The following is an 81,572-nucleotide window of genomic DNA, read 5'->3' as shown; positions in this document are numbered from 1 at the left end:
AACCAAAAGAAGTCAAGCTGTATCCTTAACAAGGGAACAGTCAAACTAGGAGCCGTGTGAGGTGAAAGTCTCACGCACGGTTCTGAATGGGAGGGGAGGTCGGTGACGACCTTCTCGACCCCTAATAAATTAACTTGACAAAAATGCTTCGACCCGAAGAAAGAACTAAACTCGATCCGACCAAAGACAGCGATTTTTATGCTTTTCCCCGCTTTGTCACCCACGTGGATGAGGGTTTTATCGATCGATTAACCGCTCTCTACCGAGAGATATTATCGCCGAATACGCGCATTTTAGACCTGATGAGCAGCTGGGTGTCCCATTTACCGGAGGAGATGGAATTCGAGCATATCGAAGGTCACGGGATGAATAGGGAGGAGTTAGCCAAAAATCCCCGCTTGCATAGTTATTTTGTCCAAGATCTCAATGCACAGCCAAAATTGCCCCTAGGGGATAGTTCTTTTGATGCGGTGTTAATCACGGTGTCGGTGCAGTATTTGCAGTATCCAGAGGCGATTTTTGCGGAACTGTATCGCATTTTAAAGCCTAATGGTCTGGTGGTGGTCAGTTTTTCCAATCGAATGTTTTATCAAAAAGCGATCGCTGCTTGGCGCGATAATAGCGATTTAGGCCGGGTAGCGTTAGTGAAATCCTATTTTAAATCGGTGGCGGGATTTAGGGAAGTACAGGCGATCGTTCGTCCTGCTACTACCCCCAGTTTCCTGCAAATGCTAGGAATTATGGTCGCTGATCCCTTCTATGCAGTGATAGGGAAAAAAGAATCTTCTCTAGGATTATAATCACCGTTAACAATCAGAGGGCTATTCCGATAATATCTGTAATTCGTTGGAATAGCCTATTTGATCTGTCCTGGTTTATTGTTCACTTGTGTTGGATGTAATTCCTCCGCAAACTGTAAACTAAGAGATTTGTGTAAGTATTGCCAGAGAATTTAACGAATACTTACAAGAATATCTCGATCTACAATATCAACTGATAATGCAAACTGGTGTAAGTACTCTCTAAAACTGTTAAACATCAATAATTACCTCGAAATCGTTGGCATTTTTTCAAGAAAACCTACTACATTTTTTATTCTATCAATCACAAAATCACGCTCTAAATATGACAGCAAAGCTCCAGCTTTTGGCCCACGCTCTTTACCTAAGAACGATAAATAAACAGCTTTAAATGCAAGGGGTTGCTGCATTTCTAACTCTTTTGCTGTTGCAAATAAAGTTGTTTGCAATTCGTCAGCTTCCCAAACCTTAACATCTGTCAAGCTATGAGTTAGCTGTCTGAGATAAGCAACCTGCTCCTGAGTCAAGTCCCTAACTTTCTCAGGAACCCTGTCAAGATAAAGAACCAATTTCTCTTCTTCGTCAGCATAGTCCGCCAACCATTTTTGGGCAACTGAAATCCTTTGATTGGCAATTTGCCAATCATATTCGCTTAAAGGCTGAGTACTACGTTTTTCAATCTCTTGACGAATATCGAGGTGAGGCACTTGCAGTAAAGAAATCAGCGTGCTGAGATCAACAGGATGGTAAGGCTTAATTGCTCCATCAAGTTGAGAGTAAAACAATGGCATTAACTCTTCAGGCAAAGCAGATTCTTGCTGGGCATCTGCTGATAAAGCTTGATACTTATCAGCTAGAGAATCGTAGTCTCTAAATAGCCTGGTTGTCGTTTCATAATTGGGCGCAAAGTTAATAACCGTCTTAGGCTGAGTTCGTAGCATTAAAAATCGAAGTAGCTCAGGAGGAAGTAACTCAGCGATTTCTTTGGCGCTTGAACCAACCCCCTTTGATGAACTCATCTTCGTGCCATTGACCAAAATGAATTCGTAGGGTGAATGGAAAGGTGGCTGTTTTCGTAGCACTTTTCGACAAATTGCATTCGCAACATCTCTAGATCCTCCTTTCTGGGAGTGATCTTTACCCGCAAGCTCAATGGTGATTCCCAATAGATCCCACTTTGCCACCCACTCAACTTTCCAAGGTAATTTACCATTGCCATTAAAAGGAGAAACCCAGCCTGAATGACCACAACCTTGAACCCAATCCGTTGCATCAGGTTTGCAAGTGTAGAAAACTTCTGACCCGTTATAATCTGACACCACCGTTGTTGCAATCTTGCCGCAATTCTCACAAGCGATCTGAAAGGGATACCAGTTATCTGGCCGACGCGCTTTGCTCACCTCTAGATAGGCTTCTCTGACCAAATGAGCGTTTTTAAGGAAGGTATCAATGTAGGAATTTAATCGACCTGAGCGGTATAGATCACGCAAATAGTAAACCTCTGGTCTAACCCCCAAATGCTCGAAAACCTCTAGAAACTCCCCCATGAAGTACTTTGCATAATCGCTGGCACTATTGTCCGGTGAAGGGACATTGCAAAGGGGAAACCCTAAGTAAGGTGCAAACTTCTCTCGATCGAGATAATGGGGAACAGTATCAAGTGCATCATAATCATCAACACCATAGAGGAATTTCGATGATTTACCACCATGTTTCAAGGCTCGATCAATCACATCATGGATCACAACCCCTCTCAACGATCCAACATGAACTCTTCCAGATGGGGTTTTTGAATCGTTGACAACTTGGTTTCCTTGTGCATCCGCAGCAATTTTGTCGGCCCAAAACATGAATTAACCTTATCTATCTACAGTCTTTACATTTTACATTCTAAAGGAATATCTAACACTTGACATAGTGAGTTATCTGGAGTAGGTCGAGATGAGGTGTAAATCTTTAGCGTGGGTTCAGGGGATCGTCTTCTTTGTGCCATTTAACCTCAAGACAAGATATCTTTAATATTCCTCGACTTCCCCCGTATAAACATACTAACTATGGCTAAAAGTCTTACAGAGCCTGAGTTAAATCAACACAATACTAATGGACTACTGGACACAAAATCCTGAAGTCTTTACGCGGATAGGGTTTGAGGCAAAAACTTTCAAATTTGACCTTTGGACCGTTATACCTTGTTTCAGGGCAGAAAACCAGCAAAAACATGGCTACAGAGGGAATCGCTTACTCTAGAGATTAATGACACTATCTGTTACCATCAGGTTAGCGATCACTATACAGCCAACTCTACGGAATCGCTCTACTCCAGATATAGTCAACGGTACAGCCATTTTTAAGCGAAAAATGTACTCAGTAGCCTCTTTTCAATTTTTTCTGAGAAGCGACCTGCAGTAAGGGTTTTGTTGATTTTTTAGTATTTATGTATGGGGGAAGTCCAGATATATTTTCAAATCCTCGAATAGCAGATTTTTTATTAGTTATATAAATATGTTGATCAATATTCTTGATCTCCTTATTTTTGAGAAAAATATAGATAACCGCATAGGTCAGAAATGTTGAATCCTTAGATAAAACTTTATACACAAGCTGAAATTGCAAAAGTGTTTTAGACAAACTCAATTATAAACAAAGTAGTGCAATTGAGAATTTAACTTATCTTATCCTATTTTTAGCCCTGAAATATATGATAGCGATGATAGTTTAAAAAATCCAAATCCGGTGAGAAGCGATCGGGAACATTTAAAGTTTTACCGCGATAGTTGATAAAATTTAGTTCTAACGTCTCGCTACCTTGATCCCGAGCCTTTTTTTCGATCTCATGGCCAATAATTAATCTTAAATCCTCATCGAAACTAATTAAACCTCGATCGAAAGCAGTATCATGAGTACGAGCTAGGCACAGGCCATTATGAGGGTTTAAACGCTGTTCGGGAAATTGACTCCAGGGTAATATATGACTAGCTGTTAGTAAGAGAGGAATGGGATTTCCTGTAATACAGCAACGATAGTTATATAGAGCTAAAATTGTCTTTCTAAAAAAGTTTTGTCCGATTCTAACTTTTCTGATTGCCTCGGTTTCTGTTTTGATATTTTCTAAAAAATCAAGTCTAGTAAAATCCTCTTGCTGTTCGTTGATAACTCCTAAAAGAACCTGTAATTTTTCCTCACTTTCTAGGGCTAATTCTGTCCAGTTATCCTCGAACTCCTGCCAGATTTGCCGATCAGCTTTACTGATACCTTTTAACCCCTGTACTCCTCGCAATTGATGCCTGGGATCGAGAGAACCAAAATTACATAATTTCATCACCAGGGCCGATGGTGTTCGCTGTAACTTTTCAGCGACTTCGATAATAACAGGATGGCTCTTCGGTTTGTGTTATGCAATGGACGGGGGTTATAAGGGATGGAACCCCTATATAGAAAGGCATTTAGCGATTTTTGTCAATTATTTTCTATCTAAAGCAAACTAATCAATTAAATCCCTTGCCAGATAAGGATTTAGTCGATTTATGCCCCCCTATCGAACCATAACAAGTAACGAAGATCCAACAGGATTATTGGTGTGGAATTGTCCATAGGGAAATTTATAGTATAAATTGAGAGCGATCAGCAGCTCATCCCTTGTCCATAAATTCTTAGTCATAACCTCTAGAAAATACCACGATCAGCCCTGAAATTACTGCTCAAATCAAATCGGGAAAAACTTCGCGCACTGCTGGATGAATTAACCGATGATTGGCGACATTTAACCCCTTAGCGAGGGAAACATCTTGATCCAAGGCTTTTACCCCATGGTCGGCTAATTTAATAACGTAGGGTAGGGTACTATTATTTAAAGCTTGGGTTGCCGTCCAGGGTACTGCTCCAGGCATATTAGGCACCCCATAATGTACTACTCCCGACTCCAGGTAAGTCGGTTGACTGTGGGAAGTGGCCCGCAGAGTTTCCACGCAGCCCCCTTGGTCCACTGCCACATCGACAATTACAGAACCAGGGTTCATTTTGGCGACTAAAGAGCGAGAAACCAGCGTCGGCGCTCGTTTTCCTAAGACTAGCACTGCCCCAATCAATAAATCGGCCCTAGGAACCACATTTTCTAATTGTGCTGGGCTACTATAAAGCAATTCTACCCTGGAACCGAATAAAGTTTCTAAATAGGCCAAGCGCTCGACGTTAATATCTAAAATAGTTACTTTTGCCCCCATACCGATGGCAATTCTGGCCGCTTCCGTACCCACCACACCACCGCCAAGGATAACCACTTGTCCGGGACTCACCCCGGGGAAACCCCCCAGTAAAACTCCCCTACCCCCCTGTTGTTTTTCCAGATAGCGGGCCCCAAATTGTACCGAAAGACGACCGGCAATAACACTCATGGGAGTTAAGAGAGGCAAGCGACCATCAGCAAGCTCGACCGTTTCATAAGCGATCGCAGTTGTTCCCGACTCGATTAATGTTTCCGTTAAATAGCGCTCGGCTGCTAGGTGTAAATAGGTGAATAGGAGAGCTTCCTTGTTTAAAAAGCCGTATTCTGCCTTAAGCGGCTCTTTTACCTTGATAATTAGCGGTTTATCCCAAACTTCGGCCGCTTTTTCCACAATTTTGGCCCCAGCTTTTTGGTAATCCTCATCGCTGAATCCAGCACCTAATCCGGCGACCGTTTCCACGAATACCCTATGACCGCGATCATTGAGTACACGCACACTACTGGGACTTAAACCGACGCGAAACTCTTGATCTTTAATCTCTTTGGGAACACCTATTTCCATGGTTTGCTTCTGGGGGACTATTTCTAACTAGGGTATGCTGAAAAAGTTTTTCGGTGGGGGTAGGGTGTGGGGTGTAGGGTCTAGGGTTTTAGCCATTTTCAGGGGAAAAGTCCCGGAATTTCCCCCCGGATCACTCCAAGGGCCAGTACTTATCGAACAATGTTTTTAGATTTATTCAGCCAACCCTATAGTTGCGAGTTATCAGGCATACTATTTGGGAATTTTAGCGACTTTTTTGGTATTCTTCGAGCAAATCGATTAAATCTATCTGACATTTGCTGGGTAATAAATCCGCTAGGGAAACTTGCAGATGACCACCTCCGAGGGTGACTTTTATCTCCCGCAGGATAGACATGACTGCATTCTCGCTTAAACTGTCGTTTTCGAGCAAAGGGAAGACTTTTTCGGCAACGACGCTGTGTAAATGTGCTTCCCGGAGATAGAGATGCCATTTAGCCACGTCAATGTAGATATTGTCGCCGATTTGGGCCGCCAGATTTTCGATGTCCTGAGTTGTGTTAACCATGGGGTGTTACCGAGTAGTTAGCGATCGCCGCTATATAAATCAAATGTCCCACCAATAGAATAGCCCAAATTCCCGTGAACAGATTCAACCAAGTCCAATCAGAAAATTTAATGATATGAAAAAACCACAACCCTGAATTAATCGCTAAAAAAGCCGCCACATGAACGGCGAAATTCATGCGATCATCTAAACGTCGGAAAGCGGGATCGTTTTTGCGATCGGGTTGACGGGGCCAACGAGGAGGCATAAGCAGTGATCAGTTGTCAATTATCATTTATCAGTGTACCGGTTTTTTAGCCAATAGATAACGTCATCGACTGGTCGGGAAAGAAACTGGTCAAACTAATCCCATTGAAAGATTAAATAATACCTTTCGACAAAGGATTTCTCGGCTGGTGAGAGAGAGTTTATCTTTCTCTAAAAAAATGGAGAATCACTTTGAGGAACCCTTTGGTATTTTATCCATGACTACAATGCACAGCAAAGCAAAGGATTAAACCGCCATCACTACTACCGAATCACCAGCCACTAGGAAATTTATTTTGCACTACTACTTAACCAGTAATATGAGATAGTCAACTTACCAAAAAGCTTTAAAATATCTTGGCAGGAAGACTGGTTATTCTCTGGGGAAACCCAGAGAATGTCCCGATCAGCGAAAAAATCAAGGGAAAGATGGGCAGTATTTTAAGTGTGGCGCCGATGATGGATTATACCGATCGCCATTTTCGCTATTTTTTGCGACAAATTAGCCGTCGTCCCCTTCTCTACACAGAAATGATCACGACGATGGCGATTAAACACGGCGATCGCTATAAGTTGCTGGGGTTCTCCCTAGCAGAAAAACCTCTAGCTTTGCAGTTAGGGGGTGATAATCCCTATCTTTTGGCAGAATGCGCTAAAATAGCCGAATATATGGGTTATGACGAGGTAAATCTCAATGTGGGTTGTCCTAGTTCTCGGGTAAAAGAGGGCAATTTCGGCGCTTGTTTGATGGCTAACCCGGAATTAGTCGCGAGGGGAATATCGGCAATGAATCAAGCTGTATCGATTCCCGTGACTGTAAAACAGAGAATTGGCATTGATGATCAGGATAGTTACGAAAATATGGCGAATTTTGTCCGTATTGTCGCAGATGCGGGTTGTCAACGTTTTACCATCCATGCGCGGAAAGCTTGGTTACAGGGATTAAGTCCCAAGGAAAATCGCACCGTCCCCCCCCTGCGTTACGATGATGTTTATCGCCTAAAAAATCAGTTTCCCCATTTGTTTATTGAAATTAATGGCGGTATCATTAATTTAGAACAGGCTAGACAACATTTACAATTAGTAGATGCAGTTATGATCGGTCGGGCAGCCTACGATAATCCCTATTTATTTGCCACAGTCGATCGAGATTTTTATGGGGAATCGGTTACTCCTCCTACCCGGGAAGAAATAATCAAAAAAATGCTTCCCTACATCGATGAGTGGGTGAGTAAAGGTTATAAATTACACCAGATCAGCAAACATCTTTTACAGCTTTTTGCTGGTCAGCCTGGAACTAAGGCCTGGAAGCGTTATATTAGTGAAAATAGCCATTTTCCTGGGGCCGATTCTGGGGTAATCTGGCAAGCTTTACAGCAGGTAAATTCCCTAAATGATCTGGCTAATTCCCATTGATTTATTTTCTTTTCTATGATTACCCAGTCCTCACTTACTGCCGGGGTAAAAAATTCAGCTATGGCGGATTTTGTTTATCAACCTCCCCCGGCAGCTGTCACAGCTAAACGTATTTTAATTAAACCTAATTTAGGTTATCCTGTGCCTCCACCAGTAACGGTTAGTCTGCCGGTATTAAGTCAAGTTTTGCGGGGATTGAGAGGGGTAAATCCAGGGGCAGAAATTATCTTATTAGAGGGAGTTTGTTCTGCTATTTCTTTGAGAGAAATTATCGATATTTTGGGAGTAAAATCTATTCTCGATTCTGGAATAAATATTCTTGATGCTGATAGTTTACCCCAGCAAGAATATCCGAATCTTTCCCCTTTTCCTGTCCGTTTTCCCTCAATGTTTGCCCCTAAAATTATCGAAGAAGTGGATTGTCGGATCACGATTGGAACCCTAAAACGCACCCATTTAAAGGATGAACCCCTAATTTCTGCTTCTTTAAAAAATCTCTATGGACTCTTTCCCCGTAGTCATTATAAAGCGCGTAGTCCCAACTCGCGAGGGCAATTACATCGCCCCTCCGTACCGCTAATTTTACAGGATGTTTATTTTTGTATCGGTCATCTTTTTGATGGGGCAGTGGTGGACGCTAATCTCAAATATTTTAGTAGCAATTGGCGACCCGATCGAGGAAAATCTATTCCCCTGGGTCAGGTGTTTTGGGGTTATGATATGATTAGCGTGGATCGCAGTGCTTGTCTGTTAGGTGATGAACCGATGCCAAGTTATTTAGATGCGATCGATTTGCTTCGTTCTCAACTTTTAAACGGAACTAATTAGGGTCTGCTGAAAAAGTTTGTTGGTGGAGTTAGGAGTTAGGAGCCAGTCGTCGGGAGGGGAAGTCAGAATAAAAGAATGACCTCGCGCAATCCTGTTTAAAAAATATACAGGAGAGTGGGGATCACCGGAGCGGGGGGGGAAACAATCCATAAGGGACTTGCGCTTTGATAATGTACCTTTTGGGCGAACGCAGTTCGCCCCTACATTGTGGACAAAATCCGTTACTGTAGGGGCGCAAAGCTTGCGCCCTCCGATCGATTGGGATATTATTCCCACGCAAGTCCCTAACTGGGTTTTTACGGAAGCGAGCGAGGTGCGTTTGGCATTCTCAAAGATTAACCCATTGTCGGTTAAAGCAACTGCTCTTTAGGTTGCCCAAAACCCCCCTCGGTGAGCGGTTATGCGTCTATCCAGATACTGCCGTCTTCGATGCGAAGGGGATAAACGGGTAAAGCTTGGGGTTGAGAAACTGCCGCCATCGCTTTGTTAACCACAGGGGGCCAGGTAATCCAATCTTTGACAGCACCGCTACAGAGATCAAACGAACTACGATGCCAGGGACAAACGATCGCGCCGTCCTCGGTAATTTTGCCCTTCGTCATCGATAATTTTAAATGGGGACAACGATTACCGACGGCGTGCAATTGACCGTTATTGTTAATCAAGAGAATGGAATTTTCCCCCACTTTTACCACTTGACGGGCGCCGGGGGCAAGGGAATCTACAGATAATACTTTTGTCCAACTCATATTTTTATTTAACTAAGGGAGAGATCAAGAATGGTTTCGGGGTAATTTTGGGCAATAATATCCTGTTTAGCCCATTGTTGGTAATCTTGCAATAATTGACTCATTAAACGCTGTTTAATCCGCAATAAAACCCCTTTTAGGAGACTATTGCCGGTGATTTCTAACAACGGACGCGGGGTTAACCATAATGGTGGTGGTAGGGCGACTTTCACCTCAAGATTGGCTTTTCCCGCTAGATAGGTTTGATTATTTTTTTCCACAGGAGCGAGTTTGCCTTTAACATTGAGGCTAAAGCGATCGTTGATATAATCAATACCTTTGATCTGACAGTCTTCTGATTGCAAAAATATCGTCCCCCCAGAGGTAGCCCAGACATTAAGAATAACCGTGGGCTGAAAATAGTACAAATTCAAAAAGTTTAGGGGACGCATTTTTAGGCGAAACCTATTCTCAGACAAGTGTTCTGTTAAGCTAGTCTCAACGATAGCCTGTACTAATCTTTGCGGTTGACGCAGATAATGCTGAATCGGGATGGTTTGTTCAGCAACAACAATTTCTAGGGATTCGGCAGCGGTAAAAGTTACTTCCATACGTTGGCTATCTTAAATTTGTCTCCCTTCTTAATTTTACTTTACAAAACTTATGCTTTTCGACGATCCAGATGTACAAATTTTACCGCTAAGAGGGGACACAAACCAGATTTTTGCCCAAAGTTGGGCTTTTTTCAGTGATCAGTGATCAGTGGGGGGTTTTAGGTCAAGAGTGGGGGGGAGCGGGCAGCAATTCTCATTTTAAGGTTTCATGACATTAAAACCCTTGCACCTAGAGGGGTTAATAATTCTTAACGAATCTCTAGATCGCTGAAACAACGCAAAATCGTTTCAAAATGAGAATTGCTGCCCCAACTAGGCCCACAAGAGCGGCATCGCACTTTAACCCACAGCTTCAATCAATGGGCATGGTGCGTTCCCCAAAATCGATCGCTGGAGCAGTAGGACTTGCATTAGGGAACGCACCCTACAAGATCGGCGATCGCTAGGGGAGATACGTCACCGAAGGCGAAAGACACACCAGTGGCGGCGATCTATGCGCGAGTTCGCGCTGTCATAAAAGCTAATTTTTTTAAGAAAGTCCTCTAAGTTTTCGTTTAATTTCTCTCTCTAGTTCATTGCTAAATGTATTCAATCCCTGTTTGATATCTTTTTCAAATTCTCGAACTGCATTATTTTTAGTATATTCAATTTGATTTGTGAGTTGCTGCGTTGTTGATAGCAATCCTCTAGAAACATCTAAAGCATTAATCGGTGTACCTACAATATCAGCATCAAATTTTAAATCTATTAACTGTAATAGCATATAACCTAATTGAGTCGCGCAAATTGGATCATCTGTTGCTATATATTGCCTATTACTTGAGAATTTTGGCTCACAATCACACGGACCAATAAGTCCTAAAGTAATTAGATTATCTAAATAATGGTCAAACATCGCTTTTTTTTGTAAATCATCATTATCAAAAATACGCCCGTGTATATTCATAAAATCTCGAAGTTTTTCTGCTTCATATTGACTTAAAGCATGATATTGAAGAAGGAGAACTTCTGTATCATTAATTTTTTCTAAAATTTCTAAAAGTCTTTTAGACTGGATACGATCAAAATCTTCCTCTTTTAATCCCTTTTCTAAAACCGAAGCTAAATATTCAAGCCTTTCTTGACTGGTCGCTCGGACGGACTGCAATAATACATCTTCAAAAATATCGATAAAGTCTGTTGATTGAAATTTTTGTTTTAATTCTTGCTCGGATATATTAAAGACTCTAGAGGCAAGAATATTTAGCAAAGTCTCAATTCGCTCTTGTCGTTGATTAGGAATTGCAAAATTTAGTAGTTCTACGGTTAACCCTCCTATCACTGGAATTGCACTAACCAAACCTTTAGCATAGGCTAGTGCAAATTCTTGAACATCTGTGTCTTTCATATTTTTACTGTCCTAATCTTTTTTTAGACTTTTAATTTGTCAGAGTTGCCAGATCATTATAGCAAAAATAAACTCTATGTATCTGGCATACCTGACAGGGGGACAAGAAATAAGTCTCCTTATCTAAAGACGGATCAATGACTTTATAAAAATCTTCCAATATGGTGCTAGACTCAATTTTCATGGTTATATAGTTATAGTGATGAATACAATATTAGCATATTGCCAAAAACCTTGTTTAACTAAATTCCTGACAATTTAGGCTCATTCTAGCGATGATTCCTCTGTCTGACCTCCCCCTTGACAAAAATTTACAATTATTCGACCTTTAGCGATCGCTATCGGGAGATAGTTGTTTTTTAGGCGATCGACTTGGCGAAAATTTATCAATCAGATGTAATTATTTTAGATATAGGGATGCCTGTCTTAGATGGACACAGCGCCGCTATTAAAATCAAACAATTCGACCCTTATATTCGCATTATCGCCTATAGTTCCTTGCCAAAGCTTCCAATGGAAAAAAATAATCAAAGTACAGCTTTTGACCTATACTGCTCTAAAGATATATCTTCCCAAGCTCTGATCAAAGCGATCGATGACTTGGGAAAATTAGCACAATCGGACAAAGATCAATTCCGTCGAGTCGGATAGTTAACTAAGTTTTTCTTCAGGAAAAGTTGCTTGAAACTCATCGAGTAATTCATCCAACTCCTCAAGAGCTTGATTAACATCTAATCTCAGACCGCCAATGTCGGGTTTATCGCGCAATTGCAGTAAATAATCGCGTTTATTAGCCATTTGTTTCACTTTATCGATCAAGCTGGTTTTATCCATAATTTACCCTCTGGTACTGACTGCGATTATATCTCAGTCAGCCCCTATCAGTGGCTCTCCTGCAAAAATCAAAAATCTTCTCTTGGGTGAGGAGACAGAAAACCCTGAGACAGGAGGATAAAAAAAGACAAGAGACAGCTAACTGATAACTGAGGCTGCATCTCAATTTTGGATCAATATCTAGATGACATTTTGGGCGCACGCAGTGCGCCCCTACCATTGGCGCAATAATATATATTATTGTAGGGGCGAATTGCATTCGCCCTCTTTAAATGAGATGCACCTGATAACTGATCACTGATAACTGATTTTCCTATGTCCCCTCTCAATTCTCACCGCACAGAAATAACTACCGTTGCCGATCCTATTTATCTAGAAATCTTTAAAAATCTCTATCAATTTATTGCCGAACAGATGGGGATTACTCTCCAAAATACGGCAGCAAGTGTCAATATTAAAGAACGCCTAGACTTCTCCTGTGCTATCTTTGATGAGGTGGGAAATTTAATCGCTAATGCTCCTCATATTCCCGTCCATTTAGGCTCTATGGCCGATAGTGTTAAAAGCTTAATTCAGGATAAGGGGGAGACGATTCGTCCGGGGAATGTTTATCTGGCTAATAATCCTTATAATGGCGGTACTCACCTGCCGGATGTCACAGTAATTAGTCCTATTTTTGACCGCCAAAATCAGGAAATATTATTTTATCTTGCCTCCCGGGGACATCAAGCTGATATCGGTGGCATTACCCCCGGTTCTATGCCTCCCCATTCTGTCCATATTAGCGAAGAAGGAATTTTATTCGATAATTTTTTGTTGGTAGCGGCGGGACAGTTTCGGGAGCAAGAATTAATTAATCACTTAACTAATAGTCCTTTTCCAGCACGCAATATCGCCCAAAATATTGCCGATTTTCAAGCACAAATAGCCGCTAATGCCAAGGGGGAAAGAGAATTACATAATATGGTTGATCGCTACGGATTAGCTATGGTTAAAGCCTATCAACACTTTGTTCAAGATAATGCCGAATTGGCGGTGAGAAAAGCTATATCTGTCTTGAAAGATGGCGAATTTACCTATTATCTAGATAACGGTGCTGTCATCAAGGTCAGAATTAGCATAGATATTGATAATTGTCAAGCAACCATTGATTTTACTGGCACATCTGACCAGTTAAATAATAACTTTAATGCACCCCTAGCAGTGACAAGAGCGGCGGTTTTATACGTTTTTCGTACCCTTGTGGAGGAGGCAATTCCTTTAAATGCTGGCTGTTTCAAACCCCTCCATTTAATTATCCCATCTGGCTGTTTTCTTAATCCCGTTTATCCAGCGGCGGTAGTAGCAGGAAATGTAGAAACTTCTCAAGCAATAGTTAATACTTTATACGGCGCTTTAGGCATTCAAGCAGCCAGTCAAGGGACGATGAATAATTTCACTTTTGGCAATCAAGAATATCAATATTATGAGACTATTTGTGGCGGTTCTGGTGCGGGAGCAAATTTTGCGGGAACTGCTGCCGTACAAACCCAGATGACTAATTCCCGTCTCACCGATCCGGAAGTATTAGAAATGCGCTATCCTGTGTTAGTAGAAAGTTTTAGCATTCGCCCCGATAGTGGCGGTAAGGGACAATATTCTGGAGGTGATGGTGTGATTAGAAGAATTAAATTTCAAGAGTCCATGACTGCTAATATTTTATCGGGTAATCGCCAGATTCCCCCCTTTGGACTAGCGGGAGGAAAAGCTGGTAAAATAGGACGTAATGCCGTGGAAAGAAACGATGGAACTATCGAAGAATTGCCTGGCACTGCTACTGTAGAAATGAACCCTGGTGATATTTTTATCATTGAAACCCCCGGCGGTGGTGGCTATGGAAATCGCTGAACGATAACTTTAATTTTAATTAAGTACCTAAGCAAAATTAAGTAAGTGGTTATAATTAAATTAAAGATGGATCCCCCCTTAATCCCCCCTTAATAAGGGGGGTGTCTGACGATTTACTGATTAATTTATGACAATTATCTTAGCGATCGAAACCAGTTGCGATGAAACGGCTGTGGCTATTGTTAACAATAACCTAGTGTTGAGTAGTGTGGTTTTTTCTCAAATTGATCTTCATCGTCTCTATGGCGGTGTTGTGCCAGAAATGGCCTCCCGACAACACCTAGAAACCATTAATTTTTGTCTAGAAAAAGCTTGGCAAGAAACGGGTTTAACTTGGTCAGAAATTGATGGAATAGCCGCCACAGTTGCTCCCGGTTTAGTAGGTGCTTTAATGGTGGGAATGACGGCAGCCAAAACCCTCGCTATTGTCCACGATAAACCCTTTATCGGCATTCATCATCTCGAAGGTCATATCTATGCTTCCTATCTCGCTGAATCTGATCTTAAACCCCCTTTTTTATCTCTTTTAGTCTCTGGGGGTCATACCAGTTTAATCCATGTGCAGGCCTGCGGTAAATATCAACAATTAGGAACCACTAGAGATGATGCAGCCGGAGAAGCTTTTGATAAAGTGGCACGATTATTAAACTTAAGTTATCCCGGTGGTCCGATAATTGATCGCATGGCTAAAGATGGTAATCCCCAAGCTTTTCCCTTACCGGAAGGTAAAATATCTTTACCAACCGGCGGTTTTCATGCCTACGATTCCAGTTTTAGCGGTTTAAAAACTGCCGTTTTGCGCTTAGTAGAGAAATTCGAGCCAGATAATTTACCCGTAGCTGACATAGCCGCTAGTTTTCAAGATACGGTAGCCAGAAGTTTAACCCGTCGGACAATCAATTGTGCCTTAGATTATGGCTTAAAAACTATCGCGATCGGGGGAGGAGTAGCTGCTAATAGTGCCTTAAGAAATCATCTGGAAACTGCCGCCAAAAATCATGATTTAACCGTCTATTTTCCGCCGCTTAAACTCTGTACAGATAACGCCGCTATGATTGCTCGCGCTGCTGTTGATCATTATGATCTTGGTCATTTTTCTGACCTTTCTATCGGTGTTCGTTCCCGTTTACCTTTAAGCGAAGTTATGCAATTATATAATACGTCAGATTTTTAGCTATCAGCCGTCAGTATTCAGAATTGAGGAGATTGCTTTTCTCTATTCTCCCCATCTCCCCACCCCACTTCATAATTCATAATTGATAATTTATAATGTTTGGCTTTTTAAATCTCAATAAACCCCCCGATTGGACTTCTCATGATTGTGTGGCCAAAGTCCGAAAAATTCTTAAGACAAAACGAGTCGGCCATGGCGGAACTTTAGATCCTATGGCCACGGGAGTTTTACCGATCGCCGTCGGATATGCCACCCGATTACTGCCCTATTTACCCGAAAATAAGGCTTATCGGGCAAAAATCCAGTTAGGACTCAGCACCGATACCGATGATATTACGGGAAACGCGATCGCCACTTGTCCCTGTGCCGATTTAACTTTAGAGGCAGTTAAGCCCCATTTAGCGGAATTTATCGGCAATATTGCCCAGATTCCGCCGATGTATAGTGCTATTCACAAGGATGGTCGCCGTCTCTACGAATTGGCCCGCAAAGGGGAAATAATCGCAGTGGAGCCTCGTCAGGTCAAAATTGACCAAATTACGGTTTTAGGCTGGTTAGAGGGGGAATTTCCGCAAATAGAGCTAGATATTCACTGTGGATCGGGGACTTATATTCGTTCTTTGGCCAGAGATTTGGGCAAGGTGTTAGCTGTGGGTGGCACTTTAGCCGGTTTAACTCGCACGGAAAGCTGTGGTTTTCAATTAGCTGATAGTATTAATCTCGAAGCTTTAATGGCTAATTCCGAGGGTTTAATTTCGCCTCGCATTGCCTTGGCACATCTAGACTGGATTTCTTTGACATCAGAGAGAGTTATCGATTGGTTTCACGGCAGAAAAATTAATCTCACCGATACAAATGTTATAATCGGTTCTTTGGTTGCTGTGGAGTCTTTAGAGGCTCAATTTCTCGGCATTGGTGAGATAGTTGTCGCAGAAGATGAATACTATCTACAGCCTAAAATAGTTATTCAGCAATAGGGTTAATAATAAACACTTTTTCTATATCTTAAGTATGCTTATCTGGACAAACTAAGCTTTTTGATCAACAGTATAAACCCACTGATTATGATTTTTTTTTGCCACGATTTTTTTAGAAGCGACCAAAGATTTTAGACAGAGATTGAGCATAGAAACGGGACGATTTAAGCGTTGGCTCAATTCTTGAACTGTGATTCCTTGGGGATAAAATTGCATAAGTTCAAGAATTTGTGCGCTAGTATTTAATCCTTTTGTGGGACTAATAATCTTGATAGCCAAGGCTAGTAATCGGGAGAAACGACAGGCCATTAGACCCTTGTTTGTCGCTGCTTTGTTCCGATCAATCTAGCCTTTTTTTCGAGAAGTTATTAGGGTTTAAAATGCTAATAAAACCTTGACGGAAATAGATATTAATTTGTTCCCATAATCTCTTGAATAGCAGATAAAAGGCGATCAATTTCCCCATCAGTGCCGATGGAAACCCGCACATAATTCTGAATGCGAGGATGTTTAAAGTATCGCACTAATATCTGACGCTCTTTCAGTTGATTATATAACTCACTGGCACTAATGTGGGGGGGAGAAGCGAGGATAAAATTAGCTTCCGAGTCAAAGACAATAAATCCCAACTCGCGCAAAGAAGTAATTAAACGGCTGCGGGTTTGACGGACTTTTTGCCAAACTTGCTCAAAATAATTATGGTGTTTTAAGGCTGCTGTGGCTAAAGTTTGAGCGATGCGATCTAAATTATAGGAATCACGCACCTTATCCATCTGTTCGATAATTGCCCTCGAAGCAAAACCGAAACCGACTCTTAACCCCGCTAAACTATAACTTTTCGACATGGTACGACTAATGATGACATTATCGTAACGGGAGAGAAAATCGAGATGATTGTCATCACTAAAATCCACATAAGCTTCATCAATTAATACCACTCCCGACGCATTAGCACAGGTTGCTTCTAAATAGTCGCGCTCAAGATGTTTACCGAGGGGAGGATTAGGAGAAGCGAGAAAAATTAATTTCGCTTCCGGACAAATAATCGGTCCGGCTAATTCAAATTGATCATTAGTGGGAAATTCGATAATATTGGCCCCGTGTACCCGGGCAATTGTCTCGTAAAGGGAATAGGTTAAATCCAAAAAAGCAACGCTTTCGCCGGGGTTAACAAAGGTACGCAGGGCGATATTAAGGATATCATCAGAGCCATTACCTGCGATTATCTGATCGGCTGCTATGCCGTATAATTCCGCCGCCGTTTGCCGTAACTCTTTGGAGATAGGATCGGGATAGAGTCGGACTTTCTCTAACTGCTCTTGCAGGTGGGCAAAAATTTCCGCCGGTGGGGGATAGGGGTTCTCATTGGTGTTAAGTTTGGTAAATCCCGCAGTTTGGGGCTGTTCTCCCGGAGTGTAAGCGGGGGTTTGACGAACACAATCGCGTGTAGGTAGCATGAACTCTCTAGGGCGGCAATTTCTAGCAAGCTTTTTATTATAGCTGATTATCAGGGGTTGAATAGATGTCAACCCCTACTGGCAAAACTAATTAGGGTTCTACCCAACGGCCATCGGCTTTAATTAAATTAATCAACTCGCTGACTCCTTCGCTTTCGGGGACCCGTTTAATTTCCTCGCGACCGCGATAAAGGGCAATATAACCGGCCTGTTTCCCCACATAACCATAGTCTGCGTCGGCCATTTCTCCCGGTCCATTGACAATACAACCCATAACCGCGATATCGAGTCCGGTGAGGTGTTGAGTCGCTGCCCGCACTTGCTGCAGAACATCTTCTAAATTAAAAAGAGTGCGACCACAGGAAGGACAGGCGACGTATTCGACCATGGTTTTCCGCAGTCCCAGGGCCTGGAGAATGCTGTAACAGACGGGAATTTCCTTTTCGGGAGCTTCCGTCAGAGAAACGCGAATCGTATCACCAATACCGTCCGCTAAGAGAGTGGCAATCCCGGCAGTGGATTTAATTCGTCCGTATTCCCCATCTCCTGCTTCAGTAACCCCCAAATGTAGGGGATAATCCATACCTAACTCGTCCATGCGCTTAACCATGAGACGATAGGTGGCTACCATCACCGGCACCCTGGAAGCTTTCAGGGAAATGACCAGATTGCGAAAATCGAGGGATTCGCAGATGCGGATAAATTCTAAAGCCGACTGTACCATTCCTTCGGGGGTGTCACCGTAGGTAAAGAGCATTCTTTCGGCCAGAGAACCATGGTTAACGCCGATTCGCATCGCTTTACCTTGATCTCGCAGGGAAACTACTAAAGGTTTCAGGGTTTCGGCTATTTTTTCGCCAATTTCATCAAATTCTGCTTGACTGTACTCGCTGCGGTCGGCTTTCGGTTTCTCGAAAACGTACAAACCGGGGTTAATCCGCACTTTATCGACGTGCTTGGCCACTTCTAGGGCGATTTTCATGCCGTTGTGATGTACATCGGCTACTAACGGCACGGGTTGATAGGTGGTCAGCAGTTTTTCCCTAATTTTAGCTAAAGCGGTGGCGTGAACCAGACTCGGCACGGTGACGCGGACAATTTCACAACCGACTTCATGGAGGCGACGGATACCGGCCACGGAACCATCTATATCAAGGGTATCCTCGTTAATCATCGACTGCACGACCACGGGATGACCACCACCGATGATAACGCTACCTACCCGGACGGGACGGGTTTTGCGTCGGTGAATCGTGGTGTCGAATTCGGAGGCAGTTGCAGGGGGGTTGAACGTCGATTCCAAGGTTTGCATAGGACTATCACCAACAATCACTCTCCCTATTCTCTCAAAGAACAGGAACAGATTCTAGCCACTCTAATAAAATTGGGTTAAAACGGTCAGGACATTCATCCTGTAAACAATGACCGGCCCGGTCAAATTCTACATATTTAATCCTAGGATTAAGGGAGACAAAACCCGGAGCTAACTGGACGGGAACCATGCGATCTTGTTTGCCCCAACACAATAAAATCGGGATTTCTAAGCGTGGTAAAATTAACTTTGCTGGTGGACAATATTCGGGATGATTGACAGCTTGTGCTAGGGAAATAAAGGCCTCCGCTGCCCCCTCATCTAGGGTTGGGGCGGCGATAATTTGTACTAATTCGTCGCTGACTGCTTTCTTGTCTTCGTAGGCGATTTTTGTCCATTTTTTCAAGACTTGCGGACGACGCAGATAGTAAAATATCGGTTTTAATAGCCAAGGACAAGTGAAAAAGTTTTCGATGGGAGTGACGATATTTAATAACCAATCGGCAATCATTTCCCGCCGACGGCTGACATCGGGTAAACTGAGCATAACTAATCCGGCTACCATTTCTGGGTATTTACTCGCTAGGGCCATACTAACTAAAGAACCGATCGAATTTCCCACTAATACCACCGGTCTATTTATAAAAGTTTGCCAGAAATCGTGTATCTGTTCCACCCAGAGATTAACGGTATAGGGAACCTGCACTTTACGCGAACCACCGAAACCTAATAAATCTACCGCGTAAACTCGATGATTTTGGCTGAGAATAGGAATATTATGGCGCCAATGTTCGATCGCCGCTCCAAATCCATGCAGTAAAATTAAAGGGGGTTTATCGGCATCTTGGGGGTTTTTTGCCGGCATAAAACTATAACGAATTTGCCAACCGCGCCACACCCAATCCCGTTGATAACCGATGCGTTCTGTCCAAGCTGGTGAAGTTGTCACTTAAGTCAAACAATTAAGAGGTTTTCAGGAAATATTACTCTAGTTTTATCATACTGGTTTCCCCGTCCCTAACCCGCGGCTGAATAAAATTTTTGTACTACTTTTTCCAAATATATTTAAACCTAGGGTTGATCTAGCCTATGCTAAGAAGAGGGGGATTAAAATCGCTCCTAGACTTTAATTGCAAATTTAGGATACTGCACAGATGGGCAATCTATTTGATGATGTTAGTCGCTTTCTTGAAACCCAACTGGAAGAATTTCTCAAAAGTCATCCCCAATTAGAATTACAGGCGCTGGTGGAACAACTGCGCGAACAGGAGCGCGATACGGCTAAACTGATTAGCGCCCTAGAAAATGAGCGTCAACGTCTCGAACAGCAAATTTTGGCCACTGCCCAAGATATCCAAACTTGGCACGCTAGAATTGATAAGGCTAAGGCCGCTGGACGGCAGGACTTGGTTAAGGCTGCCAGTGAACGCGAGGCGGCCCTCTTCCGTGAGGGTAATCAACTTTGGGGACGGATGGAAGGGGTGAAAAAACGTCTGACTCAATCCCAAGAGTTACTGCAACAAGTCCAACAACGTCGTCAAGAAGTGCAAATTAAAGCCGAAAAAGCCCCTAAAAATCAGTCGCGTGACTGGGAAACCACTTTTTGGGATCAACCCCAAGAATCCGACTATCAGCGCTCGAACTACGATCATCTCGATCTAAAATTTAAAGAATGGGAAATGGAAGAAGAATTGAAAAAATTAAAGCGAGAAATGGGACGATAATTACTGTTAAGTATCTAAGCACAATTAATTACACATCTAAGCCACTACTCCGTCAGACTTCTGCTGTGAGTAAACAGTGAACTGAAAACTCAAATCCGATCCCTAATAGCTGTATCCCGTCTCCTGTCTCCTGTCTCGACTAGGAAATTAATTTTGCACGACTACTTAATTCATGATCCCTTTTTACCTTTGACTTCCTGCCAAGTGTTACCGACTCCCTGTAAAACCCCACGAATTACTAAACCAATACCCCTACCGATAACTTGGATAAGGATATAGACTGCTCCATTACCCACCACCCGAAAAAAAGCGCGTAAACGAGGGGATAAAGAGTCTCTTAATTCTAAGGCGATCGAAACTAACCAGGGTATGCCTGTTAAACTGTTTAATTCTTCCTGTCGGGGGGAATAAATGGCTAAAGATTTGATTTGTCCCTCGCTATAGTGAAATAATTGATATTGACTTTCAAAGATATCTTTTGGTCCTTGCCAGTATTGTTGCCGTCGGTATTTCCAAGATAATTCATTGCGGATTTTAGCTAATTTTCTGGCGATGAGAAATTCCGACCGGTAAAGTTTTTGTTTGATTCTTTCCGATTCCGAGAAGTTATTAAGAATAATTACCATCACTGCATTGGCAAGATTATGAATGAGATTTTGCAGGAGAATTTCGGCTCTGGCGATGGTTTCAGGAGCATTAGCTCGGTATTCTACTCCGTCAATAGTTAAACTATTTTCGTACACTAAATAGGAAAATAAGTCAAGAGTAAAAGGAATTTTATTGAGGATTTCTGTTTGAATTGCCTCTCTTTCTTCTAGAATAATTTCGTTAAGTCTGCCTTTACTAATTTCGTCATAAACCGAGGCATTAATTTCTAAAAATTTACGGGTCACTTTCTCCCATATATCGTAAATAATCAGATTTAAGCGACCAGTTAATTCTCCGCGGCTAATCTGTAAATATCTCATTTCATCGACATTTTTACGAATTTCATCGAGAACTAAATACAATAATTCCCGTTGCCGATTATCCTGTAAAACATCAATTTCAAAACTGATCTTTGTTCTATTGATTAAAGGAAAGCGAATAACTGCTAAAGTGGACTCAAAAACCGCCGAAACACAGAGGGGACGCTCGCGGCTTAAAATTGGTAATTCTCGATCGATATTGTTAATTATTACTGGGGGTGTGACTGCAGCTGAATTGTAATAGCTACCTTCCAGGGGAATTAGTTTTCTGACTAGCCATATTGCTGCTAAAAGTTCTCGTTTTCTCCCCTGCCAATAAAAGCGATCAAAGCCGGATAAAGACTGTTGATTAAGATGGAGATCAATTAAATGTAATTCACTTTCGATGCGATTTAATCCCGTTTTGCCAGCACTGATTAACCAATGGCTAGGAGCTAAACTTGCACGGGTAGCAATGGTGAGAGGAGAAGGGACAACATCGTGGGATTCATCCCGGGAAATCTGACCTAAAATAGTGATAAATTGCTCTAGGTTTGTGCCTTTGGGAATATAACCAGCGATGCCTAATTCTCTGGCGATTAGTTGCTGTCGGGAGTCGAGAGGAAAGGTTAATAGAACAATTTTACTTTCGGGATAGCGAGAGTGGAGAATTTCACAGTAAGACCAATCAAAGAGAGGATCAATAATAATAATTTCGGGGGCCGGATTAAGAGTCAAGGCGAAAATCGTTTCTAAATCCCCTTCGGTGACGATACTAATATTTTCTATCTGCGACAAGGCCTGCACCAGACCCAAGCGGAAAATCGGGTCATTATCGATGATAATTAGGGTGAGAGGGCGATCGATCACAAGAGTTGCAGCCTGTCAACGGATACTATTCACAGGGTCAATTATACAGTTATCTGGCTCATTTGTTTTGTTTATAGCCATAGAAATCGATGCGATAATCGGTAATTTTTACCCCCGTCGATGCCTCGATCTGTTTAATTAATTCTGGGGGAAGTTCGATATGCACATCGATGATTTCTTGACTGTCCAGACAATTGACGTGACTGTGGGAATCGCTGATGTTACCGTAGAGTCTGCCGTCCCAGCGTTCCACAGATTCGATAATGCCTTGACCCGATAGGGCCTCTAGGTTTTGGTACACTGAGGTATGACCGATGTTCTTTCCTTGCAGATTGAGACGATCATAAATTTCTCGCGCTGATAGGTGTTCCTGCGCTTGCCACAGCAATTCTAAAATATAGCGACGCTGACGACTAACCCGCATTCCTAAAGTTTGACACCTTTCGATCGCATCTTCTAAACACCGGATCGGTTTTTGTTTTACCTCCAAATTGTCCATAGTTGTATCCGTTGACCTCCGCCCTAATACATAGTCATTACCAGTTTAGCTTAGTCTTTCGATCGATGTCCACATTGCGCCAGTTTTCAGCCCATCTCAGAGCAGTTATCTCAATGGTGAGATAAAAAATTTTCGTTGTAGGGAGACAAGAGCGCCAGAGTAGGAAGGAAAAGTCTGAGCATTTGTACCAAAAATCTCAACTTACACAATTCTGGCTTTAAGTCAATAGCCTTTACAAAAATTCAAAAATTGCAACATAAAAAAATTTCATCACTGGCGGCTTTTTTTGGGCAAGAGAATCGATACAGTCCCCTAATTGTCTTGGTTTTCCGTTGATTTGAGATTTAATGCTTAAACTAAGCCCACAGCATACCACGATCATACCATATTATTAAATGTAGGCAACCCAGATTTACAGCCAAATTTTGGCAAATTCTGGGAAAATTAAAATCTTGTAACTTACTTGTTACATTGAACTAATCGCCCCAAATATTTAAATATTTTAATTATTTACCTTAACTTTATAATTTTTACTTATTTTTAAAGGCTGATTAACTAGGGTTGGGCAAAAAAGCTTGTAAGCTCTATTTAAAGTCAGTCGAATCGCTTAGTATTGGGAGACAGTTGTGCCTTGTATAAGCTATTAAGTATTTAAATTGATTGTTGAGATCAGGCACTCTGGCAACAGTAAAGGGATAAGCGGTTAAAATACATCTTAGCTTAAGGACTAGAGAATATTATGAGACTAGAAAGAGAAGATTTTGATTGGGCGGTACAAGAAAACCTAATTACTGCCAGCCAAGCTGAAAATTTATGGACGGCTTTTTTGTCCCGTTATCCCCAGGAAGATGAAGTTAATCGCCCTCGCTTTAATTTCGCTAATGTGGCCTATTATTTTGGGGCATTAATTGTTATCTCCGCCCTGGGGTGGTTGATGAACAAAGCTTGGGAGAGTTTCGGCGGTGCAGGACTATTTTTTATCGCCCTGTTTTATGCAGTTTGTTTTATTTTTGCGGGGAAAAATCTCTATTTTCAGCAAAATCTCAAAATACCAGGCGGCCTTTTATTTACCATGGCAGTGGCAATGACTCCCTTAGCAATCTACGGTTTACAACGCTGGACAGGATACTGGCAAGCTGGAAATATGGCCATTTATCCAGATTTCTATACCTGGACTAAAGGCAGTTGGTTTTTAATGGAATTAGGCACGATTATCGCAGGATTAATAACTTTGCGATTTGTTAAATTTCCTTTTTTAACTGCACCGATCGCTTTTAGTCTGTGGTATATGTCAATGGACTTAACCCCTTTACTATTTGGCGAGGACGAATATACATGGAGACTGCGACTGTGGGTATCCTTTTGGTTGGGAATTGCCTGTTTAATAACTGCCTATTTAATTGATGTACGTCAGCGTCGCAGTCGTGGAGATTTTGCTTTTTGGCTATACCTATTCGGATTGATTATGTTTTGGTTTAGTCTATCTCTCCTCATCGATGATAATGAAGCACAACGATTTTTGTACTGTCTAATTAACTTGGGATTGATGGTATTATCCGTCCTGCTAAAAAGAAGATTATTTGTGGTTTTTGGAGGTATCGGAGTATTTGCCTATCTTTCCTATCTCTCCTATCGTATCTTTGCCGATTCAATTTTCTTTCCCTTTGCCCTAACCGTCCTTGGACTTGGTATTATCTATATGGGAGTTTTGTATCAGCGTCATTACCCCACCCTAGCTAGATTTATTGAAAGTTATATCCCTCTCGAATGGCGCAATTTATTACCCAAAGATAGATAATTAGGAGAAATGGTTTTTCAGTGATCAGTAAACAGTAATCAGTAAACAGTGAACTGAGAACTCATATATGATCACTGATCACTGATAACTCACATCTGATAACTGATCACTGATAACTCATAATCTTCCTTCTATGCGAATACTTATCGTTGACGATGAAAACGAATTAACCGAACCCTTAGAACAAATTCTTGATCGAGAAGGCTATGACGTTGATATTGCTGATAATGGTCGGACGGGGTTAGAATTGGCACAAGAGAATAATTATGACCTCTTAATTCTCGATTGGATGTTACCCCAGCAATCCGGATTACAAATCTGTCAATATTTACGGGATCAGGGGGACACCACTCCCGTTTTATTTCTAACCGCTAAGGATACCATAGACGATCGAGTGGCGGGATTAGATGCCGGCGCTGATGATTATTTAGTCAAACCCTTTCAACTGCGAGAATTATTAGCGAGAGTCCGCGCTTTATTGCGTCGTTCTCCCAATTTTGAAGCTAGTAATAGCAGTAAATTAAAATGTGCTGATTTAGAACTCGATAGCGAAAATCAAGTGGCCTATCGTCACGGTCGCACGATCAGTTTATCAGCAAAAGAAATACAATTATTAACTTTATTTATGACCTATCCGGGGCAACTTCTCACCCATGAACAAATTTATCAGCATCTCTGGTCAGAAGGAGAGCAACCTAATAGTAATGTGGTTCCTGCCCTGATGCGCTTGCTGCGTCGTAAAATCGAAGCGGACGGAGAAACACCTCTCATTAATACTGTCTATGGGAAAGGCTACCGTTTCGGGGAAAATTAGGGAATGCTGAAGGATAATAAGAATAGCAACTGATTACCGATTACTGATTACTGATATATGTTATCCTGCCTACAAATTGAAAATTTTACCCTCATCGATCGCTTAGAATTAACTTTCGGTAGCGGATTAAATGTACTGACCGGTGAGACGGGGGCAGGAAAATCGATTATATTAGATGCGATCGATATTGTTCTCGGTGGCAAAGTCAATCATCGCGTCATCCGTCAGGGAAGCCAACAATCAACCCTAGAAGCGACTTTTTCTCTAACTCCAGAATTAATTGCTTGGCTAGAAAGTCAGGAAATTGACCCATTAGAAGATAATAGTCTGACCATCAGCCGGGAATTAGTGATTACTAATAATTCCTTGCGTTCTCGTTCTCGGATTAACGGAGTCGTCGCTAATCGCCAACAAATGGCGCAAATAAGAGATTTTTTGGTTGAAATCACCGCTCAAGGTCAAACAGTTCAGTTAATGGACGCTAATCGACAGAGGGAATTATTAGATCTCTACGGGGGTGAATCCCTGCTGCAGCAGCGGGAAAAGGTAGCCACAGCCTACGCTAACTGGCAAGAAAGCAAGAATATTTTCAATAATAGATTGCAATCGGAACAAAATCGCCTACAGAGATTAGATTTATTAGAATATCAACTAAAAGAACTAGAATCAGCTAATTTAACTGACGCTAACGAGTTGGAACAGTTAGAACAGGAAAGAAACCGACTCTCCCACGGTGTCGATTTACAAAATTCCAGCTATCAAGTCTATCAACTACTCTACCAAAATGATCGCGATCAACCCGCCGTCGCTGATTTGTTAGGAAAAGCTGAAAATATCTTGACAAATATGATGGTTTATGATAGCAGTTTAGAGCCAATTTTAGAGATGGTGCGATCGGCATTAAATCAGGTGGTGGAAGCGGGACAGGAAATCAACGTTTATGGGGATAGTCTAGAGGCAGATCCGGAGAGATTGAACGAGATAGAAGAGAGAATTGTCCAACTTAAGCGCATTTGTCGCAAATATGGCCCAAGTTTAGCCGAAGCGATCGATTATTATCAGAAATTACAGCAGGAATTAGCGGAGTTGACGGGAGAAGGACAATCGATTGAGGAATTAGAAAAAATTTGTCAGCAACAGGAAAACATCTATCGAGAAACTAGCACCCAGTTGACCTTTTTGCGACAACAAACCGCTAGTCAACTAGAAAAACAATTGGTACAGGAATTAAAACCTTTAGCCATGGAAAAGGTGATTTTTGTCTGTCGGATTGCTCCGGGTAATCCTAGCAGTCTGGGAGTCGATCAAGTGGGATTTTATTTTAGTCCCAATCCAGGGGAAAAAATCCAACCTTTATCCAGTACCGCTTCCGGAGGAGAAATGAGTCGTTTTCTCCTAGCGTTAAAGTCCTGTTTTTCCCAATCCCAATCGGCAGCGACAACCCTAATTTTTGACGAAATTGATGCGGGAGTATCGGGAAAAGTTGCCCAGGCAATTGCCGATAAATTAGATCAATTAGGTCAACAATATCAAGTTTTATGCGTTACTCATCAACCCTTAGTGGCTGCTTTAGCTGATCACCATTTTCGCGTTTATAAACAAATGATTGCCGAAGATGATTCCACTAATCTCTCGGAAATTCGCACGGTTGTCCGGGTTACTTCTCTCGATAATCGTCAGACGAGAAGGGAAGAATTGGCACAATTAACGGGAGGAAATTCGGCAGCGGCTGCCATCGCTTTTGCCGAGTCTTTATTGGAGAAAGCGGCTGCCAAAAAACAGCAGGATTTAACCTTGAAATTGACTGATTAACCAACGTCCTACCTGACTTTGATCTCTGGTGCGTGCCTGTTGTAAAGCTGACTCTAAAACCGCAAGTCTTAAATTAGGTAAAACCTTTGATATATCAATTCTTTTACTACCTCGATCGATTATTTTAAAAGCGAATATTTGGGGATAATCGACGTTAACACTCCAGTATTCACTAACTCCTAATTCTTCATAGAGTAAGCGTTTATTACCTAAGTCATCATTAAGGGTAGATTTTGAGATTTCAATGACTAAATCTGGTGGGGGATACTGATTCAAATCAATAATCGAAGTACCGTAGGGAATCAGATTAGCTTTGTCGGCAAAATAATAAGATATATCCGGTTGAACTTCTCGATAACCAGACTTGCGAAAACTGCAATTATCTTTGGCATTAAAGGCCAGATTTTTTAGGGTAGCATAGAGACTAACAGCGAAGATCAAAATAGCATGATCGCTGGCATGATCGTTACCAATAGGAGTCATTTCTAATCGATAATAGCCATTGTAATAATAACTTTTTCCTTGATTGTCTGGGAAGTTTTTAATTGCTTCTAAGTATTCTTCCCAACTAGCTTTAATCCATAAATCTGTCGAGATAGTAGTTTCTAGCTGTTGCATAATATTAGCCTCGATTTTATGGAGTTAACCTTGAAATTGACTGATTAACCAACGTCCCACCTGACTTTGATCTCTGGTGCGTGCCTGTTGTAAAGCTGACTCTAAAACCGCAAGTCTTAAATTAGGTAAAACCTTTGATATATCAATTCTTTTGCTACCTCGATCGATTATTTCAAAAGCAAATATTTGAGGGTCATCTACCTTAACACTCCAGTATTCACTAACCCCTAATTCTTCGTAGAGTAAGCGTTTATTACCTAAGTCATCATTGAGGGTAGATTTTGAGATTTCAATGACTAAATCTGGTGGAGGATACTGATTTAAATCAATAATCGAAGTCCCATTTGGTATCAGATTCGCTTTCTCTCCTAGATAGTAAGATATATCTGGCTGCACTTCTCTAATTCCTCTTTTGCGATAGGAACAAGTAGGGAGTCCTTGAAAAGGAATTTCTTTGAGGATAGCGTAGAGACTCACCCCCAAAAAGACAACATGATGATCTCTAGCGTGTTCAAATCCAATAGGAGTCATTTCTAATCGATAATAGCCATTGTAATAATAACTTTTTCCTTGATTCTCTGGGAAGTTTTTAATTGCTTCTAAGTATTCTTCCCAACTACCTTTAATCCATGAGTCAGTTATCCCCCTAGTTTCTAGCTGTTGCATAGTTATCCTGTCTCGCTTTGAACTTTTTCTCTAATTATAGCAATTATTGATCAAATCAGAACTAGGGAACTGAGCAAGTATAATGATAGAATAGATTAATTGAGAAAAAATTAGCCCAATTATGACCACAACTTATGATTACATAATTATCGGTGGTGGTATCACCGGTTCCGTTTTAAGCTACGAACTAGCTAACCTAGGCAGTCGAGTCCTTTTATTAGAAAAAGAAACCCATCCCCTCAATGCCACTTTCTACAGTTACGGGGGTTTAGCCTATTGGTCGGCCACCACAGAAATCCAGAGAAAATTATATCAAGAAGGTCGAGAAATTCAGCGCAATTTATCCCAGGAACTGGGCATAGATAACGAATACCGGGACATAGAGTTAATTCTCACCGTTAACCCCGAAGATGATCCGGTCACTGTGGCCAAAAAATTTGCTATCTTTGCTATTACTCCCGAAATTCTCGATCCGCAAGCAGCGATCGCTTTAGAACCCCTATTAAATCCCGCAGCTATCTCCGGAGTTTTACGACTGCCCCACGGTCACATCAACGCCGAAAAAACTAATCTTGCCTATCAACAAGCTTTTCTGCGTCTGGGAGGCACGATTATTCGGGAAGCTGTCATCGAATTAATTGAAACTGCATCGAGAATTACCGGCGTAAAAACTCCTAAAAATAATTATCATGCCGGGGAAACTATCGTCTGTGCCGGGGGATTAACCCGGTCTTTACTGCAAAAATCCGGTATTGCTGCTCCCGTCTATTTTACCCATGCCCAGGTGATCAAAATTCCCCCCACTGAGATCAAATTAAACACCCTAGTTATGCCTGCAATTCCTGCCAGATTGCTATTAGAGCAAAAAATCACCCAACTAGAAAAGCAGGGCATTTGGCAGAGAGAAACCCCAGAAATAATTGCCAGTGTTTTAGAAACGGGAGCGGTACAATTCCGGGATCAAAGCCTTTATCTAGGGCAAATTAGCGCCATTATCACCGATCCAGAGGCGATTTTAAACCCTCTGGCCGGGGAAAAAGCAATATGGGCCGCCGTGGGGACATTGCTGCCCTCTTTAGCCGCTCTCCCCGGCAGCTGTCATCATTGTCTAGTGGCTTTTGCTCCCTCGGGACGGCCTCTAGTGGGAGCGATCGCCGATAAAGTGGGATTGCAGGTATTTTCTGGCTTTACCAGTACACTTGTATCGGCTCCGCCCCTGGCCCGACGTTTTGCGCGTCATCTGCTGGGGGAAAATGACGAAATAATTACGAGAGAAATTAACTGATGGTTGCAATTAACCCTAATCGACTTTTTCCAACTGCCAAAGAATTTGGTTTCCCTCCCGTCTGACCCGGGAGATTACCCAATTTCGCCACGGCCAATGGTCGCCTCGACTGGTAACGGCGCCAGGATTAATATCCATTAAATCGGCCACTTCGGCGCTGGTAATCAAATAACCGCGATTGGCCACTTCATCGGCAATGCGTAGGGTTTCGATCAGATGTCTTAGCTGGTCAACTCTTTCTCCCCGGGGTAATTGGATTTCATCGCCAGCGCTATTAGGTGGTTCATTCATGGTGATGGTCTGGTCAAAGTTGATTAACAATAAAAATTGTCGGTTAAGGCAAACAATCAAGCTTCCCCTATCGTTATTCTATCGATTCCTTCGATAATAGTCCCCATCAAAACAGTCCTATCTCCTCGAATCTTACCGTCACATCTTTGCTAAAACCCTAAAAACCCCTTGACAAAAAACACAAAATATAGTAGGGAAATCAGGGAAAGTGGTTAGCGGTTACTGATAACTGATCACTGATAACTGATCACTGAAAATAACTGCTATAAAATTGGACTAGCCTTTTTCCCCAGAAAAAATTTCCCCATCCATGACCTTAATCCTCTACAACACCCTCAGTCGTCGCGAAGAACCCTTTACCCCCCTCATCCCCGGCATTGTCTCCATGTATTGCTGCGGCATTACCGTCTATGATTATTGCCATTTGGGTCATGCGCGTACCTGTGTGGTTTGGGATGTGGTGCGGCGTTATTTGGAGTATCTCGGCTATAAAGTGCGCTATATTCAGAATTTCACCGATATTGACGATAAAATTCTCAATCGAGCTAAAAATGAACATACCACTATGGCAGCCGTAGCCGAGAAATTTATCCAGGCCTACTTTGAGGATATGGCAAAATTAGGAGTCAGACCGGCGGACGCTTATCCCCGGGCCACTCATACCCTCGACGGTATCAAGCGCCTAGTCTATGAATTAGAACAAAAAGGCTATGCTTACCCCAGCGATGGCGATGTTTACTATTCCGTCCGTCGTTTTTCTGATTATGGCAAACTATCAGGGCGAAAACTGGATGATTTGCAAGCCGGGGCTAGCGGCCGGGTAGAAACCGACGACCCGGAAGCAATTAAAAAACAAGACCCCTTCGATTTTGCCCTCTGGAAGGGGGCAAAACCGGGGGAACCTAGTTGGGATTCTCCCTGGGGTCACGGTCGTCCAGGGTGGCATATTGAATGTTCGGCCATGGTCCAAGAGCAATTGGGAGAAACTATCGATATTCATGTGGGGGGAAGTGATCTGATTTTTCCCCACCACGAAAACGAAATTGCCCAAAGTGAAGCGGCTACGGGTAAACCTCTGGCCCACTATTGGTTACATAATGGCATGGTCAAGGTGGCAGGGGAAAAAATGTCAAAATCCCTCGGTAATTTCATCACTATTCGCGAGTTATTGGCAAAATATGACCCCTTAGCCGTGAGATTATTAATTTTAGGCGCCCAATACCGCAAACCGATCGATTTTTCCGATGAGGGATTGCAGGCGGCCACTAATGGCTGGCATACTTTGCAAGAGGGTTTATCCTTTGGTTATAAGCATCTTCCGCCCGATAATCCCGCAATTACTGACCAAGAGCTAGAAAATCGCTTTCAAGAGGCGGTAAATCACGATTTTAACTTTGCCGGTGGTTTAGCGGTGTTATTTGAAATCGCTAAGGAATTACGCAAGGAGGGTAATAATTTAACCCATGCGGGTAAGACGGACAGCAATCTCGCCCAATTAGCGGTAAAATGGCATACTTTGGTTAAATTGTCTAGGGTTTTGGGCTTAGAAATGGCCGCCGACCAGGGAGAAACCCCTGTTTCTGAGGGAATTAGTGCAGCGGAGATCGAAAATCTGATCCAACAACGTACAGAGGCGAAAAAAGCGAAAAATTACGCCGAAAGCGATCGCATTCGTGCAGAATTAAAAGCCCAAGGCATTACTTTAATCGACCAACCCGGGGGAGTGACTAAATGGTTAAGAGAGGGAGACTAGAAATTCTTTAACCACTTCCTCCACCCTGCGATCGCGTCCATCCACCTGATAGTTTAATTTCTGCATAGTGCCGGAGGTAATTTTGCCGGTGAGTTTGGCTAAAACCTGTCGCAATTGGGGATGTTTTTGCAGACTATCCCGGTTAAAAATCGGTACCGCTTCGTAGGGAGGAAAATAGTGTTGATCATCTTCTAGGATGACTAAATCTAGCACGGGAATTAAGCCATCGGTGGAATTTCCCGCCACTAAATCCACCTGTTTTTCGGCTAAAGCGCGGTACATTAACCCTAAATCCATCACTTTCGGGGGTCGGGCAAAAGTTAGACCGTAGGTCTTTGCTAATCCCTTGTAACCGTCTTCCCTTTCCAAAAATTCATAACCAAAACCCGCTTGCCAATAGGGGGTATATTTGGCCGCTTGCGAGAGAGTTTTAAGATTGTATTGACTGGCGGTTTCTCCCCGGATAACAATGGCGAAAGTATTCTCAAATCCTAGACTGGGAAACACTTCTAGATTAAATTTTTCTGGATAAATCTTTTGCAGCTTTTCAAAGACTAATCGGGCATCGTTCAGGGGTTTTTCCCGCAAAATTCCTGTGAAAGCTGTGCCAGAATACTCCACATAACCATCGATTTTACCCGCTTTCACCGCTTCATGACAGATCAGAGTACCACCGAGATTAAATTGACGATCAACCCGTAAATTCGTCTCTTTTTCGATCTCCTGTGCCAAAATTTCCCCTAAAATCACCTGTTCGGTAAAATTTTTGGAACCGATCACCACTGTGCCGGGGGATGAATGGAAAATTTGAGTCAAGAGGAAAGATAGCAAGGCCAACCCAATTAAACCTAAGCCCCATTGCCATTTAGAGGGCTTTTTCGGACGTGGCGAAGGGGAAAAGGTCTTTTCTAGCCGACCGAGACTCCAATCGGCAACAAGGGCTAAAAAAGCGGCGGGAATTGCCCCCGCCAAAATTAACTGATTGTTGACCGTGGCAATACCGCGAAAAATAAACACTCCCAAACCACCGCCACCAATGGCGGCTGCGATCGTAGCTACACCGATAGCAATCACCGTCGCAATTCTCACTCCTGCCAAAATTGTCGCCCCTGCCAAGGGTAATTCGATATAGCGCAGGATTTGACCGTCGGTCATGCCTAGGGATAACCCGGCTAATTTTAATTCGGGATCAACTTTTTTGATGCCCAGATAGGTATTTAAAACAATTGGCAGTAAAGTATAGAGAGTTAGGGCAACAATAGCGGGAATTTTGCCGATTCCTCCCAAAAAAGGCACGGAAATTAAAAAGCCAAATAGGGCTAAACTGGGGATAGTCTGTAGGGTGTTAACGATCGCTATAATCGGTTGAGCGAGAATAGCTTGACGACTAATTAAAATACCTAGAGGAATCCCGATTAAGCTACCCATAGCCATGGCTATTCCCGTCAAGAAAAGATGCTCTCCTGTGCGAAAAGCGATTTCCCCCCCATAATCTAGCCAAAAACTATCCATAAACTTCTCTTAAAGCTGCTGCTTCATCCTATTGTATAGAATAAATAGTATCTATTAGTTCCAGTCTTGATTTAAAGATTCTATCACCATCTTGACATTATTTCCTCCCTAAAGACCAATGACTAACAAATTTAATACTCGGGCTAAAACTGTTGCCGATTGGGCTTATATCGGTATTGATAAACATTTTCATAAAGTTCTTAGACACGAAGCTGGGGTTTTACTCGATCAGGACACGGAAGAATTACATCAAATTCGTGTGGGAATGCGCCGTCTTCGCAGTACCTTAACTGGTTTTGCTCCCGCTTTAACCATGCCGAAATATGCCGATCAAAAACGGGTGGGTAATCTGGGCAGAATTTTAGGAGAATTGCGGGATTTAGATGTGTTAAAAGAGGCTTTTATCGGCCATTATCAGCCAATTTTACCCCCGCAAGAACAGGAGTTACTAAAGAAAGTTTTACAAGTTCTCGAACAACAAAGAAAAAAGGCATTTGCTAAGGTAGAAAAGCTGTTAAAGTCCGACAAATTTCTCAATTTTAAGGCAGATTTTGCCAGTTGGTTGGATAATCCCACCTATCAACCGATGGGAAAATTAGATATTGCCACGGTTTTACCAGACTTATTATTACCGCAAGCGAGCCGCTTTTTACTCCATGAAGGTTGGTTAGTTGGGGTAAATTTAGAGGAAGATCAAAAAGTAAGAGAGTTTTCTAGTCAAGAAATTGATGACTTATTGGAAAAGGAAGGATTATTACTGCACGATCTCCGTAAAGAAGCCAAGCGTTCTCGCTATAATATGGAGTTATTTACTCAGTTTTATGGCGACAATTATCGAGAGTATCTAGAGGATATTAAAAACCTTCAAGGTATTCTCGGAGAAATACAGGATTGTTGTGTTCTCTCGGATTTTCTTAGCCAAATTTTCCCCAATTGTCTCGCCAAGGAAATGCCCACCTTACTCGAAATTTTCCAAAATATCCGTCACCAAAAATGGCAAGAATGGCAACCCTTACAAAAGAAATTCCTTGACGCTGACACCAGAAAAAGTCTGCACCAGACAATTTTACAGCCTATTTTTCGGCAAAATAGTGTAGAATTAGAGACTAATCCAGAATCCTGAGATTAGGAACCGATGAATTTTTTTCAAAAGTTAAACCACGCCATTAGTCAAAACCAGACTCTACTTGTCCTCGGTTTAGATGCTAACCCCGAAATGATGCCCTCCACCCCGGGAGAATTAATCGTTAATTTAGAACAGTGGCTCAAGTTTATTATCGATGAAACTGCCCCTTTTGTCTGTGCCTACAAACCAACTTTAGGCTTTTATCAAGCTTTGGGAGCGGCAGGGTTAGAATTATTACAGCGAATTTTAACGGCAATTCCCCCTCATATCCCGGTAATTTTTGATGCTAAACACGGTGATATTAATACTAGCAGTGTTTTAGCTGAGACTATCTTTAAAACTTGGCAGGTGGACGCGGTTACTCTCAATCCCTACTCCGGACAGGATCACGTTGCTCCTTTTTTAGTTTACCCCGAGCATGGTGCTTTTATCCTCTGTCATACTTCCAATCAAGGTGCGATTAATCTGCAAGAATTCCCCAGTCGCGACAATCCTTTTTATCTGCAAGTCGTCAAAGAAGCTTGCACTTGGGGAACTCCCGAACAAGTATTTTTAGAAGTGGGAACCACTCAACCGGAGATTTTGAAAAAGATTCGCAATTTTGCCCCCGAAAGATTGATTTTATTACGCAGTATTTGGGAAGACAAAAGTAAATTCTCCGAGTTAATTACTGTGGGTTTAAATAGTCATGGCGAGGGTTTATTAATTCCTGTACCCCAAGACTTTTTATCTCAACCCGATTTGGGTTCAAAAGTCAAGGATTTACGCGAGGAAGTCAACAAAATTCAACAAAATCACCAGCAAGAATCGAGCCAAGATGATACTTGGACTGCTAATGTTTGTCTTTTAAAACAACATCCTCATCAGGATTTAATTCTACAATTATTTGATATTGGCTGCTTGATGTTTGGCGATTATGTGCAAGCATCGGGAGAAACTTTTTCCTATTATATCGATCTGAGAAAAATTATCTCTAATCCTAATATTTTTCAGCAGGTAATTGAAGCCTATGGAGAAATATTAAAAACCTTGACATTTGACCGCGTTGCTGGTATCCCCTACGGCTCTTTACCTACAGCCACGGGTTTATCTTTATTATTAAATCATCCGATGATTTTCCCCCGCAAAGAAGTAAAAGCTCACGGCACAAGAAGAGTAATTGAAGGTAATTTTCAAGTGGGGGAAACGGTGGTAGTGGTGGACGATATTTTAATTTCTGGCAAAAGTGCGATCGAGGGGGCAGAAAAAATTAAATCGGCGGGATTATTAGTTAATGATATTGTAGTTTTTATCGACCATGGTGGCCCTGTTAAAGATAAACTTCGTAGCCATGGTTATCAACCTTATTCGGTTTTAACCCTAGCAGAAATTACCGATACTCTCTACGAAGCGGGAAGACTGACAGAAGCAGAATATAGCTGTTTTTTAAATCGCTCCCATTGATATTTAGCCATCAGTTATCAGTTATCAGTTACCAGTTATCAGTTACCAGTTATCAGTTTTAAGTAAGGGACTTGCGCTTTGATAATGTACCTTTTGGGCGAACGCAGTTCGCCCCTACATTGTGGACAAAATCCGTTACTGTAGGGGCGCAAAGCTTGCGCCCTCCGATCGATTGGGATATTATTCCCACGCAAGTCCCTAAGCAGTATGTATTAAGTGAGCCTCATCAAATGGCAGTTTCCTGCTGTCTTTTCACTGATTACTGTTTACTGATTACTGATCACTGATCACTGATTACTGATAACTGATAACTGAAAGTTGTTAAGAAGCTTGACTGCGTAAAATCTTTAGGGTATTCAGGAGCTTGCTTTCTTCTTTTTCCTCAAAAATAGTTAAATCTTTCGGTTTACAACGTTTTATATGCAATTTAATCCCCTGCGCTCCTTCTGTTTTCAAATCTTCTTCGTAACCAGCTTGAGCGACTTCAGCCTCGTCTTTAGCGAGAAAAGGACCAAAATAATAAGTACATCTGGGATATTCGGTTTTAATCTCGACCCAGTAGGCTAATCCGAACCTTTCGAGTAAGCTAATCAAAAATTCTTTCATTTCGTTCCCCATCTAAATCTACTCTGGTGGTTTTGTTACGTTTGTTTACATTTCGCAAACTTCCTTCCTATTTTATTTATACTTTCTCCTTTTGGCTATTGGGAGTGTCGAAAAATACAGATTCTCAGTCGGGGGAATTTTGCCAGCGTTGCCGGTAAACCTCGTAAAGAGCCATAGCCGCCGCCACCGAAGCATTGAGACTGGGGGTTTTGCCTGCCAAGGGGATAGATACCAACTCATCGCAGGACTTTTGGGTTAGCAGACTCAAACCCTCTCCCTCCGAACCTACCACCAATCCTATCGCACCCGTTAAATTGATTGTGTGTAAAGATTTACCAGTTTTTGCCGCCGTGCCGTAGAGCCAAAAACCGGCCGCTTTTAATTCCTCTAAAGCACGATTGAGATTAACCACCCTAGCGACGGGTAAATATTCCAAGGATCCAGCCGCCACTTTCATCACCGTCGATGTCACCCCGGCGGCGCGACGTTGGGGAATAACCACCCCCTGACAACCCATAGCTTCGGCGGTGCGAATAATTGCCCCAAGGTTATGGGGATCCGTAATACCTTCAGCGATGACGATGACGGGGTGGCGACTTTTGCCCTTCGCTTTTTCGATCAGATCGGCTAATTCGATATAATCATAGGGGGACATCTGGGCCGCGATTCCCTGATGATTGGCTTTACTGGTAATCTGATCGAGACGGAGATCGTCCACCTCATCAATTACCGTGCCGTTGGCTTTGGCTTTTTCCAAAAGGGTATGATAACGGGGATCGTAACGGAGTCGATTGACTACCCAAATCCGATTCAGTTGGCGCTCCTCCTCCATGGCCGTTAAAACCACCCGGCGACCGTAGAGCAGATCATCAGCTTCTTGGTTTTCTGGAGTTACTGTCGGGGATTTAGCCAGAATTGGCCCGGTTTTTGACCGCGAGGGCCGGCGAAAATTACTATTATCGGACTTGCTACGAAATGGTCGATCGCTCATGATTGCATGGATTAATAAAAGGGGGTCGGGAATAATAGTTAGTAAAAGTATAGTCAAATATAGACAGACTGAATTCCATTGCAGAAATTCCCTTCACTTTTACTTCGAGAGATTAATTCTCCTTGGGTGAACTACGCACCTCTCTATCCCATAGCAGTTAAACGCATTTGGGGATGCTTTTCGTAAAATACCTGAGGGCTATAATTCTAGTTTTTCTAATAGTTGATGTAATCTTGAGGGGTCTTGTAGATAAAGATAGCCGAACAGGGTTTCTAAACTGCTGGCCTGCTGATAGACTTGGGCTGTCAGACGACGACGTTTTCCCGTGACCGCATTGCGTCCCCGGCGCAGAATTTCTTTTTCTTGGTCCGTCAGATAGGGCTGCAGTTGTGCTAAATCTAAAGCCTGTTGTTCGGCTCTGACTTTGCCCACCACCTGAGCGTGATAGTCTCCCAGACGCTGGGGCGGCAGTAAATAATAGGTGCGGATGTATAATTCATAAACAGCATCCCCCAGATAGGCCAGAGAAGCGGGCGATAATCGGTCAAGACCCTCTAGGATTGGTGAACCCTGGCCACTGACCTGTAAGCGAAGTTTTTCGAGAGGAGATTCCACGATTTACGCTTTTTCCAGATATTCGATCGCCGCTTCTAGGGTGGGTTGCAGGGAAAAAAACTTCTCCAATCGCACCAGTTTTACGGTTTGAGTTACCCGCGCATTTGTAACAATTTGTAAACTGCCCCCTTCGGTTTTGGCCTTTTTCACCAATTTTACCAAAGCCCCTAAACCGGAGCTATCGATAAAATCAATCTGAGCCAGGCTAATAATCACATCCTTAGGACCCTGCTCCACATAGCCTTCGATCACCTTACAAAAAGTCGGTTCGGAAAAGGCATCTAAAAGACCCGTCAAACGGAAAATTTGGTACTTATCTCTGACCTCACGCGTGCCTCGCAAGCTGACGGTCAAGTTAATTGCTTCCGGAATAATCGCCTCCTAGCTCTAGAGCCGTAAAAATCAAAACCCTAGTATATCCTAAAAATTTACGCCCGATCCTTTTTTGCTTGCCGCATTAAGTCGACAAATTGGCCAAACAGATAATCGGCATCGTGGGGGCCGGGACTGGCCTCGGGGTGGTATTGTACCGAGAAAAAGGGCAGAGACTTGTGTTTTAAACCCGCTACGGTGCGATCATTGAGGTTGAGATGGGTAATCTCCACTTGCGGATTTAAAGATGCCTCCTGCACGGCAAAACCGTGATTCTGACTGGTAATTTCCACCTGTTGCTGCAGTCCACAGGGTTGATTTAACCCGCGATGGCCAAATTTTAGTTTAAAGGTTTCTGCCCCTAGGGATAGGCCTAAAATTTGATGACCCATACAGATGCCAAAAGTGGGTTTTTCCCCTTGCAAAAGTTGCTTGGCTAGGGCAATACCTTCGGTGACAGCCGCTGGATCTCCCGGTCCGTTAGAAAAGAAAATACCATCGGGATTATAGGCGGCGATTTTTTCCGGGGGAGTGTCAGCGGGAACCACGATCACCCGACAACCGTAGCTGGCTAAACGCCGGAGAATATTGCGTTTGATGCCAAAATCGATCGCCACCACCGTTAACGGTTCTTGATCACTATCAATTGGCGCAAATTCCCAGGCGGACGGAGTGGGAGTCGTCCATTCGTACACTTCCTTGGTGGTTACTTCTTTGACGAGATTTAATCCCGCCATACTGGGGGCTGCCTGCACCAGCCGCAGTAAATCGTGATAATCGAGTATTTCCGTGGAAATTGCCCCATTCATCGCCCCAACCGAGCGAATTTTGCGGGTCAGGGAGCGGGTATCGATGCCATAGATGCCAATAACATGATGAGCGGCCAGATAATCCGGTAGAGATTGGCTAGAACGCCAATTACTGGGCCGGTGGCAGATGTTTTTGGCGATCGCTCCTTTCACCTGGGGACGAATTGACTCCTCATCCTCGGGGTTAACCCCCGTATTTCCCAATTCCGGATAGGTAAAAGTGACGATTTGACCAGCATAACTGGGATCGGTGAGGACTTCCTGATAACCGGTCATCCCCGTGTTAAAGACAACTTCGCCGACGGTGGTTCCCTGGGAGCCGAAGGAATAACCCTCGTAAACTGTACCATCGGCTAGAACTAATAAGGCTTTTTGACTAGCAGCACTTGATATCATTGTCAATTTTTTAATCTTGAGTAGTGGTGAGAAACAGAAGTCAAGGATAGACTAGAACAGGGACTAGAAAACGAATTGCTTAGTTTTAATTGGCTAGAGCGTTTTATGATTAAGAGTACATCCGCTTAAAGACAACAGCTTCCCCTGACTAGCCATCGGCAAAATCCTATCGCTTAAAAAATAACTATATAAGTAATATGAGTCCAAGAAAACTGACTGATGCCACGAAAAAAGAAATTCTTAAGCTTTATCGGGAAACGGAGGCCACCACTTCCACGTTAGCCGAGCGCTATGGAGTGAGTAGTTCTACGGTCAGTCGTTTTCTCAAAAATTCTTTTTCTGGCGAGGAATACGAGCAGTTAATCCAGAAAAAACGCTTGGCCCGCAATGGTCGCGGCTTTGAGGAGGAGGAGGCAGCAGCGGATCTACCAGAAAAAGCGATCGAGGTGATTAGTGTTCGGGCAGCCCAAATCGCAGCTAAGGATGAGCAGGCTTTTGAGCCACCGATCGCTTCTGTGGAACAATTAACCCTGTTAATGGATACCGCTTACCCGCCAGAAGCAGATAATCCAGAAGATACAGAAATTAATGGCGATAAGACCCTAGAAACCGCTAATTTAAGCGAGTTTTTCGTCGAAGCTATCGAGGAAGAGGAGGAAGAAGATGAGCTTGACGAGGATTGGGATGAAGAGGAGGATGAGGATGAAGATGAGGAGGAGGGGGAACTAGCGGACAGCTATTTAGGCCCGACTATCGTTAAAACCGCCCAATTACAGATCTTACCCCTCTCGGCGGCAGCTTTTCCCAAAACCTGTTACTTGGTCATCGATCGTGCTGCCGAATTAATCACCCGTCCCCTCAAGGATTTTGCTGAATTGGGTAAGGTTCCCCCTCAGGAAATCCAACAGCGCACTCTCCCCATCTTTGAAAGTCATCGCATCGCTCGTCGTTTCTCCAAGCGCAAGGAAAAAGTGATTAAAGTTCCCGACGGTCGCCTGATCGAAAAAGCTCACGCTCAACTGGAAGCTAAAGGGATCACCCGTCTGCTCATGGATGGTCGTATCTACGCTTTAGAGTAGGGAATTAGGGGATAGGAGACTGAAAAGTCTCCTCCGAACCCTTTGCTGAGGGTGGAGACTCTCGCAGTTGAGAGAGTTCAGCTTAGTTGACATCCTCGCCGCACTTTTAGGGCTGCGATTCCTAAACCTCACGATTTAAGTTTCTGCTTCCACCACCGTCGCATACCACAGTTAAAAAACCATGTACTGTCTTACACAGAGTCCACAGACTTTCGCCCCATTTCAGAAGCCCGATTCCGTGTGTCCCACGGTACGTTGACCGCCTATAAGTAGTCATGCAAAATTAATTACCTGCCCGATCGAGCTAAAACCCTTACGGGGCAATGATCGTCATGTGTAAATAATTTTGCCTAGGTACTTAGCTTCTTGTACTTGTTGCGCGCGACTTTTTACCCGGCCAAGCTTTTCTGGTCGGAACCCCCTAAGCCGAGTTTTCAAGGCTTCGGCCGTGAGCTCAGCCGAACGGTGCTGCGCCGTCCACTTGGTTTTCGAGACTGGCCTTTTAATTCTAACGTAAAGCCAACCTAGAACGGCGGGGTTTCAGACCCAAAATTTCCGATGAGTTTACCCTAAGAAAATATGCCAATTTCATTCAGAGTAGAACTAGCTTACCAATAATCGGCTATGAGTGAGCGCGGTTTTTTCTGGATTTATCACCGGGGTTAGTGTAGTTCAAACTGGTATTACTTACCCAAGTTTTGGTTATCTGGTCAATAAAATACCGAAATATGCAAGAAAACGCAACCGCCGAGAATGTTTATAAGTTTTCTAGTACCTTATCTCCTTCCGATCCAAGCTATGTGGATAGAAGGGCTGATCTGGAACTGTACCAAGCTCTGATGAACAGTCAGTATTGTTATATTTTCAATTCTCGCAAAATGGGCAAGTCGAGTTTGACGGTACGCATCCAAACTCAAATTGAAGTCCAAGGAGTAGCCTGTTCCCGTATAGACTTAAATGAATTGGGGACATCAGTAGATCAATCTAGCTGGTATCATTCCTTAATTATTGAAATTGCCGAACAATTAAAACTAAATATGACGGATTTAGAATCTTGGATTGCCAGTCAATCTGTTTCTAATGTTGGGTTACTTAGACAGTTTATTAAAGAAATTTTATTAAGAAAAATTTCAACCAGTATTGTTATCTTTATTGATGAAATTGATGTGGTTATAAAACTGCCCTTTACTACTGATGACTTTTTTGCTTACATTAGATCTTGTCATGAAAAGCGAGTTATTAATGCAGATTTTAATCGTATTTCATTTGTTTTAATTGGCACGGCTACCCCCAATCAATTAATTCAAGATAGTCAAAGAACTCCTTTCAATATTGGTAAAGCAATTGAATTAAATGGACTGTCGTTAGAAGATAACTGTCAACCCTTGATGCAGGGACTAGAAGGGTTGGGTGTTTCCCCTCAAGAAATTCTACAAGAAATTTTTAGCTGGACTAATGGTCAACCTTTTCTAACTCAAAAATTGTGTTATTTAATTGCCAAGTTTAAAGTTACAATACCTCGGTCTCTCTTATCAGCTTGGATGCGAGATTTTGTTTATAAACACATTATTGATAACTGGGAAAAAAAAGATGAACCTGCTTTTTTATCAAGTATAAGAGAGCGACTTATTTATCATCCTGATCAAGGATATTTACTAAGGGTTTATGCTAATGTTTTAAAAGGTAAATTGGTGAAAGCGAGTAACACACCAGAACATGATGAATTATTACTATCTGGATTAGTTATCGTCGATAATCAGGGCTATCTTAGAGTGGCTAATGCCATTTATCAGGCAATTTTTAATCAAAAATGGTTATATAATGTATTAGCAGCTAGTCGTCCTTATCAATCGGAAATTGCTAAGTGGGAAGACTCAAATTTTACCGATACAAATTGTTTACTGACAGGTAAAAAGTTAGAGGAATCTAAAAAATGGCAAGAAGATAAAGAATTAGATAGTATCGATTATCGTTTTTTAGCAGCCTCTGAAAGCATTACTCGTCAAAAACAATCTCGTTTATTTATGTTAGCAGCGGGAATATTTACTAGCATTGTTACAGGGTTACTTGGGTTAGGATTCTACCAGTCATGGCTGTTACCTTACTTTTATAAAATTCCCTATATTAACGAGCCTAAACTATTTAGCCAAGGCGAAAAAAAGCTATTTATTGAACAGGAAAATTTTTATAAAGATCGGGGTATTTTGGCTTTTCAAAATGCTAATTATCTGGAAGCTAAACAGTTATTCAAAAAAGCCTATCTTGCTCATCCTGAAGATGCAGAAACATTGATTTATTATAATAATGCTATCGCTTATTTAAGTAATAATTATGTTACTTTGGCGGTGGTTATTCCCAGTGGCAAAAAAAATGAAATTTCCCAAGAAATCCTTAAAGGGATTGCTCAAGCACAATATTTATTTAATAGCCAATTACCGACAAGTGCGAATAATTTATTTTTAAATATCGTTATTGCCAATGATAATAATGACGAAAAAGTTGCTAAGATAGTCGCCAAGGAAATCGTTAAAGACCCCAAAGTTATTGGAGTAATTGGACATTATTCTAGTGAAGCCACCTTAGCAGCTTTACCTATCTATGAAAGAGCCAAAATTACTTTAATTTCTTCGACAAGTTCCTCGGATGTAATTGAGAGTGAATACTTTTTTAGAACCGTTATCACCAATGAAAAAATTGGTAAAACTTTAGCTAATTATGCCAGCCAACATGATCTAGATAAAGTAATTATTTTTAATAATTCTAACCAGATTGATAGCCAAGAACTTACTCAAGAGTTTCATCAAGCTTTCCAAAAAAAAGGCGGTAAAATCACTAAAGTAATTGATTTATCATCTTCCCTAGATATTGACGCAGAAGTTTTAAAAGCATTTTCCCAAGATCAAGTTAGAGGAATTGTCTTATTTCCCAGTTTGGAATCAGCTTCTGTGGTAGTAGAATTATCCCATACTCTTGAACAGTTAAATACCAGCACCACTCCAGAACTGAAAAATAAGCTAGTTCTTTTAGGGAGTCATTCCATGTATGAACATGAAATGTTGGTTGATAGCGGTAAATTTATTAATAATTTAGTTTTGGCTGTGCCTTGGTTTTCCCATCTAATTAAGTCCCAAAATTTTGTCAGAGATGCTCAAGTTTTATGGAAAGAAGATATTAGTTGGCGAACCGCTACCAGTTATGATGCAGCTCAATCATTTATAGCTGCTATTAGAGCCTTGCAATCCCAGAATAAAATTTCTTTAGAGTTGATACAAGAACATTTAGAAAATCTCAATCTTTCGGCCAGTTTGACCTCAGGCAATTCTCTCAGGTTTGTAGATAATGAATCTGAATCTAATCGAGAACCAATTACTGTCAGGGTTAAGAGTAAGTTAGAAGCAAAACTTGAAAAATCAATTCGGTTTCACTGGGAATCTCAACGAGACTAATCAAGCAAGTCGTCAAAATATACTTGATACAAATTGCAACGCACCTCTAGGGTATCATAATTTTTGTCGATCAGTCCCAATCGTTCCAAAAATTGGACAGATTCTCCTTTCATTTGCGCCGGAGTCAGAGCTTTTTTCTGAAGAATTTGCCTAAAAATATTCCGGAGGTTAGCATTACTTTTCAGATATCTCATCAGTAGGAAAAAATGACTTTGAAATGGCTCTCTTCCCTGCAAGGCATCATCTAGAACCTTTTCCAGAGAATTCCCTTCTTGCAATTTTACCAAGATTAACTTAATTAAATAAGGATTACCTCCCACTAAGTTCATGACCTTATTAACATCTGATAACGTCCAATTAATGCCATGAACTTGAGCGAAAGAGAGAACTTGTTCCGTATTAAAATCCGATAAACTGGCCACATAACCTACACCAATTAAGGGAGAGGCATAAAAATCGTAGTTGCTATAAAATTCCGTTGAATGAATAATAATTAAGCGCAGTTTCCGCCAAGGTTGGGAACGTCTTTCATGCCAACTTCTGAGAATACCACAAATTTCATTACCGAGTGTTTCAGTTTCCAAAATTGTATCAAATTTTTCAAAGACAAAAACCAGAGGATTAGCGCTGGGTTGGAGAACATATTCTTCTAAATATCGTCGAGTTTTGTGGGCAGGAGTTCCGGGACGAGACCAAAATTTATCGAGAAGAGATTCGTTAATCTTTAATTCTTGGGTAATGGTACGACAAATCGACAGCAGCAAGTCTTCACAACTAAGGGCAATAGTAGCTTTTTCCTCCTCACAATCAATGATAACTGGTTGATAATTATCTTGTTTAAGATGATGGACTAACCAATTAACTAAACGGGTTTTGCCACTATTATGAGGTGCGCGAATTCTTAGCAATGATTGTTCTTGCTGAAGAACTTTGAGACAATTTTCCTCCAGAGGTGGACGTTTCACATAATCCTTAATATAGGTCTGATAATCCTGTTGTTTTTCCTCATCTAAAGAGGAGAGAATAGCAGCAATTGCGGGAGATTGATGTTTACTTTTGTTTGCCCACTCTTGATCAAAGCTCCTTAGGTTAGTTAAAATATCATGACCGCGTTGCCAAAAAGTAATTTGAAAAGTACGAATTTTTCCTTGATTATTAAGACGATGATCTTCCAAAATACCTAAAAACTTTTCGTTAAGATATTCCGTCAAAGCATCCCGAATTTGCCATGACTCCAGCTTTTGACCACATTTTTCGGTCAGCATTTCTAAAGCATTAAGTTCGGCTTGAATTTTCAATTTTTTCTCATTAATCCAGCTAAATTTAATAGCCAGATTTTCACAATTATCCACCTCGTAGTTAGCAAACTTTAACAGAGCATTAAGCAGATATTTGGTTCTTTGTCTGGGAATATCCCCATAGGTAACTTTTCTAGACATTTGTTTATTCTCAATTAGTGTGAATATTTTCGGCTCTTCGTTACTTGTTATGGTTCGATAGGGTGGCATAAATCGACTAAATCCTTATCTGGCAAGAGATTTAATTGATTAGTTCGCTCTATATCAAAAACAATTGACAAAAATCGCCAAACGTCTTTCTATATAAGGGTTCCATCCCTTATAACCCCCGTACATTGCATAACACAAACCGAAGAACCATATTTTCTCAATAAGTCCAATTTATCGAGGTACTCTAGACAACCTTGACCACATCTGTCAAAAAAATTTTCCGCAAAACCCCGAAGTTCCCCAAGGTTTTTCTCCACCCCCAAGTTACTCAAACTCCAGTCTGGGATAGCAATTGAGGGCAAGAAAAATTAGCCTTTGACTGTGGGTGTACCCACAATGCCATAATCAACCACAACAAAGTTCAGATTTTCTTAATAGTCTTTTTACCCTTGCTATGGCAGCACTTTGACCGATATCTGTCTGGCTATTTTGTGCCGAATTAGACAACTCCACTGGATGACCGACTATGACTAAAATTGCTGATATTGCCTACGTTACCTATCAACATCCGGATTTAGACCTGTGCGAACGTTTTTTGAGGGATTTTGGCCTGATTACCGCAGTTAAAACCGATACAGCCTTGTATATGCGAGCTAGAGGCAAAAAACAGTTTGTCTATGTCGTAGAATGGGGAAAAGAAGCTAAATTTGTCAGTTTTGCCCTAGAAGCGACATCAGAATCCGTCTTACATGAACTGGCCACTTTAGCCTCCGCTTCGACCGTGGAAACCCTGTTCACCCCCGGCGGTGGTCAGCGCATCAAAATTATTGACCCCAACGGTTTTAACCTAGAATTGGTCTATGGTATCGAGGAAGTGGAACCTTTGCCGATTCCTGAACCCTTGCAATGGAATCACGCTAGTCGCAAAACCCGTTTAGGTCGCACCCAAAGGCCGAAAAAAGAACCCGCACCTATTTTACGTCTAGGTCATCTAGCTATTGATGTCAAAGACTTTGAGGAAAGCTATCACTGGTATCAGCAGACTTTTGGCTTAAAAGCAACAGATTTAATTTATTACGGCCATCCCAGTTTACGAGTCGGGGGTTTTCTTCGTTGTCAACGGGGAGAGGAATGGGTTGATCATCACACTATCGCCATGTTGCAAGGTTCTCACCCCAAAGTCCATCATACTGCCTTCGAGGTACAAGATTTTGACTCTATTAAAATCGGCCACGATTGGTTGCGAGAAAAAGGATGGACTCCTGTGTGGGGTATTGGTCGCCATTTGTTGGGAAGTCAAGTGTTTGACTATTGGCAAGATCCTTTCGGTAGCCTCATTGAACATTTTACCGATGGGGACCTTTTCGAGCAAACCACCGAGCCAGAACTTCACGCGGGTGGGTTAGATATTCTCTATCAATGGGGACCGGCGATTCCCGAAAGTTTTTTAGGTTAAACCGTTGAAAACGTCTCATAAAAGGGTTTAGATGATGAATATTGCTGAAATATTTCAAAAAAGACGCTCTACTCGTAAATTTCGCACCGATGCCATTCCCGAAGAAATTTTAGCCGAAATTTTTCGTTTAGGATTCCAAGCTCCCTCTAGTTATAATTTGCAACCATGGCGATTTATAGTGGTTAGAGAACCAGAAAATAAGGCAAAATTGCGAGAATTCGGCTTTGAACAAGATAAATTAGTCGATGCACCCGTGGTTTTAATCTGTTGTGGCGATCGCCAAGTTAACCATCGTGGTTACATTAATCAAGTAATTGAGTTAGGAAAACAAGAGGGGACGATTTCCGAAAAACGGGCCAAGTTCATGCACATGGCCATTCCGCCTTTTTTCCAATTTAAACCCTGTTATCAGTCTCCAGAAGCTTGGAGCAACCGACAAGTTATGATTGCGGTTACTTATCTCATGATAGCGGCGCAAAGCTTGGGGGTGGATAGTTGTCCCCTAGAAGGATTTGTGGCTAAACCCTTGCGCGAGTATTTCCAAATTCCCGATACGGTCGATGTCTGTTGTCTCTTAGCCTTGGGATACGCTGATGAACCCTTGAGCGAGTATGGGGGACGTTTTGGGACTCAGAAGCTCTGCTATGGCGAAATTTACGGGGAAACCTTTAATTTAAGCCCAAATCACCCCTAGAGTGACCGTCGCCCCCGTCACCAGAAACTTTTCCCGGTGCCAGAGGATTAAATCTTTGTCTTCGATTCCATTTAATAATAGGGAGTAAAAAAATGACTCTTTGTTTAGATACTAAGCTTAATTTGTCAGAAATAAGCAGTTTAGTCGATATTATTCGTTATCGCGCCCAATACCAACCCCAAAAAACTGCTTATACCTTTTTAGTCGATGGCGAAACCGAAGAAAAACGCCTTACCTACGGGGAATTATTTCTAGAAGCGCAAGCGATTGCCAATAGTCTCCAATCCATCCTATTACCAGGGGAACGAGTTTTATTAGCATACCCTTCGGGATTAGAGTTTATTACTGGGTTTTTCGGCTGTTTATTAGCAGGAGTAGTGGCAATTCCAGTTAATTTGCCCAAGAAAAACCAAAAGATGGCTCGCTTAACTTCTATTATTAACAATTCGCAAGCAAGCTTACTTTTAAGCACACAATCGGAATTAGACCAATTAAAAAGGCAACTAGACAGAGACATTCCCTTTCTAGCTACGGATAGCTTAATCGGCAAAAGTTTAGCCGAAGACCACCACCCCACTCAGATAAAACCAGAGACCTTAGCCTTTTTACAATACACCTCTGGTTCCACGGGGACTCCCAAAGGAGTGATGGTCAATCATGAGAATCTTTTGACCAACCTCCAAGATTTAGATTTAGGCTGGGAACACGATGAAAAGAGCGTTATGGTGACATGGTTGCCAACTTTTCATGATATGGGGCTAATTTATGGCATTTTACTGCCCTTTTATCGAGGATTTCCCTGTTATCTAATGTCCCCAGTTTCCTTTTTACAACGTCCTCTCGGTTGGTTAAATGCCATCAGCAAATACAGGGCCACCCACACTGCCGCCCCTAATTTTGCCTATAAACGTTGTCTTGACAAGATTAAAGAGGAACATCTGGCGGATTTAGACTTAAGCAGTTGGAAAGTGGCTTTAAATGGCGCAGAAACCGTCAGAATGGAAATTTTAAGCGAATTTGCTCGTAAATTTGCCCCCTGTGGTTTTGAGTTTGCCGCCTTTTGTCCGGGTTATGGTTTAGCCGAGGCCACCTTAAAAGTTGCTGCTGTCAGGAAAAATCAAGTTCCTCAAATCTGCTGGGTTGAAAAAGCCGCGTTAAACCGTCATCAAATCGTTTTTACGGAAAAAAGTCCAAATTCTCAATCCTTAGTCAGTTGTGGACAAACAGAAATCGACACAGAAATTGCCATTGTTAATCCTGAAACCTGTCAACGCTGTCCCTCCCAGCAGGTGGGAGAAATTTGGGTGAAAGGCAAAACCGTTGCCCAGGGCTATTGGCAACATCCCGAAGCTACAGAAAAAACTTTTCAAGCAGTTATCGCCGATACCGGACAGGGTTTTTATTTGCGTACAGGGGATTTAGGTTTTATTCATCAGGGTCAACTATACATCACCGGACGCTTGAAAGACCTGATGATTATTCGCGGTGGTAACTACTATCCCCAGGATATCGAACAGACCGTAGAACAATGCTATCCCGACTTTTGCCCCAGTGGAACTGCCGCCTTTACCGTAGAAATCGAGGCAGAAGAAAAGTTAGTCCTGGTTCAAGAGGTAGAAAGAACGGCAATTCGCCGTTTTAACCAGCAAAAAGCCCTAGAAGCAGTTCGTCGAGCCGTTTTTCAAGAACACGAATTGCAAGTTTATGATATCGCTTTTATCAAACCCGCATCTCTGTCCAAAACTTCTAGCGGCAAAATTCAACGCCACGCTTGCCGTCAACAGTATTTAAACCAGCAACTTCCACTAATTTCATCCCCTATGCCGACGCTAACCCCCCCCCTCAGCAGTCACCCAGCTGACTCCAAAACCGCTAGTCAAGAAAAAACCGAACAAATCTTGACTTGGTTGCGAGATTACGCCAAAACTCGCATTAATTCCCATCTGATTGATGACCGTCGTTGTGTGCCGCCCTATATTGTCATGGATTTTGGCAATCAAGGACTGATGGGAATGCAGATTCCTGAAGAATACGGGGGAATAGCCCTTAATAATCGCAATTTTTTGCAGGTGATGGAACAATTAGCCGCCATTGATTTAACCTTGGCGACGATGGTCAGTCTCAATAACAGCTTAGGTATCCGTCCGCTGCTCAACTACGGGACTATTTCCCTCAAGCAAGAATTATTACCTCTTTTAGCCACAGGAAGACAATTATCCTCCTTTGGCATGACGGAACCGGAAGCAGGAGCGAATATCGGGGCAATTAGTACCGTTGCAGTGCCGGATGGCCGAGATAAATGGCGAATTCGCGGCCTTAAGCGTTGGAATGGTTCTGCTTGGGCCGGAATGATTAATGTTTTTGTCCGTTTGCTTGATTCCGAAGAACCGGGGAATAACGGTTTGACAGGTTTTCTTGTCCGTCAAGGTACCCCCGGTCTGCGTTTGGGACCTGAATCCCTAACTATGGGATTACGGGGAATTATGCAAAATGCCATCTATTTTGAGGATGTTTTAGTCACTAAAGAGCAATTGCTGGGAGAATTGGGCAATGGCACTGAACCCGCCGACGATGCTTTACTTTATGCCCGTTTAGGTATTGGCATGATTGGAGTTGGCGGCATGAAACGCTGTTTACAATTAATGTTACGTTATGCCAGTCGTCGTTCGATCGCTACCGGTAAATTGCTAGAAAGTCCGATTACTTTAGCCCGTTTTGACCATTTAACTGGGGCTACGGTGGCCTTGTCCAGTCTCTTAAAGTGTATTACCACCGCCTTAGACCAAAAAGTTGCCGTTCCCAGGGAAATGGCCGTTATTGCCAAGATTACGGGGGCTGATTACCTCTGGGAAGCGGCCGATAGTCTCGTTCAGATGCTCGGGGGTAGAGGTTACATGGAAACTAATCTTGCCCCGCAAATTCTCCGGGATGCCAGAGTTTTACGAATTGGCGAAGGTCCTAACGAAAGTTTGAAAATCTTTTTGGGCAAAAGTATCACCCATACGGACAAATTAGGCGAATTTCTGACAAAAGTTCTGGAAGCGCCCGAGATTGCCCTGCAACTCCACACCACTGCCCAATCTATTAATCAGCGTTGTCTCCAGTCTAATCTCTGGGGTGATCGTTCTGCCGCCTTAGCTTGGGCCTATTCTTTAATCGGAGAATTGGGTTGTTACGCCGCTTTAGTAGCAACAACAGCGAAAATGGCCCAAATTCACCCCGGGGAAAAGTACAGTCATGCCCTAGCTTGGAGTCAATTGCAGTTTGATTTATCTGTGCAGAAAGCTCTCCGGGGAACACCCGAAGAAAACTTTGCTTCTTCGGTGGCAACTATCCGCGATCGTATCCTCGATTATACTCAATCTATTGATGATATTGAACAACGTCTAGAGGGTTCCGATTATCAACTCGACGAGTTATTGACGTTGGAACCAGAAGCTAAACAGACTCATCCTCAAGCTGAAACTTCTCTGGTCGAAATTGCTAGTCAACCGACGCAGAACCGAGTAAATATACCCTCTAGTCCGAAAAAGTCCCTTCTTAGCCAACAAACTCCCGAAAAGGTGGAAATGTGGTTAGGTAATTGGTTACACCAGAAATTAAAGGTCAATCCAGCCACTATCCAAACCAGTCAGTCTTTTGCTGATTTTGGCTTAGATTCAATTTTTGCCGTGGAATTAGCCCAAGATCTTGCCGATTGGTCGGGAATCCCCGTCGAAGCCACCATTGTTTGGAATTATCCCACTATTGATAGTTTGGCAGAATATTTAGCTAACCAGATTAATCAAAGCAATACGGCGGCTGAATCGGCAAATAATCGAGAAAAAAGCGAAATTTTAGGATTTTTACCCCAAATATCCGAAGAAGAAATCTCTGCCTTCTTTAGTTAATCGCTGGTGGGGATAGGATAGCTAATTTCCCTTGTCCTATCCCCCACCTCGGAGTCACGGGGACAATTGTGACTATGCCACTAAATTTTCCCATCCCGACAGTATCAAGGTTTTTCCCGCTTATCCGTGACTTTTTCCCAAGCATAACCTGAGATGAAAGTGACGTGACATAACAAGACAAGAGTTGTTAGGAAGATGAATCAACAAAAACAAGCTTTTTTAGAACAATACAAACACCTCGATGCAATGGTCAAAGCGCAAACCGAACCCATCGCTATTGTGGGGATGGGCTGTCGTTTTCCCGCAGGAGTCAATGATTCCGCAAGTTATTGGCAGTTATTGGTTAATGGCATCGATGCAGTAACAGAAATTCCTCTAGAACGTTGGAATATTGCCGACTATTATCACCAAGATGCCGATGTTCCGGGGAAAATGTATAGTCGGGAAGGGGCATTTTTGGACAAAGTTGACGAATTTGACCCAGCTTTCTTCGGCATCTCACCCCGGGAAGCCGCCGCCATGGATCCGCAACAACGGTTACTGTTAGAAGTCTGTTGGGAATCCCTAGAAAATGCAGCTATTGCGCCCGAAAGTTTGATTAATAGTCAAACTGGCGTATTTATGGGCATTTTTCGCGATGATTATGCCCAATTGTGTTTTCATCAAGGCGTAGTCAATCACATTGATGCTTACAACAGTTTAGGAACCAGTCGCGCTATTGCCGTCGGCAGAATCTCTTATCTATTTGGGTTTCACGGTCCGACTCTGCAAATTGATACGGCCTGTTCTTCCTCCCTCTTGGCAGTACATTTGGCCTGTCAAAGTCTGCGCGGCCAAGAATGCAATCTCGCTTTAGCGGGGGGGGTCAATCTGATGTTAACCCCGGCCACTGCGATTAGTAATTGTAAATTAAAAGCCGTTTCTCCCCAAGGTCGCAGTAAAACCTTTGATGCTTCGGCCGATGGTTATGGTCGCGGCGAAGGTTGCGGTGTCGTGGTTTTAAAACGTCTCAGTGATGCTCTCCGAGATGGCAATCTTATTTTCGCCCAAATTCGCGGTTCGGCTGTCAATCACGATGGAAAAAGTAATGGCTTAACCGCCCCCAATGGTCAGGCACAGGAAGCTTTACTTAGACAAGCCCTCGAAAGAGCGAAAATTCAACCTAAAGATCTGCAATACGTCGAAGTTCACGGTACAGGTACATCTTTAGGAGATCCCATCGAGGTTTTATCCTTAGGGAAAATTTATGGCCAGGGTCATAGCCAAGATAATCCCCTGATTTTGGGAACCGTGAAAACTAATATGGGGCATCTGGAAGGGGCTGCGGGAATTGCGGCGTTAATTAAGACAGTTTTACAGCTACAAAATCAGCAAATCGCCCCTAATCTTCATTTTAAGAACCCTAATCCCTATATTCCCTGGGAAAAACTGCCGGTCAAAATCCCCACCACTCTTACCCCTTGGTTGGTCAGAGAAGGAGTCCGACGGGCTGGAGTGAGCGCTTTTGGGATGAGTGGGACTAACGTCCATTTAATCGTGGAGGAAAGCAATTTTGAGCGGCTTAGTGACGAAAAACCTCATTTAGAACGTCCTTGTCATTTAATTACCCTTTCGGCGAAAAGTGAGCCAGCCTTACGCGAATTAGCTCAACGCTACTACGATTTTTTAGGTCAAAATTCCCAGACGGTCATGGCAAATCTGGCCTATACCGCTAATACTGGGCGATCGCATTTTGAGCATCGTTTAGCTATTCCCTTTCTGGCTCAAAAACAGCTTGAGCAAGCTTTAAAAGACTTTATTAGGGGTGAAAATCGCTTTTCAGGTCAAAAAAGTATTTTAACCTCGAAAAAAGCCCCTAAACTGGCTTTTATGTGTACGGGACAGGGTTCACAATATCCCGGAATGGCTAGGGAACTCTACGAAACGCAACCGACTTTTCGCCAAACTTTAGAGAAATGTGACGAAATTTTACGGAGCTATGGGGTGAAATCCTTACTGCAAGTGTTATATGGGGACGAAAAAACCAGTCAGTTGATTAATCAGACTTTTTACAGTCAAATTACCCTATTTTCTCTGGAATATGCCCTCGCTCAACTCTGGTTATCTTGGGGAGTGAAACCCGATGCTCTCATCGGTCATAGTTTAGGGGAATATGTGGCCGCTTGTTTAGCGGGAGTCTTTAGCTTAGAAGACGGTTTGAAGTTAATTGCCCATCGGGGACGCTTAATGCAGACATTACCGAAAAACGGCATAATGGCGGCAATTTTTACCGATTCCGACACCGTGACCAATCATCTCAGGAAGATTAGGGGCATCTGTACCATTGCTGCGGTCAATAGTCGAGAAAATACGGTCATTTCTGGCGAAACTGAGGCTATTAACCATTTAATCGCTAACTTTAATCAGAGAGGCATTGAAAGTCAGACTTTAGCGGTTTCCCATGCTTTCCATTCTCCCTTAATGACGGGTATGGTGGGAGAATTTGCCAAGATTGCCGCAACTATCACCTATAATTCCCCGCGTCTCCCCCTTATTTCTAACCTGACTGGGGATGTTATCGATGCAGAGATAGCAACTTCCCAATATTGGGTTAATCATCTACTGTCTCCCGTAGAGTTTGCCCGGGGTATAGAAAGATTAGGAGAGTTAAATACGGAAATATTCCTAGAAATTGGTGCCAAAACCACCTTAATTAGCCTAGGTCAGCAAAATCTCCCCGACCGAGGCCTCTGGTTAGCTAGTTTATCCCCAAAACAGTCGAATTGGGAAACCCTGCTCCAAAGTTTAGCGACCCTTTATGTAAAAGGGGTCAAAATTGACTGGAATGGATTCGACCTGGATTATTTACGCGAAAAAATCCCCTTACCGACCTATCCCTTCCAAAGAAAACGCTATTGGTTAGATTACATTGATTCTCAGCTAAAAACCCCGACAGCAGCAGCTTTCCACCCCCTCCTACAGCAACCGCTGCATCTATTGGGGTCAAAGGATGTCCACTATCAATCCTCTCTTTCTCCCTGCTATCCCAGCTATCTGCAAGAACATCAAGTTTTTGGCCAGGTAGTTTTCCCAGCCGCGGCCTATCTAGAGATGATTATAGTGGCAGCTGGTCAACAATATCCCAATCAGCAGTTTACTATTGGTCAATTGAGTCTGAATCGACCCTTAATTTTCTCAGAAAACCAGAGTAAAAAGGTACAGTTAAGCTTACTAGCGGGGGGACAATTTCAGATTCTCAGTCTTGGGGAAGGGGAAGTTTCCCTACTGCATCTATCCGGTAATTTAACCAATGAAAACCAGGACTTACCCAGCGGCAATTGGACAGATATCCGGAACCGTTGTCACCAAAAAATCGAAATTGCACAGCATTATCAGGACTGTTTAAGTAAAGGAGTGAACTATGGGGAAAGTTTTCGAGTTATCCAGGAACTTTACCGCAATCAGTCCGAAATTGTCGCAAAAATTCAACTTTCTTCCCATCTACTCTCGCAAGCGGTGGATTACCAGCTACACCCTGTCTTACTTGATGGTTGCTTTCACGCTATGTCGGCACTATTTCCCGCAGGGAATAGCACCTATCTTCCCACTAATATTGACCGATTGACCTTTTCGGGAGTTAAGGACACCTCTATATACTGTCATGGTCGCTTCAGCCATAGCAATTTGCAAAACGGCATCCTAATCGCTGATTTGACTATTTTCAGCGAATCGGGTCAATTAATTAGCCAAATTGACGGATTAACCTTTCAACAGGCCCGGCCAGAAACTCTCTTTTCCCAGACCAACGACCTCAAGGATAGTTTATACGAAATTACTTGGCAAGCCACGGACTTGACGGGAATGGATTGGACAGAAACAGGAGATTGGTTAATTTTTGCCGACAAAAAGGGAGTAGGGCAACAATTAGCCGAAAAATTGCTGCAACAAGGGCATAGATGCCAACTTATCACCGAAAAGAATCGCCAGACTTGGCAATATCTCCTCAAAAAACCCTATCAAGGTCTAATTTATCTCTGGGGAATCGATGACGACCAAGCTTTAGAAAATAATCAAAACCTAGCCGTCACTCAGGAGCGAATTTGTGGAACTTTGCTGGAAATAGTGCAAGAACTAGGCAAAATAGAGGTTAATTACTCTCCTCGCCTCTATATTGTCACCCAATCGGCTCAATACATTCCTTCTCAACCCACAGTGATTGCCCTTGCCCAAAGTTCCCTCTGGGGATTAGGACGGACTATTGCCCTAGAACACCCAGAATTGCGCTGTCTGTGTCTAGATGGAGATAAATTTCAGGATAGCCGCACCTTAGCCCTAGAGGTGTTCCAATCTTTACAAAGTTCGGAGGAGGAAAATCAAATCGTTTGGCGGCAAGGCCGGAGCTATGTGGCTCGTTTAGGGCGATTTATCCCGAAATCGTCGCTAAAAAACCGAGAAATTGCCGAAAATGCCACCTATCTTATTACTGGTGGTCTAGGGGCCTTAGGGCAGCAAGTGGCTAATTGGTTAAGGAAAAAAGGAGCAAAATCCCTCGTCTTACTGAGTCGCCGGGGAATAACTCCAGAAACTCAGCCAATTATAGACCAATGGCGACAAGAGGGAACCAATGTAGAAGTTTTTGCCGCCGACGTTAGCGACTTTGGCCAAATGCGTCGGGCTTTTGAGATAATCGAGCAACAGTTACCCCCCTTAAAAGGCATTATTCACACGGCCGGGGTGTTAGAGGATGCCAGCTTATCCAAACAGACTTGGGAGAAATTTGAGCGCGTCTTTTCCCCCAAAATACTCGGCGCTTGGAATTTGCATCTCCTCAGTCAAGAAGTGGATTTAGACTGGTTTATTAATTTTTCCTCGATGGCCTCGGTGTTAGGGTCTTCTGGACAGAGTAATTATGCTAGTGCTAATGCCTTTTTAGATAGTCTAGCCCATTATCGTCAAGCGCAAGGACTGCCGGCCCTGACTATTAATTGGGGACCCTGGGCAGAGGGTGGTATGGCGGAAAATTTAGACGAAAAAGCGAAAAAAAGGCTAATTAAACAGGGTTTTACCCCTCTTGATCCCCAAAAATGTTTGCATCTCCTCGAAACATTGCTGACGACTTCTCGGACACAGGTAACTGTCGCTTCTCTCAATTGGAATAGCTTTTTTAACAGTTTCGAGAATCAAAAAATTCCGCCTTTATTACGAGATTTCCAGAGTTTTTCGGCCCCAAAATTAACCCCAGACAATAATTTTATTGATGTCTTAATGACAGTACCAATTGAGGAGCGTTTTGCGGCTTTGACTGCTCATGTTCAAGGGATTGTAGCGGAAATTCTCGCTATTCCGGCTAGAGAATTTACCCAAGTTGACCAAGGTTTTTTTGAGTTGGGAATGGATTCTTTAATGACGGTGGAATTACGCAATCGTTTAGCCAAGGATTTAGGTAAATCTCTGGCGGCAACTATCACTTTTAAATACCCAACAGTGACCAGTTTGGTCGATTATCTGGTAGCTGAAGTTATTGACCTTGACTTTAGTTTAAAACCCTTAGCAATAGGAGCAAATCAAGATAGCAATCTTGATCCCCTCAACGAAGAAGATTTATCCCTAGAAGAATTGTCCGATTTACTGCTACAGGAGTTAAATTCCTTAAGTTAGAAAAGCAGACCTCAAACCCTATCTAAATAACCTGTTTACCATGACACAAATACCTGCCAAAACCGATCAAATGAGCTTAATAAAAGATGCCTTAAATCAAATTAAGGTCTTAAAAACTAAGCTACATACCCTAGAAAAAGCTAAGAATGAACCAATTGCAATTATTGGTATGTCCTGTCGCTTTCCCCAGGGAGCTAATTCACCGGAAACTTTTTGGGAATTATTGCAATCAGGAACCGATGCCATCAGCGAAATTCCGCCGCAACGCTGGAATATTGACAATTATTACGATCCTAAGCCCGATGCAAGGGGAAAAGTCTATACCCGTCACGGTGGCTTCTTAAATCAACCGATAGATCAATTTGACGCTGATTTTTTTGGTCTTTCTCCCCGGGAGGTAGCACAAATGGATCCGCAACAGCGATTACTGCTGGAACTAGCCTGGGAAGCTCTGGAAAATGCGGGAATATCACCCTTAAATCGGCGAGGAAGTCAAACGGGGGTATTTATAGGCATGATGACTCAAGATTACTCCCATTTTAGCCATCATCCCGATCTGATTGATGCCTATACGGGAACGGGAAATGCTAAAAGTGTAGCTTCGGGACGTTTATCCTATCTTTTTGGATTTCATGGCCCAACTTTAACGGTTGATACTGCTTGTGCCTCCTCTTTAGTCGCTGTTCATTTAGCTTGCCAAAGTTTACGCAATAACGAGTGTGAAGTTGCCCTAGCTGGGGGGGTCAACCTAATGTTAACCCCCTTCGTTACTATCATGGAATCCCGCGCCCAGATGTTGTCTCCTGACGGTCGTTGTAAAACCTTTGATAGAACAGCGAATGGCTATGTGCGGGGAGAAGGCGGCGGTATTATAGTTTTAAAGTCTTTATCTGCGGCTATTCGGGATAATAACTTGATTTTAGGACTAATTAAAGGTTCGGCCGTTAACCATGGTGGTATGAGTAGCGGTTTAACAGTTCCCAATCAACTTAGTCAAGAACAATTGATTCGTCAAGCTTTAAAAAATGCTCAGGTAAAGCCAGAGGACATTAGCTATATTGAAGCCCATGGAACTGGCACTTCTTTGGGCGATCCCATTGAATTAGGTGCATTATCGACAGTTTTTGCTAAAAATCCCCAACCGGTTTGGGTTGGTTCCGTCAAAACCAATATCGGCCATCTAGAAGCGGCCGCTGGTATTGCCGGACTGATGAAAGTGATTTTATGCTTGCAACATCGACAAATTGCCCCCCATCTCCACTTCCAGCAACCGACACCCCATCTAGACTGGGAAAATCAACCGCTGAAAGTTCCGACTAAAAACCGTGAATGGGTTAGTGAAAATTCTTCTCGTTTAGCTGGAGTTAGTTCTTTTGGCTTAAATGGCACTAATGCCCATATTATTCTCGAAGAATACCCTTACGAACCTGAAACGACTGCGGCACCTGATTCATCGCCCTATCTGTTCACCCTCTCAGCCAAGACCGAATCGGCTTTAATCAAACTAGCCCAAAAATACGCAAATTACCTAGAAAATGCGAAAAATATTGCTTTAAGCTCCATTTGTGCTACTAGCAATCGCAGTCGCTCCCAATTACCCCATCGTTTCACCTGTATTGTTTCTAGTCACTGCCAACTTCAAGAAAAATTAACCGCTTTTGTTCAAGGTGAACCGAGTTCTTTTCGCCAAAAAAGTGAATTTAATGGCAAAAATCGGGCAAAAATTGCCTTTCTCTTTCCGGGACAGGGTTCTCAATACCCCGGTATGGGAAGGGAACTATACCAATGTTATCCTCTATTTCGTCAAACACTCGATCGCTGTGCTGAGATTCTCCGTCAATATGGGGACTATTGCCTAACGGAGATTATTGACCAAGAAAATCATCTCAATCAAACTTTTTACAGCCAACCTGCCCTATTTGCTCTCGAATACGCCCTTTTTAAACTCTGGGAATCCTGGGGAATTACCCCCCATGGAGTTATGGGTCATAGTTTAGGGGAATATGTGGCCGCCTGTGTTGCTGGAGTCTTTAGTTTAGAAGATGCCTTAAAATTAGTCTTCTATCGGGCTAAATTGATGGATTCTGTGGGAAAAAGTGGTTCAATGGTCGTTATCTCGGCTAGTGAAGCTGAAATTAGTCCCTTAATTGCCCCCTATCAATCTCAGGTCGCTATTGCCGCTATTAATGGTCAGGATAATATTGTCCTGTCCGGTGCTGCAGAGACCATAGAAACCCTAGTAAAACAGCTTCAGGTCAAAAATCTGAAGATTACCCGGTTAAATGTCTCTCAAGCTTTTCATTCCCCTCTGATGGAGGAAATTTTAGACGAGTTCCGACAAATTGCTGAAACTATCACCTATCATCCCCCCCAACGAGCCTTAATTTCTAACCTTAATGGCAACTTAGTCAATTTTGAGGTCACTACTCCCGATTATTGGTGTCGTCATCTCCGGTCTTCTGTTCGCTTTGCCGATGGGATAAAAACCTTACTGGACAACGGTTATGAGCTATTTGTCGAATGCGGCTCCCATCCCGTTTTATCGGGCATGGGCAGCCTACTGGATAAAAATTATTCTTGTCTTTGGTTGCCCAGTTTGCGTCGTCAAACCTCTGACCGACAACAGATCCTCGAGAGTGTCAGTCAGCTTTATCTGCGGGGATTCGCCCTGAATTGGCAAGAGATAACGGCCAATCAAGACAGTAAACCCTGTATCTTACCGACCTACAGCTTTGAAAGAAGTAGTTATTGGCTAAAAACAGGCGACTTGACCCCAGAAGAAGCGCAATTATTGCCTGAATTGTCGAAATATCTCCTAGAAACACCGCCGCAACCGCCGGAAGTTGTCAAAACCACCACCGCATCATCTTCTGGTCATCTAATTACCCTTGACTCTCTGTTGGCCACACCCGCAGAGAAACAGCTTAAACAACTAGAAACCTACATTATCGGTGTTTTAGAACAGATTACTGGTTTATCCGTGGTCAAGCTACATACCAAGCAACCGCTCTCTAGTTTAGGCTTAGATTCTCTCATGTCCAGTCAATTACGACGTCAACTAGAGGAGGATTTAAAAATTATTGTTCCCGTGGAATACCTAGCGGGATTGAGTATTGAGCAGTTTTTACCACAAATATTCAACTTAATCACCCAAAATTCCCAACCTGCAACTAGCAACAAAACTCCTCTCCCCTCAAAACAGAAAAAACCAATCAAGACGACTAAAGCCGAAAATATCTCTAATGATCCGAAACTTTGGCTAATTCGCAAACAAGCTAATCCTAACGCCCGCATTCGTCTATTTTGTTTTCCCTACGCCGGTGGGGGTGCCTCCGTATTCCAAAATTGGCTGAATTACTGCCCCAAGCAAGTGGAATTGTGGGCGATTCAACTACCCGGACGCGAAACGCGTCTTCAGGAAACTGCGATTACATCGCTAAAATCCCTGATTAATCGTCTCATTCCGATTCTGACTCCCTATTTAGACCAACCTTATGCTTTTTTTGGTCATAGCATGGGTTCTTTAATCAGTTTTGAATTAACCAGAGAATTGGCTAAAACTCGGCAAAATCTACCCCAACATTTATTTATGTCTGGATTTCGAGCGCCTCAAATTGTCAATCCTGATTTACCCATTCATCGTCTGGGAGATGAGCAATTTTTAACAGCTTTAGGTCATTTTCAAGGAACCCCAGAAACTCTCCTCAAAAATCCCGATTTAATGGCGGCTTTTTTGCCAATTTTACGAGCAGATTTCAAACTCCTAGAGACCTATTCTTATCAACAAGGTCAACCCTTAAATTGTCCTATTACCGTTTTTGGAGGCCACAACGATGCCAAGGTTTCTGCCGATCAATTACAACAATGGCAACTGCAAACCAATCAAGATTTTGTCCTGCATACCTTACCAGGAGGACATTTCTTTATCAATCAACATACGGAGAAAATTATGAAAATAATTGGCCAAAGTTTACGAGAGTTTCCTGAACAAATGACTGCCTAATCAACCAATTATTCAAGGGAGAAAAATCATGACTTTAGATTACAAAGAGCAATACTGTATTATTGGGGCTGGTGCCGCAGGATTAGCGGCGGCTAGAGCCTTAAACAAAGCCAAAATTCCCTTTAATGTTATCGAATCTGCTCAGGATGTTGGGGGTATTTGGATTTATGACCGTCCCGATAGTCCAATGTATAAAAATACACATCTGATTGGTCATAAAACCACACAACCTTTTTCCGATTTTCCCATGCCAAAAGATTACCCAGATTATCCCAATCATCGGTTAGTCTATGAATATCTTCGCAATTATGCCGCTCATTTCAATCTCTATGATTTCATGGAATTTAATCTCAGTGTAGAGAAAATAAAAAAGGTGGGTAACTTTTGGGATGTCACCCTTAGCAACCAAGAAACCAGACGATACCGAGGGGTTTTAATCGCTAGTGGTTATCATAACAAACCGAATATTCCTCAATTTTCTGGGCATTTTGACGGGGAAATTATCCATTCAAAAGATTATGATAATCCCGCTCAACTAAATGCTAAAAAAGTCCTAGTAGTTGGAGCGGGACAATCAGCCATGGATTTAGTCGTCGAAGCCGCTATTAATGGCAGTAAAACTTTCCATAGTACCCGTCGTGGCTTTCTCTGTATGCCGAAATTTTTGTTCGGTTTGCCCCCAGAATGGGTGATGATTAACACGCCAATCATGAATCTAATTCCAGCCCAAGAACACATGAAAATGATGGCTTTATTATCCCCAATAGCTCTCTTCTTACAAGGAGTTAATCTCAAAAAACTCAATATTCCTACAGACTGTAAAAGTAACGGCCTAATTATTCCCAACAGTGACCAACAAATCTATCGTTATTATGTGCATGGAGATGTCACCCATAAGCCTAATATCCAAGAATTAGACGGAAAGAATGTTATTTTTGCCGATGGCAGTACAGAAGAAATTGATCTGATTATCTACGCCACTGGTTACAAAATTGAATTTTCTTTTATTGACAAATCGGATTTAAATTGGCAAGAAGGAACCACCCAGCCCAACCTCTATATGAATGTTTTTCACCCAGAGGAAAATAACCTGTTTGTCATCGGAATGGTTCATCCCACTGGCACTCACTGGCGAGTATTTGAAGAACAAAGTAATTTAGTGGCCGCTTATCTACAAGCTCAGGATAAAAAATCCCGGTTTGTCTATAAATTTGAAAAGCTAAAACGTCAAATTAGTGCCAATTTAAGCGCCGACAATAAACACCATAGCGGTACTCACTCCTTAGTGATTGACAAATTGGGTTATATACGCCAAGCACAAGGATTAGCTCGCCGATTACTAGCTTAAATCTCCCAGCATAATTCTCCCCCCCCTGAAATCCCTCTCTTTTAACTCCAATGCCCTACATTATTGAGACAGCTACTGGTTTTCCAGAACATTACTATCCCCAAGAAGTTCTAGAAGTCAATATCAGAAATCATTGTGCTAATCTTCTTCAAGATTATTGCCGAGAAAATCATCTCGACTTCCAGGAACAAACCTTTTTTGATTTAGAACAAATTCATCGTTTTTTCAGTAATGTCAAAATTCAAGGGCGATACTTCACTATTCCCCTAGATGAATTCGATGCCGATAATCCTCCCGGAATCGCCCAACCCTTTCGTCAAATGGTCGATCTAACTATGGATTTAGTAACATCGACAGTAACTAATTTGCTCAAAAAAGCCGCTCTTTCTCCCAAAGAAATCTCCCTAGTTACCTCCGTTACTGTTCTTCCTTCCGTTCCTTCCCTAGAAAGTTTACTCCTCAATCGTCTAGATTTTTCCCTCGATATCAAGCGGCAAGCGTTATCCGGTGTCGGCTGTTTGGGAGGCGCCCAAGGATTAGCCAGAGTAAACGATTATCTGCAAGGACATCCCACCGAAGCAGCGATCTTGTTTACCACCGATCCCTCCTCTGGCCTTTGGCAAGGGTCAATTCATAGCGATTTAACGGAATTATTGGGACAATTACCCGAAGATCCGTCTCAATATAGCAATATCATTATGACCCTTGTGGTAGCGGCTTTATTTGGCGATGGAGTCGGCACGGTTCTCTTAGCGGGAGATGAACATCCCTTAGTCAAGCAAGGTAAAGCAAAACTGAATATTATCGGCACTCAATCGCTGTTAATGCCCCACACAGAGCATTTAATGGCATTGCCTTTAACAGACTACGGTTTTCGCCAAATTCTTCGCCCAGAAGTCTCTGATTACGTCAAGGGTGGGGTGAGAAAAGCGGTGACATCTTTACTGGAAAAAACAGAAGTTTCCCTCGAGGAAATTGTCTGTTGGATGGTGCATCCGGGGGGTCCAAAGATTCTCGATGCAATAGTTGAAGAATTTCAGTTAGAACCGGATGTTTTACAGGTTAGTTGGGATATTTTGGCAGAAATTGGCAATATTGCTTCTGCTACTATCCTCTGCATTCTCGATGAAACCCTTTCCCGTCCCCATCCTCCCACAGGTTCCTACGGATTAATAATTTCCATGGGTCCCGGATTTGCTCAAGAAGCCATTTTAGTTCAATTCTAAGGATATTTAAGGATGTTAAGCCAAATAGTTTTCATTGCCCTGATTAGTTACATTATTGTCCAACGAGTGCGCGTTACTCGTCTGAGTAAACAGAATATGGCCAAAGTCTTAGCGGAAGGTGGCAAACTGCATAGCTCTAATTATGTGGGATTCGTCAAGATTTTCCAATCTAGCTGGATGCTTTGCATGATCGGGGAAGTTTATCTGCTCGATCGACCTTTTATTCCAGCATTGGCTTTATTTTCCCTAATTACTACCTTTTTAGCTCAAAAGCTCCGCTATGCCTCCATTGAAGCTTTAGGCGATCGCTGGATTCATCAGGTGGTCACGGTTCCTCAGACACCCGTGATCGACAATGGCATTTATCAATATATCCGTCATCCTAACTGGTGGGCCATGATCACGGAATTAGCGGTGGTTCCCCTGTTTCATACTGCTTATCTGACATCTATAGTCTTTAGTCTCCTGAATGCTTGGTTATTAATCCAACGCATTCCGGCTGAAGAAGAAGCTTTAAGTCAAGACACCAATTATCAAGCAGTTTTCGCCAATACTCCCCGTTTTATTCCTAGTTTTAGCGCAATTTTCTCTCGCAAACAGCAACCGCTTAAAAGTTAATTGCCACGGATAGCAGGGCCGGTTCCCTAGGGCCCTTTAATTACCTCTCATACCTGAATTTCAAGGAGAAAGAAAATACTATGGACTCTCTAATTGTTTCCGAAAATATTATTAGCGACAATTTAACTAACGCTCTACAAGAATGGGAAAATTTATTAGGCTCCGAATATGTCAGCACCGATAACAAAAAACGCCTAGAAGCCGAGACCGCTACCTACGAAACCCATGCTAAAATCCCGGCAATTATTCGCCCAGGTAATCGTCAAGAAGTCCAAGAATCTCTAAAAATTGCTAATCGCTATCAAACCCCTGTCTATCCTATTAGTACAGGTAAAAATTGGGGTTATGGTTCGCGAGTTCCTAGCCGCACTGGTTCGGTTTTAATGGATTTGAGTCGATTAAATCAGATTTTGGATTACAATGAAACCCTAGCTTATGTAACTATTGAAGCGGGTGTTACTCAGCGACAACTCTACGATTTTTTGCAAAAAAATGGCAATAAATTATTAATGAGTGTCACCGGTTCGACTCCTGATTCTAGTATTATTGGCAATATTCTCGAACGGGGTGAAGCCAAAGGACCGTTAGGCGATCGCTTTAATCATGTCTGTGGAATGGAAGTAGTTTTGCCCACCGGTGAATGTGTTCATACGGGATTTAATCGCTTTGAAAACTCCCAAATAGGGGCGGTCAATCGTTGGGGAGTCGGTCCCTATTTTGATGGAATTTTTACCCAATCTAACCTGGGAATCGTCACCAAAATGACTTTTTGGTTAACGCCATATCCTGAATATTTTCAGGCTTTTTTCTATAGCATCGATCAGGAAAATAAATTAGAGTTATTGATCGATAAACTACGTCAACTGAAAATGGCAGGGGTAATTAAAACGACCTTCCACATTAATAATAACTACCGAATGTTGTCTATTCAACAACAATATCCCTGGCAGGAATGCCAAGAAAAAACTCCTTTACCCCCCGATTTATTAGAACAATTAAGTCATCAATGGGGCGGCGGTGTTTGGATAGGAGAAGGTGCTTTATATTCGGCTTCACCAGAACAGGGAAAAGTCGAAAGAAACCTAATTGAAAAAGCCTTGAAAGGAATTGTCAATAAACTTATGTTTTTTGATGAAAATAAGTTCAAAATGGCCAGCAAAATGAGTCCCATTTTTAAAGTATTTACTGGTGTGGAAATTAAGGATAAGGTGGATTTAATTTATCACAAAAATCCCCAACGAGGAATGATTACCGAAAAAGTGCTGAAGATGGCCTATTGGCGCAAAAAAACTCCTCCCACCGATAGGTTGAATTTAGACCTGGATGCCTGTGGCATGATTTGGTGTGTTCCCGCTGTTCCTTTTCTGGGAAATCATCTCAGAAATGCTCTCAATATTATCAGCAGCATCGCTCAAAAATATGGTTATGAACCCAATATCGGCATTAACTGTGTTACCGAGCGGAATATTAACATCAATGCTGCCATTTTTTATGATCGATTGCTAGAAGGCGAAGACCAAAAAGCCTTAAATTGTCACGATGAAATGTTGGCAGAATTGATCAATCAAGGTTATTATCCCTACCGTCTTAGTACCCACTCTATGAATAGTTTACCCCCAGCCCAAGACGATTATAGTTGCTTAATCCAGAAAATTAAAGACAGCTTGGATCCCCATCGCATCCTCTCACCTGGTCGCTACGAATTTCTTTAAATAAGCCTAACAATCTACTGCTAACTGCCCATCTCTCCCCCAATTCTAATGACTTCTAGCACTTCTAGCAAATGGCAACATCTCCGAATAGATTATCTTCCTTATATCACTGGTTGGTTTGGTAACTTTATCGTTAACAATGCCCTTCTAACCATGCTAATCTATCGCTACGACCCGGGCATTCCCAATGACTATAACTTATCCATTTTATTGCCCTCTGCTTTAGTGGGGATAGCGATAATGATTAGCCGTATTGCTGGAGCTTTTGTGCAGCCAGTGATCGGTTATTTTTCCGATCGCTTTTGGAGTCCTTGGGGCAAAAGAAGACCATTTATACTGGCCAGTTTAGTCCCTTTAATTGGTGGTTTTATCCTGTTGTTTAATCCCCCTAATAACTTAAATCAAACCACTTACTTCATTTATTTAGTCACCATGCTTTGGGTGTTTTATGTGGGTATGGCATCCTATCATGTTCCCTATTTAGCCTGGTTGCCCACTCTCGCTAAAAGCCCAGAAGGAAGGGTTAAATTATCAACTCAAATCGGAATTTTTGGTTTAATTGGTGCCACCATTGGTGGGATTATTGCCCCTTGGTTAACTGATAGCTATGGTTTTCAGGGAATGGGTATTGCTATTAGTCTTATTGGGCTAATTACTCTAGCTATGCCCTTGCTAGAAAAAGAAGAATATAGTCCTTCTAAGGGGAAATATCCTAACTTTAAAACCACCTTAACGGCGGCTTTTACCAATCGGACTTTTTGTATCTATATGATCACCATGATCTTGGCGTGGATGGTGATTAGTATTATCTCGGTGATTCCGACTTTTTTAGTAATTGCTCTCCTCAAACGAGAGGTAAGTTTTGCCGCCGTGATTAATACTATTATCGTCGGTAGTGCCTTGGCTGGATTTACCCTGGTTTTACCCTTAGCGCGAAAATATGGCAAAAAACTGGTTTTTCAAGGTTCTTTAATCTGGGTTGGCTTGGGTATGATTGCCATGGCCTGTGGTCGTTTTTGGTGGCAAGATTCTTTGATTCCCTGGTTAATCCTTTCGATTATCGCTAATTTAGCCCTAGCCAGCTTTTTTAGTCTGCCGAATGCCATGTTATCGGACATTATCGATCAAGATGCGGAGCAACAGGGAATGGGACGAGAAGCAATATTTTTTGGCACTAGGGGGCTACTAATTCAATTTAGCCAAGGTGCGGGGTCTTTTCTAACAGGATTAATCCTTTCTTTCGGGAAAACTCCTGATAACCCCTGGGGGGTACAAATTGCCTTTTTGTCCGCCGGTATATTATCCCTAGCAGCGGCTTTTGTCCTACGGCCTTATGCGATCAAAAAATAGTTCTTTCCTCGCTAATCTGTTATTACTCTTGACAAAACCCTACTCATTTGGAACTGGATTATGACTTCCCCCAATCCTGTCACTAAACAGCAAGAAACTGCCATCAAAAAACTGCGATTGCCCTGGCGATTAATTATTACTGGGATCCTAGCGGCTACCTCGGTTTTTGCCTATCCTACCCTGCGTAATGTCCTCTTAGAAGACACCTCTGAATCCACCACCTCAGAAGAAACCGCTTCGTTAGCAATCGATAAGAGCAAGACGGCAGCCTTACCGGTGCGAACCTTAACTTTAACTCCTGTCACCCATCACCAAGAACCGCGCCGTTATACCGGTAATATTGTGGCTAAACGGACAAGTGAACTAGGATTTGAGCGTTCGGGACAATTAATTAGTTTATTGGTTCAAGAGGGTCAAGAGGTACGCCGAGGCACTTTAATTGCTACTCTAGATACACGCAATTTAGAAGCACAAAAACAAGAACTCATCGCCCAGCGATCGCAGGCCACGGCTAAACTGCAAGAATTACAAGCTGGTTCCAGGAAAGAAAGTATCGCAGCAGCCCAAGCAAAAGTCCGCGATCTCAGGGAACAATTAGCTTTAGCCCAATCTAAATACCAAAGACGGCTAGGATTGTATCAAGAAGGGGCAATTACTAGAGAACAACTCGAAGAAGTGCAAACAGATGTTAATGCACAACAAGCGAGAATTGATGAAGCTCAAAGTCAATTAGATGAACTCAAGGCCGGTACTCGTCCCGAATTGATTTCTCTGCAAAAAGCCGTTATTGACCAATTTGATGCCCAACTGAAGAATATTAAATTAGAGATTGAGAAAAGTCAACTTCAAGCCCCCTACGATGGCACTATTGCCCTCCTTCACGTCAATATTGGCACTGTTGTTTCTGCAAGTAATCCGATCGTTCGTTTGGTGGAAAGTAATAAACTGGAAGCGCGTATCGGGGTTCCCATTGACCAGTCCGAAAACTTACCAATTGGGAGTAAACATCGTTTAAAAATTGGTAACAAAATATTAACAGGACAAGTCACTTCAACCCTGCCCCAAATTGATCCAACTACCCGTACCGCCACGGTTATTTTAAGTTTAAATCAGACTCAGGGCCTGATTCCGGGGCAAGTGGTCAGCCTAGAATTATCTCAATCGGTTCCACAATCGGGCTATTGGTTGCCCACAGAAGCTTTAGTACAAGGCACGAGAGGATTATGGTCTTCTTATGTTCTAGGAGAAGCTAACCCCGATAATCCTCGACAATTTACCGTCAAACGCCAAGATTTAGAAGTTCTAGCGATTCAAGGCGATCGCTTGTTGGTGCGCGGGACGCTCACCTCCGGTGATCGGGTGATCGTCGAAGGGGTTCACCGCATTGTACCCGGGCAAATGGTGGAAATTTGGTAGTCAGCGGTCATTAATCAGCTTTATTATCCCTAATAATCTCCAATGAATAACTTATTTGAACGTAAACCTAGATTACTAATTCTTACTTTAATTCTGATTATTGTCTGGGGATTGTCTTCCTTTCAAATTTTGCCGCGCATGGAAGATCCCGAAACAATTAATCGAGGTGCCACCATTACCACCAATTTACCCGGTGCCAGTCCTTATCGGGTCGAATCCCTAGTGACCGAAAAAATTGAACAATCTCTCTCTAGCATCAAAGAAATTAGCCTGATTGAGTCCTCCTCGGAATTAGGGCGTTCCACGGTCAATATTGAACTTAAAGATGAAGTGACTGATGTGGATCCCGTCTGGTCACGCATTCGCGATCGGATTACCGATGTCATCCCGCAACTACCCCCAGAAGCCCAAAGACCCTTATACGAAGAAGGATATAGTAAAGCCTTTAGTTTATTGACTGCCATCCTTTGGGATCTAGATACTGCTCCTAATTACGCTATTTTACGCCGACTTGGCCAAGAACTGTTCGATGAATTAGAAGCCCTTTGGGGAACCGAAAGGGTCGAGTTAGTCGGGGTTCCGGCCGAGGAAATTTTAGTCGAAATCGATCCGGTGAAATTATCCTCCCTAGGCCTAACTGCCGTCGAAGTTGCCCAACAAATTCAAACCAGTGATGCCAAGGTCGCCGCTGGACAACTTCGCAGTAATCGCAATAATTTATTATTGGAAGTCGATACCAGTTTAGAATCACTCTCTCGGATTCGAGCCATTCCGATTCGTTACAGTAATGAGGGACAATTTACCCGTTTAGGAGATATCGCTCTAGTTACCAAGGGAATTCAAGAACCACCACCAGAACTAACCATTATTAACGGTAAACCGGCTATTGTGGTGGCCGCTATGATGGAATCGGGGCAACGCATAGACGAATGGACAGCGGCAGCCCAGGCCAAGTTAGACCTGTTTCGCCCTTCTCTCCCCCAAGGTGTGAGCCTCAAGATAATTTTTGCCCAAAATCGTTATGTGGCTAACCGACTCGATGGATTATTCAGCAACATGATCCTAGGGTTACTCTGTGTCATGGGGACAGCTTTTGTGATGATGGGATGGCAGTCCGCCTTGGTAGTAAGTGTATCCCTGCCTTTATCGATCCTGATGGTCTTTGCCGGTATGAATCTCTGGCAAATTCCCCTACATCAAATGTCGGTGACAGGAATTGTCATTGCTTTGGGACTTTTGATCGATAACGCTATTGTAATTGTCGATGAACTGCAAAAAGGACTACGGACGGGAATAGCTCACCAACATATTGTTGCTGAAACCGTTAAACAGTTAGGGATTCCCCTCTTAGCTTCTACCCTAACCACGATTTTGTCTTTTATGCCGATCGCTCTTTTGCAAGGAGGCACTGGCGAATTCGTGCGTACTATCGCCCAAACAGTGATCTTAGCCTTGGTTAGTTCTCTAATTTTGTCCCTAACGATTATTCCTGTCCTCAGTTTACGTTTATATCAACTGACTCATCGCTCGCACCAGACAAAAACCCATTGGTGGGATACGGGAATTAATTTACCGCTCCTAACGGGTTTGTATCGCCAAATTTTGAAGTTAATTCTCTATTTTCCCGTATTAGGTCTGGTTATTGGCTTGATTATCCCAATTACTGGCTTTGTTGTCGCTGGCACTCTCCCAGAAGAATTCTTTCCCCCGGCAGAACGAGATCAGTTAACCCTAGAAATCGAACTGGCCCCCACCACAACCCTAGAAGTAACTCAGGTAAAAGTGGCTCAAGCTGAAAAAATACTGCTAGATCATCGAGAAATTGGGGAAGTTCACTGGTTTTTAGGGCGTAATGCTCCCCCCTTCTACTATAATCTCTCCGATGGCGTCAAAGACTCTCCTAATTTTGCCCAAGCGTTGATTCAACTTCGGCAAGTTTCTGATGATCCCCAATTGATCGAAACCTTACAAAAACAATTAAGTCAAGCTCTACCGATGGCAAGGGTATTAGTTAGCCCCCTAGAACAGGGTCCACCGGTGGGCGCCCCGATCGAAATTAGGGTTTATGGCTCAGAATTGGAGATGTTAAGGAAAATTGGCGAGTCCCTACGGGAAGAACTGGCAAAAATACCCGAAATAACCTATTCTGTTGCTGATTTAAGTGAAATTCAAGCTAAATTAGCCTTAAAAATTAATGAAGAAAAAGCTCGACTGATTGGTTTGGACAATGCGGCGATCGCCAGTCAATTGGATAACCTTTTAGAAGGTTCTGTGGGTGGCTCGATTTTAGAAGCAACGGAAGAATTACCCGTACGAGTCCGAGTCGCTAATCGCGATCGCGAGCAACTGCCACAAATTGCCTCTTTAAATATTCTCGGTAATTCCGCCACTGCTGAACGGGCGAATATTTCCCTTTCCTCCGTGGCAGAATTTGATTTTCTCCCCGAATTAGCCACGATTCCTCGACGAAATGGCAAGCGAATTAATACGGTGAAGGCCTATGTTCAAGCTGATGCGATCGCTGCAACGGTTTTAGACGAATTTCGCCAAAACTTAGAATCGGGCAAATTTTCCCTTCCGGCAGGGTATCGGCTCGAATTTGGCGGAGAGGAAGAAGAAAGAGATACAGCTGTGGCTAATCTAATTGCTAGTGTGGGAGTCTTGGCGATTCTAATGCTATCAACCCTTGTTCTTTCTTTTAACTCCTTCCGTCTTGCTGCCCTAGTTACTGTCGTCGGTATTAGTTCAATTGGACTAGCCTTATTTTCCCTCTGGTTATTTGAATATCCCTTGGGATTCATGTCCATTTTAGGCACTATCGGCTTAGTTGGGGTTTCCATTAATGACTCTATTGTCGTGGTGGCGGCTTTACAAGCTTTACCTCCCCATCTTCAACGCCAACGCAAGGCAATCCGGGAAGTGGTTATTGCTTCCACCCGTCACATTCTCACCACTACCTTAACCACCGTGACGGGATTTGTTCCATTATTTCTCTACGGCGGCGCTTTTTGGGAACCCCTCGCTATCTGTATTTCCATCGGGGTGATCGGAACCACCCTAAGCGCACTGGTATTTGTCCCGTCGGGATGGTACTATCTCGCTCAAGCCCAAAAGGTTTCCCCTCTGTCTGTTTCTGAGTAGCTTGATTAAATACCACTTTTGTAGAGACGTTGCCTAGCAACGTCTCTATTGATACTAAATCCGTTGAGTATAGGCTACATATCAGGACAGGCAAAAAGCAATAGGCAATAGGCTTCGGCCGTGAGCTCAGCGTTCGACAAAAGCTCACGCCGAGGTCCGAACGGCAAAAGGGGCAATCAATAATCAGTCTTTAATAACCGGATTTAATATGATTTGGGTAAAAATACCCTGAAAGTCCTCTCGGCTCTACCGCCCTGATCCGAGAAAATACGGAGAATTAGCTGGGTTAAATATAGTCATTTCAGATAAGTCTGATACAGACTAGACCGATAAAACCCTTATGAACTCTGGCATTGATATTCTCAATCTTAATTGAAATGACTATATAATCGAGTTTAAACAATAGATAAGTTTTTTAACAAGAGTAGTGTTAGATACTAATTACCCGATGGACTGGGGTAGAATTGGAAAAACCAGTGCAACTGTTTTAGCCAAGCTATTTAACTATGATGAAAATTAACTTGCTGTTCGGGTTATCTTCTCTTAAAAAATCGATAAAAAACTTTACAAAAACTCAGAAGAGAAGCTCGTAAATTTCTCATCTAAAAGCTGAGTTAGTTATCGGACAAAGTTTTTAGGTGCTTTTGTTGATTACTTCTTAACCACCATCTTATAAGTAGAAGAAGGGAGATGAAAGTTAATCAGTTACTAAGACTCTACGAACAAGGAGAGCGGGATTTTTTAGCCATTGACTTGATGAGTCTAGATCTACAACAAGTGACTCTAATCGCTGTCAATTTTGCTGCGGCCAATTTGCGCGGAACTAATTTGAGTCGCTCTTTTCTGACTAAATCAAATCTGCGGGGAGCGAGTTTGAATTGGGCGAATTTAACCTATGCCAAATTAAGTCAAGCGCAATTAGTGGAAGCGGACTTAACCAAAGCTAATCTCACCGGGGCCTTTATGGTACAGGCAAACCTGCGTAACGCGCGATTAAGTGGGGCGGATCTTTCCCATGCTAATCTCCGGGGAGCGAATTTATGCGGGGCGAATTTATGCGGGGCGAATTTATACTTAGTTAATCTCTTGGAGGCAACCCTAGATAAAGTCAATCTCAATTGGGCCAATTTGCAGGAAGCGCGGTTAAGTGGGGCTAAATGTCGTCAGATTTCCGCAAGGGAAGCCAATTTTAGCGGCTCTTTTGTTAAAGAGGTGGACTTTCAGGGGGCTAATTTAGAAAGGGCTAATTTTAGCGAGGCACGTCTGACGGGTAGTGATTTACGCGGGGCCAATTTAGCGGGTGCTAATCTAGCGGGAGCGCGTTTACAAGAGGTAAATCTACAGGGAGCGGACTTGAGGGGTGCTAACTTGACGGGGACTTGTTTTGAGAGTGTCACTGGTTGGACAGAAATCGTCCAAGAAGATGATATTTTTTCCCTAGACTGGTTTCAGCCTCGTTTTGCTACTTAAAAGTCAATATATCTGCCGAAAGCCCGTCCTTTTCCTATCAATTAACGATTAGCTGGAGTGGTTAATCTTTGGTTAGGAATGGGGATTGGGGGAGCATTATTCGGCTCCTCCTCGAAGGGTAAAACAGGGGGAGGAGGAGGAGTGGTAGCGCCGGGAGATGCTGCTGGAGATGGACTGGGATTAACGGCAGCGGGGGGACTTTTCGGAGTGACGACGGGTGCGGGAGAGCTAAAACCGAGGAGATCTTTGCCAAAGGGAAAAACATTTCTCCAGCGTTGAATATTGGGATGACCAAACCAATCTTGACGGGACACCTTCACCGAGAGCAAAGGTGCGATCGCTCCTGATTTTTCGGCCGTTATTAATAAATCAATTTTATTAAGACCCTGTTGTTGATTAAAATGACTGATGATAGTTTTCTCGGCTAATTGCGATGCTCTAGTCAATAATCCTTCGTAGGATTCTCCCTGTTGAACTGTGATGGGAAGATTAACAGTGGATTGAGCAAAAACCGCGTCAACGGCGATAATTCCCGTCAGCAGCGTTAAAACAGTAATAGACTTGTACATAGGACAGACGGTTAAACAGTCACTCCCTGGTTAGGGTCGGGATCTTCCCTGTGAGAGTTCCCCGATCGCTTTCTTAAATTACCATGATCGATCTCTGGCCACAATGGAATTTTTTCGGTAGCGTAATCGTCCTTAGTCCCTAGCAATAGGCAATAGGGGAATACTTAGGGCTGGCTGAATAAATCTAAAAACTTTGTTGGATAATATCTTTAGGCTTTTTTGAAATCAAACAGTGCTGGCCATTGCAGTGGTCAGAGGGAAAATTCAGGGACTTTTTCCCTGAAAATGGGTAAAACCCCACACCAACGCAACAATTTTTCAGTATAACCTAATTGTATTTGTCCCTATCGACCAGAGGTTGTTAATTATGACACAAACTAGCGAAACCGTTACCTATTCCCTGGAATCTGTCCTAACAAGGATCGAGAGTAAAATCGACAATCTCCAAAGAGATGTGGATCAAAAATTTGACAGTCTCCAAAGAGATGTGGATCAGAAAATCGACAATCTCCAAAGAGATATGGATCAGAAAATCGACAATCTCCAAAAAGATGTTAATGATTTAAAGGTGGAAGTCACAGAAATCAAAGGAGATATTAAAACTCTTGATCAGAAATTTGAAACAATGGATAAACGACTGGAAAAAGTCGAAGATGGTTATGCAATTCTAGTTAAATATATTGCGGACTTGAAAGGGTTTAAATCTCTGATTATTCCCATGGTTGTGGCTTTTTTAAGTGCCGTGGTAACTTTGGGATTGCGCGGCTTTTTTCTTGGTAATAAACCTTAAATATATCAAGGAATATTGTTATCATCAAGTTTATTTTTTACTCTACCAATAAAATCTATGAGTTTTTGTATTAATCCTCATTGTCCCAAACCGAAAAGTATCACGGAGAGTCGTTACTGTCAATCCTGTGGTTCCGACTTGCTTTTAAATGGTAAATATCGAGTCACAAATTTATTGAGTGCCAAAGGTGGATTCGGTAATACCTATGAAGTGATAGATGAACGTAAAATACCTAAAGTGTTAAAAGTTCTTACCTACGATTCTAGCAAAGCTATTGATTTATTTCAACAGGAAGCCAATCTTTTAAAACAATTAAATCACCCTGGTATTCCCAAAGGAGAAAACTATTTTATTTATCATCCCCGGGAGAGTCAAACTGCTTTACACTGTTTAGTCATGGAGAAAATTGCTGGTATTGACTTAGAAGAACATCAAAAACAAAGAGGATTTAAACCGATTGATTATAATCTCGCTTTGGATTGGTTAAGTCAGTTGGCTAATATTCTCCATGAAGTTCATAAACATAAATTCTATCATCGTGATATCAAACCCTCTAATATTATCTTAAAACCCGATGGTCAATTAGTTTTAATTGATTTTGGGGCAGCGCGACAGGTGACTAAAACTGTCCTAGCAGGAGGTAAAAATACAGGAATTTATACCCCCGGATATGCTCCTCCTGAACAATCTCTTGGTCACTCTGTCCCCCAATCAGACTTTTATGCTTTGGGCAAAACTTTCGTCTTTTTGTTAACCGGTAAAGAACCCAGTGACCCGAAAATTTATAATATTAATACTAATGAATTTAATTGGCGTAAATATGCGCCAAATATCCCTTCTCGATTGGCAGATTTTATCGATAATTTAATGGCAGAAAAACCTATTGATCGACCGAAAGATACCAAAACTTTGCTAAAAATTATTACCGATATTAAAGCCAATCCCCATCAAACTAAAAAAACTAAAAATTCTGCTCCTGAAAAACCTAAAATTATTCCTATTCCCAATCCTGCACTTATTTCTTTACTCGCCGCAATTTCTCCCAGTTATGCTGGGTTTTGGCTCCGTTTCAAAGCTTCTTTAATTGATTCTTTTATCGTTTTTATTATCGCAGCTTTATTAGGTGGTTATATCTGTTTTCGCTTACAACAATGGTCAACTTTTCAAGATTTAAATCTTAACTTTGATATCCCCAAAGAAATCTGGGTTTACTATGCAGCAGGATTAAGTGCAGCCGGAACAACAATTTTTGGTTTTGCTTTATTTATAGCGGCAATTATCTATAATATTCAAGCCAAAGTTAACTTTACTCACGAGCATATTGCTATTCTTAGCGCCCTTGGTTTAGGAATAGTTATTAAATGGTTATATTATGTTTTCTTAGAATATCTTTTTAAAGCCACTATTGGTAAAATGTTTTTTGATTTATCCGTCACCGATAGCCAAGGCCGACGCATATCTTTTGCAAGAGCAAATCGCCGCTACTTACTAAAATATCTCTCCACTGCTCCCTTATATTTGGGCTTTTTACTGGCAGCCTGGACAAAGAAAAAACGCGCCCTTCATGACATGATTTCTGGTACACAAATCCGCAAGAAAAAGTAACCAGATACTAAATAGGATAAGATTAACTACAATAGGGACAAGATATTCCTGCTCGGTAATTGGGGGACTGTTTATCTTTTTCATCGATGGGATGACCGCAAGCGGGACACATTTCATAATGTCCTACCTCTAGATTAGCTGTTAGTGCCACTCTTTGATCAAAAACAAAACATTCTCCTTGCCAAAGACTCTGATCGGGACTAACTTCTTCTAAGTATTTCAAAATACCTCCCTCTAGCTGATAAACTTGAGAAAAGCCTTGATTTAATAAAAAAGCTGCCGCCTTTTCACAGCGAATTCCCCCCGTACAAAAAAGAGCTATTTTTTTATTGTTAATACTATCAAAATTTTCCTGAATATACTCAGGAAATTGGCGAAAATGCTGGATTTCTGGGTTAAGCGCTCCCGCAAAAGTACCGATCGCCACTTCATAATTATTACGCGTATCGATAACTACCACGTCCGGCTCTTTCAGCAATTGGTTCCACTGTTCAGTTTTGAGATGAATTCCTGTTTTTTCGAGAGGATTAGCCTTGGGTTGACCAAAAGTCACAATTTCCTTTTTTAAGCGAATTTTTAAGCGTTGAAAGGGCAAATAATCACAAACAGACTCTTTCACCTCTAGATTAGCTAAACGAGTATCGGTTTTTAACCAACTAATCACTTCAGCGATCGCTTGACTGTTCCCGGCGATCGTTGCATTAATCCCCTCGGCTGCCAGAAGAATAGTTCCTTTAATTCCTCTTTCTTGGCAGTATTTTTGTATTTCTGGCTGTTTTTGACGATAATCTGACAAAGCCACAAACTGGTAAAAAGTGGCGACTAGATAAGACATGGCAGGCAAGGGAAAAATTAACTTGTAATATTTTTCACTATAGGTTATAATAGCAAAAGTGTCCTAAAAACCAGATCGGGGGTTTAGCTCAGTTGGTAGAGCGCCTGCTTTGCAAGCAGGATGTCAGCGGTTCGAGTCCGCTAACCTCCATAGTCATGACTGATTCCCCTTTGCTTGGTGATTAGCTCAAGTCTTTTTGGGAAGACAATTAGCTAGGGTTTGCCGAAAAAATCTAAAAACCTTGTTGGCTAAGACTTTTACAGCTTTTGTCAATCAAAAAGTACCAGATATGGGAGTGATCGGGGGGAGATTTCCTGGACTTTTTCCCTGAAAATTAGGTAATTGACCCCCTCAAAATCGGTAAAACCCTACACCCCACACCCCACACCCCACACCCTGTCCCCACGAAAAACTTTTTCAGCAGACCCTAGTTAATTATTAAATGATGTCTCGTACCTATCAAGCTACTGGAATCAATCTGCAAGGAATGGCCTTCGGAGAAGCCGATCGCCTCTTAACTATTTTGACCGCCGAGTATGGTTTAATTAGAGCCATCGCTCCCGGTGCGCGCAAGTATAAATCTTCCCTGCGGGGTAGAAGTGAACTATTTGTGGTCAATAATCTGTTGATAGTCGCAGGAAAATCCCTAGATAAGGTCGTTCAAGCTGAAACTATCGAATCTTACCCTAAATTAAGTCAAAATCTCGCCAAACTCACCGTTAGTCAATACCTCTGCGAACTGGTTTTGGCGATCGCACTGAGCGAACAACCCCAGAGGGAATTATACGAATTAATCTGCAGCCATCTGGCCAGAATTGAAGTCCTCGACGAAAATCAATACATACTTCCCTATCTTTGTCAAGCAATTTTTCATTTCTTAATAATTGCTGGCTTAGTGCCGCAAGTCCATAACTGCCTGTTGACGGGAAAAGCTTTAATTGGGAACAATTGCCTAGGATTTAGTTTCGAGGCAGGGGGAATAATAGATCTAGCTGCCCTAACAGAAACAATCAACCCGCCCAACATCGATAGTAAACTGACGCGGCAAGAACTGCAATTACTGCAATGCTTAGGAAAACCCGATTTTCCCCCAGAAGAAAACCTTACCTCAGAACTAGCTTGGATTAACCTCGATCGTTTGCTGCGTCGCTATACTCAATATCATCTGGGAAAAACTTTTCGCTCCTCGGCATTAGTTGAGGGTTTATCTCCCTTAGAATTTTAAACAGATAGCAAAAATCATCATAATGCAACTGTTTGACTCAGAAACTGACGACGCTACGTCCAGCGCCTCCCCCACTCCTGTTTTTAATTCTTCCGATTCCTCACCGAGGCAATCCGACGCAGAAACCATGAACCGCTTGCCTAAACGTGCGCCCAAATCCAATCCTAGTCAGGGTTTTGCCCCAGTGCTAAAAAACCCGCGCTTTCTCATTCTCTGGGCGGGGGGAATTTTTTCCCAATTAGCGGATAAATTCTATTTAGTCCTGATGATCTCCCTAATTGCCACCCATTACCAAGAAGCCGATCAATCGATTAGCGGCTGGGTATCGGCGATAATGATTGCTAATACAATTCCGGCGGTGTTAGTGGGTTCGGTGGCGGGTGTATATGTTGATAGATGGTTAAAAAAACAAGTTTTAGTTATTTCTAACCTTTTACGCGGGGCTTTTGTCCTCGTCATTCCCCTATTATTGTGGTTAGTGCGCGAGCAAACTTTAGCGGTTCCCCTCGGTTGGTTGCCTGACGGTTTAAGAAATTGGCATTACCGGCTACAAGGAGAATTTAATTTACCCTTCGGTTTTTTCCTGTTGTTAGTCATTACTTTTCTTGTCTCCACCCTAACCCAATTTTTTGCCCCCGCCGAACAATCTACCCTGGCATTAGTAGTAAAACGTCGTCATCTTCTACCCGCTAATTCCCTCAGCACTTTAACCACCATGGCGGTATTAATTATCGGTTTTGCCATCGGTGAACCTCTATTAGCTTTTGCCGATAGCATTTTCGGCACTAGAGCCGGACAATTTGATATTGGCAAAGTGATGATTGTCGGTGGTTTTTATATAATTGCCGGTTTAATTCTAATTATCCTGCGAACTAGCGAAAAATATATTATTCCTACCGCAGAACAGCCCCATGTTTGGGAAGATATCCGCGACGGCATTAGTTACCTCAACAAAAATCATAAAGTTCGTAACGCTCTAATTCAATTAGTCATCTTATTCTGTATTTTTGCTGCTCTATCAGTATTAGCCGTCAGTATGGCGGAAAAACTACCCGGGTTAAAAGCTTCTCAATTCGGCTTTTTATTAGCCTCCTGTGGTGCAGGAATGGCAGTTAGTGCGATTACTTTGGGTTATTGGGGCCAAAAATTCTCCCACACCCAATTAAGTCTCTGGGGTTCTCTGGGTATGGCGGCAGCTTTAATCGGTTTATCTCTAGCAACAAAGAGTTTAATTTTAGCCTTCGCTATGACCGCTTTATTAGGGATTTTTGCCGCTTTAGTCGGGGTTCCCATGCAAACTACCCTACAGGCAGATACACCCCCCGAAATGCGCGGTAAAGTCTTTGGTTTAGAAAACAATGCCGTTAATATTGCCCTCTCTTTACCATTAGCTGTTGCGGGTATCGCCGAAACTCAATTCGGACTCCGACCGGTACTATTAGCTTTAGCAGTTATGGCAGTCATCGGCGGTGGTTTTACTTGGTATGTTTCTGGCAATTTATCTAAAGATTAGCGGAACTTATCAGTTATCAGTTATCAGTTATCAGTTATCAGGAGTCAGGAGTCAGTTATCAGGAGTCAGGAGTCAGGAGTCAGGAGTCAGGAGATTGCCTTTATTTATTCTCCTATCTCCCCCGCAAAGAAGCGGGCGTTGTCAGATCAGAATATGAAGAATGAATTGCGACACAACGAGAGCCTTACTGTTAAAGCGTTTTCAAGTCTGCTCTGATGCGCCATCATCTTCAAACTTGACAACGCCACTAAACGGTTGTACGAACAGGGTTATCAACGAGAGGATATTCTCAACCTCTTTAAAATAATAGAAAACGGGTTTCTTTAAGAAACCCGTTTTCTGGATAATCCTAAGAGTGAGCTAACCCGCTACACTTTTGTCAACTTTTATTGATTTAATGTCCACTTTTACCGTAAGTATTGTCAAGTAACCTTAAACTTGTTAGAATCAAAGAGTTGTTATTTTCTGGTAGTCATTCACCGATGAGATTAGTTAAGATGATATTACATGACTAATAATATTGATCATGATCGCTTATTTAAGGAGTTGATTTCCACCTTTTTTGTCGAATTTATTGAGTTGTTTTTTCCTGAAGTAATGAATTATTTAGACACAGAATCAATTACTTTTTTAGACAAAGAAGTATTTACCGATGTCACGGAAGGAGAAAGGCATAAAAGCGACTTAGTAGCACAAGTTAGGTTTCGCGGAAAAGAATCTTTCTTTCTGATTTATGTCGAGGCGCAGGAAAGTTCTCGAAAGTGGTTTAACCGGCGGATGTTTACTTATTTTGCTCGCTTTCATGAGAAATTTGTCTTACCGATTTATCCGATTGTAATTTTTTCTTACTCCCAGCCCAAAAAAGAAGCAATTAGTCAGTATGTAGTCGATTTTCCCGATTTTAAGGTGTTAAAATTTAACTCTGAGAGGGGGACAAGCGAGCTAGAAGGTAGATAGGGCAAGCGATATAGCTCTTTGTCCCTTGATGTAATCCTTCAACCGATAGCGGCTAATTTGCATTAGCTCTTCTATGTTTTTTTGGAACATTTGATGTAGCTGGAGCCAATGATAGAGATGTTGACCCACATAAAAACTGCTGTGTCTGCGTTGACCTTTATATCTTTTTTCAGGTCTTGTGACATATTTTTGGATTCCCATATCCTTAATTTTTTTACCTTGTAGTG

Annotated in this window: 60 protein-coding genes, 1 tRNA gene and 4 pseudogenes; 37 read left to right on the top strand and 28 right to left on the bottom strand. The window is 42.4% G+C overall.

Going from position 1 to position 81,572, the window contains the following annotated elements:
• The first annotated feature begins 143 nt into the window (after positions 1-143).
• The gene (locus tag IQ224_RS01155; protein ID WP_002741401.1) at positions 144-800 is read left to right on the top strand and encodes a class I SAM-dependent methyltransferase; all 657 of its coding nucleotides are present in this window, start codon (positions 144-146) and stop codon (positions 798-800) included.
• Positions 801-1,045: 245 nt separating this feature from the next.
• On the opposite strand, the gene lysS is transcribed toward IQ224_RS01155, so the two are convergent.
• From lysS to IQ224_RS01130, 5 genes are all read right to left on the bottom strand, one after another.
• On the bottom strand, positions 1,046-2,650 hold the full coding sequence (lysS, locus tag IQ224_RS01150) for a lysine--tRNA ligase (RefSeq protein ID WP_002741399.1): 1,605 nt from the start codon (positions 2,648-2,650) through the stop codon (positions 1,046-1,048).
• Between the two features lie 833 nt (positions 2,651-3,483).
• Entirely contained in the window at positions 3,484-4,119 is a 636-nt protein-coding gene (locus IQ224_RS01145; RefSeq protein ID WP_002741394.1) for an HNH endonuclease, read from the bottom strand.
• A 379-nt stretch (positions 4,120-4,498) separates the two neighbouring features.
• A complete protein-coding gene (gene ald, locus IQ224_RS01140) occupies positions 4,499-5,584 on the bottom strand; it encodes an alanine dehydrogenase (protein ID WP_002741393.1) in 1,086 nt (361 codons plus the stop codon).
• Positions 5,585-5,807: 223 nt separating this feature from the next.
• Entirely contained in the window at positions 5,808-6,110 is a 303-nt protein-coding gene (locus IQ224_RS01135; RefSeq protein WP_002741391.1) for a DUF3181 family protein, read from the bottom strand.
• Positions 6,103-6,357: a hypothetical protein gene (locus tag IQ224_RS01130; protein ID WP_002732278.1), complete on the bottom strand. Its 255-nt coding sequence runs from the start codon at positions 6,355-6,357 to the stop codon at positions 6,103-6,105. The genes IQ224_RS01135 and IQ224_RS01130 overlap by 8 nt, the downstream gene beginning before the upstream one ends.
• Positions 6,358-6,418: 61 nt before the next feature.
• Here IQ224_RS01130 and IQ224_RS01125 point away from each other — a divergent pair.
• The 3 genes and pseudogenes from IQ224_RS01125 to IQ224_RS01115 all read left to right on the top strand — a co-directional run.
• Positions 6,419-6,642: pseudogene (locus IQ224_RS01125) on the top strand (IS1 family transposase); the annotation flags it as partial.
• A 143-nt stretch (positions 6,643-6,785) separates the two neighbouring features.
• Entirely contained in the window at positions 6,786-7,772 is a 987-nt protein-coding gene (dusA, locus tag IQ224_RS01120; RefSeq protein WP_036399649.1) for a tRNA dihydrouridine(20/20a) synthase DusA, read from the top strand.
• A gap of 15 nt (positions 7,773-7,787) precedes the next feature.
• A complete protein-coding gene (locus IQ224_RS01115) occupies positions 7,788-8,600 on the top strand; it encodes a DUF362 domain-containing protein (RefSeq protein ID WP_036399646.1) in 813 nt (270 codons plus the stop codon).
• A gap of 398 nt (positions 8,601-8,998) precedes the next feature.
• Here IQ224_RS01115 and IQ224_RS01110 read toward each other — a convergent pair whose 3' ends face one another.
• From IQ224_RS01110 to IQ224_RS01100, 3 genes are all read right to left on the bottom strand, one after another.
• The gene (locus IQ224_RS01110; protein ID WP_002741379.1) at positions 8,999-9,349 is read right to left on the bottom strand and encodes a Rieske (2Fe-2S) protein; all 351 of its coding nucleotides are present in this window, start codon (positions 9,347-9,349) and stop codon (positions 8,999-9,001) included.
• A gap of 8 nt (positions 9,350-9,357) precedes the next feature.
• Positions 9,358-9,939 carry a DUF1997 domain-containing protein gene (locus IQ224_RS01105; protein ID WP_194032395.1) on the bottom strand — a complete coding sequence of 194 codons (582 nt, stop codon included), beginning with the start codon at positions 9,937-9,939 and terminating at the stop codon, positions 9,358-9,360.
• Positions 9,940-10,471: 532 nt separating this feature from the next.
• Positions 10,472-11,329 carry a hypothetical protein gene (locus tag IQ224_RS01100; RefSeq protein WP_002741365.1) on the bottom strand — a complete coding sequence of 286 codons (858 nt, stop codon included), beginning with the start codon at positions 11,327-11,329 and terminating at the stop codon, positions 10,472-10,474.
• A gap of 363 nt (positions 11,330-11,692) precedes the next feature.
• On the opposite strand from IQ224_RS01100, the pseudogene IQ224_RS01095 reads away from it, so the two are divergent.
• Positions 11,693-11,980, top strand: a pseudogene (locus IQ224_RS01095) (response regulator); the annotation flags it as partial.
• On the opposite strand, the gene IQ224_RS01090 reads toward IQ224_RS01095, so the two are convergent.
• On the bottom strand, positions 11,981-12,163 hold the full coding sequence (locus tag IQ224_RS01090; RefSeq protein ID WP_002734024.1) for a hypothetical protein: 183 nt from the start codon (positions 12,161-12,163) through the stop codon (positions 11,981-11,983).
• A gap of 315 nt (positions 12,164-12,478) precedes the next feature.
• Between IQ224_RS01090 and IQ224_RS01085 the strand changes: the two genes are divergently transcribed.
• From IQ224_RS01085 to truB, 3 genes are all read left to right on the top strand, one after another.
• On the top strand, positions 12,479-14,050 hold the full coding sequence (locus IQ224_RS01085) for a hydantoinase B/oxoprolinase family protein (protein WP_194032394.1): 1,572 nt from the start codon (positions 12,479-12,481) through the stop codon (positions 14,048-14,050).
• Between the two features lie 127 nt (positions 14,051-14,177).
• Positions 14,178-15,224, top strand: coding sequence for a tRNA (adenosine(37)-N6)-threonylcarbamoyltransferase complex transferase subunit TsaD (tsaD, locus tag IQ224_RS01080; RefSeq protein WP_002741358.1), 1,047 nt, complete (start codon positions 14,178-14,180; stop codon positions 15,222-15,224).
• A 95-nt stretch (positions 15,225-15,319) separates the two neighbouring features.
• Positions 15,320-16,201, top strand: coding sequence for a tRNA pseudouridine(55) synthase TruB (gene truB, locus IQ224_RS01075; protein WP_194032393.1), 882 nt, complete (start codon positions 15,320-15,322; stop codon positions 16,199-16,201).
• A gap of 51 nt (positions 16,202-16,252) precedes the next feature.
• On the opposite strand, the gene IQ224_RS01070 is transcribed toward truB, so the two are convergent.
• From IQ224_RS01070 to IQ224_RS01055, 4 genes are all read right to left on the bottom strand, one after another.
• The gene (locus IQ224_RS01070) at positions 16,253-16,510 is read right to left on the bottom strand and encodes a hypothetical protein (protein WP_002741356.1); all 258 of its coding nucleotides are present in this window, start codon (positions 16,508-16,510) and stop codon (positions 16,253-16,255) included.
• A gap of 101 nt (positions 16,511-16,611) precedes the next feature.
• Positions 16,612-17,658: a histidinol-phosphate transaminase gene (gene hisC / locus IQ224_RS01065; RefSeq protein WP_194032392.1), complete on the bottom strand. Its 1,047-nt coding sequence runs from the start codon at positions 17,656-17,658 to the stop codon at positions 16,612-16,614.
• A 91-nt stretch (positions 17,659-17,749) separates the two neighbouring features.
• Positions 17,750-18,970, bottom strand: a complete 1,221-nt coding sequence (gene ispG, locus IQ224_RS01060; protein ID WP_002741354.1) for a (E)-4-hydroxy-3-methylbut-2-enyl-diphosphate synthase — start codon at positions 18,968-18,970, stop codon at positions 17,750-17,752.
• Between the two features lie 34 nt (positions 18,971-19,004).
• Positions 19,005-19,919 carry an alpha/beta fold hydrolase gene (locus tag IQ224_RS01055; protein WP_194032391.1) on the bottom strand — a complete coding sequence of 305 codons (915 nt, stop codon included), beginning with the start codon at positions 19,917-19,919 and terminating at the stop codon, positions 19,005-19,007.
• A 205-nt stretch (positions 19,920-20,124) separates the two neighbouring features.
• Between IQ224_RS01055 and IQ224_RS01050 the strand changes: the two genes are divergently transcribed.
• On the top strand, positions 20,125-20,694 hold the full coding sequence (locus tag IQ224_RS01050) for a TIGR04376 family protein (RefSeq protein ID WP_002741352.1): 570 nt from the start codon (positions 20,125-20,127) through the stop codon (positions 20,692-20,694).
• A 170-nt stretch (positions 20,695-20,864) separates the two neighbouring features.
• Here the strand turns inward: IQ224_RS01050 and IQ224_RS01045 are convergent, their stop codons facing one another.
• Together IQ224_RS01045 and IQ224_RS01040 are read right to left on the bottom strand one after the other, a co-directional pair.
• Positions 20,865-22,511, bottom strand: coding sequence for a DUF3685 domain-containing protein (locus IQ224_RS01045; protein ID WP_194032390.1), 1,647 nt, complete (start codon positions 22,509-22,511; stop codon positions 20,865-20,867).
• A 58-nt stretch (positions 22,512-22,569) separates the two neighbouring features.
• Positions 22,570-23,010, bottom strand: a complete 441-nt coding sequence (locus IQ224_RS01040; protein ID WP_072923437.1) for a Fur family transcriptional regulator — start codon at positions 23,008-23,010, stop codon at positions 22,570-22,572.
• Positions 23,011-23,749: 739 nt separating this feature from the next.
• Between IQ224_RS01040 and IQ224_RS01035 the strand changes: the two genes are divergently transcribed.
• The 3 genes from IQ224_RS01035 to recN all read left to right on the top strand — a co-directional run bounded on the left by IQ224_RS01035 (position 23,750) and on the right by recN (position 27,434).
• Positions 23,750-24,808: a DUF2157 domain-containing protein gene (locus IQ224_RS01035; RefSeq protein WP_194032389.1), complete on the top strand. Its 1,059-nt coding sequence runs from the start codon at positions 23,750-23,752 to the stop codon at positions 24,806-24,808.
• Between the two features lie 133 nt (positions 24,809-24,941).
• Entirely contained in the window at positions 24,942-25,622 is a 681-nt protein-coding gene (gene rppA / locus IQ224_RS01030) for a two-component system response regulator RppA (RefSeq protein WP_194032388.1), read from the top strand.
• 57 nt (positions 25,623-25,679) lie between these two features.
• A complete protein-coding gene (gene recN, locus IQ224_RS01025; RefSeq protein WP_194032387.1) occupies positions 25,680-27,434 on the top strand; it encodes a DNA repair protein RecN in 1,755 nt (584 codons plus the stop codon).
• On the opposite strand, the gene IQ224_RS01020 is transcribed toward recN, so the two are convergent.
• Both IQ224_RS01020 and IQ224_RS01015 read right to left on the bottom strand, forming a co-directional pair.
• A complete protein-coding gene (locus tag IQ224_RS01020; RefSeq protein ID WP_103112988.1) occupies positions 27,411-28,052 on the bottom strand; it encodes a Uma2 family endonuclease in 642 nt (213 codons plus the stop codon). The genes recN and IQ224_RS01020 overlap by 24 nt on opposite strands.
• A gap of 24 nt (positions 28,053-28,076) precedes the next feature.
• On the bottom strand, positions 28,077-28,718 hold the full coding sequence (locus IQ224_RS01015; protein ID WP_103112987.1) for a Uma2 family endonuclease: 642 nt from the start codon (positions 28,716-28,718) through the stop codon (positions 28,077-28,079).
• A 121-nt stretch (positions 28,719-28,839) separates the two neighbouring features.
• Between IQ224_RS01015 and IQ224_RS01010 the strand changes: the two genes are divergently transcribed.
• Positions 28,840-30,003 carry an FAD-binding oxidoreductase gene (locus IQ224_RS01010; protein WP_194032386.1) on the top strand — a complete coding sequence of 388 codons (1,164 nt, stop codon included), beginning with the start codon at positions 28,840-28,842 and terminating at the stop codon, positions 30,001-30,003.
• A gap of 15 nt (positions 30,004-30,018) precedes the next feature.
• On the opposite strand, the gene IQ224_RS01005 is transcribed toward IQ224_RS01010, so the two are convergent.
• Complete coding sequence (locus IQ224_RS01005) at positions 30,019-30,294, bottom strand: hypothetical protein (RefSeq protein ID WP_002732855.1); 276 nt, start codon at positions 30,292-30,294, stop codon at positions 30,019-30,021.
• A gap of 310 nt (positions 30,295-30,604) precedes the next feature.
• On the opposite strand from IQ224_RS01005, the gene cysS reads away from it, so the two are divergent.
• Positions 30,605-32,047: a cysteine--tRNA ligase gene (cysS, locus tag IQ224_RS01000; RefSeq protein WP_194032385.1), complete on the top strand. Its 1,443-nt coding sequence runs from the start codon at positions 30,605-30,607 to the stop codon at positions 32,045-32,047.
• Here the strand turns inward: cysS and IQ224_RS00995 are convergent.
• Complete coding sequence (locus tag IQ224_RS00995; protein ID WP_194032384.1) at positions 32,030-33,559, bottom strand: glycine betaine ABC transporter substrate-binding protein; 1,530 nt, start codon at positions 33,557-33,559, stop codon at positions 32,030-32,032. The two genes, cysS and IQ224_RS00995, sit on opposite strands and share 18 nt — an antisense overlap.
• 118 nt (positions 33,560-33,677) lie before the next feature.
• On the opposite strand from IQ224_RS00995, the gene IQ224_RS00990 reads away from it, so the two are divergent.
• Together IQ224_RS00990 and IQ224_RS00985 are read left to right on the top strand one after the other, a co-directional pair.
• On the top strand, positions 33,678-34,682 hold the full coding sequence (locus tag IQ224_RS00990) for a CHAD domain-containing protein (protein ID WP_194032383.1): 1,005 nt from the start codon (positions 33,678-33,680) through the stop codon (positions 34,680-34,682).
• Between the two features lie 12 nt (positions 34,683-34,694).
• Positions 34,695-36,128, top strand: a complete 1,434-nt coding sequence (locus tag IQ224_RS00985; protein ID WP_194032382.1) for a bifunctional orotidine-5'-phosphate decarboxylase/orotate phosphoribosyltransferase — start codon at positions 34,695-34,697, stop codon at positions 36,126-36,128.
• A gap of 321 nt (positions 36,129-36,449) precedes the next feature.
• On the opposite strand, the gene IQ224_RS00980 is transcribed toward IQ224_RS00985, so the two are convergent.
• The 5 genes from IQ224_RS00980 to carA all read right to left on the bottom strand — a co-directional run bounded on the left by IQ224_RS00980 (position 36,450) and on the right by carA (position 39,917).
• Positions 36,450-36,746: a DUF1816 domain-containing protein gene (locus IQ224_RS00980; RefSeq protein ID WP_194032381.1), complete on the bottom strand. Its 297-nt coding sequence runs from the start codon at positions 36,744-36,746 to the stop codon at positions 36,450-36,452.
• Between the two features lie 112 nt (positions 36,747-36,858).
• Complete coding sequence (gene rlmB, locus IQ224_RS00975) at positions 36,859-37,725, bottom strand: 23S rRNA (guanosine(2251)-2'-O)-methyltransferase RlmB (protein WP_194032380.1); 867 nt, start codon at positions 37,723-37,725, stop codon at positions 36,859-36,861.
• 198 nt (positions 37,726-37,923) lie between these two features.
• Positions 37,924-38,340 (bottom strand): Mini-ribonuclease 3, encoded by a 417-nt coding sequence (locus IQ224_RS00970; protein WP_002734315.1) that lies wholly within the window; start codon positions 38,338-38,340, stop codon positions 37,924-37,926.
• 3 nt (positions 38,341-38,343) lie between these two features.
• Positions 38,344-38,694: an STAS domain-containing protein gene (locus IQ224_RS00965; protein ID WP_002776849.1), complete on the bottom strand. Its 351-nt coding sequence runs from the start codon at positions 38,692-38,694 to the stop codon at positions 38,344-38,346.
• A 74-nt stretch (positions 38,695-38,768) separates the two neighbouring features.
• Positions 38,769-39,917, bottom strand: a complete 1,149-nt coding sequence (carA, locus tag IQ224_RS00960) for a glutamine-hydrolyzing carbamoyl-phosphate synthase small subunit (protein ID WP_072923457.1) — start codon at positions 39,915-39,917, stop codon at positions 38,769-38,771.
• Positions 39,918-40,114: 197 nt separating this feature from the next.
• Between carA and IQ224_RS00955 the strand changes: the two genes are divergently transcribed.
• Both IQ224_RS00955 and IQ224_RS00950 read left to right on the top strand, forming a co-directional pair.
• Positions 40,115-40,996, top strand: a complete 882-nt coding sequence (locus tag IQ224_RS00955) for a helix-turn-helix domain-containing protein (protein ID WP_194032379.1) — start codon at positions 40,115-40,117, stop codon at positions 40,994-40,996.
• Between the two features lie 728 nt (positions 40,997-41,724).
• Positions 41,725-44,442 (top strand): AAA-like domain-containing protein, encoded by a 2,718-nt coding sequence (locus IQ224_RS00950; protein ID WP_194032378.1) that lies wholly within the window; start codon positions 41,725-41,727, stop codon positions 44,440-44,442.
• On the opposite strand, the gene IQ224_RS00945 is transcribed toward IQ224_RS00950, so the two are convergent.
• Complete coding sequence (locus IQ224_RS00945) at positions 44,439-45,881, bottom strand: AAA-like domain-containing protein (protein ID WP_194032377.1); 1,443 nt, start codon at positions 45,879-45,881, stop codon at positions 44,439-44,441. The two genes, IQ224_RS00950 and IQ224_RS00945, sit on opposite strands and share 4 nt — an antisense overlap.
• Positions 45,882-46,416: 535 nt before the next feature.
• Here IQ224_RS00945 and IQ224_RS00940 point away from each other — a divergent pair.
• From IQ224_RS00940 to IQ224_RS00880, 13 genes are all read left to right on the top strand, one after another.
• Positions 46,417-47,346, top strand: coding sequence for a VOC family protein (locus tag IQ224_RS00940; protein ID WP_002732692.1), 930 nt, complete (start codon positions 46,417-46,419; stop codon positions 47,344-47,346).
• Between the two features lie 34 nt (positions 47,347-47,380).
• A complete protein-coding gene (locus IQ224_RS00935; RefSeq protein WP_002741314.1) occupies positions 47,381-48,040 on the top strand; it encodes a nitroreductase family protein in 660 nt (219 codons plus the stop codon).
• Positions 48,041-48,132: 92 nt separating this feature from the next.
• A complete protein-coding gene (locus IQ224_RS00930; RefSeq protein WP_194032376.1) occupies positions 48,133-51,930 on the top strand; it encodes an AMP-binding protein in 3,798 nt (1,265 codons plus the stop codon).
• 195 nt (positions 51,931-52,125) lie between these two features.
• Positions 52,126-57,567: a type I polyketide synthase gene (locus IQ224_RS00925; RefSeq protein WP_194032375.1), complete on the top strand. Its 5,442-nt coding sequence runs from the start codon at positions 52,126-52,128 to the stop codon at positions 57,565-57,567.
• Between the two features lie 40 nt (positions 57,568-57,607).
• A complete protein-coding gene (locus IQ224_RS00920; RefSeq protein WP_194032374.1) occupies positions 57,608-61,570 on the top strand; it encodes a type I polyketide synthase in 3,963 nt (1,320 codons plus the stop codon).
• Between the two features lie 28 nt (positions 61,571-61,598).
• Complete coding sequence (locus tag IQ224_RS00915) at positions 61,599-62,918, top strand: NAD(P)/FAD-dependent oxidoreductase (protein WP_194032373.1); 1,320 nt, start codon at positions 61,599-61,601, stop codon at positions 62,916-62,918.
• A gap of 50 nt (positions 62,919-62,968) precedes the next feature.
• On the top strand, positions 62,969-64,144 hold the full coding sequence (locus IQ224_RS00910; RefSeq protein WP_194032372.1) for a type III polyketide synthase: 1,176 nt from the start codon (positions 62,969-62,971) through the stop codon (positions 64,142-64,144).
• A gap of 12 nt (positions 64,145-64,156) precedes the next feature.
• Positions 64,157-64,762, top strand: coding sequence for an isoprenylcysteine carboxyl methyltransferase family protein (locus IQ224_RS00905; RefSeq protein ID WP_002731647.1), 606 nt, complete (start codon positions 64,157-64,159; stop codon positions 64,760-64,762).
• A gap of 80 nt (positions 64,763-64,842) precedes the next feature.
• Positions 64,843-66,474 (top strand): FAD-binding oxidoreductase, encoded by a 1,632-nt coding sequence (locus IQ224_RS00900; protein ID WP_002734808.1) that lies wholly within the window; start codon positions 64,843-64,845, stop codon positions 66,472-66,474.
• A gap of 48 nt (positions 66,475-66,522) precedes the next feature.
• Entirely contained in the window at positions 66,523-67,824 is a 1,302-nt protein-coding gene (locus IQ224_RS00895; protein ID WP_194032371.1) for an MFS transporter, read from the top strand.
• A gap of 60 nt (positions 67,825-67,884) precedes the next feature.
• Entirely contained in the window at positions 67,885-69,240 is a 1,356-nt protein-coding gene (locus tag IQ224_RS00890; RefSeq protein ID WP_002741302.1) for an efflux RND transporter periplasmic adaptor subunit, read from the top strand.
• 42 nt (positions 69,241-69,282) lie between these two features.
• Entirely contained in the window at positions 69,283-72,381 is a 3,099-nt protein-coding gene (locus IQ224_RS00885) for an efflux RND transporter permease subunit (protein ID WP_002741301.1), read from the top strand.
• Between the two features lie 690 nt (positions 72,382-73,071).
• The gene (locus tag IQ224_RS00880; RefSeq protein WP_002741283.1) at positions 73,072-73,851 is read left to right on the top strand and encodes a pentapeptide repeat-containing protein; all 780 of its coding nucleotides are present in this window, start codon (positions 73,072-73,074) and stop codon (positions 73,849-73,851) included.
• A 41-nt stretch (positions 73,852-73,892) separates the two neighbouring features.
• Here the strand turns inward: IQ224_RS00880 and IQ224_RS00875 are convergent, their stop codons facing one another.
• On the bottom strand, positions 73,893-74,420 hold the full coding sequence (locus IQ224_RS00875) for a hypothetical protein (protein WP_002741281.1): 528 nt from the start codon (positions 74,418-74,420) through the stop codon (positions 73,893-73,895).
• Positions 74,421-74,787: 367 nt separating this feature from the next.
• Here IQ224_RS00875 and IQ224_RS00870 point away from each other — a divergent pair, with 367 nt between their 5' ends.
• Together IQ224_RS00870 and IQ224_RS00865 are read left to right on the top strand one after the other, a co-directional pair.
• On the top strand, positions 74,788-75,210 hold the full coding sequence (locus IQ224_RS00870) for a polyhedral envelope protein (protein ID WP_036399569.1): 423 nt from the start codon (positions 74,788-74,790) through the stop codon (positions 75,208-75,210).
• Positions 75,211-75,267: 57 nt separating this feature from the next.
• Positions 75,268-76,815 (top strand): RDD family protein, encoded by a 1,548-nt coding sequence (locus IQ224_RS00865; protein ID WP_002741277.1) that lies wholly within the window; start codon positions 75,268-75,270, stop codon positions 76,813-76,815.
• 22 nt (positions 76,816-76,837) lie between these two features.
• Here the strand turns inward: IQ224_RS00865 and IQ224_RS00860 are convergent, their stop codons facing one another.
• On the bottom strand, positions 76,838-77,650 hold the full coding sequence (locus IQ224_RS00860; protein ID WP_002741275.1) for a rhodanese-related sulfurtransferase: 813 nt from the start codon (positions 77,648-77,650) through the stop codon (positions 76,838-76,840).
• A 77-nt stretch (positions 77,651-77,727) separates the two neighbouring features.
• Between IQ224_RS00860 and IQ224_RS00855 the strand changes: the two genes are divergently transcribed.
• The 4 genes and pseudogenes from IQ224_RS00855 to IQ224_RS00840 all read left to right on the top strand — a co-directional run.
• A tRNA-Ala gene (locus tag IQ224_RS00855) sits at positions 77,728-77,800 on the top strand.
• A gap of 292 nt (positions 77,801-78,092) precedes the next feature.
• Complete coding sequence (recO, locus tag IQ224_RS00850) at positions 78,093-78,875, top strand: DNA repair protein RecO (protein WP_002741271.1); 783 nt, start codon at positions 78,093-78,095, stop codon at positions 78,873-78,875.
• A 22-nt stretch (positions 78,876-78,897) separates the two neighbouring features.
• Positions 78,898-80,388 (top strand): MFS transporter, encoded by a 1,491-nt coding sequence (locus IQ224_RS00845; RefSeq protein WP_002741269.1) that lies wholly within the window; start codon positions 78,898-78,900, stop codon positions 80,386-80,388.
• Between the two features lie 507 nt (positions 80,389-80,895).
• Positions 80,896-81,309: pseudogene (locus IQ224_RS00840) on the top strand (Rpn family recombination-promoting nuclease/putative transposase); the annotation flags it as partial.
• Positions 81,310-81,330: 21 nt separating this feature from the next.
• On the opposite strand, the pseudogene IQ224_RS23715 reads toward IQ224_RS00840, so the two are convergent.
• Positions 81,331-81,572, bottom strand: a pseudogene (locus tag IQ224_RS23715) (transposase); the annotation flags it as partial.

Origin of the sequence: Microcystis sp. LEGE 00066, from assembly GCF_015207925.1 — a bacterium.
Taxonomy (GTDB): Bacteria; Cyanobacteriota; Cyanobacteriia; order Cyanobacteriales; family Microcystaceae; genus Microcystis; species Microcystis ichthyoblabe_A.
This window is presented reverse-complemented; position numbering and strand designations above follow the sequence as displayed.

Coding starts and splice junctions, on each gene's coding strand:
- IQ224_RS01155 (WP_002741401.1), top strand. CDS start 144: ATGCTTCGACCCGAAGAAAGAACTAAACTCGATCCGACCAAAGACAGC.
- lysS (WP_002741399.1), bottom strand. CDS start 2,650: ATGTTTTGGGCCGACAAAATTGCTGCGGATGCACAAGGAAACCAAGTT.
- IQ224_RS01145 (WP_002741394.1), bottom strand. CDS start 4,119: ATGAAATTATGTAATTTTGGTTCTCTCGATCCCAGGCATCAATTGCGA.
- ald (WP_002741393.1), bottom strand. CDS start 5,584: ATGGAAATAGGTGTTCCCAAAGAGATTAAAGATCAAGAGTTTCGCGTC.
- IQ224_RS01135 (WP_002741391.1), bottom strand. CDS start 6,110: ATGGTTAACACAACTCAGGACATCGAAAATCTGGCGGCCCAAATCGGC.
- IQ224_RS01130 (WP_002732278.1), bottom strand. CDS start 6,357: ATGCCTCCTCGTTGGCCCCGTCAACCCGATCGCAAAAACGATCCCGCT.
- dusA (WP_036399649.1), top strand. CDS start 6,786: ATGGGCAGTATTTTAAGTGTGGCGCCGATGATGGATTATACCGATCGC.
- IQ224_RS01115 (WP_036399646.1), top strand. CDS start 7,788: ATGATTACCCAGTCCTCACTTACTGCCGGGGTAAAAAATTCAGCTATG.
- IQ224_RS01110 (WP_002741379.1), bottom strand. CDS start 9,349: ATGAGTTGGACAAAAGTATTATCTGTAGATTCCCTTGCCCCCGGCGCC.
- IQ224_RS01105 (WP_194032395.1), bottom strand. CDS start 9,939: ATGGAAGTAACTTTTACCGCTGCCGAATCCCTAGAAATTGTTGTTGCT.
- IQ224_RS01100 (WP_002741365.1), bottom strand. CDS start 11,329: ATGAAAGACACAGATGTTCAAGAATTTGCACTAGCCTATGCTAAAGGT.
- IQ224_RS01090 (WP_002734024.1), bottom strand. CDS start 12,163: ATGGATAAAACCAGCTTGATCGATAAAGTGAAACAAATGGCTAATAAA.
- IQ224_RS01085 (WP_194032394.1), top strand. CDS start 12,479: ATGTCCCCTCTCAATTCTCACCGCACAGAAATAACTACCGTTGCCGAT.
- tsaD (WP_002741358.1), top strand. CDS start 14,178: ATGACAATTATCTTAGCGATCGAAACCAGTTGCGATGAAACGGCTGTG.
- truB (WP_194032393.1), top strand. CDS start 15,320: ATGTTTGGCTTTTTAAATCTCAATAAACCCCCCGATTGGACTTCTCAT.
- IQ224_RS01070 (WP_002741356.1), bottom strand. CDS start 16,510: ATGGCCTGTCGTTTCTCCCGATTACTAGCCTTGGCTATCAAGATTATT.
- hisC (WP_194032392.1), bottom strand. CDS start 17,658: ATGCTACCTACACGCGATTGTGTTCGTCAAACCCCCGCTTACACTCCG.
- ispG (WP_002741354.1), bottom strand. CDS start 18,970: ATGCAAACCTTGGAATCGACGTTCAACCCCCCTGCAACTGCCTCCGAA.
- IQ224_RS01050 (WP_002741352.1), top strand. CDS start 20,125: ATGGGCAATCTATTTGATGATGTTAGTCGCTTTCTTGAAACCCAACTG.
- IQ224_RS01040 (WP_072923437.1), bottom strand. CDS start 23,010: ATGGACAATTTGGAGGTAAAACAAAAACCGATCCGGTGTTTAGAAGAT.
- IQ224_RS01035 (WP_194032389.1), top strand. CDS start 23,750: ATGAGACTAGAAAGAGAAGATTTTGATTGGGCGGTACAAGAAAACCTA.
- rppA (WP_194032388.1), top strand. CDS start 24,942: ATGCGAATACTTATCGTTGACGATGAAAACGAATTAACCGAACCCTTA.
- recN (WP_194032387.1), top strand. CDS start 25,680: ATGTTATCCTGCCTACAAATTGAAAATTTTACCCTCATCGATCGCTTA.
- IQ224_RS01020 (WP_103112988.1), bottom strand. CDS start 28,052: ATGCAACAGCTAGAAACTACTATCTCGACAGATTTATGGATTAAAGCT.
- IQ224_RS01015 (WP_103112987.1), bottom strand. CDS start 28,718: ATGCAACAGCTAGAAACTAGGGGGATAACTGACTCATGGATTAAAGGT.
- IQ224_RS01010 (WP_194032386.1), top strand. CDS start 28,840: ATGACCACAACTTATGATTACATAATTATCGGTGGTGGTATCACCGGT.
- IQ224_RS01005 (WP_002732855.1), bottom strand. CDS start 30,294: ATGAATGAACCACCTAATAGCGCTGGCGATGAAATCCAATTACCCCGG.
- cysS (WP_194032385.1), top strand. CDS start 30,605: ATGACCTTAATCCTCTACAACACCCTCAGTCGTCGCGAAGAACCCTTT.
- IQ224_RS00995 (WP_194032384.1), bottom strand. CDS start 33,559: ATGGATAGTTTTTGGCTAGATTATGGGGGGGAAATCGCTTTTCGCACA.
- IQ224_RS00990 (WP_194032383.1), top strand. CDS start 33,678: ATGACTAACAAATTTAATACTCGGGCTAAAACTGTTGCCGATTGGGCT.
- IQ224_RS00985 (WP_194032382.1), top strand. CDS start 34,695: ATGAATTTTTTTCAAAAGTTAAACCACGCCATTAGTCAAAACCAGACT.
- IQ224_RS00980 (WP_194032381.1), bottom strand. CDS start 36,746: ATGGGGAACGAAATGAAAGAATTTTTGATTAGCTTACTCGAAAGGTTC.
- rlmB (WP_194032380.1), bottom strand. CDS start 37,725: ATGAGCGATCGACCATTTCGTAGCAAGTCCGATAATAGTAATTTTCGC.
- carA (WP_072923457.1), bottom strand. CDS start 39,917: ATGATATCAAGTGCTGCTAGTCAAAAAGCCTTATTAGTTCTAGCCGAT.
- IQ224_RS00955 (WP_194032379.1), top strand. CDS start 40,115: ATGAGTCCAAGAAAACTGACTGATGCCACGAAAAAAGAAATTCTTAAG.
- IQ224_RS00950 (WP_194032378.1), top strand. CDS start 41,725: ATGCAAGAAAACGCAACCGCCGAGAATGTTTATAAGTTTTCTAGTACC.
- IQ224_RS00945 (WP_194032377.1), bottom strand. CDS start 45,881: ATGTCTAGAAAAGTTACCTATGGGGATATTCCCAGACAAAGAACCAAA.
- IQ224_RS00940 (WP_002732692.1), top strand. CDS start 46,417: ATGACTAAAATTGCTGATATTGCCTACGTTACCTATCAACATCCGGAT.
- IQ224_RS00935 (WP_002741314.1), top strand. CDS start 47,381: ATGAATATTGCTGAAATATTTCAAAAAAGACGCTCTACTCGTAAATTT.
- IQ224_RS00930 (WP_194032376.1), top strand. CDS start 48,133: ATGACTCTTTGTTTAGATACTAAGCTTAATTTGTCAGAAATAAGCAGT.
- IQ224_RS00925 (WP_194032375.1), top strand. CDS start 52,126: ATGAATCAACAAAAACAAGCTTTTTTAGAACAATACAAACACCTCGAT.
- IQ224_RS00920 (WP_194032374.1), top strand. CDS start 57,608: ATGACACAAATACCTGCCAAAACCGATCAAATGAGCTTAATAAAAGAT.
- IQ224_RS00915 (WP_194032373.1), top strand. CDS start 61,599: ATGACTTTAGATTACAAAGAGCAATACTGTATTATTGGGGCTGGTGCC.
- IQ224_RS00910 (WP_194032372.1), top strand. CDS start 62,969: ATGCCCTACATTATTGAGACAGCTACTGGTTTTCCAGAACATTACTAT.
- IQ224_RS00905 (WP_002731647.1), top strand. CDS start 64,157: ATGTTAAGCCAAATAGTTTTCATTGCCCTGATTAGTTACATTATTGTC.
- IQ224_RS00900 (WP_002734808.1), top strand. CDS start 64,843: ATGGACTCTCTAATTGTTTCCGAAAATATTATTAGCGACAATTTAACT.
- IQ224_RS00895 (WP_194032371.1), top strand. CDS start 66,523: ATGACTTCTAGCACTTCTAGCAAATGGCAACATCTCCGAATAGATTAT.
- IQ224_RS00890 (WP_002741302.1), top strand. CDS start 67,885: ATGACTTCCCCCAATCCTGTCACTAAACAGCAAGAAACTGCCATCAAA.
- IQ224_RS00885 (WP_002741301.1), top strand. CDS start 69,283: ATGAATAACTTATTTGAACGTAAACCTAGATTACTAATTCTTACTTTA.
- IQ224_RS00880 (WP_002741283.1), top strand. CDS start 73,072: ATGAAAGTTAATCAGTTACTAAGACTCTACGAACAAGGAGAGCGGGAT.
- IQ224_RS00875 (WP_002741281.1), bottom strand. CDS start 74,420: ATGTACAAGTCTATTACTGTTTTAACGCTGCTGACGGGAATTATCGCC.
- IQ224_RS00870 (WP_036399569.1), top strand. CDS start 74,788: ATGACACAAACTAGCGAAACCGTTACCTATTCCCTGGAATCTGTCCTA.
- IQ224_RS00865 (WP_002741277.1), top strand. CDS start 75,268: ATGAGTTTTTGTATTAATCCTCATTGTCCCAAACCGAAAAGTATCACG.
- IQ224_RS00860 (WP_002741275.1), bottom strand. CDS start 77,650: ATGTCTTATCTAGTCGCCACTTTTTACCAGTTTGTGGCTTTGTCAGAT.
- recO (WP_002741271.1), top strand. CDS start 78,093: ATGATGTCTCGTACCTATCAAGCTACTGGAATCAATCTGCAAGGAATG.
- IQ224_RS00845 (WP_002741269.1), top strand. CDS start 78,898: ATGCAACTGTTTGACTCAGAAACTGACGACGCTACGTCCAGCGCCTCC.